This is a genomic window from Pantoea latae (assembly GCF_002077695.1).
Classification (GTDB): domain Bacteria; phylum Pseudomonadota; class Gammaproteobacteria; order Enterobacterales; family Enterobacteriaceae; genus Pantoea; species Pantoea latae.
Genome location: NZ_MWUE01000028.1, coordinates 1 through 102,992, shown reverse-complemented (window position 1 = coordinate 102,992; position 102,992 = coordinate 1). Strand labels below are relative to the sequence as shown.

At 62.1% G+C, this 102,992-nt stretch carries 88 protein-coding genes, 5 tRNA genes and 1 rRNA gene; 61 read left to right on the top strand and 33 right to left on the bottom strand.

Going from position 1 to position 102,992, the window contains the following annotated elements:
- From rrf to B2J69_RS19270, 3 genes are all read left to right on the top strand, one after another.
- Positions 1–115, top strand: a 5S ribosomal RNA gene (gene rrf, locus B2J69_RS19280).
- Between the two features lie 74 nt (positions 116–189).
- Positions 190–266, top strand: a tRNA-Asp gene (locus B2J69_RS19275).
- Positions 267–429: 163 nt separating this feature from the next.
- A complete protein-coding gene (locus B2J69_RS19270) occupies positions 430–1,221 on the top strand; it encodes an endonuclease/exonuclease/phosphatase family protein (protein ID WP_081141283.1) in 792 nt (263 codons plus the stop codon).
- 2 nt (positions 1,222–1,223) lie between these two features.
- Here B2J69_RS19270 and B2J69_RS19265 read toward each other — a convergent pair whose 3' ends face one another.
- From B2J69_RS19265 to gloB, 4 genes are all read right to left on the bottom strand, one after another.
- Positions 1,224–1,919 (bottom strand): cyclase family protein, encoded by a 696-nt coding sequence (locus B2J69_RS19265; RefSeq protein ID WP_081141272.1) that lies wholly within the window; start codon positions 1,917–1,919, stop codon positions 1,224–1,226.
- Between the two features lies 1 nt (position 1,920).
- Positions 1,921–3,252, bottom strand: coding sequence for an MFS transporter (locus B2J69_RS19260; protein WP_081141269.1), 1,332 nt, complete (start codon positions 3,250–3,252; stop codon positions 1,921–1,923).
- A 270-nt stretch (positions 3,253–3,522) separates the two neighbouring features.
- Positions 3,523–4,902, bottom strand: coding sequence for a murein transglycosylase D (gene mltD / locus B2J69_RS19255; RefSeq protein ID WP_081141266.1), 1,380 nt, complete (start codon positions 4,900–4,902; stop codon positions 3,523–3,525).
- A 71-nt stretch (positions 4,903–4,973) separates the two neighbouring features.
- Positions 4,974–5,729, bottom strand: coding sequence for a hydroxyacylglutathione hydrolase (gene gloB / locus B2J69_RS19250; RefSeq protein ID WP_081141263.1), 756 nt, complete (start codon positions 5,727–5,729; stop codon positions 4,974–4,976).
- A gap of 42 nt (positions 5,730–5,771) precedes the next feature.
- Between gloB and B2J69_RS19245 the strand changes: the two genes are divergently transcribed.
- Entirely contained in the window at positions 5,772–6,506 is a 735-nt protein-coding gene (locus tag B2J69_RS19245; RefSeq protein ID WP_081141260.1) for a class I SAM-dependent methyltransferase, read from the top strand.
- Here B2J69_RS19245 and rnhA read toward each other — a convergent pair.
- Positions 6,491–6,958, bottom strand: coding sequence for a ribonuclease HI (gene rnhA / locus B2J69_RS19240; RefSeq protein ID WP_081141257.1), 468 nt, complete (start codon positions 6,956–6,958; stop codon positions 6,491–6,493). The two genes, B2J69_RS19245 and rnhA, sit on opposite strands and share 16 nt — an antisense overlap.
- 54 nt (positions 6,959–7,012) lie before the next feature.
- Here rnhA and dnaQ point away from each other — a divergent pair, with 54 nt between their 5' ends.
- The gene (gene dnaQ / locus B2J69_RS19235; RefSeq protein ID WP_081141254.1) at positions 7,013–7,744 is read left to right on the top strand and encodes a DNA polymerase III subunit epsilon; all 732 of its coding nucleotides are present in this window, start codon (positions 7,013–7,015) and stop codon (positions 7,742–7,744) included.
- Positions 7,745–7,876: 132 nt separating this feature from the next.
- Positions 7,877–7,953 (top strand) — tRNA-Asp (locus B2J69_RS19230).
- 53 nt (positions 7,954–8,006) lie between these two features.
- On the opposite strand, the gene B2J69_RS19225 is transcribed toward B2J69_RS19230, so the two are convergent.
- Positions 8,007–9,494, bottom strand: coding sequence for an NCS1 family nucleobase:cation symporter-1 (locus B2J69_RS19225; protein WP_081141251.1), 1,488 nt, complete (start codon positions 9,492–9,494; stop codon positions 8,007–8,009).
- A gap of 143 nt (positions 9,495–9,637) precedes the next feature.
- On the opposite strand from B2J69_RS19225, the gene B2J69_RS19220 reads away from it, so the two are divergent.
- From B2J69_RS19220 to B2J69_RS19200, 5 genes are all read left to right on the top strand, one after another.
- On the top strand, positions 9,638–10,360 hold the full coding sequence (locus B2J69_RS19220; protein WP_081141248.1) for a GntR family transcriptional regulator: 723 nt from the start codon (positions 9,638–9,640) through the stop codon (positions 10,358–10,360).
- On the top strand, positions 10,357–11,088 hold the full coding sequence (hpxA, locus tag B2J69_RS19215; protein ID WP_081141245.1) for an allantoin racemase: 732 nt from the start codon (positions 10,357–10,359) through the stop codon (positions 11,086–11,088). Before B2J69_RS19220 ends, hpxA begins: the two co-directional genes overlap by 4 nt.
- Before the next feature lie 34 nt (positions 11,089–11,122).
- Positions 11,123–12,079 carry an allantoinase PuuE gene (gene puuE, locus B2J69_RS19210; RefSeq protein ID WP_081141242.1) on the top strand — a complete coding sequence of 319 codons (957 nt, stop codon included), beginning with the start codon at positions 11,123–11,125 and terminating at the stop codon, positions 12,077–12,079.
- Positions 12,080–12,372: 293 nt separating this feature from the next.
- Positions 12,373–13,584, top strand: coding sequence for a cupin domain-containing protein (locus B2J69_RS19205; RefSeq protein WP_081141239.1), 1,212 nt, complete (start codon positions 12,373–12,375; stop codon positions 13,582–13,584).
- A 140-nt stretch (positions 13,585–13,724) separates the two neighbouring features.
- Positions 13,725–14,459 carry an HPP family protein gene (locus B2J69_RS19200; protein ID WP_081141237.1) on the top strand — a complete coding sequence of 245 codons (735 nt, stop codon included), beginning with the start codon at positions 13,725–13,727 and terminating at the stop codon, positions 14,457–14,459.
- On the opposite strand, the gene hpxZ is transcribed toward B2J69_RS19200, so the two are convergent.
- Genes hpxZ through B2J69_RS19180 form a run of 4 tightly spaced genes read right to left on the bottom strand, consistent with a single transcriptional unit; the run spans position 14,437 to position 17,983 of the window.
- Positions 14,437–14,826, bottom strand: a complete 390-nt coding sequence (gene hpxZ / locus B2J69_RS19195; protein ID WP_081141234.1) for an oxalurate catabolism protein HpxZ — start codon at positions 14,824–14,826, stop codon at positions 14,437–14,439. The two genes, B2J69_RS19200 and hpxZ, sit on opposite strands and share 23 nt — an antisense overlap.
- Positions 14,816–16,201 carry an AtzE family amidohydrolase gene (locus tag B2J69_RS19190; protein ID WP_081141231.1) on the bottom strand — a complete coding sequence of 462 codons (1,386 nt, stop codon included), beginning with the start codon at positions 16,199–16,201 and terminating at the stop codon, positions 14,816–14,818. Before B2J69_RS19190 ends, hpxZ begins: the two co-directional genes overlap by 11 nt.
- Positions 16,198–16,383, bottom strand: a complete 186-nt coding sequence (gene hpxX, locus B2J69_RS19185) for an oxalurate catabolism protein HpxX (protein ID WP_081141228.1) — start codon at positions 16,381–16,383, stop codon at positions 16,198–16,200. Before hpxX ends, B2J69_RS19190 begins: the two co-directional genes overlap by 4 nt.
- Positions 16,384–16,396: 13 nt before the next feature.
- Positions 16,397–17,983, bottom strand: a complete 1,587-nt coding sequence (locus tag B2J69_RS19180; RefSeq protein WP_081141282.1) for a gamma-glutamyltransferase family protein — start codon at positions 17,981–17,983, stop codon at positions 16,397–16,399.
- A gap of 135 nt (positions 17,984–18,118) precedes the next feature.
- On the opposite strand from B2J69_RS19180, the gene hpxU reads away from it, so the two are divergent.
- The 10 genes from hpxU (at position 18,119) to katG (ending at position 27,659) form a co-directional block, all read left to right on the top strand.
- Positions 18,119–18,958, top strand: a complete 840-nt coding sequence (hpxU, locus tag B2J69_RS19175) for a MurR/RpiR family transcriptional regulator HpxU (RefSeq protein ID WP_081141226.1) — start codon at positions 18,119–18,121, stop codon at positions 18,956–18,958.
- Positions 18,959–19,138: 180 nt separating this feature from the next.
- Positions 19,139–19,924, top strand: a complete 786-nt coding sequence (locus B2J69_RS19170; protein ID WP_081141225.1) for a transporter substrate-binding domain-containing protein — start codon at positions 19,139–19,141, stop codon at positions 19,922–19,924.
- 9 nt (positions 19,925–19,933) lie between these two features.
- The gene (locus tag B2J69_RS19165) at positions 19,934–20,599 is read left to right on the top strand and encodes an amino acid ABC transporter permease (protein ID WP_081141224.1); all 666 of its coding nucleotides are present in this window, start codon (positions 19,934–19,936) and stop codon (positions 20,597–20,599) included.
- Entirely contained in the window at positions 20,599–21,255 is a 657-nt protein-coding gene (locus B2J69_RS19160) for an amino acid ABC transporter permease (protein WP_081141223.1), read from the top strand. The genes B2J69_RS19165 and B2J69_RS19160 overlap by 1 nt, the downstream gene beginning before the upstream one ends.
- The gene (locus B2J69_RS19155) at positions 21,236–21,967 is read left to right on the top strand and encodes an amino acid ABC transporter ATP-binding protein (protein WP_033752862.1); all 732 of its coding nucleotides are present in this window, start codon (positions 21,236–21,238) and stop codon (positions 21,965–21,967) included. The genes B2J69_RS19160 and B2J69_RS19155 overlap by 20 nt, the downstream gene beginning before the upstream one ends.
- Before the next feature lie 18 nt (positions 21,968–21,985).
- Positions 21,986–23,218, top strand: coding sequence for a pyridoxal-phosphate-dependent aminotransferase family protein (locus B2J69_RS19150; RefSeq protein WP_081141222.1), 1,233 nt, complete (start codon positions 21,986–21,988; stop codon positions 23,216–23,218).
- Positions 23,215–24,474 (top strand): allantoate amidohydrolase, encoded by a 1,260-nt coding sequence (hpxK, locus tag B2J69_RS19145; RefSeq protein WP_081141221.1) that lies wholly within the window; start codon positions 23,215–23,217, stop codon positions 24,472–24,474. Before B2J69_RS19150 ends, hpxK begins: the two co-directional genes overlap by 4 nt.
- Positions 24,471–24,965, top strand: coding sequence for a 2-oxo-4-hydroxy-4-carboxy-5-ureidoimidazoline decarboxylase (gene uraD / locus B2J69_RS19140; RefSeq protein ID WP_081141220.1), 495 nt, complete (start codon positions 24,471–24,473; stop codon positions 24,963–24,965). The genes hpxK and uraD overlap by 4 nt, the downstream gene beginning before the upstream one ends.
- Positions 24,962–25,297: a hydroxyisourate hydrolase gene (gene uraH / locus B2J69_RS19135; protein ID WP_081141219.1), complete on the top strand. Its 336-nt coding sequence runs from the start codon at positions 24,962–24,964 to the stop codon at positions 25,295–25,297. Before uraD ends, uraH begins: the two co-directional genes overlap by 4 nt.
- Positions 25,298–25,400: 103 nt before the next feature.
- Positions 25,401–27,659: a catalase/peroxidase HPI gene (gene katG / locus B2J69_RS19130; protein ID WP_081141218.1), complete on the top strand. Its 2,259-nt coding sequence runs from the start codon at positions 25,401–25,403 to the stop codon at positions 27,657–27,659.
- Between the two features lie 57 nt (positions 27,660–27,716).
- On the opposite strand, the gene B2J69_RS19125 is transcribed toward katG, so the two are convergent.
- Both B2J69_RS19125 and B2J69_RS19120 read right to left on the bottom strand, forming a co-directional pair.
- On the bottom strand, positions 27,717–28,487 hold the full coding sequence (locus B2J69_RS19125) for an amidohydrolase (RefSeq protein ID WP_081141217.1): 771 nt from the start codon (positions 28,485–28,487) through the stop codon (positions 27,717–27,719).
- Positions 28,475–29,635 (bottom strand): pyridoxal phosphate-dependent aminotransferase, encoded by a 1,161-nt coding sequence (locus B2J69_RS19120; protein WP_081141216.1) that lies wholly within the window; start codon positions 29,633–29,635, stop codon positions 28,475–28,477. The genes B2J69_RS19125 and B2J69_RS19120 overlap by 13 nt, the downstream gene beginning before the upstream one ends.
- 131 nt (positions 29,636–29,766) lie before the next feature.
- Between B2J69_RS19120 and B2J69_RS19115 the strand changes: the two genes are divergently transcribed.
- From B2J69_RS19115 to B2J69_RS19105, 3 genes are read left to right on the top strand one after another with little or no spacing between them, the layout of a single operon-like run.
- Positions 29,767–30,381, top strand: coding sequence for a methylthioribulose 1-phosphate dehydratase (locus B2J69_RS19115; RefSeq protein WP_081141215.1), 615 nt, complete (start codon positions 29,767–29,769; stop codon positions 30,379–30,381).
- Positions 30,378–31,055 carry an acireductone synthase gene (mtnC, locus tag B2J69_RS19110; protein ID WP_081141214.1) on the top strand — a complete coding sequence of 226 codons (678 nt, stop codon included), beginning with the start codon at positions 30,378–30,380 and terminating at the stop codon, positions 31,053–31,055. Before B2J69_RS19115 ends, mtnC begins: the two co-directional genes overlap by 4 nt.
- Positions 31,052–31,594: a 1,2-dihydroxy-3-keto-5-methylthiopentene dioxygenase gene (locus tag B2J69_RS19105; RefSeq protein WP_081141213.1), complete on the top strand. Its 543-nt coding sequence runs from the start codon at positions 31,052–31,054 to the stop codon at positions 31,592–31,594. Before mtnC ends, B2J69_RS19105 begins: the two co-directional genes overlap by 4 nt.
- 29 nt (positions 31,595–31,623) lie before the next feature.
- Here the strand turns inward: B2J69_RS19105 and mtnA are convergent, their stop codons facing one another.
- Complete coding sequence (gene mtnA, locus B2J69_RS19100; RefSeq protein ID WP_081141212.1) at positions 31,624–32,643, bottom strand: S-methyl-5-thioribose-1-phosphate isomerase; 1,020 nt, start codon at positions 32,641–32,643, stop codon at positions 31,624–31,626.
- 136 nt (positions 32,644–32,779) lie between these two features.
- Between mtnA and mtnK the strand changes: the two genes are divergently transcribed.
- Positions 32,780–33,979, top strand: coding sequence for an S-methyl-5-thioribose kinase (gene mtnK / locus B2J69_RS19095; RefSeq protein ID WP_081141211.1), 1,200 nt, complete (start codon positions 32,780–32,782; stop codon positions 33,977–33,979).
- Positions 33,980–34,161: 182 nt separating this feature from the next.
- Here mtnK and fadE read toward each other — a convergent pair whose 3' ends face one another.
- Positions 34,162–36,609: an acyl-CoA dehydrogenase FadE gene (gene fadE, locus B2J69_RS19090; protein WP_081141210.1), complete on the bottom strand. Its 2,448-nt coding sequence runs from the start codon at positions 36,607–36,609 to the stop codon at positions 34,162–34,164.
- Between the two features lie 215 nt (positions 36,610–36,824).
- On the opposite strand from fadE, the gene lpcA reads away from it, so the two are divergent.
- On the top strand, positions 36,825–37,403 hold the full coding sequence (gene lpcA / locus B2J69_RS19085) for a D-sedoheptulose 7-phosphate isomerase (protein ID WP_081141209.1): 579 nt from the start codon (positions 36,825–36,827) through the stop codon (positions 37,401–37,403).
- A 54-nt stretch (positions 37,404–37,457) separates the two neighbouring features.
- The gene (locus B2J69_RS19080; RefSeq protein ID WP_081141208.1) at positions 37,458–38,225 is read left to right on the top strand and encodes a class II glutamine amidotransferase; all 768 of its coding nucleotides are present in this window, start codon (positions 37,458–37,460) and stop codon (positions 38,223–38,225) included.
- Here the strand turns inward: B2J69_RS19080 and dpaA are convergent.
- On the bottom strand, positions 38,196–38,939 hold the full coding sequence (gene dpaA, locus B2J69_RS19075) for a peptidoglycan meso-diaminopimelic acid protein amidase (RefSeq protein ID WP_081141207.1): 744 nt from the start codon (positions 38,937–38,939) through the stop codon (positions 38,196–38,198). The two genes, B2J69_RS19080 and dpaA, sit on opposite strands and share 30 nt — an antisense overlap.
- A 271-nt stretch (positions 38,940–39,210) precedes the next feature.
- Here dpaA and dinB point away from each other — a divergent pair, with 271 nt between their 5' ends.
- Positions 39,211–40,263: a DNA polymerase IV gene (gene dinB / locus B2J69_RS19070; RefSeq protein WP_269087969.1), complete on the top strand. Its 1,053-nt coding sequence runs from the start codon at positions 39,211–39,213 to the stop codon at positions 40,261–40,263.
- A 220-nt stretch (positions 40,264–40,483) separates the two neighbouring features.
- Here the strand turns inward: dinB and B2J69_RS19065 are convergent, their stop codons facing one another.
- The 4 genes from B2J69_RS19065 to mutH form a co-directional block, all read right to left on the bottom strand.
- Positions 40,484–41,524 carry an NADP(H)-dependent aldo-keto reductase gene (locus B2J69_RS19065; RefSeq protein WP_081141205.1) on the bottom strand — a complete coding sequence of 347 codons (1,041 nt, stop codon included), beginning with the start codon at positions 41,522–41,524 and terminating at the stop codon, positions 40,484–40,486.
- Positions 41,525–41,664: 140 nt separating this feature from the next.
- Complete coding sequence (locus B2J69_RS19060) at positions 41,665–41,883, bottom strand: YgdI/YgdR family lipoprotein (RefSeq protein ID WP_081141204.1); 219 nt, start codon at positions 41,881–41,883, stop codon at positions 41,665–41,667.
- Positions 41,884–42,042: 159 nt separating this feature from the next.
- Complete coding sequence (locus tag B2J69_RS19055; RefSeq protein ID WP_081141203.1) at positions 42,043–42,753, bottom strand: TerC family protein; 711 nt, start codon at positions 42,751–42,753, stop codon at positions 42,043–42,045.
- Between the two features lie 60 nt (positions 42,754–42,813).
- A complete protein-coding gene (mutH, locus tag B2J69_RS19050) occupies positions 42,814–43,491 on the bottom strand; it encodes a DNA mismatch repair endonuclease MutH (RefSeq protein ID WP_081141202.1) in 678 nt (225 codons plus the stop codon).
- 685 nt (positions 43,492–44,176) lie between these two features.
- On the opposite strand from mutH, the gene rppH reads away from it, so the two are divergent.
- The 12 genes from rppH (at position 44,177) to recD (ending at position 62,480) form a co-directional block, all read left to right on the top strand.
- Entirely contained in the window at positions 44,177–44,707 is a 531-nt protein-coding gene (rppH, locus tag B2J69_RS19045) for an RNA pyrophosphohydrolase (RefSeq protein WP_033752842.1), read from the top strand.
- Between the two features lie 11 nt (positions 44,708–44,718).
- On the top strand, positions 44,719–46,965 hold the full coding sequence (gene ptsP, locus B2J69_RS19040; RefSeq protein ID WP_081141201.1) for a phosphoenolpyruvate--protein phosphotransferase: 2,247 nt from the start codon (positions 44,719–44,721) through the stop codon (positions 46,963–46,965).
- Positions 46,966–47,085: 120 nt separating this feature from the next.
- The gene (gene lgt / locus B2J69_RS19035) at positions 47,086–47,967 is read left to right on the top strand and encodes a prolipoprotein diacylglyceryl transferase (RefSeq protein WP_081141281.1); all 882 of its coding nucleotides are present in this window, start codon (positions 47,086–47,088) and stop codon (positions 47,965–47,967) included.
- Positions 47,964–48,758, top strand: coding sequence for a thymidylate synthase (gene thyA / locus B2J69_RS19030; RefSeq protein WP_081141200.1), 795 nt, complete (start codon positions 47,964–47,966; stop codon positions 48,756–48,758). The genes lgt and thyA overlap by 4 nt, the downstream gene beginning before the upstream one ends.
- Positions 48,759–48,945: 187 nt before the next feature.
- Positions 48,946–49,416 carry a prepilin peptidase-dependent protein gene (locus B2J69_RS19025; protein ID WP_081141199.1) on the top strand — a complete coding sequence of 157 codons (471 nt, stop codon included), beginning with the start codon at positions 48,946–48,948 and terminating at the stop codon, positions 49,414–49,416.
- Complete coding sequence (locus B2J69_RS19020; RefSeq protein WP_081141198.1) at positions 49,407–49,940, top strand: prepilin peptidase-dependent protein; 534 nt, start codon at positions 49,407–49,409, stop codon at positions 49,938–49,940. Before B2J69_RS19025 ends, B2J69_RS19020 begins: the two co-directional genes overlap by 10 nt.
- Positions 49,937–50,335, top strand: a complete 399-nt coding sequence (locus B2J69_RS19015; protein WP_094078532.1) for a DUF2509 family protein — start codon at positions 49,937–49,939, stop codon at positions 50,333–50,335. The genes B2J69_RS19020 and B2J69_RS19015 overlap by 4 nt, the downstream gene beginning before the upstream one ends.
- 25 nt (positions 50,336–50,360) lie before the next feature.
- A complete protein-coding gene (locus B2J69_RS24115; protein ID WP_236722753.1) occupies positions 50,361–50,621 on the top strand; it encodes a prepilin-type N-terminal cleavage/methylation domain-containing protein in 261 nt (86 codons plus the stop codon).
- A gap of 103 nt (positions 50,622–50,724) precedes the next feature.
- Positions 50,725–54,102, top strand: a complete 3,378-nt coding sequence (gene recC, locus B2J69_RS19005; RefSeq protein WP_081141197.1) for an exodeoxyribonuclease V subunit gamma — start codon at positions 50,725–50,727, stop codon at positions 54,100–54,102.
- 118 nt (positions 54,103–54,220) lie between these two features.
- The gene (gene ptrA / locus B2J69_RS19000; protein ID WP_081141196.1) at positions 54,221–57,112 is read left to right on the top strand and encodes a pitrilysin; all 2,892 of its coding nucleotides are present in this window, start codon (positions 54,221–54,223) and stop codon (positions 57,110–57,112) included.
- Positions 57,109–60,645, top strand: a complete 3,537-nt coding sequence (gene recB / locus B2J69_RS18995; RefSeq protein WP_081141195.1) for an exodeoxyribonuclease V subunit beta — start codon at positions 57,109–57,111, stop codon at positions 60,643–60,645. Before ptrA ends, recB begins: the two co-directional genes overlap by 4 nt.
- Positions 60,642–62,480 (top strand): exodeoxyribonuclease V subunit alpha, encoded by a 1,839-nt coding sequence (gene recD / locus B2J69_RS18990; protein ID WP_081141194.1) that lies wholly within the window; start codon positions 60,642–60,644, stop codon positions 62,478–62,480. Before recB ends, recD begins: the two co-directional genes overlap by 4 nt.
- A gap of 232 nt (positions 62,481–62,712) precedes the next feature.
- On the opposite strand, the gene argA is transcribed toward recD, so the two are convergent.
- The gene (argA, locus tag B2J69_RS18985) at positions 62,713–64,041 is read right to left on the bottom strand and encodes an amino-acid N-acetyltransferase (protein ID WP_081141193.1); all 1,329 of its coding nucleotides are present in this window, start codon (positions 64,039–64,041) and stop codon (positions 62,713–62,715) included.
- A 232-nt stretch (positions 64,042–64,273) separates the two neighbouring features.
- Here argA and amiC point away from each other — a divergent pair, with 232 nt between their 5' ends.
- Positions 64,274–65,512: an N-acetylmuramoyl-L-alanine amidase AmiC gene (gene amiC / locus B2J69_RS18980; RefSeq protein ID WP_081141192.1), complete on the top strand. Its 1,239-nt coding sequence runs from the start codon at positions 64,274–64,276 to the stop codon at positions 65,510–65,512.
- 81 nt (positions 65,513–65,593) lie between these two features.
- Here amiC and B2J69_RS18975 read toward each other — a convergent pair.
- From B2J69_RS18975 to B2J69_RS18965, 3 genes are all read right to left on the bottom strand, one after another.
- A tRNA-Met gene (locus tag B2J69_RS18975) sits at positions 65,594–65,670 on the bottom strand.
- Positions 65,671–65,720: 50 nt separating this feature from the next.
- Positions 65,721–65,797, bottom strand: a tRNA-Met gene (locus B2J69_RS18970).
- 51 nt (positions 65,798–65,848) lie between these two features.
- Positions 65,849–65,925: transfer RNA gene (locus B2J69_RS18965), tRNA-Met, on the bottom strand.
- Positions 65,926–66,131: 206 nt separating this feature from the next.
- Between B2J69_RS18965 and mltA the strand changes: the two genes are divergently transcribed.
- On the top strand, positions 66,132–67,283 hold the full coding sequence (mltA, locus tag B2J69_RS18960; protein ID WP_081141191.1) for a murein transglycosylase A: 1,152 nt from the start codon (positions 66,132–66,134) through the stop codon (positions 67,281–67,283).
- Positions 67,284–67,328: 45 nt separating this feature from the next.
- Positions 67,329–68,132: a tRNA cyclic N6-threonylcarbamoyladenosine(37) synthase TcdA gene (gene tcdA, locus B2J69_RS18955; protein ID WP_081141190.1), complete on the top strand. Its 804-nt coding sequence runs from the start codon at positions 67,329–67,331 to the stop codon at positions 68,130–68,132.
- Positions 68,133–68,136: 4 nt separating this feature from the next.
- Here tcdA and csdE read toward each other — a convergent pair whose 3' ends face one another.
- Positions 68,137–68,589 (bottom strand): cysteine desulfurase sulfur acceptor subunit CsdE, encoded by a 453-nt coding sequence (gene csdE / locus B2J69_RS18950; RefSeq protein WP_081141189.1) that lies wholly within the window; start codon positions 68,587–68,589, stop codon positions 68,137–68,139.
- The gene (csdA, locus tag B2J69_RS18945) at positions 68,586–69,800 is read right to left on the bottom strand and encodes a cysteine desulfurase CsdA (protein ID WP_081141188.1); all 1,215 of its coding nucleotides are present in this window, start codon (positions 69,798–69,800) and stop codon (positions 68,586–68,588) included. Before csdA ends, csdE begins: the two co-directional genes overlap by 4 nt.
- A gap of 198 nt (positions 69,801–69,998) precedes the next feature.
- Between csdA and B2J69_RS18940 the strand changes: the two genes are divergently transcribed.
- The 4 genes from B2J69_RS18940 to rlmM all read left to right on the top strand — a co-directional run bounded on the left by B2J69_RS18940 (position 69,999) and on the right by rlmM (position 73,028).
- Positions 69,999–70,220 carry a YgdI/YgdR family lipoprotein gene (locus B2J69_RS18940; RefSeq protein ID WP_081141187.1) on the top strand — a complete coding sequence of 74 codons (222 nt, stop codon included), beginning with the start codon at positions 69,999–70,001 and terminating at the stop codon, positions 70,218–70,220.
- Positions 70,221–70,571: 351 nt separating this feature from the next.
- On the top strand, positions 70,572–71,489 hold the full coding sequence (locus B2J69_RS18935; RefSeq protein WP_081141186.1) for a transcriptional regulator GcvA: 918 nt from the start codon (positions 70,572–70,574) through the stop codon (positions 71,487–71,489).
- A gap of 50 nt (positions 71,490–71,539) precedes the next feature.
- Entirely contained in the window at positions 71,540–71,935 is a 396-nt protein-coding gene (locus B2J69_RS18930; RefSeq protein ID WP_081141185.1) for a DUF423 domain-containing protein, read from the top strand.
- A complete protein-coding gene (gene rlmM, locus B2J69_RS18925; protein WP_081141184.1) occupies positions 71,928–73,028 on the top strand; it encodes a 23S rRNA (cytidine(2498)-2'-O)-methyltransferase RlmM in 1,101 nt (366 codons plus the stop codon). The genes B2J69_RS18930 and rlmM overlap by 8 nt, the downstream gene beginning before the upstream one ends.
- A 5-nt stretch (positions 73,029–73,033) precedes the next feature.
- Here the strand turns inward: rlmM and xni are convergent, their stop codons facing one another.
- The 3 genes from xni to queF form a co-directional block, all read right to left on the bottom strand.
- Positions 73,034–73,810, bottom strand: coding sequence for a flap endonuclease Xni (xni, locus tag B2J69_RS18920; protein WP_081141183.1), 777 nt, complete (start codon positions 73,808–73,810; stop codon positions 73,034–73,036).
- A 39-nt stretch (positions 73,811–73,849) separates the two neighbouring features.
- Positions 73,850–75,211, bottom strand: a complete 1,362-nt coding sequence (gene ppnN / locus B2J69_RS18915) for a nucleotide 5'-monophosphate nucleosidase PpnN (RefSeq protein ID WP_081141182.1) — start codon at positions 75,209–75,211, stop codon at positions 73,850–73,852.
- 169 nt (positions 75,212–75,380) lie between these two features.
- Complete coding sequence (gene queF, locus B2J69_RS18910) at positions 75,381–76,226, bottom strand: NADPH-dependent 7-cyano-7-deazaguanine reductase QueF (RefSeq protein WP_081141181.1); 846 nt, start codon at positions 76,224–76,226, stop codon at positions 75,381–75,383.
- A 62-nt stretch (positions 76,227–76,288) separates the two neighbouring features.
- On the opposite strand from queF, the gene syd reads away from it, so the two are divergent.
- The 4 genes from syd (at position 76,289) to B2J69_RS18890 (ending at position 78,984) form a co-directional block, all read left to right on the top strand.
- Positions 76,289–76,837 carry a SecY-interacting protein gene (gene syd / locus B2J69_RS18905; protein WP_081141180.1) on the top strand — a complete coding sequence of 183 codons (549 nt, stop codon included), beginning with the start codon at positions 76,289–76,291 and terminating at the stop codon, positions 76,835–76,837.
- Between the two features lie 589 nt (positions 76,838–77,426).
- Positions 77,427–77,750, top strand: a complete 324-nt coding sequence (locus tag B2J69_RS18900; RefSeq protein WP_081141179.1) for a YqcC family protein — start codon at positions 77,427–77,429, stop codon at positions 77,748–77,750.
- Entirely contained in the window at positions 77,750–78,526 is a 777-nt protein-coding gene (truC, locus tag B2J69_RS18895) for a tRNA pseudouridine(65) synthase TruC (protein ID WP_081141178.1), read from the top strand. Before B2J69_RS18900 ends, truC begins: the two co-directional genes overlap by 1 nt.
- A gap of 11 nt (positions 78,527–78,537) precedes the next feature.
- The gene (locus B2J69_RS18890; RefSeq protein ID WP_081141177.1) at positions 78,538–78,984 is read left to right on the top strand and encodes a flavodoxin; all 447 of its coding nucleotides are present in this window, start codon (positions 78,538–78,540) and stop codon (positions 78,982–78,984) included.
- A gap of 39 nt (positions 78,985–79,023) precedes the next feature.
- Here B2J69_RS18890 and garD read toward each other — a convergent pair whose 3' ends face one another.
- Entirely contained in the window at positions 79,024–80,583 is a 1,560-nt protein-coding gene (gene garD, locus B2J69_RS18885) for a galactarate dehydratase (protein ID WP_081141176.1), read from the bottom strand.
- A gap of 504 nt (positions 80,584–81,087) precedes the next feature.
- Here garD and B2J69_RS18880 point away from each other — a divergent pair.
- The 6 genes from B2J69_RS18880 to B2J69_RS18855 all read left to right on the top strand — a co-directional run bounded on the left by B2J69_RS18880 (position 81,088) and on the right by B2J69_RS18855 (position 88,075).
- Positions 81,088–82,434, top strand: a complete 1,347-nt coding sequence (locus tag B2J69_RS18880) for an MFS transporter (protein WP_081141175.1) — start codon at positions 81,088–81,090, stop codon at positions 82,432–82,434.
- A gap of 9 nt (positions 82,435–82,443) precedes the next feature.
- A complete protein-coding gene (locus B2J69_RS18875; protein ID WP_081141174.1) occupies positions 82,444–83,790 on the top strand; it encodes an enolase C-terminal domain-like protein in 1,347 nt (448 codons plus the stop codon).
- Between the two features lie 10 nt (positions 83,791–83,800).
- Positions 83,801–85,132: a glucarate dehydratase gene (gene gudD / locus B2J69_RS18870; protein WP_081141173.1), complete on the top strand. Its 1,332-nt coding sequence runs from the start codon at positions 83,801–83,803 to the stop codon at positions 85,130–85,132.
- A 45-nt stretch (positions 85,133–85,177) separates the two neighbouring features.
- On the top strand, positions 85,178–85,948 hold the full coding sequence (gene garL / locus B2J69_RS18865; protein ID WP_081141172.1) for a 2-dehydro-3-deoxyglucarate aldolase: 771 nt from the start codon (positions 85,178–85,180) through the stop codon (positions 85,946–85,948).
- Positions 85,949–85,967: 19 nt separating this feature from the next.
- Positions 85,968–86,852: a 2-hydroxy-3-oxopropionate reductase gene (gene garR, locus B2J69_RS18860; RefSeq protein WP_081141171.1), complete on the top strand. Its 885-nt coding sequence runs from the start codon at positions 85,968–85,970 to the stop codon at positions 86,850–86,852.
- An 80-nt stretch (positions 86,853–86,932) separates the two neighbouring features.
- Positions 86,933–88,075 (top strand): glycerate kinase, encoded by a 1,143-nt coding sequence (locus B2J69_RS18855; protein WP_081141170.1) that lies wholly within the window; start codon positions 86,933–86,935, stop codon positions 88,073–88,075.
- A 348-nt stretch (positions 88,076–88,423) separates the two neighbouring features.
- Here the strand turns inward: B2J69_RS18855 and B2J69_RS18845 are convergent, their stop codons facing one another.
- From B2J69_RS18845 to pepD, 4 genes are all read right to left on the bottom strand, one after another.
- Positions 88,424–89,488 carry a sugar ABC transporter substrate-binding protein gene (locus tag B2J69_RS18845; RefSeq protein ID WP_081141169.1) on the bottom strand — a complete coding sequence of 355 codons (1,065 nt, stop codon included), beginning with the start codon at positions 89,486–89,488 and terminating at the stop codon, positions 88,424–88,426.
- Positions 89,489–89,512: 24 nt separating this feature from the next.
- A complete protein-coding gene (locus tag B2J69_RS18840) occupies positions 89,513–90,514 on the bottom strand; it encodes an ABC transporter permease (RefSeq protein WP_081141168.1) in 1,002 nt (333 codons plus the stop codon).
- On the bottom strand, positions 90,511–92,016 hold the full coding sequence (locus B2J69_RS18835; protein WP_081141167.1) for a sugar ABC transporter ATP-binding protein: 1,506 nt from the start codon (positions 92,014–92,016) through the stop codon (positions 90,511–90,513). Before B2J69_RS18835 ends, B2J69_RS18840 begins: the two co-directional genes overlap by 4 nt.
- Before the next feature lie 258 nt (positions 92,017–92,274).
- On the bottom strand, positions 92,275–93,732 hold the full coding sequence (pepD, locus tag B2J69_RS18830) for a beta-Ala-His dipeptidase (protein ID WP_081141166.1): 1,458 nt from the start codon (positions 93,730–93,732) through the stop codon (positions 92,275–92,277).
- Between the two features lie 253 nt (positions 93,733–93,985).
- On the opposite strand from pepD, the gene gpt reads away from it, so the two are divergent.
- The 4 genes from gpt (at position 93,986) to B2J69_RS18810 (ending at position 102,800) form a co-directional block, all read left to right on the top strand.
- A complete protein-coding gene (gene gpt, locus B2J69_RS18825) occupies positions 93,986–94,447 on the top strand; it encodes a xanthine phosphoribosyltransferase (RefSeq protein ID WP_081141165.1) in 462 nt (153 codons plus the stop codon).
- A 240-nt stretch (positions 94,448–94,687) separates the two neighbouring features.
- A complete protein-coding gene (gene frsA, locus B2J69_RS18820) occupies positions 94,688–95,935 on the top strand; it encodes an esterase FrsA (protein ID WP_081141164.1) in 1,248 nt (415 codons plus the stop codon).
- A 58-nt stretch (positions 95,936–95,993) separates the two neighbouring features.
- Positions 95,994–96,395: a sigma factor-binding protein Crl gene (gene crl, locus B2J69_RS18815; protein WP_081141163.1), complete on the top strand. Its 402-nt coding sequence runs from the start codon at positions 95,994–95,996 to the stop codon at positions 96,393–96,395.
- Positions 96,396–96,824: 429 nt separating this feature from the next.
- Positions 96,825–102,800, top strand: coding sequence for an autotransporter outer membrane beta-barrel domain-containing protein (locus B2J69_RS18810; RefSeq protein ID WP_081141162.1), 5,976 nt, complete (start codon positions 96,825–96,827; stop codon positions 102,798–102,800).
- Positions 102,801–102,992: the final 192 nt, after the last annotated feature.

The following is a 102,992-nucleotide window of genomic DNA, read 5'->3' as shown; positions in this document are numbered from 1 at the left end:
CTGGCGGCACTAGCGCGGCGGTCCCACCTGACCCCATGCCGAACTCAGAAGTGAAACGCCGTAGCGCCGATGGTAGTGTGGGGTCTCCCCATGCGAGAGTAGGGAACTGCCAGGCATCCATATTGGTATGCACCCGCGAGGGTGACACCGGTTATCAGCGAGACCCCGCTGGTAGCAGCAGTATTCGGTGGTGCGGTAGTTCAGTCGGTTAGAATACCGGCCTGTCACGCCGGGGGTCGCGGGTTCGAGTCCCGTCCGCACCGCCACCTCACAGATAAGCCCTGACTGAAAAGTCAGGGCTTTTTCTTTTGCGTTAAAAAGCACTGTCAGCACACGATGATTCCGACAATTAAGAACAGCAATTGAAACCCCGGACTAAAATCCCTATAACAGAAAGGTGCAACGGGTACGGAAGAATTGGGCAATAACGTGCGAAAGAAAACTTATGCAATGCGATATGTCGCGGGACAACCGGTCGAACAGATCTTTCCGCCGGGCGCCATGCTACATCTCGGTCAGGCGCTCCCGCCTGGCGCGCCGCTGACGCCCGATGCGCACCTTAAAGTTCTGGTGTGGAATATCTTTAAACAGCAGCGCGCTGACTGGATGTCGGTATTACAGGGCTTCGGCAAAGATGCGCATCTGGTGCTGCTGCAAGAGGCGCAAACCACGCCGGAACTGGTGCAGTTTGCCACCAGCAACTATCTCGCCGCCGATCAGGTGCCCGCTTTTGTGCTGCCGCAGCATCCTTCAGGCGTGATGACGCTGGCCTCGGCCCATCCGGTCTACTGCTGCCCGCTACGCGAGCGAGAGCCGCTGCTGCGTCTGGCGAAATCTGCGCTGGTCACCGCCTATCCGCTTCCAACCGGTGAGATGCTCATGGTGGTCAATATCCATGCGGTCAATTTCAGCCTGGGCATTGATGTCTACAGCAAGCAGCTGGGACCGATAGGCGAGCAGATCGTGCATCACAACGGCCCGGTCATTATGGCGGGCGATTTCAACGCCTGGAGCCGTCAGCGCATCCATGCGCTCTATCGTTTTGCACGCGAAATGGCGCTGAAAGAGGTGCGGTTCACCGACGATCATCGCCGCAAGGCGTTTGGCCGCCCGCTTGATTTCGTCTTCTACCGCGACATCAACGTCAGCAAGGCCTCAGTGCTGGTGACGCGCGCGTCGGACCATAACCCGCTGCTGGTTGAATTCAACGCCGCACGCTAAAGTCAGCGCGTCAGCAGGGCGATAGCGCGCACCGGCGACGCTGAGCCCTTCTCGATGCGCAGCGGCAGGGCGATAAAGGTGAAGCAGGGCGGCAGACGCGCCAGATTAGCCAGGTTTTCGATAATCAGCTTATCGTTGCCCAGCAGCAACTGATGCACCGGGTTCGTTTCACTGCCGAAGGCGTCAAGCGACAGCGCATCCGTTCCGAATACGTTAACGCCTTTAGCAATCAGGCTGGCCGCGCCTTCAGCAGAAAGCCCAGGCCAGTCCGACAGAAAGGCGCCCTGGTCGGGGCGACGCGCCCATTTTGCATCCCAGCCGGTATGGAAGATAACGATATCGTCCTCACCAATGGCGCCATGCTCGCGCTCCCAGCGGCCAATCTCCTCAACGCCGAAGGTCGCCCTGGCAGCCACGTGGCGCACATCGATCAGCACGCCGCGGCCAATTAGCTGACGCACATCCACCTGCTCAATCGTCTTGCCATCCGGTATAAAGTGAGAAGGGGAGTCGACGTGAGTGCCGCAGTGATCTCCCATAACCAGCTGACAGTTATAGTTGCCGTCTCCGCCCGCATAGCTTTCATTCTCGCCGAGTAAAAACGCAGGATGGGTCGGCCATACCGGCATCAGCGGCTGGTATAGATGGTTCAGCTCGACGACGTCGCTGTTGCGTAATGCTGTCCAGAGTGCGGTCATCTTATCCTCGCTTAACGTTTACGGTTTCTTTAATCAGCAGCAGCGGCACGCAGGAAAGCAGCAGCACCGTGACGATCACCGCATAATGAACGCCGAATCCCCAGCTGTGAATAATCCAGCCGCTTACCGGCGCCACCAGGATGCCGGCAATCCCTACGGCGAGACCGATCATCAGGCCCATACTGGAGGCTGCGGCATGGGGCGCGGAATCGATCAGCAGCGCATAGGCGACAGGGTAGGGAGAGTTGCGAAACAGCCCCCAGAAAATCAGGATCCCCCAGGCCAGCGCGGCGGAATGGATAAAGGTGCAGAGCGCGCAGGCGACGATCCAGCCGGCAATGATAAAACCTAGCGACGATTTGCGTCCTCGCACGTCGGAGAAACTTCCCCACAGGATCTGCCCAATCCAGCCGGTAATGCCCGATGCGCCGGAAATAATCGCGGCGGTAGAGAGATCGAGCCCGACCTCGCGCGTCAGCTGCAGCGTCAGAAAGTTAGCAATGCCCATCTCCGCCCAGGTAAAGCCGAATACCAGCGCTATCGCCATCAGGCAGTTGCGATTTTTCAGGCAGCTAAAGGAAGAGGTCAGGCTGGACGACTGCGGCTGCGGCGCAATAGGGCGGGTGAGGCGATTATCATCGATCCAGCGGAATACCTTGTCGTGATTCTTTTTGGTGCCGAGCGCCAGCTGCATCACCACAATGACCAGCCCGATCAGCGGAATAAACAGAAACGCCTGACGCCAGTCGCCAAACATCAGGATCGCGGCGATCAGCACCGGGCCAATAAACTGTCCCAGCGGAAAGCCGGTATGGTGGACGCCGATGGCGAACCCGCGATTCTCTTTTTGCCACCACTCTCCCAGCAGCGCCACGTTAATCGGCTCCGAGCCGCCGGTTCCCATACCCATAAAGACGCGCAGCAGCTGAAAGGCGCCCAGCGTCTTGCAGAAGGCGGTGGCGACGCCGGAGACGATCTCCACCAGCACCGCCAGACACCAGCTGTAGCAGCGGCGATAACCGGTGCCAATATAGTCAGACAGCAAACCGAACAGCACCGCGCCCGTCAGCGTGCCGATAAAGCTGAGCGAATTGATCCAACCCGCCTCGACCTCACTAATATTGAAATCTTTCATAATGGCAGGCAGCAGCGTGGGCAGAATAATACGGTCAATGGAATTCATCAGTATTGCCAGCGTGGTGATCACCAGCATCCACCATGAAAGCGGATGGGCGCGCGGCAAAAAGCCGCGCTTCGCTGGAGGCGCGCTCTGCTGCTCCTCGCTCACCGGCTGCTGTGCTGTTTTTAACGGCTGATCCAGGCTATCGCTCATTACCTTACCCTGTCATGTTGGCCTCAAAGGCGAAAAGGGTGCCGCAGGCGGCATAGAGTAACCTTCGCGCAACCGCGCCAGAAGAAACACTATGGCTACACGAAAATACAAGGTTGTTAACATGGAACGGCATCGTCTGCCATACAAGTATTTTGTGATTAATAATTGATCGCTGTCACGCGCTTTAACACGCAGGCTGTTGTGTAAGAGAAGGGGAAGAGAAGCGAACAGAAATGAAAAAGGCCAACAATTGTTGGCCTTTTCGACGCATCAGGTATCGGGCGATGCGCTATTATTTACAAAGAGCGTTAGCCTGTCGCCGGGCTGGATATCTTTAGTGCTGCTCAGGACCGTATTCCATCGCATCACGTCTTTGATATCAACGCCGTGGCGGCGTGCAATGCTGGCAAGAGAATCACCTTTACGCACGCGATAGGTGATGCTGTTGCTATTATCAGCCAGGCTGGTGCCGCTGTCGCCGGCGGTCAGCGTCTGACCGGGACGAATGCTGGCGCCTTGCAGATGGTTCTGCTGTTTTAGCGTGGCTACGCTAACGCCCAGTTTGCTGGCGATGCCCGAAAGCGTATCGCCGCGTCGTACTTTATAGCTGCTGCCTGACGCGCTGTTTTTCGCCAGCTGCGTCGGCTGAACCGCTGCGATGTCGCCGGAAGCGAGCGAACTGCGCAGCTGCGCCACGTGGGACTTAGGCACTAAAATGTACTGTGGTCCGTTTGGCGCGGTGGCCCCTTTCTTATAGCCGGTATTGAAGCTCTTAAGCTTGCTGAGCGACATTCCCGCCATTTCGGCAGCCTGCGTCAACTGCATCTGCTGACCGACTTCGACACGCGCCAGCGCGCGGCTTTCGTCGGTGGTCGGCAGTTTAATACCGTAGCGCTTGTTGTTCTTGAGCAGCTCGCTTAAGGCCAACATTTTCGGCACGTAGACCGTGGTTTCGCGCGGCAGCGATAAATTCCAGAAGTCGGTCGGCTTACCGCGCGCCTTATTCTGTTTCATCGCTTTCAGCACACGCCCTTCACCGCTGTTATAGGCCGCGACGGTCAGTAACCAGTCTCCGTCAAACATCTTGTTCAGGCGTTGCATCATATCCAGCGCAACTTTGGTCGAGGCCACCACATCGCGGCGCCCGTCGTACCACTGGTTCTGTTTCAAACCATAATTTTTGCCCGTTGTTGCAACGATCTGCCAGATGCCGGCGGCATTGGCGGATGAGGTTGCATGGGGGTCAAAAGCGCTCTCCACTATGGGTAGCAGTACCAGTTCCATCGGCATTTTACGTTTATGTATCTGCTCGACTATCCAGTACATGTACGGCTCTGCCCGTAATGTTACATCGTGGAGATAGCTCTTATTTTTTAAGTACTTTTGTTTCTGTTCGCGGATCCGGCTGTTTTCCGGTATCCCCATCTTCAACTCGTCACTAATGAAACTCCAGAGATCGGTATCTTCTGCGAGGCCAGTTCCATCTTCCTGCCATCGCGGCGACAACATTCGATCACCGTACTTTCCATTTTCACCTTGACCAGCTGAAGACAGACTCTGTGCATGCTGTTCGGGGATATTGGCGTCATTCCGTGATGCCTGACATCCCACCAGCAAGACCGAGGCGAGTAATATCGCTTTAGCCTTCATGTGTGTGTCAATAGTTCGCTTAAAAGACGAGCAACTATACGTGACCCCCTGTCACAACACAACCCGTAAGATCAAAATTGGTCTTTCTTCTCACGTAACAGGGCAAATGGTTGCCATATATGCTCAGGTGTTAAATTTATGTTCAACGCCCTTTGTAAATCAGGGTCTTGCGTGCGGAGAAATAAATTTATTTGCCGTTCGTGCGCCAGTTTTGTGGGCAAAGTAATGCCATTTTTGGCACGTAAGTCCTTAATTTTCTGATATTCGGCCATAATACCCGGGTCATGAGGCAGAATAGCCGCAGCAAACTTCAGGTTAGATAAAGTGTACTCATGCGCGCAGCAGACCAGCGTATCGCCGGGGAGCTGGTCAAGTTTTTGAAAAGACTCATACATTTGCTCAGCGGTGCCCTCAAAAAGCCGTCCGCAGCCGCCTGAAAACATTGTGTCTCCACAGAAAAGATAAGGCGAACTGTAATATGAGATATGTCCTAAAGTATGACCAGGCGTGTGCAGCACGCTAAAGGTCAGGCCCAGCAAAGAGAAGGTGTCGCCTTCGCTGACGATCTCGGTTGCGCCCTTACTCTCGGTTTCCTGTGGACCAAAAACCGGGATCGCCGGGAATTTCTCCAGCAGGGTCGCCACGCCGCCAACGTGATCCTGATGGTGGTGGGTTAATAAAATGGCGACGGGCGTCCAGCCGTTCGCGTAGACTTTTTCCAGCACCGGTTGCGCTTCGCCCGGATCGACAATCAGGCAGTTGCCCGCGTCGTCGTTCAGCGTCCAGATGTAGTTATCCTGCAGTGCAGGAATACTGGTAAGATTCATAATCACCTCTCGCAGGCCGTTAGAAAAGGAAGATGGTAAAGCATGAAGCCCGCTAAAACTCGCCAGATTCTGACCGCGCCGCACTCCTGGCGCGATATGCCGTGGGGAGACTATTTTCGCGACGCCCTGACTCAGCAACTGCAGCCTTACCTCGGAAAGCTATATGGCTTTCATATGCTTAAGATTGGCAACCTTAGTGCAGAAATCAATACCGAGCACTGCGCTATTTCGCATCAGGTGAATGTCGGCAGCGAAGGCGACCTGCTGCAGGTGCTGGCGCAGGCGACGCAGCTGCCGTTTGAGTCGAAGTCGATCGACGCCTGCCTGCTGGCGCATACGCTCGCCTGGAGCCAGGATCCGCACCGCGTGCTGCGCGAAGTGGATCGCGTGCTGATTGACGACGGCTGGATGATCATCAGCGGCTTCAACCCCTTTTCGCTGCTGGGCATCAGCAAAATGGTGCCCGGCATCCAGCGTAAAGCGCCGTGGAGCGGCCGCATGTTTAGCCAGATGCGCCTGCTGGACTGGCTGAACCTGCTTAATTACGAAGTGATGTTCCGCACCCGCTTTCAGGTGGTGCCCTGGCATCAGCAGGGCGGCAAGGTGATCAGCGCGCATCTGCCGGCGCTGGGCTGCCTGAATATCGTTGTGGCGCGCAAGCGCACTTTCCCGCTGACGCCGACCAAAGCGAAAAAGTCGCTGAGCAAGGCGCAGCTGCGTCCGGCGGTCAACGCCACGCGGCAGTTCCGCGCGACCAACGATCAGGACGCGACCTGATAGCCGATATCCTCTGACTGCGGGCGCGACGCCGCGCTGCGCGCCAGCTCGTCGCAGCGTTCGTTTTCCGGATGGCCGGCGTGGCCTTTGACCCATTCCCACTGGATCTCATGCCCCGCCAGCGCGCTGTCGAGGCGCTGCCAGAGATCGACATTTTTCACCGGCTTTTTATCCGCGGTTTTCCAGCCGCGTTTTTTCCAGTTATGGATCCAGCTGGTAATGCCCTGGCGCACATACTGGCTGTCGGTGCTGAGCACCACATGGCACGGCTCTTTCAGCGCTTCCAGCGCCACGATTGCCGCCATTAGCTCCATACGGTTGTTGGTGGTGAGCCGATAGCCGGCGCTGAACAGTTTTTCGTGCTGACCGTAGCGCAGGATGGCGCCGTAGCCGCCGGGACCGGGATTGCCGAGGCAGGATCCGTCGGTGAATATTTCTACCTGCTTGCGCATCTCTGGTAGACTCCCTTCTGATAAAAACGCCAAGTCTGACATAAAACGAATCCTATGAGCACTGCAAATAACCGCCAGATCGTTCTCGATACTGAAACCACCGGCATGAACATGATCGGTGTGCACTATGAAGGTCACCGCATCATTGAAATCGGTGCGGTGGAGGTGGTGAACCGTCGCCTGACCGGCAACAACTTCCATATGTATCTGCGGCCCGATCGGCTGGTGGATCCAGAAGCGTTTGGCGTGCACGGCATCGCGGATGAGTTCCTGGCCGACAAGCCAACCTTCGCCGATATCGCCGATGAGTTCCTCGACTATATTCGCGGCGCCGAGCTGGTGATCCACAACGCCTCGTTCGATATTGGCTTTATGGATTACGAATTTTCCATGCTGAAGCGCGGCATTGAAAAGACGGAAACCTTCTGCCGCATCACCGACAGCCTGGCGATGGCGCGCAAAATGTTCCCCGGCAAGCGCAACAGCCTGGACGCGCTCTGCTCGCGCTACGAGATCGACAACAGCAAGCGAACGCTGCACGGCGCGCTGCTCGATGCGGAAATCCTGGCGGAAGTCTTCCTGACCATGACCGGCGGTCAAACGTCGCTGGCATTTTCGCTGGAGGGTGAGCGCTCGCAGCAGAACGCAGGCGAAACCATCCAGCGCATCGCGCGTCCCGCTTCCGCGCTGCGCGTGGTGGCGGCGTCGGACGAAGAGGTGATGGCGCATGAGTCGCGCCTCGACCTGGTGATGAAAAAGGGCGGCAGCTGTCTGTGGCGCGGCTGACAGGCGGTTTCGCCGGTTAAATCAGCGTTAAGCGTAAAAAAACAGCAAACGCGCGCGGCGGCGCTAAAAAGCGTTGACGGGGATACGGCGGCTCATTAATATGCGCCTCGTTCCCGACGGGGAACACAGCGCGGTGCGGTAGTTCAGTCGGTTAGAATACCGGCCTGTCACGCCGGGGGTCGCGGGTTCGAGTCCCGTCCGCACCGCCAACTCTTCAGAAAGGCCGATTCAGCAATGAATCGGCCTTTTGCTGTTTCCGTTCCTATTTTTCCTGCATTGCCACGCCGCCGGCGAAGCCGCGCGCCGCGTGCGTCTCGCGCTCATGACGCGCCAGATAGCGGTAGCATCCGCCGCCCAGCGCCGCGCCAATAAACCAGCTGAAGTTAGCGACCTCGTGCAGCGCGGGAATAAAGCTAATCAACAAGCCGATGGCGACCGATGGCAGCAGCGCGGCGATCGCCTTCGGGTTAAAGCCGCCGCGATACCAGTAGCGCCCCTGCGGCGTGGCATCGAACAGATCGTCGACAAACACGCGACTGCGCTTGATCAGATAGAAATCCGCCAGCAGGATGCCGAACAGCGGCCCGATAAAGGCGCCCAGCACGTCCAGCGTATAGTGGATCAGCTCCGGCGACTGAAACAGATTCCACGGCGTCAGCAGCACCGAGCCGACGGCGGCGATCATCCCGCCGGTGCGAAAGCTAATTTTCTGCGGCGAGCAGTTAGAGAAATCGAAGGCGGGCGAGACAAAGTTGGCCACGATATTGATGCCGATGGTGGCGGTGATCATGGTCAACAGCCCAATCGCCACCGCCAGATCGTTGCCGACCATGCTCACCGTCTCAATCGGATCGGTGATCATTTTGCCGAACAGCGACTGGGTGCCAGAAACGATCACCACCGTCACCACCGAGAAGAGCAAAAAGTTAAACGGCAGGCCCCAGCGGTTGCCGCGGCGAATTTCCCCCATGCTTTTGCCGTAGCGCGAGAAGTCGCCGAAGTTAAGCAGCGGACCGGAAAAATAGGAGACCACCAGCGCGGTGGCGGTGATCATCTGCCAGCCCTGTTCTCCCGCCGTCAGCGACTTGCTCGCCAGGGTAAAGGAAATGCCATCGAAACCCGTCTTGTATACAATCCAGCCCGCCAGCGCCACCATCACCACATAAACAGCGGGGCCCGCCACGTCGATAAAGCGCTTGATGGCGGCCATGCCGTGCCAGAACACCATCGCCTGCAGCAGCCACATCACCCCAAAGCAACACCAGCCGAGCAGCGAAAGCCCCAGCCAGCTGGCGTGGGTCATCGACGCCAGTGACGGAAAGAATTTCAGCAGCACCAGCATCAGCGCATTCGCCGCCAGATAGGTCTGGATGCCATACCAGGCGAAGGCGATCAGACCGCGGATCACCGCCGGAATATTGGCGCCGAAGACGCCGAACGCCTGGCGGCAGATCACCGCATAGGGCACGCCCGCCATCTGGCTCGGCTTCGCCACCAGATTGGCGCAGATCTGCACGATGCAAATCCCCGCCAGCAGGCAAATCAGCACCTGCCAGCTCGCCAGCCCGAGGGTGAAAAAGCTGGCCGCCACCACGTAGCCGCCCATGCTGTGCACATCCGACATCCAGAAAGAGAAGATGTTGTACCAGCTCCAGTTTTGCTGGCGCGTCGGCGCCAGATCCGCATTAGTCAGCCGTGGGCTATAGCGCGCCTCTGCGGAGGCAGAAGGGCTGTTAGATTGGTTTGGCATGAAACCTGCTCCTCATAACGACGTTTAGGGGTCAAAGCAACAGAGAGGCTGTTGCAGGATCCAGGCCAGAATCGAAATCTTGTATACAAAATTTTGCGTTCACGTATACGATGTGCGGAGAGAACGACCTGAGGGAGCCGATGATGAGAAGTGATACAGGCCACAGCACGGCCGCCGATGCCGGAGATAAAGACGAGCTTATCTATCAGGCGCTGATAGACGCCATTGTGGAGCATCAGCTGCCGCCGGGCAGCAAACTGCCGGAAGAGGCGCTGGCGGAGGTGTTCGGCGTCAGCCGCACCGGCATTCGCAAAGTGCTGCAGCGCCTCGCCGCAGTGCAGATGGTGACGCTGTTGCCCAGGCGCGGTGCACAGGTGACCACGCCCGGCGTCGACGAAGCGCGCGATATCTTTCGCACCCGCGCGCTAATCGAGTGCGCCAATCTGCCGGCGGTGCTGGCGCATCTGCAGCCGCCGCATCTGGCGGCACTGACGCAGCGCATCGCGCAGGAGCAGCAGGCGCATGAGGATCGCGACGGCGCTGCGGCCATTCGCCTCTCTGCCGCCTTTCATATCGAACTGCAGGCGATTGCGGGCAACCAGGTGCTGACCGAGCTGGTGACGCGCCTGACGCAGCGCTCTTCGCTGGTGATCGCCGCCTGGGGCGCGCCCTGGCAGCAGGGCTGCCGCTGCGACGATCACGACCGGCTGGTGGCCCATCTGCGCGAAGGCGATCTGCCGGCGCTCACCCAGGCGCTGCAGCATCACTTCGACCATATCGTCTCCAGCCTGCATTTTGAGCGCAGCGGCGAAACGCTGCCCGATTTCTCCCGGTTATTTGCCCGTCATAAAGAGGTGACATCATGAGCCTGATCCAGGTGATCAACCCCAACACCAGCCAGGCGATGACGGAAACCATCGGCGCGGCGGCGCGCGCGGCGGCGTCGCCAGGCACCGATATTATCGCGGTCTCGCCGTCGCAGGGCGTGCCCTCTATCGAAGGCCACTTCGACGAGGCTATCGCGGCGATTGGCGTGCTGGAGCAGGTTAAACGCGGCAGAGAGCAGGGCGTCAGCGGCCACGTCATTGCCTGCTTCGGCGATCCTGGCCTGCTGGCGGCGCGCGAACTGGCCACCGGGCCGGTGATCGGCATCGCCGAAGCGGCGATGCATACCGCGACGCTGGTGGCGACGCGCTTTTCTATTGTTACCACGCTGCCGCGCACGCTGATCATCGCGCGCCATCTGCTGCAGCAGTACGGCTTTACCCACCACTGCGCCGCGCTGCACGCCATCGATCTGCCGGTGCTGGCGCTGGAGGATGGTTCAGGCCTGGCGCAGGAAAAGGTGCGCGAACAGTGTTTGCAGGCGAAGCTGCAGGATGGCAGCGGCGCGATTGTGCTGGGCTGCGGCGGCATGGCGACGCTGGCGCGCGAACTGACGCAGGAGCTGGGGATGCCGGTGATCGACGGCGTCAGTGCGGCGGTGAAGATGGTCGAGGCGCTGGTAGCGCTTGGCTTCGGCACCAGCAAGCATGGCGATCTCGCGCGGCCGATCGCCAAACCTCTCTCAGAGGCGTTTCAGCATCTAAACTAACCAAACCTTGCCTTAACCTCACAGGACTTTCTCAATGGATAGTGCAGAGAAGAAAGAGTACAGCTTCAACAAAAACTATCCGCGCGATCTGATCGGCTACGGCGCGACGCCGCCGCACGCCGCCTGGCCCAACAAGGCGCGGGTAGCGGTGCAGTTCGTGCTCAACTATGAAGAGGGCGCGGAGAACAACGTGCTGCACGGCGACGCCGGCTCCGAGCAGTTTCTTTCCGATATCATCGGCGCGGCAAGCTATCCCGATCGCCATATGTCGATGGATTCGCTGTATGAATATGGTTCGCGCGCCGGCTTCTGGCGCATTCACCGCGAGTTTCAGAAACGCGGCCTGCCGCTGACGGTGTTCGGCGTGGCGATGGCGCTGGCGCGTCATCCAGAAATTGTTGAGGCGATCAAACAGGCTGACTATGACGTGGTCAGTCACGGCTGGCGCTGGATCCACTATCAGGCGATGGACGCCAAAACCGAGCGCCAGCATATGCAGCAGGCGGTCGACGTGCTCACCGACCTGTTCGGCAAAGCGCCGACCGGCTGGTACACCGGACGCGACAGCCCTAACACGCGGCGGCTGGTAGTGGAGCAGGGCGGCTTCAGCTACGACAGCGACTACTACGGCGACGATCTGCCGTTCTGGACGCAGGTTACCCGTCAGGACGGCACGGTGAAGCCGCATCTGATCATCCCCTACACGCTGGAGTGCAACGATATGCGCTTCGCCACGCCGCAGGGCTTTAATACCGCCGAGCAGTTTTTCACCTACCTGCGCGACACCTTCGACGTGCTTTACGAAGAGGGCGAAACCCAGCCGAAGATGATGTCGGTGGGCATGCACTGCCGTTTGCTGGGACGGCCGGGGAAATTCAAAGCCCTGCAGAACTTCCTTGATCATATCCAGCAGCATAGCGACGTCTGGATCTGCACGCGCCAGCAGATCGCCGATCACTGGATTGCCACCCATCCTGCGCCGCAACCCTGACAGGCGGACGCGCGGCTGCCGCTGCCGCGCGTCAAGGAAAACTGTAAGCGGTTATTGAGCAGGAAAATTAATGCATCTCCTCAACCGTTAGCCATTCGTGCGCGACGTAACGCCGCGTCTGGCGGCTTCTTTTAACAATGTTTAAATGAAATAAAAATATTTGCGCAACAAAATTAATTAACCTGCGTGAGGTTCTGCGCCGCTTAGCGCGCTGTTACATCTTGCCTGCCGCCGGATTTCCGCTTTGCGCGTATAGATATTCCGGGTTAATCACGGAATAAGGAACCGCTTTGATGAGCAAACTCTCCAGAAGGCATTTTATGGCGTTCGCGGCCGGTGGCACAGTGGCGCTGGCGGCAGGCCAGGTGCACGCCCACGACGCCATCGCCTCATGGCCCGCCAACACGCCGCGCGATCCCGGCCCGCACGATGCCGCGCGCGAGGGGCAAAATCCCGATATCGTCAATCCGCCCGCCACCGACAGCGGCACGCTGCCCAACCTGCGCTTCTCGTTCAGCGACGCCCACGTGCGCAAGGGCAGCGGCGGCTGGACGCGTCAGGTGACGCAGCGCGAGCTGGGCATCTCCACTACCATCGCCGGCGTCGATATGCGCCTCAACGCCGGCGGCATCCGCGAGCTGCACTGGCATAAAGAGGGCGAATGGGCCTATATGACCTTCGGCAATGCGCGCGTGACCGCCTTTGACAGCGACGGCGGCTGGTTCGTCGACGATATCGGCGTCGGCGACCTCTGGTACTTTCCGCCAGGCATTCCGCACTCGATTCAGGGGCTGGGGCCGGACGGCTGCGAGTTTTTGCTTGCCTTCGACAGCGGCGGCTTTGACGAAGACAGCACCTTCCTGCTGTCGGACTGGTTCAAACATATTCCGCCTGACATTCTGGCGAAAAACTTCAGCGTGCCTGTCTCAACCTTTGCAAAACTTCCGTCGCCGGACGATGAGTATATTTTCGCTGGCAAGGTGCCGGGCAGCCTGGCCTCGGACGCTATTCAGGGCGCGCCGAAATCGAAACGCCGCTTCACCCATCGTATGCTGGCGCAGGCGCCCATCAACGCGCCGGGTGGCACGGTGCGCATTACCGACTCCTCGACTTTTCCGGTGTCGAAAACCATTGCCGCCGCGCTGGTGGAGATTGCGCCAGGCGGCATGCGCGAACTGCACTGGCATCCCAATAACGACGAGTGGCAATACTATCTGGAAGGCGAGGGACGCATGGGCGTGTTCGCCTCGTCTGGCCAGGCGAGAACCTTTGATTATCGGGCGGGCGACGTCGGCTATGTGCCTTTCGCCATGGGACACTATATCGAGAACACCGGCAGCGGGCCGCTGCGCTTTCTGGAGCTGTTCAAAAGCGATTACTACGCCGATATCTCCCTGAACCAGTGGCTCGCCAGCACGCCGCGCGAGCTGGTGGCGCAGCATCTGCAGCTCGACGACGCTTTTCTCTCAGCGCTGTCGCTGAAAAAGAACCCGGTCGTCAACTAGCCGGATGGGCTGGCCGCGCGCCAGCCCTGCGTATTATTCCGAATCCTCAACGCCGGATAAAAGCGGTGGTTGTTCACGCCAAATCAATCAGCGACAATCGCCGCTTCCATAATTTTTTCTTATGACTAAGCGTCGTGAACATGACTACATCGCCGCAGGCGAAAAGGAGAGGCGCGCTGCGCACGTTTCTTGCCCGCTTCTGGCCGCATCCGCTGCCGGTCGCGAAAAAACAGATAGTTATCGCCAGCGTCGGCGCCGGGCTTGGGCTGACCATTACCAGCCTGATCAGCCACTGGCTGCTGGGAGAGGTTAATCTCTGGTTTGTCGCGCCAATGGGCGCCTCCGCCGTGCTGCTGTTTGGCCTGCCCAACAGCCCGCTGGCCCAGCCCTGGTCGATTGTCGGCGGCAATATGGTGGCGGCGGCGATCGGCGTGACCGCCGCCATGACCATCTCCTATGCGCCGCTGGCCTGCGGTGTCGCCGCCTGCCTCGCCATCGCCGCGATGTTTCAGCTGCGCTGCCTGCATCCGCCCAGCGGCGCGGTGGCGCTGACCGCGATCCTCGGCGGCGGCAGCGTTCATCAGCTGGGCTACCACTATATTCTGACGCCGGTGCTGCTTAACTCCCTCTGCCTGGCGCTGCTGGCGATCCTCTTCAACAACCTGGCGGGGCGGCGCTACCCGCATCCGCTGGCCGCCACCGAGGCGAAGCCGGAGCCGGTCACGCTGGCGGTGCCGATTACCCGCGACGACCTGCATCAGGCGCTGGAAAGCGGCCAGCTGCTGGATATTGACGAAGACGATCTCCAGCAGCTGCTGCAGCAGGCTGAAACCATTGCGGCGCAGCGTCAGGCTAGCCTTCGCTCATCAAACTGACCTGCGCGGCGACAATGCGCCAGCCCTGAGGCAGCCTGACCCAGCTCTGCTGCTGGCGGCCGATTTTTGTCGTGCCGTCACGCGTGAACTCGGTGCTGCAAACCGCAAAGTCGTCGCCGAAGGTGGTGATAACGCTGTTGCGCAGGGTGCGCGCCAGCCCGGCGGCGGGACGCTGGGCGCGAAAGGCGCGGATCTGCTCGATGCCGTAGAGGTTCTCGCCCGCGCCGAGGCGCACGGTGCGTTCGTCGTGCCAGAAGAGCGTGTCCAGCGTCTCGATATCATTGCTCACCAGCGCCTGCTCGTAGCGATAAAAGGCGGCGGTCACCTCCGCCACCACGTGCGGCAGATTAATCTCTTCACTGTTCATTCGGTTTACCCAGAGAGGTTATACCCTGCTGCTCCAGCGCAAAGGCGACGCGCAGCGCAGCAGCTTCGTTAAAGGGCGCGGCGATCAGCTGTAGCCCAATCGGCAGACCGCTTTTCGTCGCCAGCGGCACGCTGCACACCGGCAGGCCAAGGAAGGAGATCGGCTGCGTCAGCATGCCCATACTGGCGCGCGTCGGCAGATGCGTGCCGTTGACCGCGATTGTCTCCTGACCGATCAGCGGCGCGGCGCAGGGCGTCGCGGGGGCGATCAGCACGTCGAACCGACTGAACAGCGGCAGCACCTGCTGCTGAAAGTGGCGGCGGAAGCGCTGCGCCTGCACATACCAGGCGGCAGGCAGCATCGCGCCCGCCAGCAGCCGCTCGCGCGAGGCGGGTTCGAACCGCTCAGGCGAGGCGCGCAGCGCGGGCAGATAGTGGTTGCCGCCCTCGCAGGCGGTCAGGATAAAGGCCGCCGAGCGCGCCAGCTCCGCTTCCGGCAGCGTTACCTCATCCTGAATATCCAGCGCCCGCGCGGCCTGTGCCAGCGCGTCGCGCGCGTCGTCGTCGCACCAGGTAGAGAAAAAGCCGCCCAGCAGCGCACAGCGCTGGCCGCGCTCTTCCAGCCCGAGCTGCGCCGGATCGGCGGGGCGATTCGCCTGGAATGCGTCCTGCGGGTCATGCCCCTGCAGCATGTCATACACCAGCGCCAGATCCTCGACGCGGCGCGCGAAAGGGCCAATATGATCGAGGCTGGCGACAAAGGGATGACTGCCGCTGCGCGACAGCCGGCCAAAGGTCGGCTTCAGGCCGAAGATGCCGCACAGCGACGCGGGCACGCGAATCGAGCCGTTGGTGTCGGTGCCGAGCGAGAAGTGCGCCAGTCCGGCCGCGACCGCCGCCGCAGAGCCGCCCGACGAGCCGCCGGCGACCCGCGTCATGTCGTGCGGGTTGCGCGTGGCGCCGAAATGGCTGTTCTCGGTGGTGAATCCGTAGGCATAGGCGTCCATATTCAGCATGCCGGAGAGTAGCGCGCCGGCGCGGCTCAGGCGGCTGACCGCCCAGGCGTCCTGCGTCGCCGCCGGTCGATCCTGAAACAGGGCGGCGCCCGCCAGCGTGGTGTGGTCCGCCACGTCGAACAGGTTCTTCACCGCGTAGGGCACGCCCGCCAGCGGCGGCAGATCCTCGCCGCGTCGCCGCTGCGCGTCGATGGCGTCCGCCTCGCGCAGCATGCGTTCTGTGGTGATCTCGGTCCAGGCGTTAATCGCTCGCTGGCGCTTAATCCCTTGCAGAGAGTGCTGCGCCACCTCGCGCGCGCTGAGATCGCCGCGCTGAATCGCCTGCTGCAGCGCCTGGATAGAAAATTCGCTGAGGTTCATGGATGAAACACTCCCGCCACTTCCAGCCGGTCGTCAAGCGGGAAGGCCATCAGCGGCGCCGCCAGCGTAGCGATGCGCGCTAGCTGAATCACCAGCTCGGCGCGGCGCGCCTCGTCCAGCTCCAGCGCCAGCAGCTGCTCCATCTGCGCCAGATAGCGCGCCCAGTCTGTTGTCTGCTCCATCTTTTTTCTCCTGTCAGAAACCGCTCGCGCTGCCGTTGCTGCGCGGATCGCATGCGCCTTCCAGCATGCCGTTGTTGTGGCGCACGATGGCGCCGGCGTGTCCTACCGCTTCGCTGAAGTCGGGCAGCAGCTCGACCTCGTGCCCCAGCTGACGCAGCCTGGCGACGCTCTCCGGCGCAAAGCGGCCCTCCAGCTTGAGCGAGTCGGAGGCGTTGCCCCAGGTGCGTCCCAGCAGCCAGCGCGGCGCGCTCACCGCCTGCTGCAGCGGCATGCCCTGAATCACATGGCGGGTAAAGATCGCCGCCTGGGTTTGCGGCTGGCCATCGCCGCCCATCGCGCCGTAGACCAGGGTGCGGCCATCTTTCAGGCGCGCGGCGGCGGGATTGAGGGTATGGAACGGCTGCTTGCCCGGTGCCAGCGCCAGCAGGTGATCCGCGTCGAGGCTGAAGGCCGCGCCGCGATTCTGCCAGGTAATGCCGGTGCCGGGGATCACCACGCCGCTGCCGAACTCGTGGTAGATGCTTTGAATAAAGGAGACGGCGAGGCCGCTGCTGTCCATCACGCCCATCCACACCGTGTCGCCGGGACCACGCCCGGTTCCCCAGGGCGCGGCCTGCGTCTCGCTCACCTGGCTCGCCAGCGTGGCGAAGTGATCCTGGGTCAGCAGCGACTGCGCCTCGCAGCGCATATGGCGCGGATCGGTGAGATGGGCGTCGCGCAGCGCAAAGGCTTTTTTCGTCGCCTCCACGATGCGGTGCACCGTCTGCGCTTCGTCAGCCTGCGCCATCGCCAGATGGTCGGTCACGCCGAGGATCGCCAGCGACACCAGCCCCTGCGTTGGCGGCGCGATATTCCACAGGTCGCCTTCGCTGTGCGCCACGTGCAGCGGCGTGCAGCGACGCGCGCGCTGCTGCTGCAGATCTGCCAGCGTCACCGGCATGCCGAGCGCCACCATTTCGCGCGCCAGATGGTGCGCCAGCTCGCCGCGATAGAAGCTGTCGAGGCCCTGCTCGCTCAGCAGACTCAGCGTCTGCGCCAGCGCCGGCTGGGTAAAGCGGCTGCCGGGACGCGGCGCGTCGCCGTCCGGCAGAAAGGTGGCGGCGAAGCCGGGCTGATGCGCCAGCTCATGCTGCTTCTCGGCGGTGGCGGCCGCCTGCGAGGCGGTCACCGGAATACCGTCGGCGGCGTAGCGGATCGCGTCGCGCAGCAGGCGCGGCAGCGGCAGCGGCTCGCCGCCCAGCTCGCCGGAGAGCGTCAGCGCCTCCTGCCAGCCGCTGACCGTGCCGGCCACCGTCAGCGCGGCGGCCGGTCCGCGATGCGGAATGGCGCGTTCGCCGCGATAGAAATCGATAGTTGCCAGCGAGCCTGCCGCGCCGCTGGCGTCGATAGCAACCGGATCGCCGTTGGGCGGCAGTACCAGCCAGAAGCCGTCGCCGCCGAGACCGTTCATATGGGGATAGACCACGGCGATAGTGGCAGCGGCGGCGACCATCGCCTCAATCGCATTGCCGCCGTCGCGCAGCACCGCCAGCGCGCTCTCGCTCGCCAGGTGATGCGGCGCCACCGCCATGCCGAGCGGAGCCATATTACTCTGGATCATAATCACTCTTTTCATCGGGTAGAGGAGGGAACTCTCAAGCAAGAGCCGTTCCAGTTTTTTGCGCGGGCGCGGTGCGGCGGTAACCTGGATCGAATTATGCTAGCTTCTGCTGAAACAAAAGTTACAGGACGACGCATGAAACAGCTTGATGAACGACTCAGAAGCCACTATCCGCAGCTGTCGCCGCAGGAGCAGCGCATTGCGGATTTCGTCTTTGACCATTTCGACGATCTGATCAGCTATAACAGCGCCGAGCTGGCAAGGCTCAGCGGCGTGTCAAAGGCCACCGTCAGCCGCTTGTTCCGGCGGCTGGGCTACGACAAATATAAAGATATGCGCGACGAGCTGCGCACCCTGCGCCAGAGCGGCATGCCGCTGACCGACAATCGCGACGCGGTGCAGGGCAACACGCTGCTGGCGCGCCACTACAAGCAGGAGATGGCAAACCTGACGCAGTGGGTCAACACGCTCGACGCGCAGCAGTTTGGCGAGGCGGTGCAGCAGATGACGCAGGCGAAACGCATTTTCATTATCGGCATGCGCAACTCCTGGCCGCTGGCGCTGCACCTGCGCCAGCAATTGCTGCAGGCGCGCCGCGACGTGATTATCCTGCCGCAGCCGGGCCAGACGCTGGCGGAAGAGGTGGTGGATATCACCCCCGAGGATATGGTGGTGGTGATGGCGTTTCGCCGCCGCACGCGTCTGATCCGTCCGCTGATGCAGCTGCTGCAGCAGCGTCAGATCCCGCTGCTGGCGCTGTGCGAGCCGCAGGCGCAGTCGGTGACTGGGCTGGCGCGCTGGCAGCTCTGCGCGCCGCTCGACAGCGTCTCCGCCTTCGACAGCTACGCCTCGGCGATGAGTTTGATTAACCTGCTGGCCAACGCGCTGCTGCATGAAATGCTGTCGCAAGGCCGTCAGCGCATTCATCAGATCGCCGATCTCTACCAGCAGTTAGACGAGCTGGAGCACCGCTAAAGAGCACCATTTTGGTGCTTTGCCTCATTATGATCTCTCGCTGCCGTCGTCGGGAAGCCGCCTGTAAGGCGAAATAACCCCCTTTTTCCCGGCGCGCTTGCCAGCGCCGGGGTTGGCACATTAGTTGCAAATCACATAAACAAGAATCTTTTGTTTCAGGTCAACTTACCGGGGTGCATAATGAAAAAAACGTTAATGGCGGTTGCAGCGGCGGCCTTACTGATGGTTCAGACCGGCAGCGCGCTGGCGGATCAGCTGCAGGATATCGAGAAGCGCGGCGTGCTGCGCGTGGCGGTGCCGCAGGACTTCCCGCCGTTTGGATCGGTCGGCACCGATCTGCAGCCGCAGGGCTACGATATCGACACGGCGAAATACCTCGCGAAACAGATGAAACTTAAGTTGCAGCTGGTGCCGGTCACCAGCGCCAACCGCGTGCCCTATCTGCAAACCGATAAGGTCGATCTGGTGATCTCCAGCATGGGGAAAAACCCGGAGCGTGAAAAAGTGATCGACTTCAGCCGCGCCTATGCACCGTTCTTCCTCGGCGTCTTCGGCCCGAAAGGCGAGACGTTGAAAGACGCGGCGGCGCTGAGCGGCAAGAGCATCGGCGTCACGCGCGGCGCGGTGGAGGATATGGTGCTGAGCAGCCTGGCGCCGAAAGAGGCGCAGGTGAAGCGCTACGAAGACAACAACACCACGCTGTCGGCCTACCTCTCTGGCCAGGTGCAGTACGTGGCGACCGGCAACCTGGTGGTGGCGGCGATTGCGCGGCAGAACCCGCAAAAAGCGCCGGTGGCGCAGTTTATGCTGAAGGATTCGCCCTGCTATATCGGCCTGAAAAAAGATGAGCCGGCGCTGAAGGCGAAGGTGGACGCGCTGATCGAGCAGGGCATCAAAGACGGCACGCTGAACAAGCTGTCGGAAGAGTGGCTGAAAGCGCCGCTGCCCGCCAGCCTCGGCGCATAAGGGCCAGCTATGCTCGGGCAACTTAACTTTCCTGCGCTCCTGCCCTACTGGCCGGAGCTGCTCGCCGGCCTGTGGGTCACGATTCAACTGACGCTGCTGGCTACCGTCGGCGGCGTCGGGCTGGGGATCCTCGGCGCGGCGCTGCGCAGCGGCCAGCCGGGCTGGGCCAGCCGCCTCTGGGGGCTGTACGTGGAGATTATCCGCAACACCCCGTTCGTGGTGCAGCTCTTTTTTATCGTGTTCGGCCTGCCCAATCTGGGCCTGAAGCTGACGGCGGGCGAGGCGGCGCTGCTGGCGATGCTGATTAACCTCGGCGCCTACAGCACCGAAATTATCCGCGCAGGCATTCAGGTGACGCCGAAAGGGCAGTGGGAAGCGGGACGCGTGCTGGGGCTGACGCGCGCGCAAACCTTTCTGCGCGTGGTGCTGCCGCCGTCGCTGCAGCGCATCTATCCGGCGCTGGTGAGCCAGTGCATTATCGTGATGCTCGGCTCGTCGGTGGTGTCGCAGGTCTCCTATGAAGAGCTGACCTTCGCCGCCAACCTGATCCAGTCGCGCACCTTTTTAAGCTTCGAGGTCTATCTGGTGACCACGCTGATCTATCTGCTGTTGTCGATCGCCATGCGCCAGGTGCTGCTGGCGGTGGGGCGTAAATGGTTGGGAGCGCAGGCATGATGAGCACCTTTACCGACTGGGATATTCTGCGCAACCTGCTGCTGGCGGCGCGCTGGACGCTGCTGCTGTCGCTGACCGCCTTTGTCGGCGGCACGCTGGTGACGCTGCCGCTGCTCTTTCTGCGCCTGCTGCAGCGTAAGTGGCTGACGCGGCTGATCCGCGGCTACACCGAGCTGTTTCAGGGCACGCCGCTGCTGATGCAGCTGTTTCTCGCCTTCTTTGGTGTCGGGCTGTTCGGCATCGACGTCGCGCCCTGGACGGCGGCCTCGCTGGCGTTAACCTTCTACACCAGCGCCTTTCTGCTCGATATCTGGTTCGGCAGCATTCGCGCGCTGCCGAAAGGGCAGTGGGAGGCGTCGCGCTGCCTCGGCCTCAGCTTTGGCCAGACGCTGTGCCGGGTAATCGCGCCGCAGGCGATCCGCATCGCCATCGCGCCGACGGTGGGCTTCGCCGTACAGGTGATCAAAGGCACCGCGCTCGCCTCAATTATCGGCTTTATCGAACTGACCAAAGCCGGCACCATTTTGAACAACGTGACGTATCAACCTTTTAAGGTGTTTGGCCTGGTCGCGCTGGGCTACTTCCTGATGTGTTATCCGCTGTCCCGCTACAGCCAGTATCTGGAGAAAAAATTCCATGCCGCTCATCACCATTAATCAGGTGCAGAAGTACTACGGCGACAATCACGTGCTGAAAGGCGTCGATCTCGATATCGAGATGGGCGAAGTGATCTCGATAATCGGCCGCAGCGGATCGGGCAAAAGCACACTGCTGCGCTGCATGAACGGGCTGGAAGGCTATCAGGAAGGGAGCATCAAGCTGGGCGGCATGACCATCACCGACCGCGATTCTCAGGCGCGCGACATCAGCCGCTCGGTCGGCATGGTGTTCCAGAACTTCAACCTTTTTCCGCATATGACCGCGCTGGAGAACGTGATGCTGGCGCCGCGCCGCGTGCTGAAGAAAAGCGAGGCGGAGTGCCGCGCGCTGGCGACGCAGATGCTGGAAAAAGTTGGCCTCGGCGAGCGCCTCGACTACTCCCCGGCGAACCTCTCCGGCGGCCAGCAGCAGCGCGTCGCCATTGCCCGCGCGCTGGCGATGAACCCGAAAGTGCTGCTGTGCGACGAGATCACCTCGGCGCTTGACCCCGAACTGGTGGGCGAGGTGCTAAAAGTGCTGGAGCAGCTCGCCGCCGAAGGCATGACGCTAATCCTCGTCACCCATGAGATGAACTTCGCCCGCGACGTCGGCGACCGCGTGGTCTTTATGCATCAGGGGCGCGTCTGGGAGCAGGGCAGCAGCAAAACCCTGTTCGCCGCGCCGCAGACGCCGGAGCTGAAGCAGTTCATCTCCTCGGTGCGACTCTAATTTAGACAGGAAATCAACATGGAAAACCGCTACCCGCAAATCAATCCGCCGCAGCGCCTGCTGATGGGCCCTGGCCCGATCAACGCCGATCCGCGCGTGCTGCGCGCCATGTCGAGCCAGCTGATCGGCCAGTACGATCCGGCGATGACCCACTATATGAACGAGGTAATGGCGCTTTATCGCGGCGTCTTCCGCACCGAAAACCGCTGGACGCTGCTGATCGACGGCACCTCGCGCGCCGGGATCGAGGCGATCCTGCTGTCGGCGATCCGTCCCGGCGATCGGGTGCTGGTGCCGGTATTCGGCCGCTTTGGCCATCTGCTGTGCGAGATCGCCCGCCGCTGCCGCGCCGAGGTGCACACCATTGAGGTGCCCTGGGGCGAGGTGTTTACGCCGGATCAGATCGAGGACGCCATTAAGCGCGTGAAGCCGCGCCTGCTGCTGACGGTGCAGGGCGACACCTCCACCACCATGCTGCAACCGCTGGCGGAGCTGGGCGCCATCTGCCAGAAGTACGGCGTGCTGTTCTACACCGACGCCACCGCGTCGCTCGGCGGCAACGCGCTGGAAACCGACGCCTGGGGGCTGGATGCGGTGTCGGCCGGGATGCAGAAATGCCTCGGCGGCCCGTCCGGCACCTCGCCGATCACCCTCAGCCCGCAGATGGAAGCGGCGATCCGCCGCCGCAAATGCGTGGAAGAGGGGATCCGCACCGCCGCGCATCAGGACGGCGACGAGGAGATGATCTACTCCAACTATTTCGATCTCGGCATGATCATGGACTACTGGGGGCCGGAGCGCCTCAACCACCATACCGAGGCGACCAGCGCGCTGTTCGGCGCGCGCGAGTGCGCACGGCTGATCCTGCAGGAAGGGCTGGACGCAGGCATCGCGCGCCACAAGCTGCACGGCGAGGCGCTGCTGAAGGGCATTCAGGGCATGGGGCTGGAAACCTTCGGCGACCTGAAGCACAAGATGAACAACGTGCTCGGCGTGGTGATCCCGCAGGGCGTCAACGGCGACCAGGTGCGCGCGCTGATGCTGGAGGATTTCGGCATCGAGATCGGCACCTCGTTCGGGCCGCTGCACGGCAAGGTATGGCGCATCGGCACCATGGGCTACAACGCGCGTAAAGATTGCGTGATGACCACGCTGGCGGCGCTGGAGGCGGTGCTGACGCACGTCGGCTTCCGCGCGACCCAGGGCGCGGCGATGCAGGCGGCCTGGGATCGCTACGGGAGCGAGGCATGATGATGAACGCCGTTGAGGCGCAGCTCGCCGCCGAACGCGTGATGGCGCGCTGCGACGCGCTGGCGGCGATCAGCGAATCGCCCGATCAGCTGACGCGCGTCTATCTTTCGCCGCAGCATCTGCGCGCCAACGCGCAGGTTGGCGAGTGGATGGCGCAGGCCGGCATGCGCGTCTGGCAGGATGAGGTCGGCAATATCTGCGGCCGCTACGACGGCGCAAGCGCGGGCGCGCCCGCGCTGCTGCTCGGTTCGCATCTCGATACGGTGCGCAACGCCGGCCGCTACGACGGCATGCTCGGCGTGCTGACCGCAATTGAAACCGTGCAGTGGCTGCATCAGCAGCGGCGGCGCCTGCCGCTGGCGGTGGAGATCGTCGGTTTCGGCGACGAAGAGGGCACGCGCTTCGGCATTACGCTGCTCGGCAGCCGCGGCATCGCCGGCAGCTGGCCAGAGAGCTGGACCACACATCCAGACGGCAACGGCATTACCGTGGCGCAGGCAATGGCGGACGTGGGGCTGGACGCGGAAGCGATCCCACGCGCGGCGCGTGACCTGAACGACATCGTCGCCTATCTTGAACTGCATATCGAACAGGGGCCCTGCCTGGAGCAGGAAGGGCTGGCGCTGGGCGTGGTCACCGCCATCAACGGCGCGCGCCGTCTTAGCTGCCGCTTCAGCGGCGAGGCGGGCCACGCGGGCACGGTGCCGATGGCCCACCGTAAAGACGCGCTGGCGGCAGCGGCGGAGTGGATGGTGTTTATTGAGGCGACCACGCGCGAGCAGGATCCGCAGCTGGTGGCCACGGTTGGCACGCTGAGCTGCGCGCCCGGCGCGGTCAACGTTATTCCCGGCGAGGTGACGCTGTCGCTCGACGTGCGCGGCCCGCAGGATCTGCCGCTGGAGCGACTGCTGTCGAGCCTGCTGACTCAGGGCGAGGCGATCGCGCTGCGGCGCGGCCTGCGCTTCGAGGCGGAAGAGTATTACCGCATCAGCGCCACCGCCTGCGACAGCGATCTGCAGCAGGCGCTGAGCAGCGCGGTGGAGACGGTGCAGGGCCGCACGCTGGCGCTGCCGAGCGGCGCGGGCCATGACGCTATCGCCATCGCCGAGCGCTGGCCGGTCGGCATGCTGTTCGTGCGCAACGAACGCGGCATCAGCCATCATCCGGCGGAAGCGGTGATGACCGAGGACGTGGCGCTGGCGGTGCGCGCTTATCTGCACGCCGTGTGCCAGCTGGCGCAGCGAGGCGCGCCATGAATCTCGCGAGCTTCAACGCGCTGCCGACGTCGGCGGCGCAGGCGGCAATCGCCCACTGCGTGGCAATCCCGCGCTGGCAGCAGGCGCTGGCGGCCGCACGGCCTTTCGCCTCGCTGGCGGCGCTGCTGGCGGAAGCGGAGCGGCTGACGCAGGCGTGGAGCCGTGACGATCTGGAGCAGGCCCTGCTGGCCCATCCGCGCATTGGCGAACGCGCCAGCGGCGCGGAGAAAGAGGCAGCGCTGTCGCGCCAGGAGCAGTCCGCGATGGGCGACGCCGACGCGGCGCTGAAGCAGGCGATGCGGGCGGGCAATCAGGCCTATGAGGCGCGCTTCGGCCGCGTCTTCCTGATCCGCGCCAGCGGGCGCAGCGGCGAAGAGATGCTGGCGCAGCTTCAGCGCCGCCTGACACACGACGAACCCACTGAAACGCGCGAAGCGCTACAGCAGCTGCGGGAGATCACCCTGCTGCGTCTGAAGGAGAGCCTGCTATGAGCACCATCACCACCCATATTCTCGACACCGCGCTGGGCAAACCGGCGGTCGGCGTCGCTATCTCCCTTGAGCAGAACAGCCCGGAGGGCTGGTTGCCGGTTGCCGACGGCGAGACGGACAGCGACGGGCGCATCGGCGATCTAACGCCGGAGCCGCTGACGCCGGGCCACTATCGCCTGACGGCCGAAATCGGCGACTACTTTGCCGCAGATGGCCGCGACGCGCTCTACGTCTCCGCGCAGATCGACTTCGTGATCGCCGCCGCGGGCAGCCATTTTCATCTGCCTTTTCTCATCTCGCCGTGGTCGTGGTCGACCTATCGCGGAAGCTAATTTTGAAAGCCTGCGGCTATCAAAACCGTTGGTGTATCCAGATAGTGTTTGGCGCAGCGTAACGCTATCGTAGCCGGGTAACCAAAAGCCAACGGAGCCGATAATGAGCACGCCCGAAGATAACAATAACGCCGCAGGTAAATGCCCTTTCCCTCATGGCGCGTCGCAAGAAAAAAATCAGAATGAGAGCGGCGCCGACGCCGGTAAATGTCCGTTTAACCACGGCGCCTCCGAAGAGAAAAGCGTACTGGCGCGTGGCGCTGGCAGCGGCACCACCAACCGCGACTGGTGGCCTAACATGCTGCGCGTCGACCTGCTGAACCAGCACTCCAGCCGTTCCAACCCCCTCAGCGACGACTTCAACTACCGCGACGAATTCAGCAAGCTCGACTATTCGGCGCTGAAAGCGGACATCCGCGCGCTGCTGACCGATTCCCAGTCCTGGTGGCCGGCCGACTGGGGCAGCTATATCGGCCTGTTTATCCGTATGGCATGGCACAGTGCAGGCACCTATCGCACCATCGACGGTCGCGGCGGCTCTGGCCGTGGTCAGCAGCGTTTCGCGCCGCTCAACTCCTGGCCGGACAACGTCAGCCTGGATAAAGCGCGTCGCCTGCTGTGGCCGGTGAAACAGAAGTATGGCCAGAAAATTTCCTGGGCCGATCTCTATATTCTCGCGGGCAACGTCTCGCTGGAAAACGCCGGCTTCCGCACCTTCGGCTTCGGCGCCGGACGTGAAGACGTGTGGGAACCGGATATGGATGTGGACTGGGGCCACGAAACCGAATGGCTGGCGCATCGTCATCCGGAAAGCCTCGCCAACGCGCCGCTCGGCGCCACCGAAATGGGCCTGATCTACGTTAACCCGGAGGGCCCGGAAGCGAGCGGCAACCCGGCCTCGGCCGCGCCAGCTATTCGCGCCACCTTTGGCAACATGGGCATGAACGACGAAGAGATCGTGGCGCTGATCGCCGGCGGCCATACGCTGGGTAAAACCCACGGCGCGGGCGCGGCCAGCCACCTTGATGTCGATCCGGAAGCCTCGCCGATTGAAGCGCAGGGCTTCGGCTGGCGCAGCAGCTACGGCAGCGGCGCAGGCGCAGACGCCATTACGTCGGGTCTGGAAGTGGTCTGGACGCAAACCCCGACCCAGTGGAGCAACTACTTCTTCGAGAACCTGTTCAAATATGAGTGGGTGCAGACGCACAGCCCGGCGGGCGCCATTCAGTTTGAGGCGAGCAACGCCGACGCGATTATTCCCGATCCGTTCGATCCAGAGAAAAAGCGCAAGCCGACCATGCTGGTGACCGACCTGACGCTGCGCTTCGACCCGGAGTTCGAAAAGATCTCCCGTCGCTTCCTTAACGATCCGCAGGCGTTTAACGAAGCCTTCGCCCGTGCCTGGTTCAAGCTGACCCACCGCGATATGGGGCCGAAAGCGCGCTACCTCGGCCCGGAAGTGCCGAAGGAAGATCTGCTGTGGCAGGATCCGCTGCCGGCGGCGATTTATCAGCCGAGCGAGAGCGACATCAGCGAGCTGAAGGCGAAAATCGCGGCATCTGGTCTGAGCGTCAGCCAGCTGGTTTCCGCTGCCTGGGCCTCTGCGTCGACCTTCCGCGGCGGCGACAAGCGCGGCGGCGCGAACGGTGCCCGTCTGGCGCTGGCGCCGCAGAGAGAGTGGGCGGTCAACGCCAGCGTGATCCGCGACGTGCTGCCGGTGCTGCAGGATATTCAGCACACCACAGGCAAAGCCTCGCTGGCGGACATTATCGTGCTGGCGGGCAACGTCGGTGTCGAAATGGCGGCCGCGGCGGCGGGCGTAGCGGTGCAGGTGCCCTTTACGCCGGGCCGCGTCGATGCGCGCCAGGATCAGACTGACGTCGACTCCTTTGCGCTGCTGCAGCCGCTGGCGGACGGTTTCCGCAACTATCGTCGCGTGCAGGGCGGTTCATCTACCGAAACTTTGCTGCTGGATAAAGCGCAGCAGCTGACCCTGAGCGCGCCGGAGCTGACGGTACTGCTGGGTGGTCTGCGCGTGCTGGGAACCAACTTCGACGGCAGCGACCGCGGCCTGTTCACCGAACGTCCCGGCGTGCTGAGCACCGACTTCTTCTCGAACCTGCTCGATATGCGCACCGCATGGCGCGCCACCGACGAGAGCGAGGAGCTGTTTGAAGGGCGCGATCGTCAGAGCGGCGAGGTGAAGTTCCACGCCACCCGCGCTGACCTGGTGTTTGGCTCAAACGCCATCCTGCGCGCGCTGGCAGAGGTTTACGCCAGCAGCGACGCCCACCAGAAGTTCGTTACCGACTTCGTGGCCGCCTGGACCAAAGTGATGAATCTGGATCGCTTCGATATCTAATCGGGTAAAAAAAGAGAAAGCCGCAGCCTGTCCGCTGCGGCTTTTTTTTGCCCGGCGCTAGCTCAGCGTAAAGGCATCGCCGTCGCGCCACGCCGGAAAGCGCTCGCGATAGGCGGTCAGCGTGTCCAGCGACAGCGTCGCGTCCAGCCGCGCCTGCGCGCCGGGCTGGGCGGCGCTGAGGATCTCGCCCTGCGGCGAAATAATCTGGCTGTCGCCGCTGTAGTGATGCTGATTGCCGTCGCTGCCGACGCGGTTGCAGCCCGCAACATAGGCCTGATTCTCAATGGCGCGCGCCAGCAGCAGCGCCTGCCAGTGCAGGGCGCGCGGCGCCGGCCAGTTCGCCACGTAGAGCGCCAGATCGTAGTCGTCGCGGTTGCGGGAGAAGACCGGGAAGCGCAGGTCGTAGCAGATCTGCGGCAGGATGCGCCAGCCGCGCCACTGTAGCACCGCGCGCGCTTCGCCCGGCAGATAGTGATGATGCTCGTCCGCCATGCGGAACAGGTGGCGCTTGTCATACTGATGCAGCGTGCCGTCCGGCTCTACCAGCAGGAAGCGATTCACCGCGCCTTTCTCGGTCTGGATCGCCGCGCTGCCGCCTACCAGCGCGTCGCTCGCCGCGGCGTGTTTATGCAGCCACTCCACCACCTGCGCCTGCGGCAGCGAGCGCTGCGCCGCCTCCATAGCGAAGCCGGTGGTGAACATCTCCGGCAGCAGAATCAGATCGCGGCCCGTAATGCCCTCAAGCACACCGTCGAAGTGGCGCAGGTTCGCCTCGCCGTCCATCCAGTGCAGGGTTTCCTGTAAAACCGTGATGTTTAAATCTGACATAAGCGCTCCGCAGCGGCGTCGAGCGTCGCCTCCTGTTTGGCGAAGCAGAGGCGGATCAGCCTGTGCGGAAACGGCCCGGCGCAGAACACCGACAGCGGGATCGCCGCCACGCCCACCTCTTTGGTCAGCCACTGGCAGAAGCTGACGTCGTCGAGATCGGAGATGGCGCTGTAGTCCGCCAGTAAAAAGTAGGTGCCTTCGCACGGCAGCACCTTGAAGCGGCTCTGCTCCAGCGCCTGCGCCAGCCGGTCGCGGCGCGCGCGGTAAAAGGCGGAGAGTTCGCGGTAGTGCGACGGCTCGTGGCGCAGCATATCGGCGATCGCCAGCTGGGCCGGGGTATTGACCGAGAAGGTCAGATACTGATGCACCTTGCGGATCTCGGCGCTGATAGCGGCGGGCGCGACGCTGTAGCCCACCTTCCAGCCGGTCATATGAAAGGTTTTGCCGAACGAGGAGACGGTGACGGCGCGCTGACGCAGCTGCGGATGCGCCAGCACGCTGGCGTGGCCCGCCTCGTCGAAGCAGATATGCTCATAGACCTCGTCGCTCAGCACGTAGATCTCCTGCTCGGCGATCGCCTGCCACAGCGCGGCGAAATCGGCGCTGCGCCAGACGGTGGCGGAAGGATTGTGCGGCGTATTGAGGATCACCAGGCGGGTTTTGCTGGAGAGCAGCGCGGCGAACGCCTTCCAGTCGACGCGAAAACCGGGCGGCTGCAGCGCGATGCGTTTCAGCACGCCGCCCGACAGCTCCACGGCGGGCGCATAGCTGTCGTAGCTCGGGTCGAAGCAGATCACCTCGTCGCCCGGCCGCACCAGCGCGGTGATCGCCGCATAGAGCGCTTCGGTCGCGCCGGCGGTCACGGTGATGTCGCTGTTGACGTCGGGGCGATAGCCGTACAGCTCGGCGGTTTTCTCGGCGATCGCCTCGCGCATCGGCAGCGCGCCGGTCATCGGCGCATACTGGTTCGCGCCCTCGCTAACGTGATGCGCCAGGCGCGCCTGCAGATAGCGCGGGCCGTCGAAATCGGGAAAGCCTTGCGACAGGTTGATGGCGTTATGCTGCTGCGCCAGTGCGCTCATCTGGGTAAAAATGGTGGTGCCGAGGGCGGGAAGCTTGCTCTCCGGCGTCAGGTTGGGCTGCGTCATGGTTAATGGCCTTAAGCGCGAATGTCATTGCGGAGTAACCCCTTGTTGAAGCCACTATAAACAGGATGTTAATATTTGGCAATCGAGACGCTTAGACGTCTAAAACCCACCTACAGGATGCCCGAAACGCTATGTCTGAACACTCTCCGCTCGACCAGCTGGTGGCGGCCTGCCACTGGATCGGCGCCAAAGGCTGGGCGCCCGCCACCGGCGGCAATATGTCGGTTCGCGAAGATGCCCGCTTCTGCCTGCTCAGCGAGTCGGGTAAGGATAAAGGCAGCCTGACGCGCGACGACTTTATTCAGGTGGAGATCGCCACCAACCGCGCACCGTCCGGGCGCAAACCCTCGGCGGAAACCGGGTTGCACACGCTGATTTACCGGCTGTTTCCCGAGGCGGGCGCGGTGCTGCACACGCATACGGTCAACGCCACCGTGCTGTCGCGCGTGGAAAAAGGCAGTGCGCTGCGGCTGGCGGGCTACGAGATGCAGAAGTCGCTGGCGGGCCAGCGCAGCCATCTCGACGCCGTGGCGATCCCGCTGTTCGATAACGACCAGGATATCGACGCGCTGGCGCGACGCATTGAGGCATACGCCGCGGAAACGCCGTTCCGCTACGGTTTTCTGCTGCGCGGCCACGGCTTAACCTGCTGGGGCCAGGACGTGAATGAAGCGCGTCGCCATCTGGAAGGTCTGGAGTTTTTATTTGAATGCGAACGTCAACGTCGCCTGCTGGAGGCCCAATGATCCGCGCCATTGTTACCGATATTGAAGGCACCACCAGCGATATTCGCTTCGTGCATGAGGTGCTTTTTCCCTACGCGCGCCAGCATCTCGCCGCGTTTATCCGCGCGCAGCAGCATCAGCCCGAGGTCCGCGCCGCGCTCGACGCGGTGCGCGCGGAGGCGCAGCAGCCCGACGCCGATCTCGCCGCGCTGACGCAGATCCTGCTGGGCTTTATGGATGAGGATCGCAAATCCACCGGTCTGAAAGCGCTGCAGGGGATGATCTGGCGCGACGGCTACGTCAACGGCCGTTTTACCGGCCATCTCTATCCTGACGTGCTGCCCGCGCTGCGCGCCTGGCGCGAGCAGGGCATTCAGCTCTACGTCTATTCTTCCGGTTCGGTAGCGGCGCAAAAACTGTTATTTGGCTACAGTGATGAAGGTGATATTACGGACCTGTTTAGCGGCTATTTCGACACGCGCGTTGGTGCCAAGCGCGAGGTCGCTTCCTACCGCACTATCGCCGACCAAACCGGCCTGCCCGCTGAGCAGCTGCTGTTCCTCTCCGACATTCGTCAGGAGCTGGATGCGGCAGCGGAAGCCGGATGGAATACCGTGCAGTTAATTCGCGGCCCCGCAGACAGCGACAGCCGCCATCATCCGGTGAACACCTTTTCGGGAGTCGTTTTAGCATGAGTGCATTGACCATTTTTACCGATACCGAAGCCACGCTGCCGGTGTGGCACAGTACCGATGCGGAGATGATCCGCGAGCGGCTGAATGCAAAAAATGTGCGCTTTGAGCGCTGGGCGGCGGATCGCGACTTAGGCGACAATCCCCAGCCTGCCGACGTGATCGAGGCTTATCAGCACGCCATCGATCGGCTGGTGGCGGAGAAGGGCTATCAGAGCTGGGACGTGATCAGCATGCGCGCCGACCACCCGCAAAAAGAGACGCTGCGCGAGAAGTTTCTCTCCGAGCACACCCACGGCGAAGATGAGGTGCGGTTCTTTGTCGAAGGCGCGGGCCTGTTCTGCCTGCATCTCGACGGCCAGGTCTATCAGATCCTGTGTGAGAAAAACGATCTGATCTCAGTGCCGGCGGGCACGCCGCACTGGTTCGATATGGGATCCTCGCCGAACTTCACCGCCATCCGCATCTTCGATAATCAGGAGGGCTGGGTGGCGCACTTTACCGGCGATGCCATCGCCGACGCCTATCCGCGCCTGCCGTAATGCCATCAGGGCGCGCGTCGCGCGCCCGACTAAGGCTGAAACACGCCCGCCGCCACCGCTTCAGGCGTCACCACGCCGGTATCCAGCACCCAGCCGCTGATCAGCGCCGCAGGCGTCACGTCGAACGCCGGGTTGTAGACCGCCGCATTCTCCGGTGCCCACTGCACGCTGCCGAAGCTGCCCGCCACGCCGGTTACTTCGCTGGCGGCGCGCTGCTCGATAGGAATATCGCGGCCGCTGGCGCACTGGCGATCCAGCGTGGTGTGCGGCGCGGCGACGTAGAAGGGGATTTGATGGTAGCGCGCCAGCACCGCCAGGCTGTAGGTGCCGATTTTATTCGCCACGTCGCCGTTGGCCGCGATGCGGTCCGCGCCGACCCAGATGGCGTCGACCTGGCCGCTCGCCATCAGGCTGGCCGCCATCGCATCGGCGATCAGCCGATAGGGGATCGCCAACTCGCCTAGCTCCCAGGCGGTTAACCGTCCGCCCTGCAGCAGCGGGCGCGTCTCATCCACCCAGACGCTCGCCACCTTGCCCTGCTGATGCGCGCGAGCAATGACCCCCAGCGCGGTGCCGACGCCCGCCGTTGCCAGCCCGCCGGTGTTGCAGTGGGTCAGCAGGCGGCTTTCGGGCTGCACCAGCGCGCTGCCCGCCTCGGCGATGCTGTCGCACAGCTGGCGATCTTCCTCCACCAGACGCAGCGCCTCCTGGCTGAGCGCGGCAACGAAATCGGGCTGCGCCAGCGCCAGCTTCATGCGGTCCAGGTTATTCATCAGGTTGACCGCCGTCGGACGCGCGGCGCGCAGCACCTCCAGCGCCTGGCTCAGCGCGTCGCGGCTGGCGCCCGCCTCGGCCAGCAGCGCCAGCAGCAGCGAGGCGGAAAGGCCAATCAGCGGCGCGCCGCGCACGCGCAGGGCGTGAATATGCCCAACCAGCTGCGCCACATCGTGCGCCGGCAGCCAGTTTTTTTGCTGCGGCAGCGCCTGCTGATCGAGGATCCAGAGCTGATTGTCACGAACCTGTAAGCTGGTGGTGCGGAGTGTTTGCATTGTCTGTGAAATCCCTGTTGCGTTGTTATTGCGTATTGTGCCAACATGCGGAACGGATGTATAGACGTCTGAACGGCTTATTAGCCTGCCGTGGCGGGGTTTTCGATTCAGAGACTTGTGTTGGAGAGAGATGGCAATGTCGCAATACCGTACCTTCACCGCGGCGGACGCCGTTGAATATGCCCGCGCCTTTGGCGGCGTGGAGGATCCCGCTGCGCTGGTCGAGGCGCAAGAGATTGGTGATGGCAATCTCAACCTGGTGTTTAAGATTTTCGATCGGCAGGGCCACAGCCGGGTTATCGTCAAGCAGGCGCTGCCTTACGTGCGCTGCGTCGGCGAGTCCTGGCCGCTGACGCTGGATCGCGCGCGGCTCGAGGCGCAAACCCTGGTCGAGCACTACAAATATTGTCCGCAGCACACCGTGAAGGTGACGCACTACGACGAGACGCTGGCGGTGATGGTGATGGAGGATCTCTCCAGCCACCGTATCTGGCGCGGCGAGCTGGTGAAGGGCGCGTACTATCCGCAGGCGGCGGCGCAGCTGGGCGAATATCTGGCGCAGACGCTGTTTCACACCTCTGATTTCGTGCTGCATCCGCATAAGAAAAAGGCGGAGGTGGCGCGCTTTATCAACCCGGAGATGTGCGAGATCACCGAAGATCTCTTCTTTAACGATCCCTATACCGACCACGAGCGCAACAGCTATCCGGCGGCGCTGGAGCCGCTGGTCGCCAGCCTGCGCGACGACGAGGCGCTGCGCGTCGCCGTCGCAGGGCTAAAACACCGCTTTTTCGCCCACGCCGAAGCGCTGCTGCACGGTGATATTCACAGCGGCTCGATCTTCGTCGCCGACAACAGCCTGAAGGCGATTGATGCGGAGTTCGGCTATTTTGGCCCCATCGGTTTTGACGTCGGCACCGCGCTCGGCAACCTGCTGATCAACTACTGCGGTCTGCCGGGGCTGCTGGCCCCGCGCGAGGCGGCGGAAGGTCGCGAGCGTCGCCTTAACGACGTGCGCGAGGTGTGGAATACCTTTGCTGCGCGTTTCCTGGCGCTGGCGCAGGAGAAAACCGCGGACGTGGCGCTGGCGTATCCCGGCTATGCGCAGGCGTTTCTGCGCAAGGTGTGGGCTGACACCATCGGCTACTGCGGCACCGAGCTGATCCGCCGCACCGTCGGCATGTCGCACGTGGCGGATATGAAGCTGATTAAGGATGAGGCGATGCGCACCGAGTGCATCCGCAGCTGCATTACGCTGGGCCGCACGCTGATTCTGGCGGCGGATCATGTGGAGGATGCCGAGGCGCTGCTCGCGCGTATTCGGCAGGCGGGGTAAGGGCTGGCAGAGGTCTCATTTCACAGGCCGCACACATGTTCAACGCGCGGGTGGCATAGACCGAAGAGCAAAGCGTCCCACGCCATGGATGGCGTGGGCCGAGCTGGCAAGGATGCCGCTTTTTGCGTCTTTGCGATCGGGCTATGCCACCCGCGCGCGCTCCTTGCACGCAAATCTTTCTGTTACGCCGCCTCGCTCTCCCGCGCCGCCTTCACCGCCGGCTGCTTCACCGGCACCGCCAGCGCATCCGCGGCAAACTCATCGACGTTAATGGCGCGCAGACGGCTCGCTTCGGCGCGCGTCAGCACCTCAGCCTCGGCGGCGTCAATCCAGCCCGCGCTCAGCGCCTGCTGCGCCAGCGCGTCCAGCCGGGTGAACGAGAAGTGCTGCTTCTGCTGTTTACACAGGCGATCGTGGATCGCCTCCGCCGCCATCACCTCCTGCAACGCCTGCTCAAGCTGGCCCGCCGGATTATGCTCGCTCGGCGTCAGATACTGGCCGCGCCCCAGACGCGTACGGGTCGCGGAAGGAAGCTGTAGCAGCTTCGCCAGCTGGTGATCCAGCCGGTCGCTCGGCGCCGGACAGTGCGTGCCGCCGGCGAAAATCATCATGCGCAGCGCGCCCGCCGCCAGCCGATTAGGGAAGTTGCGCAGCAGATCCTCCATCGCCTGCTCCGCCTGATGCAGCGCATCCTGCACGCCCCAGTGCACCAGCGGCAGATCGGCCTCGTGGCGTCCTTCGTCGTCATAGCGCTTCAGCGTCGCGGAGGCGAGATAGAGCTGGCTCAGCACATCGCCCAGACGCGCCGAAATACGCTCGCGTCGCTTCAGGCTGCCGCCCAGCACCGCCATCGAGACGTCAGACAGCAGCGCCAGGTTGGCGCTCAGGCGGTTGAGATGCTGGTAGTAGCGGCGCGTGGCGTCGCGCGTCGGCGCGGCGCTGCTGCGTCCCGCCGTCAGGCCGAGCCACAGGCTGCGCACCGCGTTGCTGCCCACGTAGCCGATATGGCTGAACAGCGCGGCGTCAAAGGCGTTGAGATCCTGGCTCGCCGCCGCCGCCATCTCTTTCAGCACGAACGGATGACAGCGGATCGCGCCCTGACCAAAGATAATCATGCTGCGCGTCAGAATATTGGCGCCTTCCACCGTAATGGCGATCGGCGCGCCCTGATAGGCGCGGGCGAGGAAGTTACTGTTACCGAGCATAATGCCTTTACCGCCGGCGATATCCATGGCGTCCATAATGGCGCGCTGGCCGCGATGAGTGCAGTGATACTTCACAATTGCCGACAGCACCGCCGGTTTTTCTCCCTGCATAATGCCGGTGGTGATCAGCGTTGCTGCGGCGTCCATCACGTAGGCGTTGCCGGCGATGCGCGCCAGCGGCTCCTCAATGCCCTCCATCTTGCCGATAGAGACTTTAAACTGACGGCGAATATGCGCATAGGCGCCGGTGGCCAGCGCCACGCTTTTCAGGCTGCCGGTGGAATTGGAGGGCAGGGTAATGCCGCGTCCCACTGACAAACATTCCACCAGCATCCTCCAGCCCTGACCCGCCATCTGCGGCCCGCCGATAATAAAGTCGATCGGCACGAAAATATCCTTGCCGCGCGTCGGGCCGTTCTGGAACGGCACGTTAAGCGGGAAGTGACGCTTGCCGATTTCAACGCCCGGCGTGCTGGTGGGGATCAGCGCGCAGGTAATGCCCAGCGACTCGGTGTCGCCCAGCAGGCGATCGGGATCGGAGAGCTTAAAGGCGAGCCCCAGCACCGTCGCCACCGGCGCCAGCGTGATATAGCGTTTGTTCCAGGTCAGGCGCATGCCCAGCACCTGCTTGCCCTGCCACTCGCCCATGCAGACCACGCCGGTATCGGGGATGGCGCCGGCGTCGGAGCCCGCTTCCGGGCTGGTCAGGGCGAAACAGGGGATTTCGTCGCCGCGCGCCAGGCGCGGCAGATAGTGATCCTTCTGCTGGTCAGTGCCGTAGTGCTGCAGCAGTTCCCCTGGGCCGAGCGAGTTAGGCACGCCGACGGTAATCGCCAGAATGCCGGAGACGCCCGCCAGCTTTTGCAGCACGCGCGCCTGCGCGTAGGCGGAAAACTCGAGGCCGCCATACTCTTTCTTGATGATCATGGCGAAAAAGCGCTGCTCTTTCAGATATGCCCACAGCTCCGGCGGCAGATCCGCCATCTCATGGGTGATGGCGAAGTCGTTGGCCATGCGGCACGCCTCTTCCACCGGGCCGTCGAGAAACGCCTGCTCTTGTGGCGTCAGGCGCGGCTGCGGATAGTTATGCAGCTTCTGCCAGTCCGGCTTGCCCTGAAACAGATCGCCTTCCCACCAGGTGGTGCCGGCGTCGATCGCCTCTTTCTCCGTGCGTGACATCGGCGGCATCACCTGTTGAAAACGCTGCAGCATCGGCTTTGAAAACAGCGAACGACGCATCGAAGCGAGGTTAAGCGGCAGCAGGATCAGCGCCAGCGGCAGCAGCAGCCAGGGCGTCCAGAGGTGCGCTGCGCTCCAGCCGGCGGTCCACAGCAGCAAAATCGCGCTGCTCGCCGCCAGGGAAACGCGGTGATAAAACAGGGCGCTGATGAGCACCAGCGTCGCAACGATCGACACAACCATCATAATCACGGCTCCGTAAGTAGTAAGAGGTCTGACCTGTTATGCTAGAGGTGTATGACAGCGGGCGATAATTAGCAATTCGTTTACATCGCAATTACAACCTGACTCACAAAATCCCTGCGCCAGCGCCGCGGAAGAACCGCGCGGCGCGCGCTTTGCGGCAACCCGCCATTCCGTTAAACTTGTAGCGTCACTCTTTTACCTACAAGGACATCCCTATGTACCAGGACATCATTCGCTCCGAGCTGAATGAAGCAGCGGATACGCTTAATAACTTCCTCAGCGACGAAGCCAATATTCACGCGATTCAGCGCGCGGCGGTGCTGCTGGCCGACAGCTTTAAGGCGGGCGGAAAAGTGCTCTCCTGCGGCAACGGCGGCTCGCACTGCGACGCGATGCATTTTGCCGAAGAGCTGACCGGCCGCTATCGCGAAAACCGTCCGGGCTATCCGGCTATCGCCATCTCCGACGTCAGCCATCTCTCCTGCGTCAGCAACGACTTCGGCTACGACTACGTCTTCTCGCGCTATATCGAGGCGGTGGGGCGTCCGGGCGATGTGCTGCTGGGGCTGTCGACCTCCGGCAACTCGGCCAATATCATCAAGGCGATTGAGGCGGCGCGCGCGCAGGGCATGAAGGTGATCGCCCTGACCGGCAAAGATGGCGGCAAGATGGCAGGCTCGGCGGATATCGAGATCCGCGTGCCGCACTTCGGCTACGCCGACCGCATTCAGGAGATCCACATCAAAGTGATCCATATCCTGATGCTGCTGATTGAAAAAGAGATGGTGAAGTAAAGGCGCTGGCCGCCGGGCAGCAGGCTGGCGGCATTTCTGACTAAGGCGGTAGCTATGTGCGAATTGCTCGGGATGAGCGCTAACGTTCCAACCGATATCTGTTTCAGTTTTACCGGCCTGGTGCAGCGCGGCGGCGGAACCGGCCCGCATAAAGATGGCTGGGGCATCACCTTTTATGAAGATCGCGGATGCCGCACCTTTAAAGATCCGCTGCCGAGCTATAACTCGCCCATCGCGCGGCTGGTGCAGGAGTACCCCATCAAGTCCCATTCGGTGGTGGCGCATATTCGCCAGGCGAATCGCGGGCCGGTGTCGCTGGAAAACACCCATCCCTTTACCCGCGAGCTGTGGGGACGCAACTGGACCTACGCGCACAACGGCCAGCTAAAAGGCTATCGCCAGCTGGAAACCGGCCATTTTCGTCCGGTGGGCGAAACCGACAGCGAAAAGGCGTTCTGCTGGATCCTGCACAAGCTGGCGACGCGCTATCCGCGCACGCCCGCCAACTGGCCGGCGGTGTTTCGCTATGTGGCGGAGCTGGCGAGTGAGCTGCGGCAGAAAGGGGTGTTTAATATGCTGCTGTCGGACGGGCGCTATCTGATGGCCTTCTGCTCAACCAATCTCTACTGGATCACGCGCCGCGCGCCCTTCGGCAAAGCGCAGCTGCTCGATCAGGACGTCGAGATTGACTTCCAGCAGCACACCACCGCCAACGACGTAGTGACGGTGATTGCGACGCAGCCGCTGACGGGAAATGAAACCTGGCACCGGATTGTGCCAGGTGAGTGGGCGTTATTCTGCCTTGGTGAGCGCCAGGAATGATTTAGAGGCGGCTTCGGGATTGACGATAACCGGGCTGCTGTTCATCACATAGCTGCCGCTGGCGACGTTGACCGTCGGCGGCTGATGGTATTTCGCAAACCAGGCATAGCCCGGCTGCAGCTCGCGCCAGAAGCTGGCGTAGGTCGAGTAGCGGTGGCGCTGCATGTTGCTGTCGGTCATGCGGAACGGAAAGATGCTGATCTCTACCTGCGGCTGGCCGTTGCGCAGCGCCGCGTTGACGTAGGTAAAGATCTCATCCATATAGGCGTCGGTCATGGCGTAGCAGCCGATCGATTTGCAGTTGCCGTGGATCATCAGGTAGTTGCCGGTATAGGCGTGATCGCGATCGTACTGGTTAGGAAAGCCGACGTTGATGGCGCGATAAAAGCGGCTGTCCGGCTTCAGCTGGTTGAGCCTGACGCTGTAGAAGCCTTCCGGGCTTTTAAAATCCCCTTCGCGGCGTTTCGGACCGAGGCCGCCGGAAAAGTTACAGATGCGGTAGGTGTCGAGCAGGCGAAATTCGTTGCCGATTTTGCCGTACAGCTCCAGCGTGCGTTCTTCCTTAAAAATCTGAATATAAATCGGCGTGCCGAGTAACTGTTTCTTTAATTCTTTGCTTACCGGCGTCGACATCTGCTGCGTCGGCTCGGGAGTCATTGCCATGCTGAGGGCTGGCATCAAAATCATCGCAAACAGAAGTGCGATTTTGCCCATGCTGTGTGTACCTTGAGTGAGGAAGAACGGTGACGCGAGACGCGTCTCAGACTTGCATTATCGGAAAACTCCGCTACCGCAGCGCAACATTAGCATTGTCTGTTTTTTTATCAAGACGCCGCCGGGTAAATTCACGCTTTCCTCAAGGGTTGACGGCCAGAAATTTGTAAACTTTAGTGGCGGCAGAGAAGCAGGACAGGATGTGCGCCTTTTGCGTCTGTACATCTATACAGTATCATTAGGGCAGACGAAACTCTGACGGCGAACCAGCGTGAAAATCATACATGTCGATATGGACTGCTTCTATGCAGCGGTGGAGATGCGCGACAACCCGGCGTTGCGCGATATCCCCATCGCCATTGGCGGCAGCCGTGAACGACGCGGCGTGATCAGTACGGCCAACTACCCGGCACGCACCTTCGGCGTGCGCAGCGCGATGCCCACCGCGATGGCGCTGAAGCTTTGTCCGCACCTTAAACTGCTGCCGGGGCGTTTCGACGCCTATAAAGAGGCCTCGCAGCAGATCCGCGACATTTTTCTGCGCTATACCCCGCTAATTGAACCGCTGTCGCTGGACGAAGCCTATCTCGACGTTACCGACAGCCCGCACTGTCACGGCTCCGCCACGCTGATCGCCCGCGACATTCGCGACACCATCCTGCGCGAAACCGGGCTGACCGCGTCGGCAGGGATCGCGCCGATTAAGTTTCTCGCCAAAATCGCCTCCGACCTCAACAAGCCGAACGGGCAGTACGTGATTACGCCGCAGGAGATGTCGGGCTTTTTGCTGTCGCTGCCGCTGGCGAAAATCCCTGGCGTCGGCAAAGTGGCGACGAAAAAGCTGGAGGAGATGGGGCTGCACACCTGCGCCGACGTGCAGAAAGCGGACGTGGCGCAGCTGCTCAAGCGCTTCGGCAAGTTTGGTCGCGTGCTCTGGGAGCGCAGCCACGGCATCGACGAGCGCGGCGTGGTGGTGGAGCGCGAGCGCAAGTCGGTTGGCGTCGAGCGCACGCTGGCGGAGGATATTCACAGCTGGGAGGCGTGCCTGGAGATTATCGACTTTCTCTATGCAGAGCTGGAGCGGCGGCTGACTCAGGTGCGGCCCGACCGGCAGATCGCGCGCCAGGGGGTGAAGCTCAAGTTCAACGATTTTCAGCTGACGACGCAGGAGCATATCTGGCCGGAGCTGAACAAAGAGGATTTAATCGCGGTGGCGCGCAAAACCTGGGACGAGCGGCGCGCCGGACGCGGCGTGCGGCTGGTGGGGCTGCACGTTACGCTGCTGGATCCGCAGCTTGAGCGGCAGCTGCTGTTGGGGCTGTAGCTGCAAACGAAACCTAATCGTTAGCTAACAGGCAACGCTAAAATCAAGGCGCTGCCAGCCTGGGCCGAAGAGCAAAGCGTCCCGCGGCAGGGATGCCGCGGGCCGAGCGCGCAGGGATGCCTTGAGCGACTTTGCGATCGGGCCAGGCTGGCAGCGCAAATACCTGACAAACAGCCTACGCCCACCTCACTAAACCCACTCGCAACAACCGCTCACCCCCTTAAGGCGCCGGATAGGTATAGCGGCGGTGAATCGCCTCGATCCCTTCCAGCACGTCGGCGTCCAGCGTCAGGTTAAAGCTGTCGATATTGATCTTCAGCTGCTCCATCGTGGTGGCGCCCAGCAGGGTGCTGGCGACGAACGGCTGCTGACGCACATAGGCCAGCGCCATCTGCGACGGATCCAGCTGATGCTTCTGCGCCAGCGCCACATAGGCCGCGATCGCCTGCTGCGACTGCTCGCCGCTGTAGCGCGTAAAGCGGCTAAACAGCGTATTGCGCGCGCCGGCCGGTTTCGCGCCGTTAAGATACTTGCCGCTCAGCGTGCCGAAGGCGAGGCTGGAGTAAGCCAGCAGCTCAACCCCTTCGTGCTGGCTGATTTCGGCCAGCCCCACTTCAAAACTGCGATTTAGCAGGCTATAGGGATTCTGAATGGTCACGATGCGCGGCAGCTCGTGCTTCTCCGCCAGCTGCAGATAGCGCATCACGCCCCAGGCGGTTTCGTTCGACACGCCGATATAGCGGATCTTGCCGGCGCGCACCTGCTCGGTCAGCGCCTCCAGCGTCTCCAGCAGCGTCACCGGATTGGTCAGTTCGCTATATTGATAGCCCAGCTTGCCGAAGTAGTTGGTCTGCCGCTGTGGCCAGTGCAGCTGATAAAGGTCGAGGTAGTCGGTATTGAGACGCTTCAGGCTGGCGTCCAGCGCCTCGCGGATATTCTTGCGGTCCAGCGCCTGATGCGGGCGGATCGAGGCGTCGGCCCCGCGCACCGGCCCGGCCACCTTGCTGGCGAGGATCACCTTGTCGCGGCTGCCGCGCTTCTTCAGCCAGCTGCCGATATACTGCTCTGTTAATCCCTGGGTTTCCGGACGCGGCGGCACGGGATACATCTCCGCGGTATCGATCAGGTTAATGCCGCTGGCGAGGGCGTAATCGAGCTGTTCATGGGCGTCGGCTTCGCTGTTCTGTTCACCAAACGTCATGGTTCCTAGCCCCAGCTGACTGACTTCCAGCGTGCTATGGGGGATACGGTGATAATGCATAGCCGTCTTCCTTATTCTTATGGAATGTAATGGTGTGTCCTGTGGGACTATAACGCGTGAATCAGCGGGGAAGGAAGTGGGGAAAATCGGGGAAATCACCTGTCCACGCAAATCGCCGGCCAGGTGACCTGAAATGGCACTTAACGCTCAATGATGGTCGACACTTCGTCGCCGTTGATCTGTACTTCATGACCGGATTGATCGGTGTATTTCACCAGGCCGGTTTCTTTATCGATGGTCGGCTTGCCTTCCGTCATGATCATCTGTCCATCTTTTGTCGCCATCACATAATCTGAACTGCACCCGCTCAGCGTTACGGCGGCAAAAATCAACACTGCTACGCCTGCCAACTCTTTCATCACGCTTATTCCTCTCACTCCCGTCAGCCAGTGGGCCGCGTCGCCAGCCAGGGGCGCGCAGCATTAACTGCAAAAAGTGTAGTAATAAATCGTTTTGACGCTTTGCGTTATCGCATGAATCTGAAAATAAACGGGCGGCTATAGCCGCCCTTGACTTTCTTACGCCCTGTTTTTCTTACTGCGCATCAGGTTCAGGCACTCAACCGCCATCGAGAAGAACATGGCGAAATAAATGTAACCTTTTGGTACATGCACCGCGAAGCTTTCGAGGATCAGGGTAAAGCCCACCAGAATCAGGAACGACAGCGCCAGCATTTTGATCGACGGATGACGATCGACGAACTCGCCGATGGCGCGCGCGGCGAACATCATCATCAGCACCGCAATCACCACCGCCGCCATCATAATAAACAGATGATCGGAGAGGCCAACGGCGGTGATCACCGAGTCGAGGCTGAAGATAATGTCCAGCAGCATGATCTGCACGATGGCGCCGAGAAAAGAGTGCACGTTGGTCTTGTGCTCCTCTTCGCCTCCTTCGATGGTTTCATGGATCTCCATGCTCGATTTCCACAGCAGGAACAGGCCGCCGCCCAGCAGGATCAGGTCGCGCCAGGAGAACGCGTGGTCGAACAGGGTAAACAGCGGATGGGTCAGACGCGCGACCCAGGCGATAGAGGCCAGCAGGCAGAGGCGCATCACCATCGCGCCCATCAGACCCAGACGGCGGGCGCTCGCCTGCTGATGTTTAGGTAGCTTAGCGACCACCAGCGATAAAAAGATAATATTATCAATGCCCAGAACCACTTCGAGGATGGTCAGCGTGCCCAGCGCCAGCCAGGCGTTGGGATCGGTTATCCACTCAAACATGCGCACTCTCAATGTTAAACGAAAAGTAAACGGCGATTATACGCATTCAATTCAAGGCACTTACAGTAAAAAATGGCGCGCCAGCAGCGGGGCGGTAAAGCTTTTCTTCAGATAAAAGCCGCGCGGCAGCGTCATAATGGGTTCGCCCTGTTCGCCGATGCCCTCCGTCAGCGCCCGGCTGTTGGCGGCTTTGGGCCGAATCTGCAGCCAGGCGCCGTGGCGCGCGGTAATGCGCTCCACCTGGCCCAGTACAATCATATCCATCAGCTCTTCCCAGTCCTGACGCAGCATCCGCTCCTCTTCTTCATCCGGGCTCCACAGCAGCGGCGCGCCAACGCGGCGCTGCGCCAGCGGGATTGCGCGGTCGCCCTCGACCGGGATCCACAGCACCCGCGCCAGCTTGTGGCGCACATGGCTGGTTTCCCAGGTAACGCCGCTATTGCCGGTCAGCGGCGCCACGCAAACAAAGGTGGTCTCCAGCGGTTTGCCCTGCGCGTCGATGGGAATGGTTTTGAGTTCGATGCCGAGATGCGCAAAATCCTGCTCCGCTTTGCTGCCCGCGCTGGCGCCGAGATAGCGCTCCAGCAGCATACCGACCCAGCCTTTATCACGGCGCAGGTCGGCCGGGATTGGCAGATCGGCCCGCTGCGCCAGCGCGGCCAGCGTTTCGCCTGCCAGCGCATGAGCGCGCGCCAGCAGAATCGCTTCGTTTTCAGGCGGGGAGGGGAGCTGGATCATGATGGCCACTCATCTGGTCAAAAAATAGACAGTTTTTTCCCGCAGAACGTTGTCCACAGCAGCACTGCAAGAAAGGGAAACGATAATAGCATGATTCATCATGCTTTTTTAACCTCAACGCTTTTTCGCCGCTGACGGAATTCACGGGTTATCCCTGACTGCCGGCAACAATGAACAGGATCTTCGTCTAAGTTATCCACAGATCGGTGGGATAACCCGGGCGTAACAGGGTTACTGGTTCGATTTACAGCCTTGACTTTGGGCCTGATGCGGCTTTTCTGGTCACAGGCGACCAAGTTTACTCCATTGTCTGTGGATAAAAACGGCGTCGCTTGATCTTTAACCAGCTGCGAATTTTCTGGCGTCGGGAAAAGCTATTCAGGCGGCGGTATTCTGAATAAGAGTGGTTTAATCGCCTGTTTTACAATGATAAAAAAAGCTATATTGTGCATGGGGCCGGCAGGGCGCGAAAAAGTTTATTCAGCTAATTCCCGCGTTCTGCACAACGCTATCCACAGAAAACGTGAATAAGATCGGCGCTTTATGCGCTCCATTGTTTATAACTCTGGATACCCTGTGAGTTATCCAGGGTTAAGGCGGCGTTCTCCCCGCGAATCCAGTGGTTTACCGCCTGTAAGGAGTGTGAAACAATCAGGCTATTCAAATTTAGCTTTGAGGTAGTCCAGTGATCGATGATGATGGCTACCGCCCGAATGTTGGTATCGTAATCTGTAACAGGCAAGGACAAGTGTTGTGGGCCAGGCGCTTTGGACAGCACTCCTGGCAGTTTCCTCAGGGAGGCATCAATCCCGGTGAAACCGCCGAACAGGCGATGTATCGCGAACTGTTCGAAGAAGTGGGTTTACACCGTAAAGATGTTCGAATACTTGCATCTACCCGAAACTGGTTGCGCTACAAATTGCCAAAACGTTTGGTGCGTTGGGACACGAAGCCGGTCTGTATCGGCCAGAAACAAAAGTGGTTTCTTCTGCAGTTGATGAGCAGTGACGCGGATATCAATGTGCAACACAGTAGCACGCCGGAGTTCGACGGCTGGCGCTGGGTGAGCTTCTGGTATCCGGTGCGTCAGGTTGTCTCCTTTAAGCGCGATGTCTATCGTCGCGTGATGAAGGAATTCGCTGGCGTGGTGATGTCGATGCAGGAGAGTGCAGGGCAGCAGCGCAGCGCGCCAGCCCATCGACGGAAAAGAGGATAGGCCACGCCCTTATGCTCACTCAGTTGCGCGAAATAGTCGAAAAGGTGGCGAGCGCGCCGCGTCTCAACGACGCGCTCGACATTCTGGTCAATGAGATCTGCCTGGCGATGGACACGGAAGTGTGCTCTGTTTACCTGGCGGATCACGATCACCATTGCTACTACCTGATGGCCACGCGCGGCCTGAAAAAACCGCGCGGCCGCACCGTTACGCTGGCGTTCGACGAAGGGATTGTCGGTTTGGTGGGACGTCTCGCCGAGCCGATCAACCTGGCGGATGCGCAAAGCCACCCCAGCTTCAAATATATTCCCGCGGTAAAGGAAGAGCGCTATCGCTCTTTCCTCGGCGTGCCGATCATCAGCCGCCGTCAGCTGCTGGGCGTGCTGGTGGTGCAGCAGCGCGAGCATCGCCAGTTCGACGAAAGCGAAGAGTCTTTCCTCGTCACGCTGGCGACGCAGATGGCGACGCTGCTGTCGCAGTCGCAGCTCGGCCAGCTGTTCGGCCAGTTCCGCCAGACGCGGGTGCGCGCTATCGCCGCCGCGCCCGGCGTCGCCGTCGCGCCTGGCTGGGTCGATGAAACCCAGCCGCTGCTCGATCAGGTCTCCGCCGCCTCGACGCTCGACACTCAGCGCGAACGCGAACGGCTGGTGGTGGCGATGAGCGAAGCCGCCAGCGAATTTCGCCGCTTCAGCAAACGCTTCGCCGCCGGCGTGCAGAAAGAGAGCGCGGCAATCTTCGATCTCTACTCCCACCTGCTGACCGACGCCCGCCTGAAAAAAGATCTCTTTGCCGAGATCGAGCAGGGATCGGTCGCCGAATGGGCGGTCAAAAAGGTGATCGAAAAGTTCGCCGCCCAGTTCGCCAGCCTGAGCGATAACTACCTGCGCGAGCGCGCGGGCGACCTGCGCGTGCTCGGCCAGCGTCTCTTGTTCCACCTTGACGACTCGCTGGTCGGCACCAACGCTTGGCCGGAGCGCTTTGTGCTGGTGGCCGACGAGCTGACCGCCACCACGCTGGCGGAGCTGCCGCACGAGCGGCTGGCGGGCATCGTGGTGCGCGACGGCGCGGCCAACTCGCACGCCGCCATCCTGACGCGCGCCATGGGCATTCCCACGGTGATGGGCGCGGATATCCTGCCGGCGCAGCTTAATAAACGCCTGCTGATTGTCGACGGCTACCGCGGCGAACTGCTGATCGATCCCGAGCCGGTGCTGGTGCAGGAGTATCAGCGCCTGATCAGCGAAGAGAACGCGCTGAGCAAAATGGCGGAAGGGGTAGTCGATCAGCCCGGCGAGCTGAAAAGCGGCGAGCGCATTCAGGTGATGCTCAACGCCGGCCTCAGCCCGGAGCACGAGCAGACGCTCGACAGCTGGGTCGACGGCATCGGCCTCTACCGCACCGAAATTCCCTTTATGCTGCAGAGCGGCTTCCCCTCGGAAGAGGAGCAGGTGGCGCAGTATCAGGGCATGCTGCAGCTGTTTCACAACAAGCCGGTGACGCTGCGCACGCTCGACGTCGGCGCCGACAAGCAGCTGCCCTATATGCCGATCAGCGAAGAGAATCCCTGCCTTGGCTGGCGCGGCATTCGCCTGACGCTCGATCAGCCAGAGATTTTTCTGGTGCAGGTGCGCGCCATGCTGCGCGCCAACGCCGCCTCCGGCAACCTCAGCATTCTGCTGCCGATGATCAGCCATATCGACGAGATCGACGACGCGGTGCGCTTGATCCAGCGCGCCGGACGCGAAGTGGAAGAGATGCTGGGCTACGTTATTCCCAAGCCGCGCGTCGGCGTGATGATCGAAGTGCCGTCGATGCTGTTTATGATCCCGCAGCTGCAGTCGCGCGTCGATTTCGTCTCGGTCGGCACCAACGACCTGACCCAGTATCTGATGGCGGTGGATCGCAACAACACGCGCGTCGCCAACCTGTACGATCCGCTGCATCCTGCGATGCTGCGCGCGCTGCAGGCGATCGCCACCGAAGCCCGTCTGGCGAATCTCGAACTCTGTCTTTGTGGTGAAATGGCGGGCGATCCGATGTGCGTCGCGCTGCTGGTGGGGCTGGGCTATCACCACCTCAGCATGAACGGCAAGAACGTGCCGCGGGTAAAATACCTGCTGCGCCATCTGGATAAAGAAGAGACGCAAAAGCTGAGCGAGCAGGGCCTTGGCGCCCACACCGCGTCGGAAGTGCGCCATCTGGTGGCTGCCTTTATGGAGCGGCGCGGACTGGGCGGCCTGATCCGCGGCGGGCGCTAGGCGTTATCCTCGTTTACATTTACGCTGCTCTGTAAAAAACCAGGCTGTGCTATCATGCGCAGCCTTTTAACATATCCGCCTGGCGCCCCTTTTTCAGGGCTGAAAATTGAATGGTGAATGATGAATAACGGCTATATCGCATTTCCGCAGTTCGATCCGGTGATCTTCTCTGTCGGACCGGTTTCGCTGCACTGGTACGGACTGATGTACCTCGTCGGCTTTATTTTTGCCATGTGGCTGGCGGTGCGCCGCGCCAACAAACCCGGCAGCGGCTGGAAAAAAGAAGAGGTGGAAAACCTGCTCTATGCCGGTTTCCTCGGCGTCTTCCTCGGCGGCCGCATCGGCTACGTGCTGTTCTACAACCTGCCGCTGTTTCTGGACAATCCGCTCTACCTGTTTAAAGTCTGGGATGGCGGCATGTCGTTCCACGGCGGCCTGATCGGCGTTATCGTGGTGATGCTGATTTTCGCGCGCCGCACCAGACGCACCTTTTTCCAGGTCTCCGACTTTATCGCGCCGCTGATCCCGTTCGGCCTCGGCGCCGGCCGTCTCGGCAACTTTATCAACGGCGAGCTGTGGGGCCGCGTGGCGCCTGACTTTAAATACGCCATGCTCTTCCCCGGCTCGCGCAGCGAAGATGTGGCGCTGGCGGTGAATAACCCGCGCTATCAGGATCTGCTGAACAGCTACGGCGTACTGCCGCGTCATCCCTCTCAGCTCTATGAGCTGATGCTGGAAGGGGTGGTGCTGTTTATTATTCTCAACCTGTTTATCCGCAAGCCGCGCCCGATGGGCAGCGTCTCGGGCCTGTTCCTGATCGGCTACGGCGCGTTTCGTATTATTGTGGAATTCTTCCGCCAGCCGGACGCGCAGCTCGGCCTGTTCGAAGGCGGCGTCAGCATGGGCCAGATCCTCTCTATTCCGATGATCCTGGCCGGCATTATTATGATGATCTGGGCGTATCGTCGTCGTCCGCAGCAGCAGACTCGTGAGGTAAAATGAAACAGTATCTGGACCTGATGCAACATGTGCTGAACCACGGCACGCCAAAATCGGATCGTACCGGCACCGGCACGCTGTCGATTTTCGGCCACCAGATGCGTTTCAACCTGCAAGAGGGTTTTCCGCTGGTGACCACGAAAAAGGTGCACCTGCGCTCAATTATTCATGAGCTGCTGTGGTTCCTGAAGGGCGAAACCAATATCGGCTACCTGACCGAGAACAAGGTCACCATCTGGGACGAGTGGGCGGATGAAAACGGCGATCTCGGCCCGGTCTACGGCAAACAGTGGCGCAGCTGGGGCAACGCGCGCGGCGAAGAGATCGACCAGATAGCGAAGGTGATCGAACAGCTAAAACGCGACCCCGACTCACGCCGCATTATCGTCTCGGCGTGGAACGTCGGCGAGCTGGACCAGATGGCGCTGGCGCCGTGCCATGCCTTCTTCCAGTTCTACGTAGCGGACGGCAAACTCTCCTGCCAGCTCTATCAGCGCTCCTGCGATATCTTCCTCGGCCTGCCGTTCAATATCGCCAGCTACGCGCTGCTGGTGCATATGGTGGCGCAGCAGTGCGATCTGCAGGTTGGCGATTTCGTCTGGACCGGCGGCGACACCCACCTCTACAGCAACCATCTGGAGCAGGCACGCCTGCAGCTGACGCGCGAGCCGCGCGCGCTGCCGACGCTGGTGATCAAACGCAAGCCTGATTCTCTCTTCGACTATCGCTTCGAGGATTTCGAGATCGAAGGCTACGATCCTCATCCCGCCATCAAGGCGCCGGTCGCGGTGTAACCTCGCGACCTGCAATCATCCAGCCCCGGCATAGCCCTGCTCGCCGGGGCTTTTTTTATCCCTTTTCTGCGCGCGCGCTCCCACTCTTTTGCTGCCCGCTGTAACTCCCCTTTTTTTACTGGAAAGCGGCGCGCACCGCTGGCTCGCGCCGCTGGCGGCGGCGGACGCATCGCGGCAGAGTGACGCGATGAAAAAAGAAACAGACCACGGCTTTACGCTGCCGGAGCTGCTGCTGGTGCTGGTTATCGTCGGCATACTCAGCCTCGGCGCGCTCCACGGCTGGCAGCGCTGGCAGCAGCGACAGCAGCTGCGCGACACGGCGCAGCTGCTGCAGGGCTTTCTCCAGCGGCTGCGCGCCCAGGCGAACTGGCAGAACCAGGATCGCGCGCTGTGGCTGATAGCGGGCGATCGCTGGTGCCTCGGCAGCGGCGCAAAACCGGCGGCAGGCTGCTTACGCGGCAGCCGGCTGCGGTTCGTGGCGCCTTATCCCGGCGTGAAGATGCTTAGCCTGCGCGGCGAGCCGGGCTTTTACGGCCGACGTAACGTGGCGAAAGCGGGCAGCCTGGCGTTCGGCAACGCCAGCGGCACGCTGCGGCTGGTCATTTCCGCCCGCGCGCGCATTCGCCTTTGTGAACCGGAGGAGCAGGGATGCGACTAGAAAACGCCGGGTTCAGCCTGCTGGAGATGCTGGTGGCGATGGCCCTCAGCGCGGTGCTGATGCTGAGCGCAGGGCGCTTTTTGCCGCTGCTGGCGGGCGAAAACCTGCGTCTGCTGCAGCGGGTTCAGCTGCGGGAAGAGCTGCAGCAGCTGATGCAAACGCTGGAAAAGGCGGTGCGCCGCGCCGGCTACTGCAACGGCGACTGCGGCGCCGGCGCGCTCAGCCTCTCCGCCGACTGCCTGCTGCTGCGCTGGGACGACAACAGCAACGGCAAATGGGAAGGCGTCGCGCACGCCGAAAGCGACTACTACGGCTTTCGCCTGCGGCAAAAGCAGCTGGAAACCCAGCGCGGCGTGGCGGCGTGCGGCGCAACAGGCTGGGAGCGGCTGACCGATCCCGCTTTTCTTGCTATTGAGCAGTTCAGCGTCGAACGCGCGGGCAGGCTGGTCAAACTGCGTCTGGTCGGGCGCGCCGGCAAGACGCTGGAAACCCTGGAGAGCTGGGTAGAGGGCGAAAACCTGTGAATCAACACGGACACAGCGCGCTGGGCATGGTGCTGACCATCCTGCTCATCGGCAGCCTGACGCTGCACGCCAGCCGGGAGCGGCTGGAGCAGGGAATGTCGCTGGTGGCGGATGAGCGGCAGCACTATCGCGCTTTCTGGGCGGCGCAGTCGGCGCTGCAGTGGGGCCTGACGCTAAGCTGGCCAGAGACGCCGGGCTGTCAGCAGGATCGGCAGCAGGGCTGGGAGAGCTGTTTACAGAAGGTGGACGATGAGCGGATGTTGCTTAAAGGCCGTGCGACGGCCGGTGACCTGGCGCTGTGGCGCTGGGTGGCGCAGGAGGGCGCGCGGCTCAGACCGCTGCCGCACGGCTGGATCGACTACTGCCCGCTGGCGACGGCGCAGGGCTGCCTGTGAGCCGCGCGGCTTTAGCCTGCCGGAGGTGCTGTTTGCGCTGCTGCTGATGGCGACCAGCGTCAGCGCGCTGCTGCAGTATCATCGGGCGCTGACGCTGAGCTTTAGCCAGCAGTGGCAGCAGCGGGCCGCGGTGCGCGTCGCGGCGCAGCGCCTGATGGGTCACGACGTTGAGGGCTGGCGCGCCTCGCTGCAGCGCAGCGCCAGTGTCGCAGGCTGTACGCTGGAGCGCGTCGAGGTCAGCGGGCCGCATCAGGCGCACGCCGCGCTGACGCGTTTACGCTGCTGAGGGGCAAAAGAGCCCGGCGTACGCTGGGCATCCCCGACGATACGCGGTAGAGTGACCAGTCTGCCGCTTTGCCGCGCCAGAGAGTATCACCACAGGAGTTTGCATGTTTCACGTTTATCACTCAAACCAGCTCGATGTTCTGAAGATTCTCGCGGCAGCGGTGATAGAACATGACCCCCTCAGCGATCCTTTTTCCGCCGAAACCGTGCTGGTGCAGAGTCCCGGCATGGCGCAGTGGCTGCAAATGGAGCTGGCGCAAACGTTCGGCATCGCCGCCAATATCGACTTTCCGCTCCCCGCCTCGTTTATCTGGGATATGTTCGTGCGCGTGCTGCCGGAGATCCCTGCGGAGAGTGCCTTTACCAAAGCCAGCATGAGCTGGAAACTGATGCATCGCCTGCCGGAGCTGCTGACCCAGGAGGCGTTCCTCTCGCTGCGCCACTACCTGCACGACGACAGCGACAAGCGCAAGCTGTTCCAGCTCTGCTCCCGCGTCGCCGATCTCTTTGACCAGTATCTGGTCTATCGCGCCGACTGGCTGAACCGCTGGGAGCAAGGCGAGCTGGTGGAAGGATTAGGCGACGCGCAGCTGTGGCAGTCGGCGCTCTGGCGCGATCTGGTGGCCTACACCGAGGCGCTGGGCCAGCCGAAGTGGCACCGCGCCAACCTTTACGCGCGCTTTATTCACACGCTGGAGCGGGCCGAGCAGACGCCCGCCAGCCTGCCGAAGCGCGTTTTTATCTGCGGCATCTCCGCCTTGCCGCCAGTCTATCTGCAGGCGCTGCAGGCGCTGGGCCGCCATATCGATATTCATCTGCTGTTCACCAATCCGTGCCGCGATTACTGGGGCGATATTCAGGATTACGCCTTTCTGGCGAAGCTGCAAAGCCGTCAGCGTCGTCGTCTTGACAGCGACGAGGCGCGCGACCTGTTCAGCGATCCGCAGGAGGCGCCCGCGCGTTTTAACGCCGAAGGCGAACAGCAGCTCAGCAACCCGCTGCTCGCCTCCTGGGGCAAGCTGGGGCGTGACAACCTCTTTTTGCTGAGCCAGATGGACGAGGCGGATGACGTCGACGCCTTTGTCGAGGTCGAGGAAGATAACCTGCTGCACGCGATGCAGCACGACCTGCTGAATCTGCAGGACAGGGCGGTGCTGGGGCTGAACGCGGCGGAGCTGGCCTGGAGCGGCAACAAGCGCCCGCTCGATCCCGACGATCGTTCGATCAGCGTGCAGATCTGCCACAGCGCCCAGCGCGAGGTGGAAGTGCTGCAGGATCACCTGCTGGCGATGATGGAGGCGGATCCTTCGCTCAAGCCGCGCGATATTATCGTGATGGTGGCCGATATCGACAGCTACGCCCCCTTTATTCAGGCGGTCTTCGCCAACGCGCCCGCCGATCGCTATCTGCCGTTCTCGATCTCCGACCGCCGCGCCAGCCAGGCGCACCCGGCCATTTTCGCCTTCCTGAGCCTGCTGGCGCTGCCGGACAGCCGCTTCGCGGCCGAGGATGTGCTGGCGCTGCTGGAGGTGCCGGCGCTGGCGAACCGCTTCTCGGTGGATGAGAGCGGGCTGCGCCTGCTGCGTCGCTGGGTGGATGAGTCCGGCGTGCGCTGGGGGCTGGACGACGACAGCGCCGAGGCGCTGTCGCTGCCGGTTACGGGCCAGCACACCTGGCGATTTGGCCTGGAGCGCATGCTGCTGGGCTATGCGATGGAGAGCCATCACGGTGACTGGCAGGGCATTTTGCCCTACGACGAGTCGAGCGGTCTGGTGGGCGAACTGGCCGGCCATCTGGCAGAGCTGCTGATGCGCCTCAACCACTGGCGCGCGCGGCTCAGCGAACCCCGCCCGCTGGAGGGCTGGCTGCCGCTCTGCCGCGAGATGATCAACGACTTTTTCCACGGCGACGCCGAAGCGGAAGCGGCGCTGCTGCTGGTGGAAGAGCAGTGGAAACAGCTGATCGAATATGGTCAGGCCGCGCGCTATCAGGCGGCGATCCCGGTGACGCTGCTGCGCGACGATCTGCGCGCACGCCTCGATCAGCAGCGCATCAGCCAGCGCTTTCTCGCCGGACAGATTAACTTCTGCACGCTGATGCCGATGCGATCGATCCCGTTCCGCGTGGTCTGCCTGCTCGGCATGAACGATGGGGTGTATCCGCGCACGCTGCCGGCGCCGGGCTTTGACCTGATGCAGCAGCAGACGCGCAAAGGCGATCGCAGCCGACGCGACGACGACCGCTATCTGTTTCTCGAGGCGCTGCTGTCGGCACAGGATCGGCTCTATATCAGCTATATCGGACGGGCCATTCAGGATAATACGGAACGCTATCCTTCCGTGCTGGTCACAGAGCTGCTGGATTATATCGGTCAGAGCTTCTGCCTGCCGGGCGACGAGGCGCAGGAGCTGGATGAGAGCGCGCAGCGCGTGCAGCGCCATATTCAGCATCTGCACAGCCGCATGCCGTTCGCGGCGGAGAACTTTCATCCGCAGTCGCGCTGCCACAGCTTTGCGCGCGAATGGCTGCCCGCCGCGCAGGGCAAAGGCGAGGCGCAGCCCGACTTTGTGCAGCCGCTGCCGCTGCCGGCGATTGAATCGGTCTCCTGCGAGCAGTTTCTGCGCTTCTGGCGTCATCCGGCGCGCGCCTGGTTTCATCAGCGGCTCGGCGTCACCTTCTGGCTGGAGGAGACCGAGCTGTCCGACAACGAGCCTTTCGCGCTCGACAGTCTGGAGCGCTACCAGATCAACGCCGAGCTGCTGAACGCGCTGGTAGAAGGCGAGGATACGCAGCGACTTTTCGCCCTGCATCGTGCGGCGGGCAATTTGCCTTACGGCGCCTTCGGCGAGTTGTTCTGGCAGGCGCAGCAGGAGGAGATGCAGGAGGTGGCGGCGGCGGTCATCGACCAGCGCAGCGAAGGCGAGAGCTGGGAGGTCAATCTGCCGCTCGACGGCGTTGTGCTGACCGGCTGGCTGACCCAGGTGCAGCGCGACGGCCTGCTGCGCTGGCGTCCCGGCGTGCTCAATATGAACGACGGCCTGCTGCTCTGGCTGGAGCACCTGATTTACTGCGCGTTGGGCGGCAGCGGCGAAAGCCGCATGATGGGCAGAGAGAACAGCCGCTGGCGCTTTGCGGCGGTGGCGCAGCCAGAGGCGGAGGCGCTGCTGACGCGCTATATGCAGGGCTATAAGCAGGGCATGGCGCGCCCGCTGCTGCTGCTGAATAAAAGCGGCGGCGCCTGGCTGACGGCGAGTTACGACAAAAAAACGCGGCAGCTGCTGCTGGATGAAACGACGCAGGTCAAGGCGCGCAACCGCCTGCTGCAGGCCTGGACCGGCGGCTATCAGCAGGAGGGCGAGGGCGGCGATCCCTATCTGCAACGGCTGTGCCGGGTATTAAATGAAGAGCAGCTCAACGACATCGTTGAGGCTGCGCAGCGCTGGTATCTGCCGGTGCTGCAGGCTCACCTGGATGATGAATAGCAAGCGGTTCGACGAGATCTGACGCGTCAACGGCATATAACAAGGTTACGTCAGTTTGCACTATTTTCGGCTGCGTCTGCCTGGCAGCGCGGTTCCAAGGGTAACAGAAGGGGTTTACATGCGTAGATACGCTTGCTGGATAGCGGCGCTGATGCTGAGCCTGGCGACCTGCGCCTCGCTGGCGCAGGCGGCGACGGGCTGGGAGCCGATCAATGAAACCATTCGCAAAAGCGAAAAAGACCCGCGTCAGTATCAGGCGATCAAGCTGGCCAACGGTCTGACGGTGCTGCTGGTTTCCGACGCGCAGGCGCCGAAATCGCTGGCGGCGCTCACGCTGCCGATCGGCTCGCTGGACGATCCGGACCAGCAGCTCGGCCTGGCGCACTTTCTCGAGCATATGGTGCTGATGGGATCGCAGCGCTATCCGCAGCCCGATAACCTGGCGGAGTTCCTGAAAAAGCATGGCGGCAGCCACAACGCCAGCACCGCCTCCTATCGCACCGCCTTCTACCTTGAGGTGGAAAACAGCGCGCTGGAGCCGGCGGTGGATCGTATGGCGGACGCCATTGCCGCGCCGCTGCTCGATCCGGTCAACGCCGATCGCGAACGCAACGCCGTCAACGCCGAGCTGACGATGGCGCGCTCGCGCGACGGGCTGCGTATGGCGCAGGTCGGCGCGGAGACGCTCAACCCGGCGCATCCCGGTTCGCGCTTCTCCGGCGGCAACCTCGATACGCTGAAGGATAAGCCGGACAGCAAGCTGCTGGAGGCGCTCTCCACCTTCTACCATACCCACTACTCCGCCAATCTGATGAAGGCGGTGCTCTACAGCAATAAACCGCTGCCGGAGATGGCGCAGATCGCCGCCAACACCTTTGGGCGTATCGCCAACCACGACGCGACGGTTCCGGCTATCGACGCGCCGGTGGTGACCGAGGCGCAGCAGGGGATCATTATCCACTACGTGCCGGCGCAGCCGCGCAAGCAGCTGAAGATTGAGTTCCGCATCGCCAATAACAGCGATCGCTTCCGCAGCAAGAGCGATACGCTGATCGGCTACCTGATCGGCAACCGCAGCAAAAACACCCTGGCCGACTGGCTGCAAAAGCAGGGGCTGGCCGACGGCGTCAACGCCGGTGCCGATCCGATGAGCGAACGCAGCAGCGGCGTGTTCGCCATCACCGCCTCGCTCACCGATAAAGGGCTGGCGCAGCGCGACGAAGTGGTAGCGGCGATCTTCAGCTATATCGCCATGCTGCGCGAGCAGGGCGTCGACAAACGCTATTTTGACGAAGTCTCCCACGTGCTGGCGCTCGATTTTCGCTATCCCTCTATCACGCGCGATATGGATTATATCGAGTGGCTGGCGGATACCATGCTGCGCGTGCCGGTGGAGCACACGCTGGACGCGCCTTATCTGGCCGATGAGTATGACGCCGCTGCTATCAAGGCGCGCCTCGACGAGATGACGCCGCAGCATGCGCGCATCTGGTACATCAGCCCGCAGGAGCCGCACAACAAAGAGGCCTACTTTGTTAACGCGCCCTATCAGGTCGATCGCATCAGCGAGCAGACCTTCGCCGACTGGCAGCAGCGCGCCAGCCAGATCCAGCTGGCGATGCCGACGCTGAATCCCTATATTCCTGACGACTTCACCCTGATCCCGTCGGACGGCAAAAGCTACAGCCATCCGGTCGCGCTGCCCAACGACGGCGGCATGCCGATCTACTGGATGCCGAGCCGCTATTACGCCAGCGAGCCGAAAGCCTCGGTGATGCTGGCGCTGCGCAATCAGGAAGCGATCGGCGACGCGCGCCAGCAGGTGCTGTTCGGCCTGAACGACTATCTCTCCAGCCTGGCGCTGGACGAGCTTAACTCGCAGGCGTCGGTGGGCGGCATCAGCTTCTCTACCAGCGAAAACGACGGGCTGGTGTTCAGCGCCAGCGGCTTTACCCAGCGGCTGCCGACGCTGCTGAAAAAACTGGTGGAAGGCTACGCCACCTTCCAGCCGACGGCGCAGCAGCTGGAGCAGGCGAAATCCTGGTATCTGGATCAGCTGGACGCGGCGGACAAAGGCAAGGCGTTCGAGCTGGCGATCCAGCCGATGCAGATGCTGTCGCAGCTGCCCTATACGCAGCGCGAGACGCGCCGCGCGCTGGTGAAAGCGATTACCCTCGATGAGGTGGTGGCGTATCGCGACAATCTGATCCATCATGCGACCCCTGAACTGCTGGCGGTGGGCAACCTCAGCGCGGACAGCGTGATCCAGCTGGGTCGCGAGCTGAAGCAGCAGATGCAGACCCAGGGCACGCAGCTCTGGCGTAATAACTATGTCTCTTTCGCCAAACCGGTGAAGGCCAACCTGCAAAAAGCGGGCAGCAGCACCGACTCGGCGCTGGCGGCGCTCTATGTGCCGCTCGGCTATGGCGAATATCAGAGCATGGCCAACAGCTCGATGCTGAGCCAGATCGTGCAGCCCTGGTTCTACAATCAGCTGCGCACCGAAGAGCAGCTGGGCTATGCGGTGTTCGCTTTCCAGATGCCGGTCGGCCGTCAGTGGGGCATCGGCTTCCTGCTGCAGAGCAACAGCAAGCAGCCCGCCTACCTGCTGCAGCGCTATCAGGCCTTCTACCCGCAGGCGGAGAAGCGACTGCGCGCCATGCCGCAGAGCGACTTCGTTCAGTATCAGCAGGCGATGATCAACCAGCTGAAACAGCGACCGCAAACCCTCGATGAAGAGGCGTCGCGCTACAGCCGCGACTTTGATCGCCAGAACTACGCCTTCGATACGCGGCAGAAAGTGATAGAGGAGATCCAGAAGCTGACGCCGGACGCGCTGGCGGACTTCTTCCATCGCGCCGTGATGCAGAAAGAGGGCATGGCGATGACCTCGCAGATTGCGGGCAACAGCGCCGACAAGCTGGCGTTCGCGCCGCTGCCCGGATGGAAAACCTGGAATGAGGTGGCGAAACTGCAGCAGTCGCTACCGGTTAAGAGTGAGACGCAATGAATTACCCTGAGTCGCTGAATCCTTTGACGCTGCCGCTGCGCGGCGAGCGTCTGATCGAGGCTTCGGCGGGCACCGGCAAAACCTTTACTATCGGCGTGCTCTACCTGCGCCTGCTGTTGGGGTTGGGCGGCGAAAACAGCTACAGCCGCCCGCTGTCGGTTGAAGAGATTCTGGTGGTGACCTTTACCGAGGCCGCCACCGCGGAACTGCGCGGGCGCATCCGCGAGAACATTCATGAGCTGCGGCTGGCGTGCGTGCGCGGCGCCAGCGGCAATCCAGTGCTGACGCAGCTGCTGGAGCAGATTGAGGATCTTTCGCAGGCCGCAGCGCTGCTGCTGGCGGCGGAGCGGCAGATGGACGAAGCGGCGATATTCACTATCCACGGCTTCTGTCAGCGCATGCTTAACCTGAACGCGTTCGAGTCGGGCATGCTGTTTGAGCAGGAGCTGATAGAAGATGAGGCGGCGCTGTTTAAGCAGGCGACGGCGGACTTCTGGCGGCGTCACTGCTATCCGCTGACGCTGGACGTCGCGCGCGTCATCGTCGCGGAGTGGAACGGGCCGGAGAGCCTGTTGACCACGCTGCGGCCCTGGCTGCAGGGGGAATCGCCGCGGCTGAAACGGCCGCCGACCGACGACGAAACCCTGGCGACCCGGCATGCCGCCAATCTGGCGCGCATCGCGGCGATCAAGCAGCAGTGGCAGGCGGTCAGCGACGAAGTCGAAGGCATCGTCAGCCAGTCTGGCGTCGATAAGCGCAGCTACAGCAGCAAATACCTGCCGCTCTGGGTGGCGAAGGTCACCCAGTGGGCCAACAGCGACACCACCGACTACCTCTTTCCCAAAGAGCTGGAGCGCTTCGCCCAGAACGTACTGCTGGAAAAAACCAAAAAGGGCGAGCCGCCGCAGCATCCGCTGTTTCAGGCGGTAGAAGCCTTCCTCGCCGAGCCGCTCTCCCTGCGCGATTTAATTATCGCCCGCGCGCTGGTGGAAGTGCGCGACGCGGTGCGCAAAGAGAAGCGGCTGCGCGCGCTGCTCGGCTTCGACGATCTGCTGAGCCGGCTCGACGAGGCGCTGCAGCAGCCGGGCGGCGCGCTGCTGGCCGACACCATTCGCGCCCGCTATCCGGTGGCGCTGATCGATGAGTTTCAGGACACCGATCCGCAGCAGTACCGCATTTTCCGCACGCTCTATCTCCACCAGCCTGAGCTGGCGCTGCTGCTGATCGGCGATCCCAAGCAGGCGATCTACGCTTTTCGCGGCGCGGATATCTTTACCTATCTGCGCGCCCGCAGCGAGGTCGCGGCCCACTATACGCTTGACACCAACTGGCGCTCGTCGCCCGGCATGGTGCAGAGCGTGAACCGCCTGTTCGCCCGTATGGATTCGCCGTTTCTCTTCTCGGCTATTCCGTTTCTGCCGGTGAAGCCCGCAGAGCCGAACCAGCAGCTGACGCTGGTGAAAGACGCCCAGCCGCAGGCGGCGCTGCGTTTCTGGCTGCAGCCCGGCGATGGCGTCGGCGTCAGCGACTATCAGCAGTTTATGGCGCAGCAGTGCGCCGCCGATATCAGCCGCTGGCTGGTGGCCGGACAGCAGGGGCGGGCGCTGCTGGGCAAAGGCGACGATTTGCGTCCCGTTCAGGCCTCCGATATCACCGTGCTGGTGCGCAGCCGCAACGAAGCGGGCCTGGTGCGCGACGCGCTCAACGGGCTGTCGATTCCGTCGGTTTACCTCTCCAACCGCGACAGCGTCTACACCACGCCGGAGGCGCGCGAGCTGCTCTGGCTGCTGCAGGCGGTGCAGGCGCCGGAGCAGGAGCGGCTGCTGCGCAGCGCGCTGGCCACCTCTATCTTCGCCATCGACGCCGCCACGCTGGAAACCCTGAGTCAGAACGAGCGCGAGTGGGACGCGCTGGTCGAGCAGTTCGCCGCCTGGCAGCAGCTGTGGCATCAGCGCGGCGTGCTGCCGATGCTGCGCGACGTGATGAACCGGCGGCAGCTGGCGGAAAACATGCTGGCGTCGGAGAACGGCGAGCGCAGGCTCACCGATCTGATGCACCTCGGCGAGCTGCTGCAGGAGGCGTCGACCCAGCTCGACAGCCCCCATGCGCTGGTGCGCTTTCTCGCCCAGCAGATCGCCCGGCCCAACAGCCAGTCGGCGGAGCAGCAGCTGCGGCTGGAGAGCGATCGCCATCTGGTGCAGATCGTGACCATCCATAAATCCAAAGGGCTGCAGTATCCGCTGGTGTGGCTGCCGTTCGCCGCTGGCTTTCGCGAGGCGTCCAGCGCGCTCTACCACGACCGCGAGAGCTTTGCGACGCTGCTCGACGTGCAGGGCGACGAGCAGAGCATGGCGCTTGCCGAGCAGGAGCGGCTGGCGGAAGATCTGCGGCTGCTCTACGTCGCCCTGACGCGCTCGGTGTTTCACTGCAGCGTCGGCATCGCGCCGCTGTTCAAGGGCGCACGCAAAAAAGAGGGCGACAGCGATCTGCATAAAAGCGCGCTGGGCTATCTGGTGCAGCGGGGAGAGGGCGGTGACGCCAGCCGCCTGCGCGCCTGCCTCGACACGCTGGCGGATGGCGATACTGACATAGTGAGCGACGATCTTATCCCCGGCGAAAACTGGCGCGAAAGGACACCGCCCGACGAGGCGCTCAGCAGCCGCGAGGTGACGCGCGACCTGCGCGACGCCTGGCGCGTCACCAGCTACTCCGGGCTGCAGCAGCACAGCAGCTCGCCGCTGCTGGAGGCGATGCCCACTTTCGATATCGACGCGGCGGGCGAAGAGGGCGGCGAGGCGGAAAACCAGCTGACGCCGCACCACTTTCCGCGCGGCGCGGCGCCGGGCACCTTTCTGCACGGCCTGTTTGAGTCTATCGATTTCACCCGGCCGCCGGATCGGACGCTGCTGGAGACGCAGCTGGAACAGAACGGCTATGGGCAGCACTGGCTGCCGGTGCTGGAGGCCTGGATCGCGCGCGTGCTGCACACGCCGCTCAATAGCGACGGCCTGATGCTCGGCGCGCTGCAGAACCAGGACCGGCTGGTGGAGATGGCCTTTTATCTGCCGCTGGAGCGCATGCTTAATGCGGCACAGCTGGATGCGCTGATGCGCCAGCACGATGCGCTGTCGGCGCGCGCGCCGCGGCTGGAGTTCCATCAGGTGCAGGGGATGCTGAAAGGCTTTATCGATCTGGTGTTTCGCTGGAACGGTCAATATTATCTGCTGGATTACAAGTCCAACTGGCTAGGCGACAGCGAAGCGGCCTATACGCCGCAGGCGATGGCGCAGGCGATGGTCGATCATCGCTATGACCTGCAGTATCAGCTCTATACGCTGGCGCTGCATCGCTATCTGCAGCATCGCCTGCCGGGTTACGACTATCAGCGCCACTTTGGCGGCGTGTTTTATCTGTTTCTGCGCGGCGTCGACGGCAGTTCGCCGGAAAACGGCATCTTTACCGCGCGCCCTTCGGCTGAGTTTGTCGCCGGGCTGGACGCGCTGTTTCGCCGGGCGGAAGAGGAGGAAGTATGACGGAAATCATGCCATTGCTCGATCAGGCGGTTGAGAAGCGTCTGCTACGGCCGCTCGATCTGCAGTTTGCGCGGCTGCTGGCCGACACGTCGCAGCCGGCGTGGCTGCTGGCGGCCGCCTGCGTCAGCGCCGAAGCGGGCGACGGCCATGTCTGCCTGCCGCTGACGCATCTGGAGGGCGAAAAACTCTTCGCCGGGCGTCACCCGGAGCTGGCGCAGGCGCTGTGGCGCGCGGCGGGCGCGCCGGCGTGCTGGAAAACCGCGCTGGCCGACTGGCCGGCGTTGAGCGACGGCGGCATTGCCACGCCGCTGGTGCTTAATCATGAGCGGCTCTACCTGCATCGCCTGTGGCAGAGCGAAGGTCAGGTGGCGCGCTTTTTCACGCTGCAGGCGGAGATGGCGGAGATGGATATCGCCGCCGCGCAAAACGTGCTGAGCGCGCTGTTTGGCGATGGTCCCGATGACTGGCAAAAAATCGCCGCGGCCGTGGCGCTGACGCGCAAAACGGCGGTGATCTCCGGCGGGCCCGGCACCGGCAAAACCACCACCGTGGCGAAGCTGCTGGCGGCGATGATCCGCCTGAGCCACAACAGCCTGCGCATTCAGCTGGCGGCGCCGACCGGCAAAGCGGCGGCGCGTCTGACCGAGTCGCTCGGCCAGGCGCTGCAGGCGCTGTCGGTCAGCGACGAGGAGCGGGCGCGTTTCCCCAGCGAAGCGACGACGCTGCATCGTCTGCTCGGCGCGCAGCCCGATACCCAGCGGCTGCGCTACCACGCCGCCAACCGGCTGCATCTTGACGTGCTGGTGGTGGACGAGGCGTCCATGGTCGATCTGTCGATGATGGCGAAGCTGATCGCGGCGCTGCCCGATCATGCGCGCGTTATTTTCCTCGGCGATCGCGATCAGCTGGCGTCGGTGGAAGCGGGCGCCGTGCTGGGCGATATCTGCCGCTGTGCCGAAGCGGGCTACAGCCTGGCGCGCGCGCAGCAGCTGGTGGCGCTGACGCAGTGTGCGCTGGACGGCGCGGATGACGCGCGCGCGCCTGACGTGCGCGACAGCATCTGCCTGCTGCGCAAGAGTTACCGCTTTGACGCCTCGTCAGGGATCGGACAGCTGGCGCGGGCGGTTAACCTGGGCGACGCGCGCGAAGTCGAGAAGGTGATTAACGCCGCCTTCGAGGATATCGATTTTCAGGCGCTGCAGAGCGGCGAGGCCTATCAGACCATGCTCGACGCCGTCGCGGAAGGCTACCGGCCTTTCCTGAAGCTGGTGCAGGCGCGTGCGCCGGTTGAGGAGATCCTGCTGGCGTTTAGCCGCTTTCAGCTGCTGTGCGCGCTGCGCGACGGGCCGTTTGGCGTGCAGGGGCTGAATCAGCGCATCGAGCAGCGTCTGGTGCAGCTGCAGCGCATTCGTCGTCCCGCCATCGGCAGCCGCTGGTATGCGGGCAGACCGGTGATGGTGACGCGCAACGACAGCGCGCTGGGGCTGTTTAACGGCGATATCGGCATTACGCTGCGCGACGCGGAAAATCAGCTCAAGGTCTTTTTCCCGCTGCCGGACGGCTCCGTAAAAGCGGTGCAGCCGAGTCGCCTGCCGCCGCACGATACCGCCTGGGCGATGACGGTGCATAAGTCGCAGGGGTCGGAGTTCGAGCACACCGCGCTGGTGATGCCGGCCCAGTTCTCGCCGGTGCTGACGCGCGAGCTGGTCTACACCGCCATTACCCGCGCGCGCAAGCGGCTGACGCTCTACAGCGAACCTGCGGTGTTTCAGCGCGCGGTGCAGCTGCAAACCCAGCGCCGCAGCGGGCTGGTGGAAAGGTTAAGTCTGGTATAAAGGACGCATCAGGAGCGAACGCGGGCGGCATGGACCGTTACGCAAAGTCGCTTGCGCATCCTTGCCCGCTCGGCCTGCGCCAATACGCACCTCATCCTTGAGGTGCGCCCGTTAACGGGCCAACGCGCCGCGTTGTTCAAAAACGCTCCCGGCGTTTTTGTCCCTGGCGCAGGACGCTTTGCTCCACGGCCCATGCCGCCCGCGCATCAGCGACGGTGCTGTCTGGCCTGACTCAGGTCAGGTCCGCCATCAGCACCTTTGAGCGCCGCTGATAGTTGTACATCTGCTTTTTGCTCTCCGGCAGCGACTCAATATCCACCGGCGTAAAGCCGCGCTCCTGAAACCAGTGAATGCTGCGCGTCGTCAGCACGAACAGCTTCTCCAGCCCCATCTGCCGCGCCTGCAGCGCCACGCGCTGCAGCAGCATCTCGCCGCGCGACGAGCTGCGATAGTCGGGATGCACCGCCACGCAGGCCATTTCGCCAATCTTCTCATCCATAAAGGGATAGAGCGCCGCGCAGGCGATGGTGAGATTGTCGCGAATGATAATGGTGAACTTATCGATCTCCATCTCCAGCTGCTCGCGCGAGCGACGCACCAGAATACCCTGCTGCTCCAGCGGACGGATCAGCTCCAGAATGCCGCCGATATCGTTAATGGTGGCGCGGCGGATCTGCTCGCTCGACTCCATAACGATCTGCGTGCCGATGCCGTCGCGTGAAAACAGCTCCTGCAGCAGCGCGCCATCTTCCTGATAGCTAATGAGATGACTGCGGCGCACGCCGCTGCGGCAGGCCTTAACCGCGCCGCGCAGGAAGCGCACCGTGCCGGAAAGATAGTCGCCGTCGCTCTCCATCTCGTCGATGCGCGCCTGCGCGTCGTTGGGAAACAGCTCAGAGATAATCGCGCCGTCGCGCCGGGTGACGCCCTGTTCAGAGCAGAAGCCGATCATCTTTTCCGCCTTCAGCTTGATCGCCAGCTGGGTGGCGACCTCTTCCGACGTCAGGTTAAAACTCTCGCCGGTGACGGAAACCGCCACCGGGCCGAGCAGCACAATCGCATTGTTATCCAGCTGACGATGGATCGCCTCTTCGTCGATGCGGCGAATTCGTCCGCTGTGGCAGTAGTCGACGCCGTCATCCACGCCGAGCGGCTGAGCGATAATAAAGTTGCCGCTCACCACGTTGATATGCGCGCCCTGCAGCGGCGTGTTGTTCAGGCTCATTGAGAGTCGCGCCGTGATATCCAGCTGCAGCCGTCCCGCCGCCTGCTTCACCAGCTCCAGCGACTGCGCGTCGGTCACGCGGGTGTACTTGTGGTAAACCGGCTCCAGCTGGTGTGCGGCCAGGCTGGCGTCGATCTGCGGACGCGCGCCGTACACCACCACCAGACGAATGCCGAGGCTGTGCAGCAGACCGATATCGTTGACGATGCTGGAGAAATTCTGATGTTCGATGGCTTCGCCGCCCAGCATGATGACAAAGGTCTTGTCCCGATGGGCATTAATATAGGGAACGGTGTGGCGAAAACCCTGAACCAGCTCAGTACTACGTTCCTTCACGGCAAACCCTCAATGAATGTTTATTCGTAATTTCTGTATTTTTATTCTTTTAGCGTCTTTTTTGCAAGGATTAAACCTGACGTAAATTTACGTTTTTTTGGGTGCACTCGCTGCTAAGAGACTGCATCATTTGGCAATTCCTGAATGACTTCCCCAAAGTGATGGGCTAAAGTTTTCACCGCCGTTTATGAAGATGGCGGTTTTTTAGACAGAACAGAGCAGCTGGAGCGGCATGTCAGAATCAAATCCCTTGTTTTCCCGCAGAAGGCTCCTGCAGGGTAGCGGCGCACTACTGCTGCTGAGCGTCAGCCGCGCTGGCCTGGCAGCGAAAAACCATATCGTAGCGGTGCGCATCTGGCCCTCATCGACCTATTCACGTATGACGCTGGAGTCCAGCGTGCCGCTTCACTATAAGCAGTTTGCGCTCTCGCATCCGGATCGGCTGGTGGTCGATATCCAGAATATGCACCTCAACCCGGTGCTAAAGGGCGTCGACAAGCTGGTGCAGGTTAACGATCCCTTTATCAAAAGCGCGCGGGTCGGGCAGTTTGACGCCAGTACCGTGCGTATCGTGCTGGAGCTGAAGCGCAACGTCGCGCCGAAAACCTTTACCCTGGCGCCGGTGGCCGGGATCAAGCACCGACTGGTGGTGGATCTCTATCCGAGCCAGGACACGGCTGAAGACGATCCGCTGCTGGCGCTGCTCAAGGATTACAACCAGGGCGACCTGGAGCGCAACGAGCCGGCGACTGCGCCGCTGCCCGGCAAGGCGGGACGCGATCGGCCAATGATCATCATGATCGATCCGGGACACGGCGGCGAGGATCCCGGCGCGCACGGCAAATACAAAACGCGCGAAAAAGATATCGTGCTGAAGATGGGGCGACGGCTTAAGGCGCTGATAGATAAAGAGCCGAATATGAAGGCCTATATGACGCGCAACGAAGATGTCTTTATTCCGCTGCGGGTGCGGGTGGCGAAAGCGCGCAAGCAGCGCGCCGATCTGTTTGTCTCGATTCACGCCGACGCCTTTACCAGCCGCAGCGCGCGCGGCTCCTCGGTGTTCGCGCTCTCCACCAAAGGCGCCACCTCGGCGGCGGCGCGCTTTCTGGCGCAGACGCAGAACGAGTCGGATCTGATCGGCGGCGTCAGCAAGAGCGGCGACCGCTACCTCGACCACACCATGTTCGATATGGTGCAGCGCCAGACCATTCATGACAGCCTGAACTTCGGTAAAGAGGTGCTGCATCGGATGGGGCGCATCAACCATCTGCACAAACGCACCGTCGACCAGGCGGGTTTCGCGGTGCTGAAGGCGCCCGATATTCCGTCGATTCTGGTGGAGACCGCCTTTATCAGCAACGTAGAAGAAGAGCGCAAGCTACGCACCAGCCGCTACCAGCAGCAGGTGGCCGAGGCAATTTTTCACGGCATAAAGGCTTACTTCGACAAGGGCGGGGCGCGACGCTAAAAGAGGCGAGGGGATGGCGCAGGCCGTCCCGGTTTCACAAGGCACAAAAACAAAAAAGCACCCTTTCAGGTGCTTAAATGTTGGTTGCGGGAGCCGGATTTGAACCGACGACCTTCGGGTTATGAGCCCGACGAGCTACCAGGCTGCTCCATCCCGCGTCCGTAGTGCGCATTGCGTCTTTTTCACATTGTCTCTTCAGCAGAAGAGTTGGTTGCGGGAGCCGGATTTGAACCGACGACCTTCGGGTTATGAGCCCGACGAGCTACCAGGCTGCTCCATCCCGCGTCCGTAGTGCGCATTGCGTCTTTTTTCACATTGTCTCTTCAACAGAAGAGTTGGTTGCGGGAGCCGGATTTGAACCGACGACCTTCGGGTTATGAGCCCGACGAGCTACCAGGCTGCTCCATCCCGCGTCCGTGGATGCGCACTATACCTCCTGGCGCCGATGATGCAACCCCTTTTTCGTGCGAAGCGCCAAATTAGGGATTGTTTGCTGAATATTTTCTCCATCTGGCTAAATATCGCACAGCCGCGCCTGCGGAAAGGGCAGGCCGATTTCAATCTGCCAGACGCTTTGCTATCGTCGCGGGGCGAACACTGATGAATAAAAGAGACGGCGATGAATAAAGGACACTGGGCGAAGTATGCACTGACGGGTGCACTGTTTGCGCTGCTGGCGGGTTGTAGCTCGAAACCGACCGATCGCGGGCAGCAGTATAAAGATGGCAAGCTGGAACAGCCGCTGGCGCTGGTTAACCAGCCGAATGCCAAAGGACGACCGGTCAACGGCAGAGATTTCGGTGAGCAGGTGCGGCAGATCCAGTCCGCCTCGTCCGCCCTCTATGGACGCCACACCGGCACCTATAGCGCGATTGAGAGCTGGCTGATGGCGGGCGCCGACACGCGCCAGCTGCGTCAGTTCGGCCTGAACGCCTTCCAGATGGAAGGCACCGATAACTACGGCAACGTGCAGTTTACTGGCTACTACACGCCGGTGGTGCAGGCGCGCTACACGCGCCAGGGGGAATTCCAGTACCCCATCTACCGCATGCCGCCGCGCAAGCGCGGGGCAAAGCTGCCGAGCCGCGCCTCTATCTATAGTGGCGGTCTGGATGAGCGCTACGTGATTGGCTGGAGCAATTCGCTGATCGATAACTTTATTATGGACGTGCAGGGCAGCGGCTACGTGGATTACGGCGACGGTCGGCCGATGACCTTCTTCGGCTACGGCGGCAAAAACGGCTGGGCCTATCACAGCATCGGTAAAGAGCTGATCGATCGCGGCGAGGTCAAGCGCGAAGATATGTCGATGCAGGCGATCCGCGACTGGGCGGCGTCCCACTCCGAACAGGAGGTGCGCGCGCTGCTGGAAACCAACCCGTCGTTCGTCTTCTTTAAGCCGGAACCCTATACGCCGGTGCGCGGCGCCAGCGCGGTGCCGCTGGTGGCGAAAGCCTCGGTGGCGTCGGACCGTTCGCTGATCCCGGCAGGCACCGCGCTGCTGGCGGAGGTGCCGCAGCTGAATGAAAAGGGCAAGTTCAACGGCAAATATGAGATGCGCCTGATGGTGGCGCTGGACGTCGGCGGCGCCATCAAGGGCCAGCACTTCGATATCTATCAGGGCATCGGGCCTGATGCGGCGCACCTTGCGGGCTTCTATAACCACTATGGCCGCGTCTGGGTGCTGAAAGCCGCGCCGGGCGCCGGGCAGCCGCTGTTCAGCAGCCCGCAAAACGGTGATAATGGCTCGCTGTTACTGGGTTCAAACTGATTTCTCTGCGGGCCGCACGGCCCGCATGTCGCGACAAGGTTGATTATGAGTGTGGTTAACGAGGCCTGGCGTCAGCGTTTTGGCGGCACGGCACGTCTCTATGGGCAGGATGCGCTGACGCGTTTCGCCGCGGCGCACTTCTGCGTCATCGGCATCGGCGGCGTGGGATCCTGGGCGGCGGAAGCGCTGGTGCGCACCGGCATCGGCAAAATTACCCTGATCGATATGGATGATGTCTGCATCACCAATACCAATCGCCAGATCCACGCCCTGAATGGCAACGTTGGCAAGGCGAAAACCGAGGTGATGGCCGAGCGGCTGCGCGCCATCAATCCCGACTGTGAGGTGATCTGCATCGACGACTTCATCACGCCGGACAACACCGCCGAGCTGATGGCAGCGGGCTATGACTACGTGATCGACGCCATCGACAGCGTGCGCCCCAAAGCGGCGCTGATCGCCTGGTGCCGCCGCAACAAGATCCCGTTGATCACCACCGGTGGCGCGGGCGGCCAGATCGATCCGACGCAGATTCAGGTCGCCGATCTGGCGAAGACGATTCAGGATCCGCTGGCAGCGAAGCTGCGCGAGCGGCTGAAGGCGCTTGGCGTAGTGAAAAACAGCAAAGGCAAGCTGGGCATCGACTGCGTCTTCTCAACCGAAGCGCTGATGTATCCGCAGCCGGACGGCAGCGTCTGCGCCGCGCGCAGCACCGCCGAAGGGCCGAAAAGAATGGACTGCGAAGCGGGATTCGGCGCCGCTACCATGGTGACCGCTACCTTCGGTTTTGTCGCCGTTTCCCATGCGCTGAAGAAATATCTGGCGCGCGCGGCGCGTCAGGCGGCGTAACGACTCAGGGCTGCGCTGCGCGCGCGGCCTGCTGATGCACCGCCTCCGCCAACGCCTTCAGGCCGCTGCTGCGCGAGGCGCTGAGCTGGGCGCGCAGGCCGAGTTCGTCAAACAGCCGCAGCGGATCGTCCGCCAGCAGCGCCTGCGGCGTTCTCCCTTCCACGGCGGTCAGCAGCACCGCCAGTAACCCCCGCACGATGCGACCTTCGCTGTCGCCGTAAAAGTGCAGCGTGCCGTCGTGGCGCAGCTGGCTGCCGAGCCAGACGCGGTTTTCGCAGCCGGTCAGCTCAATCTCTTGCGTTTTCAGCGCCTCCGGCAGCGCGGGCAGCTGACGGCTGAGCTGGATTAACTGGCGATAGCGATCCTCCCACTGCTGAAAATGGGCGAATTTCTCTTTCAGCCCGTCAAGGGTGATCAGATCGCCGAACGGGTGCGGACCCGCCAGGGTTTGACTCATGCTTCCTCCTCCGACAGCAGGTCGAGCGCGGTATAGATGGCGCGCGTCAGCGCATCCACATCCTGCAGATTATTATAGGGCGCGAACGAGACGCGCAGCGTGCCGCTCACGCCCAGCGCCGCCATCAGCGGCTGCGCGCAGTGCTGGCCCGCGCGCAGCGCGATGCCCTGTTCCGCCAGCAGCGTCACGATGTCGCTGTGGTGTACGCCGGCGAAATCGAACGCCAGCACGCTTGAGCGGCCAACGCGATAGCTGCGGAATCCCGGGAACTCGCCTAGCTGCTCTTCCGCCAGGCTGGCGAGCTGCTGGCTCCACATCTCCGCCTTGAGTCGGTCGTGCTGCTCAAGCCAGCTGAGCGCGGCGCTCAATCCCACCACGCCCGCCACGTTGGGCGTGCCGGCTTCAAAACGCCAGGGCGCGGGCTGCGGCGTAAAACCGTTGAAATCGACCTGGGTCAGCATCTTGCCGCCGCCTTGCCACGGCGTCATCTCCTCCAGCAGCTCGGCTTTGCCATACAGCGCGCCAATGCCGGTCGGGCCGTAGAGCTTGTGCGCGGAGAAGGCGTAGAAGTCGATATCGAGCGCCTGCACGTCGGGCGGGCAGTGCGCCACGCCCTGCGCCCCGTCCACCATCACTTTCGCGCCGACGCCGTGCGCCAGCGCGATCGCCTGCGCCAGATCGGGACAGCCGCCGGTAACGTTAGACATCTGCCCTACGGCCAGCAGGCGGGTGCGCGCGCTGAGCAGCGACGGCAGCAGCGCGATATCGGGCAGGCGATCCGCGCCGATGGGCCACTTCACCACCTTCGCGCCGCGCGCCTGCGCCGCCATGAGCCAGGGCACCAGATTAGCGTGATGCTCCGCTTCGCTCACCACAATCTCGTCGCCCGCCTGCAGACGCGGCAGCAGCCAGCCGTTGGCAACCAGATTGATCGCCTCGGTGGTGCCGCGCGTCCAGACGATCTGGTGGCCATGCGCCGCATTCAGCAGGCGCGCCACCTGATCTCGCGCCTGCTCATAGCGTTCGGTGAGCTGGCGCGCCGCGCCGTACTGGCTGCGATGCACCGTGCCGGCGCTCAGGCTGTAAAACTGCTGGGCGGTGTCGATCACGACCTGCGGCTTAAGCGTCGTGGCGGCGCTGTCGAGATAAACACCGGCGTCGCTCAGCGCCGGAAACTGCTGGCGAAATGCGGAGGGGTTGAATGCGGTCATGCTTTGTCTCGTCATACAAATAAAGTGGACCAGATCAAAAGCCTGGCTCTCTGCTGGCAAAGCTGTAAAAGCGCGTTATGCTGATTAATGCAAGGTTTAAACCAAAACCCGCACAAGGAGCAACCTTCTTTAGTCGATTTGACTACCGGTTAGCCAACGCGGGCGGTTTGATGCAATCAATCTGCAAGGAGATAGAAAATGAAAAAACTTTCAGCAGTGCTGGCCATCTGCGCCATGGCTTTTACTCTGGCCGCGTGTTCAAGCAATTATGTCATGCATACCAACGATGGTCGCACCATTGTTTCTGAAGGCAAGCCTTCCGTAGACAGCGACACCGGTATGATCAGCTATAAAGACGCTAACGGCAACAAGCAGCAGATCAACCGCGCTGACGTTAAAGAGATGGTCGAGATGCAGTAAGCGGCAATTCGCTGGCTGCAGGCAAAAAAAAAGCACCGCAATTTGCGGTGCTATTCAAAATCACTATGGACAGACAGGGTAAATCTACAGGAATTAAAAGCTTGATCTGCAAGCGTCAGATCAAAATGCAAACACAACATCACGACCACAAGCCAAAAGCTCTCCGGAAATCTGCGAACTCACTCACAAATCCTGAAATCTTTTCGTTCCGGCTCAGGAAGTGCGGCAACTATAGGTATTTGCTGGAGCTTCCTCAACGGACAATTTATAATGCCTCGGATTACTAAAACTAATATGTGACCGCTTTTTATAAGCGCACGTGTTTTGCCCCTGATCCGAGCACGGAAAACCATGTCGAAACGCCTTCCTCCTCTTAATGCACTCCGCGTGTTTGACGCCGCGGCGCGTCATCTTAGCTTTACCAAAGCGGCTGAAGAGCTGTTTGTCACCCAGGCAGCTGTAAGCCATCAGATAAAATCGCTGGAAGATTTTCTGGGGTTAAAGCTGTTTCGCCGGAGGAATCGTTCGCTTTTACTCACGGAAGAGGGACAAAGCTACTATCTCGATATCAAAGAGATTTTCACCGCCCTGAACGATGCGACGCGCAAGCTGCAGGCGCGCAGCGCCAAAGGCGCCCTGACCGTGAGCCTGCTGCCCAGCTTCGCCATTCAGTGGCTGGTGCCGCGCCTCTCCAGCTTTAATATGGCTTATCCGGGCATCGACGTGCGCATCCAGGCGGTGGACCGCGACGAAGAGAAACTGGCGGACGACGTCGACGTAGCGATCTTCTACGGCCGCGGCAACTGGCCGGGGCTGCGGGTGGAGAAACTCTATGCCGAGTATCTGCTGCCGGTCTGTTCGCCCGCGCTGATGACCGGCGATAACCCGTTGAAAACGCCGCTGGATCTGGCGCGCTTCACGCTGCTGCACGACGCCTCGCGCCGCGACTGGCAATCCTATATCCGCCAGCTAGGCTTGCAGCATATCAACGTGCAGCAGGGGCCGATTTTCAGCCACAGCGCCATGGTATTGCAGGCGGCGATCCACGGTCAGGGCGTTGCGCTGGCGAATAATGTGATGGCGCAGAGCGAGATCGAAGCCGGCCGCCTGATCTGTCCCTTTAACGACGTCTTAGTCAGTAAAAACGCTTTTTATCTGGTTTGTCATGACAGCCAGGCAGAACTGGGTAAAATAGCCGCCTTTCGACAGTGGATCCTCGCGAAAGCCGCCAGCGAACAAGAAAAATTTCGCTTTCGTTACGACCACTAAATAATAGATTTCTGTAGAGTGAAGTACAGATGCACCTTGAGGATAGTCAGATGTCCAGTCGTGCCATGTTTATCTTTGCCGCCATCAGCGGATTTTTGCTGGTGGCGTTTGGCGCTTTTGGCGCGCACGTATTAAGCCGCTCGCTCGGTCCGGCCGAAATGGCCTGGATCCACACCGGGCTGGAGTACCAGGCGTACCATACGCTGGCGGTGATCGGTTTAGGCGCGGCGATGCTGCGCCGCGCCAACCTCTGGTTTTACTGGAGCAGCGCATTTCTCGCCCTCGGCATCGTGCTGTTTAGCGGCAGCCTTTATTGTCTGGCGCTGTCGCATCTGAAGTTTTGGGTTTTCGTTACGCCGATCGGTGGGCTCTGCTTCCTGGTCGGCTGGTTCCTGATGTTGATTGGCGCGCTGCGTCTGAAACGAAAGGCAGATCGCCATGAATAAAGTTTTACTCTATTGCCGTCCCGGTTTTGAAAAAGAGTGCGCGGCGGAAATCGCGGCCCACGCCGCCGAGCGTGAGATCTATGGTTTCCCGCGGGTGAAAGAGAACAGCGGCTACGTGCTGTTCGAGTGTTATCAGCACGAAGACGCCGATCGGCTGGCGCGCGAGCTGCCGTTTGAGACGCTGATCTTTGCCCGCCAGATGCTGGTGGTCGGCGAGCTGTTGAAAGACCTGCCGCCGGACGACCGCATTACGCCGATTGTCGGCATGCTGACCGGCGTGGTGGAGAAGGGCGGTGAACTGCGCGTCGAGGTGCCGGACACCAACGACGCGAAAGAGCTGACCAAATTCTGCCGCAAGTTCACCGTGCCGCTGCGCGCCAGCCTGCGCGACGCCGGGATCCTGCTCAACTACGAAAGCCCGAAGCGTCCGGTGGTGCACGTCTTCTTTATCGCGCCTGGCGCCTGCTATGTCGGCTATTCGGTGGTCGGCAACCATTCGCCGTTCTATATGGGCATTCCGCGCCTGAAGTTCCCGGCTGACGCGCCGAGCCGCTCGACCCTGAAGCTGGAAGAGGCGTTTCACGTCTTTATTCCCGCCGACGAGTGGGACGAGCGTCTGGCGGGCGGCATGCATGCGGTCGATCTCGGCGCCTGTCCCGGCGGCTGGACCTATCAGCTGGTGAAGCGCAGCATGTGGGTTTATGCGGTAGACAACGGCCCAATGGCGCCGAGCCTGATGGACACCGGGCAGGTAACGCACTGTCGCGAAGATGGCTTTAAGTTTCGCCCGACGCGCAACAACAATGACTGGCTGGTGTGCGACATGGTCGAGAAGCCGGTGCGCGTTGCCAGCCTGATGACCGAATGGCTGGTCAACGGCTGGTGCCGCGAAGCGATCTTCAACCTCAAGCTGCCGATGAAAAAACGTTACGAAGAGGTGACGCAGAATCTGGCGATGATCGACGAGGCGCTGAAGACGCAGGGCATCAATGCCCAGATCCGCGCCCGCCAGCTCTACCACGACCGCGAAGAGGTCACGGTGCATATTCGCCGCATCTGGGGCGCCATTCCAGGCCGCCGCGACGAACGTTAAGCGTCTCAGGCCGGGCGCTGCGCCGCCTGGCCTGCATAACGCAGCGTTTTTAAATTCCCCTGCAGCACCAAATCCTGTTTCAGCATCGACACCTGTCGGCTGATCAGCGCTGACTCGCGTCCTGCCGTCAGCTTCGCGCGCCACTTCTCCGGCACTGCTTCAAGCTGCGCATAGATCGCCTCCAGCGAACCAAAGGTTTGCAGCAGCGTTTTCGCGCTTTTCGGGCCGATGCCTGCCACACCGGGGATCTTGCTGCTGCTGATGCCGCACAGCCCCCAGTAGTCGGGCAGCCGCTGCGGCGCGACGCCGAATTCGCTTTCGATAAACGGCAGATCGAGCCAGCGCTTCTGAAAGTAGTCGCGAATGCGGATCTGCGGCGCCAGCAGCTGGCAATAGCCTTTATCGGTCGAGACGATGGTCGCCTGATGGCCCGCCTGCGCCATTTTGACCGCCAGCGTCGCCGCCAGGTCATCCGCTTCATCCGCCTCGGCGGTCCAGCAGCTGACGCCCGCGCGGCGAAACGCCTCCTGCAGCGCGGGCAGCTCGGCCTGTAGATCCTCCGGCATCGGCGGCCGGCCGCTTTTATAGTCTGGCAGCAGCTGATGACGCCAGCCCTGATGGCGCTGTTCGCTGTCGAAAACCGCCACGACGTGCGTCGGCTGCGTATGCCCCAGCAGCTGGCGCAGCGCCGCGACGCACCCTTCGACGCAGGGCGATCCCTGCACGGCGTGCAGACGGCGTATCAGATTGAGCGCGTCTACGATAAGAAGGTGAAATGACATAGGCTAAACGGCAGCCCCTGCGGGCTGCCTTCCTTGCGTTTATTTAATGATTTCGTAGCAGGGGATATAGGCGGTGCCCGGCAGCTTCATGCGGTGCTGGGCGACGAACCCCTGCAGCAGCTCATCCATGCGGCGCATAATGTCCGGCTCGCCGTGCAGTTTAAACGGGCCTTTTTCACGGATTTCGCGGATGCCAATCTCTTTCACGTTGCCGGCGACGATGCCGGAGAAGGCGCGTCGCAGGTCCGCCGCCAGCTGCTCTGCCGGCTGGCTGGTGTAGAGATTGAGGTTGGCCATGTTCTCATGGGTCGGCAGAAAGGGCTTCTGCAGGTCGGGCGAGATGCGAATCGACCAGTTGAAGCTGTAGGCGTCGCCGGTTTCCCGACGATACTCTTTCACCTGCGGCATCGCTTTTTTCATCAGGCGCGCCACTTCGGCGGCATCGTCAATAACGATGGTATAGTGCTTGCGCGCCGCTTCGCCCAGCGTGTTGACGATAAAGTCGTCCAGCACGTGGAAGTAGTCAGCGCTCTCGCGCGGCCCGGTGAGGATCAGCGGCAGCACCTGCTCGTGGTTCTGCGGGTTCATCATAATCCCCAGCAGATAGAGCAGCTCTTCCGCCGTGCCGACGCCGCCCGGGAAGATAATGATGCCGTGCGCGATGCGCACAAACGCCTCGAGCCGCTTTTCGATATCCGGCATGATGATCAGTTCGTTCACCAGCGGATTCGGCGGCTCGGCGGCGATGATCGACGGCTCGGTCAGCCCGATAAAGCGGCTGTCGCGGTAGCGCTGCTGCGCATGGCCCACCGCCGCGCCTTTCATCGGCGCTTCCATGACCCCCGGCCCACAGCCGGTGCAGATATTCAGCTCGCGCAGGCCGAGCTGGGTGCCGACGTTGCGGCAGTACTGATACTCCACCGCATTGATTGAGTGACCGCCCCAGCAGACCACGGTGTTCGGGTACTCCCCGATGTGCAGCGCGCGGGCGTTGCGCAGAATAGAGAAAACCTGGTTGGTGATATGCGCCGAATCATCCGGCGGCGCCTCTTCCATCCCGGCAATCGCCAGCTGGCCGTTAACGAACAGAATGTCGCGCAGCACGGCGAACAGGTTGGCCTGCAGCGAGCGGATGATGCGCCCGTCGACAAAGGCCTCTTCCGGCGGATTGATCAGTTCCAGCTTAACGCCGCGCTCGCGGCGCAGCACGTTGATGTCGAAATTCTCAAAGCGGGAAAGCAGTTCGTGGCTGCTGTCGGTCTGGCTGCCTGAATTCAAGACGGCGAGCGAGCAGTTGCGAAACAGCTGGTAAAGGTCGCTGCTCGCCGTGCGCTTGAGCATGTCGACTTCCAGCTGAGACAACAAATCCATCGAGCCAAGAGGGCTGATATGCGTAATCAAATGAACTCCTTTACACCCGCCTGGGTGACTGATGACACCGCTGTCGCGGTGGCGAAAATCCCTGGTCGGCAATCCTCCGATCGCCGCCTTCAACAGAGTGCCTTGTCGACCGCGAATGCTCAAGGGGAACGCAACCCCTGACGCGCAGGCTGCGAGAGGCCTCGCAAAGCTACTGGCGCACCAGTCGGGAAAAGCCGGGACGGAAGGGCACGTTGCTGCGCCAGGGATTAATATCCAGCCCGCCACGGCGCGTGTAGCGCGCATAGACTGTCAGCTGCTCAGGGCGACAGAAACGCAGCAGGTCGTTGAAAATGCGCTCCACGCACTGCTCGTGAAACTCATTGTGCTGGCGGAAAGAGATCAGATAGCGCAGCAGCGCCTCGCGATCGATGCGCGGGCCTTTGTAGCGGATCATCACCGATCCCCAGTCAGGCTGGTTGGTGATCAAACAGTTGGATTTCAGCAGATGGCTAACCAGCGTCTCTTCAACCACCTCGCTGCCCGCCGCCTTGGCCAGATAGTCGGCATTAAAGCGGTAGTCGCTAATTTCAATATCCTGCTCGTCGATGCAGGAGCCGCTAAACTGACCGATAGGCTGGCCTTCCAGTTCGCTCAGACGGAACAGCGCCACGCTGACCTCGCCCTGCGCGCAGGCACCGAGATCGCGCTCCAGCGTCTGGCGCACCTCGCCCCAGTCGGCGAAACGCGTCTGGTTAAAGCTGTTAAGGTAGAGCTTAAAGCTCTTCGACTCGATAAGATGTTCGCTGGTGGCGTTGAGCACCACCTCGCCCAGCGCGACCTGCGGCACGCCCTTGCTGTTAAGCCAGGAGAGTTCGTACAGGGTCCAGATATCCGCGCCGCTAAAGGGCAGCGAATCGGACTGCAGCCCCAGCGGCGTCCGGTTCAGACTGCGCGGCACCGCCTGCAGCAGGCTGGGATCGTACTTATCGTGGTAGGCTGTGGGTTTGCCCAGGGTCAGGCTGCTCAGCGCCTGATCCTTTTCATATAAAGACATAGCGGTTACCCGTGAGACAAAACAAAGTGGATCAGTGTAACCCATCAGACGTGAGAAAAAGAGTGATGCAACAGACTGTGGACGCCCTGCGCGAATTTACCACCCGCTACTGCAATGCCTGGCAACAGCGCACCGGCCATGCGCCCGCCAGCCAGGCGCTTTACGGCGTGCCGTCGCCCTGCATCGTCGCCACCCAGGCGGACGAAGTCTGGTGGCAGCCGCAGCCCTTTACGTTGCCCGCGACGCTGGAGGCGGTTGAGCGCGCGCTGGATCTTCAGCTGCAGCCGGATGTCGCCGCGTTTTACACCGCGCAGTTCGCCGGCGATATGGCGGCGCGCTTTGAGCAGCGCGAGCTGTCGCTGCTGCAGGTCTGGAGCGAAGAGGACTTTGTCCGGCTGCAGGAAAATTTAATCGGTCATTTGATTATGAAGCGCCGCCTGAAGCAGACGCCGACGCTGTTTATTGCCGCCACCGAGTCAGAGCAGGAGATCGTCTCGCTCTGCAACCTGAGCGGCGAAATCATTCTCGAACAGCCTGGCAGCAAAAAGCGTGAGGTTTTAGCGCAAAACATTCAGATATTTCTTACGAATTTACAACCGGTTACTGGCTGATTTGCAGACATTGGCTGTCAGTATTGTGCGATATCTCTTACATGCTTTGTGAGAGATTGGCATTTTAATCCAGGGACATCCAGAAGTCTGCAATGTAAAAATATTGTGAATCATCGACTTAATGGCGATAGTCCTAAATTTGGTCTATAAACAAATAGCGTAACGCTTTTTAGTACCTTGTTTATTCAGCTGCCTCTGCCAGAATAGTCAGCAGTTGGCAGGAAGCCAGAGGATTAAAGATAGCGTCAGGATACGTCATGCCAGGAGGCGGGACCGTAACGGAGTTTACGTCACATGGAAGGCTTCAGGATGAAGCAGGATACTCAGGAGAGAGTCAGGGACACCTCCAGGAAGGAGAACGAGAGCCGCACATGATGGGTGGCGGGCCTGGATGCCAAAGGAATTATCAGGATGATAAGCGCAGGATGGCGCGCAGGAAAAGTTGTCACGGATGAGCAGGGAGCATCAGCGTAGCGGGAAAGCTGCAAACGAACCGGGAGCACTGTTTTAACAGTGCTCCCTTTTTTTGCGCCCGCGTCCGGCGGTGGTATGCTTGCCGCCCGAATTTACCGCTCGCTGGAGGTGGCGTATGACCCCTTTACTGTTACAACGGCTGGAGCAGCTCGAAACGCTGCTGCGCGATCATCAACACTGGCAGGAGACGCCCCCCTCCGCCAGCGCGCTCGCCAGCGATCAGCCTTTCTGCCTCGATACCCTGGAGCCGCTTGAGTGGCTGCAGTGGGTGCTGATCCCGCGCCTGCGGGCGCTTATTGCCGCGCAGCAGCCGCTGCCGCAAAACTTCGCCATCGCGCCCTATTTTGAAGTCGCGCTGGCCGCCGCGACGCCAGGCCATGCGCCGATCCTGCGCAGTCTGACCCAGCTCGACGCGCTGTTTATGGACGATCGCGCCTGATGCTGGAGATTATCTATCAGGATGAGTGGCTGGTGGCGGTCAACAAGCCCGCCGGCTGGCTGGTGCACCGCAGCTGGCTGGATCGCAAAGAGAAAGTGGTGGTGATGCAGACGGTGCGTGACCAGATCGGCCAGCACGTCTTTACCGCGCATCGCCTCGACCGTCCCACCTCCGGCGTGCTGCTGATGGGCCTCTCCAGCGAGGTAGGGCGGCTGCTGTCGCAGCAGTTCGAACAGCATCAGATGCAGAAAACCTACCACGCGGTGACGCGCGGCTGGCTGCAGGAGAGCGGCACGCTCGACTATCCGCTGGTGGAAGAGCTGGACAAAATCGCCGATAAGTTCGCCACGCAAGCGCGCACCGCGCAGCCGGCGGTGACCGATTATCAGGCGCTGGCCTGGGCGGAAATGCCGGTGGCGATCGGCCGCTACGCCAGCGCGCGCTACAGCCTGCTGCAGCTCTCGCCGCGCACCGGCCGCAAGCATCAGCTGCGGCGCCATATGGCGCATCTGCGGCATCCGATTATCGGCGACACCACCCACGGCGATCTGCGGCAAAATCGCGGCGCGGCGCAGCAGTTCGGCGCCGATCGGCTGATGCTGCACGCCAGCAGCCTGGCGCTGACGCATCCCATCACCGGCAAGCCGCTGGTGATCCGCGCCGGGCTGGATGCGGTATGGCACCAGCTGGCGCAGCAGTTCGGCTGGCAGGCGGCGTTCGCCGCCGCGGGACTTGAGTTTGCCGACGCGGCGGGCGAGGATAGCACTTCAGCTTAAGGAGCAGGCATATGGCGAAGATTGGCATTTTTGTAGGTACGGTATACGGCAACGCGCTGTTGGTGGCGGAAGAGGCGCAGCCGATTTTACAGGCGCAGGGACACGAGGTCGCGCTCTATGACGATCCGACTCTGGCGCAGTGGCAAGGCTACGGCGGCGACGTGGCGCTGGTGATCACCTCGACCACCGGGCAGGGCAATTTTCCGGACAACATCGCCCGACTCTATCAGGATGTCAAAGATAAGCTGGGTTATCAGCCGACGCTGCGCTACGGCGTTATCGCGCTGGGCGACAGCAGCTACGACCACTTCTGCGGCGCGGGAAAAACCTTTGACGCGCTGCTGCAGGAGCAGAGCGCAACGCGCGTCGGCGAGGTGCTGCTGGTGGACGCCACCGAGCATCCCGAACCAGAGTCGGTCACCTCGCCGTGGGTGGAAGCCTGGGGCAAAGCGCTTTAAGCCCATCGCGCGCGGCGTGCCTGCCGCGCGCGTGGCGCATCAGGTCACCGGCGCCGGGTTAAACACCGCCAGCTGATTGCGAATGCCCCAGCGATCCGACCAGGTTTGCTGGCGGCCGCTGGCGATATCCAGAATCAGGTTGAACAGCCGCCAGCCGACCTGTTCAATGGTCTCTTCGCCGGTGGCGATGGTGCCAGCGTTAATATCCATCAGATCGTGCCAGCGCTCGGCCAGCGCGTTGCGCGTCGCCATCTTGATCACCGGGATCGCCGCCAGTCCGTAAGGCGTGCCGCGTCCAGTGGTAAAAACCTGCAGCGTAATGCCCGACGCCATCTGCTGCGTGCCGCAGACAAAGTCGCTGGCGGGCGTCGCGGCGTAGATCAGCCCGCGCCGCGTTGGACGCTGGCCCGGCGACAGCACTTCGACAATCGGGCTGCGCCCCGACTTGGCGATCGATCCCAGCGCTTTTTCCACCACGTTCGCCAGCCCGCCTTTTTTATTGCCGGGCGAAGGGTTGGCGCTACGGTCGGTTTTACCCTGATCGAGATAGTCGTCATACCACGCCATCTCTTCCAGCAGCCGCTTGCCGACCGTTTCATCGACCACGCGCGGCGTCAGCAGGTGGATCGCATCGCGCACTTCGGTCACTTCCGAGAACATCACCGTGGCGCCGCAGCGCACCAGCAGATCGGAGGCGAAGCCCACCGCGGGGTTCGCCGTCACGCCGGAAAAGGCGTCGCTGCCGCCGCACTGCATGCCGACCATCAGCGCCGAGGCGGGGCAGGTTTCGCGCTGACGCTGGTTGAGCCGCTCAAGGTGCCTTTTCGCCACGCTGAGGATCTCCTCCACCATGGCGCCAAAGCCGATATGGCGCTCATCCTGCAGCCGCACGATGTCATTATCATCCAGCGAAATCGCCTGCACGTCGTCGGTGCCGGTCAGCAGCCGTTCCGGCTGTAATTTTTCGCAGCCGAGGCTCACCACCATGATTTCGCCGCCGAAGTTGGCGTTGAGCGCCAGGTTGTGAATGGTGCGGATCGGCACCACCGCCGCCGGCGCGTTAATCGCCACGCCGCAGCCGTAAAGATGGTTCAGCGCCACCACGCCGTCGACGTTGGGGTAGCGGGGCAGCAGATCGCGCTCAATAATCTGCACCACATAGTCCACCACGCCCGCGACGCAGTGCACGCTGGTGGTGATGCCAAGCAGGTTGCGCGTGCCGACGCTGCCGTCGGCGTTGCGGTAGCCTTCGAAGGTGTAGCCCTCCAGCGGCGGCAGATCGGGCGGCACGTTGGTCGCCAGCGGCAGGCTGGCGAGCGGCGGTGCCTCGGGCAGCGCCACCAGCGACTCGTCAATCCAGCTGCCCTGGGGGATATCGCGCAGGGCATAGCCGATCACTTCGCCGTAGCGCAGAATAGCCGCGCCCTGCGCAATAGCGGCCAGCGCGACTTTGTGTCCTTGCGGCACATGCTCCGTCAGCGTCAGCCCGTCGGGAAATTGTGTGCCGGCCGGCAGTCCCTGGTTGTTGACCACGATTGCGACATTGTCGTTTTCATGGACTTTGATGCAGAGCGGCGGCTCTTTGGTCATGGGGTTCATCGCTCACCTTCCAGTCATGCGCCGTACGTGGCGGCGCGTTATCGTTCTCAGAGACGCACATCGAATTTGCCAGCTTTAGTATATGGAGGGGATTTGCCCGCCGCATTGTGCAACTGAACGGCATTAAGGCGAGAAATCACCGCTTTTTGGTTCGCTTTTCCAAAAGCAAGTGAAGAGTCTCACAAAGCGCCCGCCCGCTGCTTATTTCTTAAGCATTTTGATGCCAAAAAACCGGGTTCCGTGAAGCGCGCCGCAGTCGGCTGTGCAACTGCCAGATAATCGCTGTCAATCAAAGGAAATTGTCAGGCGTTCTTCCAGTGCCTCCCGCTTTTGCCCTTCCTATACTGGCTTTCGTTATTCGACGTTAGGTTATTCGTCACGACGCACTATCGGTTTGCCCCTATAAAAAAATCGCCGTGTTTAACCCGACTTCTCTCTGATACCCAACGCGATGTGTATGCAGTCAGAGCGAATGTAGCGAACGCTATATTTCAGGAGTGCATCATGAATAGTTACAGCCAGACGGCGGAAGCGGTGCAGAAGCGCACCAACGCCCGCTACTGGATCGTGGTGATGCTGTTTATCGTCACCTCGTTCAACTACGGCGACCGCGCCACTATTTCCATCGCCGGTTCCGCCATGTCGAAAGATATCGGCCTCGACTCTGTCGGTCTGGGCTACATCTTCTCGGCGTTTTCCTGGGCCTACGTCATCGGGCAGATCCCCGGCGGCTGGCTGCTGGACCGCTTCGGCTCGAAACGCGTCTACTTCTGGAGCATCTTTACCTGGTCGCTCTTTACCCTGCTGCAGGGCTTCGTCGATATCTTCAGCGGCTTCGGCATCATCGTTTCGCTGTTTCTGCTGCGCTTTATGGTCGGCCTGGCGGAAGCGCCTTCCTTCCCGGGCAACAGCCGCATTGTGGCCGCCTGGTTCCCGGCACAGGAGCGCGGCACCGCCGTGGCGATTTTCAACTCCGCGCAATATTTCGCCACGGTGATCTTTGCGCCGATTATGGGCTGGCTGGTGGCGGAAGTGGGCTGGGCGCACGTGTTCTGGTTTATGGGCGGTCTCGGCATCATTCTCAGCTTTATCTGGCTGAAGGTGATCCACGATCCCAACGACCATCCCGGCGTCAATAAAGCGGAGCTGGAGTATATGGCGCAGGGCGGCGCGCTGATCAATATGGATGCGAAAAAGGCGGAGCACAAAGTGAGCTGGAATGAGAAGTGGTTCCAGATCAAGCAGCTGCTCTCCTCGCGCATGATGCTGGGCATCTATCTCGGCCAGTACTGCGTCAACGCGCTGACCTACTTCTTTATCACCTGGTTCCCGGTCTATCTGGTGCAGGCGCGCGGCATGTCGATCCTGAAAGCGGGGATGATCGCCTCGATTCCGGCGGTGTGCGGCTTCCTTGGCGGCGTGCTTGGCGGCGTCATCTCCGACTACCTGATGCGAAAAACCGGCTCGCTCAATATCGCGCGTAAAACGCCGATCGTGCTCGGCATGCTGCTCTCTATCAGCATGGTGATGTGTAACTACAGCGACACGGAGTGGGTGGTGGTGTTCTTTATGGCGCTCGCCTTCTTCGGCAAAGGCATCGGCGCGCTGGGCTGGGCGGTAATGGCGGATACCGCGCCGAAAGAGATCAGCGGCCTGAGCGGCGGCCTGTTCAATATGTTCGGCAACCTCTCCGGCATCGTGACGCCTATCGCTATCGGCTACATCATCGCCACCAGCGGCTCGTTTGAAGGCGCGCTGATCTATGTCGGCATCCATGCGTTTGTCGCCGCGTTTAGCTTCCTGGTGATCGCGGGTGACATCAAACGTATCGAACTGAAGCACCGGACCTGAGGAGAGAGTATGAACACGCAAAGTTCACCGGTTATCACCGAGATGCAGGTGATCCCCGTCGCCGGATACGACAGCATGCTGCTGAATATCGGCGGCGCGCATAACGCCTGCTTTACCCGCAATATCGTGGTGCTGACCGACAGCGCCGGCCATACCGGCGTTGGCGAAGCGCCAGGCGGCGACACCATCTATCAGACGCTGGTGGAGGCGATCCCGCAGGTGAAAGGGCAGCAGGTGGCGCGCATGAACCGGCTGGTGCAGCAGGTGCACAAAGGCAACCAGACCGCCGATTTCGACACCTTCGGCAAAGGCGCCTGGACCTTTGAGCTGCGCGTCAACGCCGTGGCGGCGCTGGAGGCGGCGCTGCTCGATTTGCTCGGTCAGGCGCTTGGCGTGCCGGTGGCGGAGCTGCTCGGCCCCGGCCAACAGCGCGACGAGGTGACGGTGCTGGGCTATCTCTTCTATATCGGCGACCGGGAAAAAACCGATCTGCCCTATCAGAGCGGCGAAAAGGGCGGCCATGACTGGTATCGCCTGCGCCACCAGCAGGCGCTGACGCCGGACGCGGTGGTGCGGCTGGCCGAGGCGGCGCAGGACAAATACGGCTTTAAGGATTTCAAACTCAAAGGCGGCGTGCTGCCGGGCGAGCAGGAGATCGCCTCCGCCGTGGCGCTTAAGAGGCGCTTCCCGGACGCGCGCATCACTGTCGATCCCAATGGCGCCTGGCATCTGGACGAGGCGATCCGCCTCTGCAAAGGCATGGGCGACGTGCTGACCTATGCAGAAGATCCGTGCGGCGCCGAGCAGGGCTATTCCGGGCGCGAGGTGATGGCGGAGTTCCGCCGCGCCACCGGGCTGCCGGTCGCCACCAATATGATCGCCACCAACTGGCGCGAGATGAACCATGCGGTGATGCTCAACGCGGTCGATATCCCGCTGGCCGATCCGCACTTCTGGACGCTGAGCGGCGCGGTGCGCGTGGCGCAGCTCTGCGACGACTGGGGGCTGACCTGGGGCTGTCACTCCAACAACCACTTCGATATTTCGCTGGCGATGTTTACCCACGTCGGCGCCGCCGCGCCGGGCAAACCGACCGCCATCGACACCCACTGGATCTGGCAGGAGGGCGACCAGCGTCTGACCAAACAGCCGCTGCAGATCCGCAACGGCAAAATCGCCGTGCCCGACGCGCCGGGTCTCGGCATTGAGCTGGACTGGGATCGGCTGCGCCAGGCCAACGATCTTTATACATCGCTGCCGGCGGGCGCGCGCAACGACGCCACCGCCATGCAGTATCTGGTTCCCGGTTGGACCTTCGACCGCAAGCGCCCGGCATTTGGCCGCGCCACAGTGTAAGGAGCAGGAAATGAGTTCGACACCGAAAGTCACAGCGATGCAGGTTATTCCGGTAGCCGGATATGACAGCATGTTGCTCAACCTGAGCGGCGCGCACGCGCCTTTTTTCACCCGCAACATCGTGATTATCAAGGACAACGCAGGCCACACCGGCGTCGGCGAAATTCCCGGCGGTGAGAGAATTCGTCAGACGCTGGAGGACGCGGCGTCGCTGGTGATCGGCAAAACGGTCGGCGAGTACAAAAACGTGCTCAGCCTGGTGCGCAGCACCTTCGCCGATCGCGATTCGTCGGGGCGCGGCAGCCAGACCTTTGACCTGCGCACCACCATCCATGTGGTGACCGGCATTGAGGCGGCGCTGCTCGACCTGCTGGGCCAGCATCTGCAGGTCAACGTCGCCACGCTGCTGGGCGACGGTCAGCAGCGCGACCGCGTCGAGATGCTCGGCTACCTGTTCTACATCGGCGATCGTAAGAAAACCGCGCTGCCTTACCAGAGTCAGGAAGATGAACGCTGCGACTGGTATCGCCTGCGCCACGAAGAGGCACTGACGCCGGACGCGGTGGTGCGGCTGGCCGAGGCGGCGTACGACAAGTACGGCTTTAACGACTTCAAGCTCAAGGGCGGCGTGCTGCGCGGCGGCGAAGAGGCGGAAGCGGTGACGGCGCTGGCGAAACGCTTCCCGGAGGCGCGTATTACCCTCGATCCCAATGGCGCCTGGTCGCTCAACGAGGCGATCCTGCTCGGCAAGCAGCTGAAAGGGGTGCTGGCCTATGCGGAAGATCCGTGCGGCGCGGAGCAGGGCTATTCCGGCCGCGAAGTGATGGCGGAGTTCCGCCGCGCCACCGGCCTGCCGACCGCCACCAATATGATCGCCACTGACTGGCGCCAGATGGGCCACACGCTGTCGCTGCAGTCGGTCGATATCCCGCTGGCCGACCCGCACTTCTGGACCATGCAGGGATCGGTGCGCGTGGCGCAGATGTGTCACGACTTCGGCCTCACCTGGGGCTCGCACTCCAACAACCACTTCGACGTCTCGCTGGCGATGTTCACCCACGTCGCGGCCGCCGCGCCGGGCGCCATTACCGCCATCGATACCCACTGGATCTGGCAGGAAGGCAATCAGCGCCTGACCAAAGAGCCGCTGCAAATTAAAGGCGGCATGGTGCAGGTGCCGCAGAAGCCGGGCCTCGGCGTCGAGCTGGATATGGATCAGGTGATGCAGGCCAATGCGCTCTATCAGAAACATGGGCTGGGCGCGCGCGACGATGCGCAGGCGATGCAGTTCCTCGTGCCGAACTGGACCTTCGACAATAAGCGTCCCTGTCTGGTGCGCTAACTTTTTCGCTCCCTGCGGGGAGCGGCTGTAACGGGAGAAGAGATGATGAGTAACAGAGCCTGGCCGAACGCCTTTCGCCAACGCCTGCTGGCGGGCGAAACCCTGATCGGCAGCTGGTGCGCGCTGGCGAACCCGATTACCACTGAAGTGCTCGGCCTGGCCGGTTTCGACTGGCTGGTGCTGGACGGCGAACACGCGCCCAACGATATCACCACCTTTGTGCCGCAGCTGATGGCGCTCAAGGGCAGCGTCAGCGCGCCGGTGGTGCGTCCGCCGTGCAACGAGCCGGTGATCATCAAGCGCCTGCTGGATATCGGCTTCTACAACTTCCTGATCCCGTTTGTGGAAACCGAAGAGGAAGCGGTGCGCGCCGTGGCGTCTACCCGTTATCCGCCCGCCGGCATTCGCGGCGTTTCGGTGTCGCACCGCAGCAACATGTACGGCACGCTGCCGGACTACAACAGCACGGTGAACGACAACATCACGCTGCTGGTGCAGATCGAAACCCAGCAGGCGGTGGACAATATCGACGCCATCGCGGCGGTTGAGGGCGTCGACGGCATCTTTGTCGGCCCGGGGGATCTCTCCGCGGCGCTCGGTTATCTCGGCCAGCCTGCACACCCGGAAGTGCTGAAGGTGATCAAGCATGTGTTTGAGCGCGCGAAGGCGGCGGGCAAGCCGAGCGGCATTCTTGCGCCGGTCGAAGCAGACGCGCGCCGCTATCTGGAATGGGGCGCCAGCTTCGTTGCCGTGGGCAGCGATTTAGGGGTATTCCGCCACGCCACCCAGGCGCTGTGCGACAAATTTAAGCAGTAACTGACAGAGAGGAAAGGCAATGAAAATTGGATTTATCGGCCTCGGCATTATGGGCAAACCGATGAGTAAAAACCTGGTGAAAGCCGGTTACTCGCTGGTGGTGCGCGATCACAACGCCAGCAACGAAGCGGAATTAGTTGAGCTGGGCGCCACCGTGGCGACATCGCCGAAAGCGGTGGCGGAGCAGGTCGACGTAATTATTACGATGGTGCCTAACTCGCCGCAGGTGAAAGAGGTCTGCCTCGGCGAAAACGGCATTATCGACGGCGCGAAGCCGGGCCTGATCGTGATTGATATGAGTTCTATCGCGCCGCTCGCCAGCCGCGAAGTGCATGACGCGCTGGCGGAGAAGGGCATCAGGATGCTCGACGCGCCGGTGAGCGGCGGCGAGCCGAAAGCGATCGAAGGCACGCTCTCCGTGATGGTGGGCGGCGACAAAGCGATCTTCGACCAGTGCTACGACATCATGAAGGCGATGGCGGGTTCGGTGGTGCACACCGGCGATATCGGCGCGGGCAACGTCACCAAGCTGGCGAATCAGGTGATCGTGGCGCTTAACATCGCGGCGATGTCGGAAGCGCTGTCGCTGGCGACCAAAGCGGGCGTCAATCCTGAACTGGTCTATCAGGCGATCCGCGGCGGGCTGGCGGGCAGCACCGTGCTCGACGCCAAAGCGCCGATGGTGCTGGATCGCAACTTCAAGCCGGGCTTCCGCATCGATTTGCACATCAAGGACCTGGCGAACGCGCTGGACACCTCGCACGGCATCGGCGCGCATCTGCCGCTCACCGCCGCGGTGATGGAGATGATGCAGGCGCTGCGCACCGACGGGCAGGGCAACGCCGACCATAGCGCGCTCGCCTGCTATTATGAAAAATTAGCCAAGGTTGAGATTACCCGTTAACGCTCTGCGGCGGTCCGGCGTGACCGCCGCCAGCGTCATCATGGATGATGAATCGTCCATCAACAGCGCCTGGATTGCCTATGAAAATCGTAATCGCACCGGATTCATACAAAGAGAGTTTATCCGCCTCAGGCGTGGCGTCGGCGATTGAAGCGGGATTCCGTGAGATCTTTCCTGACGCTACTTACGTGAAGATACCGGTGGCCGACGGCGGCGAAGGCACGGTCGAGGCGATGGTGGCGGCGACAGAGGGAAGCCTCGTCAATCTGCGCGTCACCGGGCCGCTCGGCGCGCCGGTCGATGCGTTCTACGGCCTTTCCGGCGACGCGCGCACCGCTTTTATCGAGATGGCGGCCGCCAGCGGGCTGGAGCTGGTGCCCGCCGCGCAGCGCGATCCTCTCACCACGACCTCATTCGGCACCGGCGAATTGATCAAGAGCGCGCTGGACAAAGGGGTTGAGCATATCATTATCGGCATCGGCGGCAGCGCCACCAACGACGGCGGCGCCGGCATGATGCAGGCGCTGGGCGCGCGGCTGCTGGACGACGGGGAGCAAGAGATCGGCTTCGGCGGCGGCGCGCTGCCGGGGCTGGCGAAAATTGACATTAGCGGGCTGGACGCGCGTGTGCGGCAGTGCCGTTTCGAGGTGGCGTGCGACGTCACCAACCCGCTGACCGGCCGCGACGGCGCCTCGGCCATCTTCGGCCCGCAAAAAGGGGCGACCCCGGCGCTGGTGGAGCAGCTGGATCGCGCGCTGGCGCACTACGCGGCGATTATTCAGCGCGATCTCGACATCGACGTGCTGCATATTCCCGGCGGCGGCGCGGCAGGCGGTATGGGCGCGGCGCTGCACGCCTTCTGCCAGGCGGATCTGCGGCGCGGCATCGAGATCGTTACCGAGGCGCTGGGGCTGGCGGAGCAGGTCAAAGACGCGGCGCTGGTGATCACCGGCGAAGGGCGCATCGACAGCCAGAGCATCAACGGCAAGGTGCCGATTGGCGTGGCGCAGGTGGCGAAACAGTTCAACAAGCCGGTGATCGGCATTGCCGGCAGCCTGACGGCGGACGTTGGCGTGGTGCATCAGCACGGTCTGGATGCGGTGTTCAGCGTGCTCTACAGCATCTGCACGCTGGAGGAGGCGCTGGCCAACGCGGAAAACAACCTGCGGCTGGCGGCCAGGAATATCGCCGCGACGCTGAAGATGGGCGGCGCAATAGGGTAAAAAAGCGGTCTTCAGGCTAATGCTTGTGGTGATAACGCAGTCTGGTGCCGCTCAGGGGCGGGCGGTCCTCGCGCCGCTGACGCGGTCCCTTCACGCCATTCGTCTGCCTGACGGACCGGTGGGGATGGAACATCCCTGTTCCAGCCCCACCTTTCGCCTGCATCCCTGCGGGCTCTCCTGGCAGACTCACTCTGTTCAGCGCTGCGAAATGCCCGCCTCTGAGCGGCACCAGGCTGCTGGCCCGCACCGGCACGCGCATAAAACAAAGGCCGCCATTTTAAGAAAACAGCGGCCTTACCTGAAAATGACCTTAAGTGACAGGCATTAGCCTTCAGGCCGCTTTCTGCTTTATTTCTTATATTTCGCTTCCAGCGTGGCGAACCACGGCGCGACGAAGTCGTTATTGCCGCCCCAGCCGGGCACGATCTTATTCAGCGACGCCACGTTAATCGCGCCCTGCTGGCTGTTCAGCTGCTGCTGAGAGATAGACGCGCCTTTAAAATCGTAGCTGGCGGGCGTCGCCTCGCCGGCGATCTTGTTCGCCACCAGACGCATATTCACCGCGCCGATGGTTTTCGGATCGACCGCCACGGTCTGCACCCACGGGCTGTTCTTCTCGCGCATCAGCTGCAAATCCTGATTGGAAACGTCGATGCTGTAGAGTTTGATCTCGGTGCGGCCGTTCTCCTGCAGCGCCTTATAGGCGCCCTGGCTGAAGGCGTCCCACGCGCCCCAGATCGCATCGATCTTGCCTTTCGGGTATTTGGCGAGGATGGCGCCAATCTTGTTGGCGGTATCGCCCTGCACGTCAGAAGAGACCGCGCCGATCGACTCCAGCTGATGAATGCCCGGATTCTCCTTCAGCAGCTTCTCATACACCACCTGACGGCGCTCCATCGCCGGGAAACCGGCGACCCACAGCTTGACGATATTCGCCTTGCCGTTGAAGTCCTTGATCAGCTGGCCGAGCGACGACTGCGCCAGCGAGGCGTCATCCTGCGCGGTCACGGTCACGCCCGGGATCGGCGTATCGACCGGCGTGTCAAACACCGACACTTTAATGCCCGCGTCGGCGACGCGCTTCACCAGTCCGCTGGCGTAGGGCGCTTTGCCGTGCGACAGAATAATGCCGTCATACTTCTGGCTGATCGCCTGATTAACGAAGTCCTGAAAGCGCGCGTCATCGCCGTTGCTGAGAAAGGTGCTGACCTTAAAGCCCAGCTTGCGGCCCTCCTGAATGGCGCCCGCGACAAACTGCGTGGTGTTGTCGTCAGAGCCCAGGTTGCGGATCACCGCGATGCGCACCGGCCCTTCATGACTGGCGATGGGCGCAGGCACCGGCGCAACGGTGTCGGCAAAGGCGCTGGCAGAAAGCAGGCTGAGGGTCAGCAGAGAAAGCGATATTTTTTTCATTGTCATTTTCCAGGTTAATCAGCGTTAGCGGCGCTGAACGTAGGTCATCGCCAGTGCCAGAGCCAGCACCAGTCCTTTAATAATATCCATGGCGTAATAGGGAACAGAGAGCATCACCAGGCCGTTTTGCAGCACGCCGAGCAGCACCGCGCCCACCAGCGTGCCGAGCGCGTTAGGTTTGCCGGAGCCGGCCAGCGACAGGCCGATCCAGGCGGCGGCCACGGCGTCCATCAGGTAGCCGCCGCCGGCGTTAACCTGTGACGAGCCGATACGCGAGGCGAGCAGAATGCCGCCCAGGCCCGCCAGCAGCGAGGCGATAACGTAGGCCAGCACGCGGTAGCGCGTGGTGCGGATGCCGGAGAGGCGCGCCGCTTCCGGGTTGCCGCCCAGCGCATACATGCGGCGGCCGTGGGTGGTGAGCGACAGCGCCAGCTGCGCCGCCGCGGTCACCACCAGCATAATAATGACGATCACCGGCACCTGGCCGAGCAGGCCGAAGCCCGCCGGGATCGCGCCTTCCGCCATATCGCCGCTCGGCATCACCATATTTTCCGTGATCGAGCCGCCGAAGCTGTAGGTCATCGCCACGCCCTGGATAATAAACAGTGTGGCGAGGGTCGCCAGCATATCGGGGATGCGCAGGATCACGATCAGAAAGGCGTTGAACAGGCCGATCAGCGTACAGAGCGCCAGCGTCAGGGCAATCGCCTCGACGCTGTTCATGCCGTACCAGACAAACAGTGAAATCACCAGCGCGTTGGCCAGCGAGGCGGTGGAGCCGACCGACAGGTCGAAGCCGCCGACGGTCAGCGACACCGACACGCCCACGGCGATCACCGTCACGATGGCGATGGATCGCAGGATATTGATGATGTTGTTCGGCTCCAGAAAGCTGTCGGAGGCGAGGCCGAAACCGGCAATCAGGAGGGCGACGGTGATCAGCATGCCCCATTTATAGAGGAAATCGAACAGTCGGTGGCGCAGCGGCGTCGCTGCTGCGTTCAGGGTCATCTCTTTGCTGCTCACGCAGGGGTTCCTCCAGTGGAATAAAGCAGAAGCGTCTCTTCGGTCGCGTCGCGGGCGTCCAGTTCGGCGACGATGCGCCCGTCCCACAGCACGCAAATGCGGTCGCACAGGCCAGTTAGCTCGGAAAACTCGCCAGAGGCGTAGATAATCCCTTTGCCTTCCTGCGCCAGATCGCCGATCAGGCGAAACAGTTCGGTTTTCGCCTTGATATCGACCCCTTTGGTCGGCTCATCGAAAATCAGCACGTCGGCCTGGCTGCGCAGCCACTTGCCGATGGCGACCTTTTGCTGGTTGCCGCCGGAGAGGCGACGCAGCGACTGGCCGGGGCCGGTGGTGCGCACGTTGAGGCGCTGGATCACCGCTTCTGCCCAGCGCCACGCCTGACGATGGCCAAACAGGCTCCAGCGCGAAAAGCTGTTGTCGGCGCTGACGCTGAGGTTCATCGCCACCGGTTCGTCAATAAAAATGCCCTCTTTGCGTCGCTCTTCCGGCACCAGCGCCATACGTCGGCTCACCGAGTCGTGCGGCGAACGCGGCCGCCACGGCTTGCCGTGCAGCTCGCCGCGCGTTACGCGGCTTTTGCTGGCGCCGAACAGCGCCTTGCACAGCTCGGTTTTGCCGGCGCCCGCCAGCCCGGCGATGCCGAGGATCTCGCCCTGGTGCAGCCGCAGCGAAATATCCTGCAGCAGACGCTCGTCGTGCAGCCCTTCCACCGCCAGAAGCAGCGGCTGCGCGCGGGCAGGGCGGCGCGGCGGATAGATATCGGTCAGCGCGTGGCCGAGCATCTTCTCAACGATCTGCTCGCCGCTCAGCGCCGCCATCGGACCGCTCTCGATCAGGCGGCCGTCGCGCAGCACCGTCAGCCGGTCGCAAATCGCTTTCAGCTCATGGATGCGGTGCGAAATAAACACCACGCCGATACCGCCTGCTTGCAGGCGGCGCACCACGGCGAACAGGCGCTCGCTCTCATGCTGATCGAGCGGCGCGGTGGGTTCGTCGAGGATGAGAAAACGGCAGTGGTGCGACAGCGCGCGCGCCAGCAAAATCTGCTGCTTCTCCGCCAGCGTGCAGCGCTCCACCAGCCGGTTGACGTCGATATGGGCGTCGAGCTGCGCCAGCAGGGCGCGCGCCTGCTGGCGAATGGCGCCCCAGCGGAAGCCGTGCCCCGGCTGCGCCAGCCGATCCAGCAGGATGTTTTCCGCCACGCTCAGCTGCGGCACCAGCGCGACATCCACCTCCTGCTGCACCAGATGAATGCCGAGCCGTTTCGCATCGCGCGGGCTGCGTATCGACACCGGCGCGCCGTCGAGCAGGATCTCGCCGCTGTAGTGGCTGTGCGCGCCGGAAAGCACCGCCATCAGCGTCGACTTGCCCGCGCCGTTGGCGCCGGTCAGGGCGTGCACCGAATGACCCTCCGCGACAAAATCGACCTGCGTCAACGCAGCGAATCCGCCGAATGCGAGTGAGATATTCCGCATCTCAAGGCGGTTTAACGCGCTCATTAGTTCAGGCTCCCCTGTGTCTGACTGGCCGCAATTTTTTCCTGAAGCATCAGGCGCGGCAACAGCCGAAAGCGCATAAGCTAGCACGAAATCTTATTAGCCATCCAGACATCTGGATTGTTTGGCGGCTAAAGCTGGCGCGCCAGATAACGCTGGTGTTTTACAGCAGGGAATAAAAGGAAGGTGGTGTTTTATGCTGGGCGGAAAGGCAGAAATAAAAAACCAGGCCGGAGCCTGGTTGATGATGCGAAGGGGCGCTTATTTTGCCGGGATAGCGTTCAGCAGGGTGGTGAGCAGCTTCCAGTAGAGGCCGACGCTCTCGATATGCACCTGCTCGTCCGGCGAGTGCGGGCCGGTAATGGTCGGGCCGATAGAGACCATATCCATCTCTGGATAGGGCTTCTTGAACAGGCCGCACTCGAGACCGGCGTGGATCACCTGGATATTCGGCGTTTTGTCGAACAGCGCGATGTAGGTCTGACGCGTCAGCGCCATAATCGGCGAGTTAGCATCAGGCTGCCAGCCCGGATAGCCGCCTTTCGGCTTCGTCTGCGCGCCAGCCAGCTGGCCAAGTGAGGTCAGCATCTGCACCACGTAGTCGCGACCGGTGTCGATCAGCGAACGGATCAGGCAGTTAATCTCCGCCTTGTCGTGATCCATGGTAACGACGCCGACGTTGAGCGAGGTTTCCACCACGCCTTTCGCCACGTCGGAGTTGCGGATTACGCCGTTCGGCGTGCTGTTCAGCAGGTTAAGGAAGCGGTCGCGGCTCTCGGCGCTCAGCGCCTCGCCCTGATGCGCCAGCGGCTCGGTGACGACGGTGATGTTCTTCTCTTTCACGCCGTGCTCGTTTTGCAGCGCCAGCAGGAAGTGCGCCGCGGCCGCTTTCAGCGCATCGACTTTATGGCTCTCAACCGCCAGCGTGGCAAAGGCTTCGCGCGGGATGGCGTTGCGCAGCGTGCCGCCGGTGAAGTCAACCAGACGCAGATCCAGCTCTGCGGCGTGGGCGGCAAGGAAACGCGCCAGCAGCTTGTTGGCGTTGCCGAGACCCATATGGATATCTGCGCCGGAGTGGCCGCCGCGCAGCCCTTTCAGGGTCAGCTTCAGCGTTTCGAAGTCAGCCGGCACCGCTTCGCGCGTCAGCGGCAGGGTGGTGATAAAGTCGATGCCGCCCGCGCAGCCCATGTAGATCTCGCCTTCCTCTTCCGAGTCGGTGTTGATCAGGATCTCCGCCTGCAGCCAGTTCGGCTGCAGGCCAAAAGCGCCGTCCATGCCGGTCTCTTCGGTCATGGTGAGCAGCACTTCCAGCGGGCCGTGAGTCAGGCTGCTGTCGGCCAGCACCGCCAGCGCAGAGGCCATGCCGATACCGTTGTCGGCGCCCAGCGTGGTGCCGCGCGCCTTCACCCATTCGCCGTCGATGTAGGGCTGAATCGGATCTTTGGTGAAGTCATGAGCGGTGTCGTTGTTTTTCTGCGGCACCATATCGAGGTGCGCCTGCAGCGCCACCGGCGTGCGGTTTTCCATGCCGGCGGTGGCCGGTTTGCGGATCAGGATATTGCCGACCGCGTCGCGCTCGACCCAGAAACCCTGCTCTTTCGCCCAGCCAACGATATAGCTGGCCAGCGCTTCTTCATGAAAAGAGGGGTGCGGAATGGAGCAGATTTTGGCGAAGATATCCCACAGCGGTTGGGGAGAAAGCTGAGACAATTCAGACACGACAGGTCTCCTGTGTCAGTGCGCCGGCCAGGCCGAGGCGCGCGTGTTTCCGGTGAATGGTCGCCGTCAGCGGATCTGACGTGATGGGGCTGAGAATATCACTGTTAGCGCCGGGTGCGTACTCAGGCGCGCTAAAAAGCCGCAACCAGTGGTTCGGATGCTGGTTTTTAGCGCTGAGGATCCTTATAATCTCGCGCAACCTTTTTCCCGTTGCACATTTTTAAGCCGATTAAGTTGGCTGGGATCGCTATTCATGAGTGAGAAATACGTCGTTACCTGGGACATGCTGCAGATTCATGCCCGCAAACTGGCTCAGCGCCTGCTTCCTGTTGAACAGTGGAAAGGCATTATCGCGGTCAGCCGCGGCGGCCTGGTGCCTGCGTCGCTGCTGGCGCGCGAGCTGGGCATTCGCTATGTCGACACCGTCTGCATCTCCAGCTACGACCACGACCATCAGCGCGAGATGAAAGTGCTCAAGCGCGCGGAAGGCGACGGCGAAGGCTTTATCGTCATCGACGACCTGGTCGACACCGGCGGCACCGCGCAGGCGATCCGCGAAATGTATCCCAAAGCGCACTTCGTCACTATTTTCGCCAAGCCGGCAGGTCGCCCGCTGGTGGATGACTACGTGGTGGATATTCCGCAGAACACCTGGATCGAGCAGCCGTGGGACATGGGCGTGGTTTATATCCCGCCCATTGTGAAAGGCGCCTGATCTTTCGTGTTAACAACGCCCGGCTTGCCGGGCGTTGTGCTTTTTACGGCGGGTAGCATGGCCTGTAGAGCAAAGCGTCCTGCGCCAGGGATGGCGCAGGCCGAGCGGGCAAGGATGCCATCTTTTGCGTCTTTGCGGACAGGCCATGCTACCCGCCGCGCACTGCGCTCTTTTGCACCTCGCGCCGCTCCTGACCCTGCAGTACACTTAGCCACTGCCAGGCCGCCAGGAGAACCGAGCATGTCGAGCAAAAACCTCAGCGAAGAGCTATTCAAACCGCACTACAACTATCCCGAAACCTCGTCGCTGGTGCATCGCCAGCACCACGCCGCTGTCGACATCGAAGCGACGCTGGACGGCAGCAGCCAGCACGGCTGGTATCGCATGCTCAACAAGCTGATGTGGACGTGGCGCGGCGTGCCGCCGCAGGAGATCAGCGAGGTGCTGGCGCGTATCGCCATCAGCGATCAGCGGCACACCGACGACGCGCTGCTCGACACCGTGATCGGCTTTCGCAGCGGCAACTGGGCGTTCGAGTGGTCGAAGCAGGCGGGCCTCTGGCAGCAGCGCGCGCAGGAAGAGGGCGACGACAGCCTGGCGGGCGAGCACTGGCTGCACGCCTCGCACCTGTTCAGCCTCGCCGCCTATCCCTATATCAAAGGCGACGAGCTGGCGGATCAGGCGCAGACGCTGGCGAACCGCGCCTATGAAGAGGCAACGCGGCGTCTGCCCGGCGAACTTAAGGCGCTCAGCTTCAATATCGAAGGCGGCAGCCCCATCACCGGCTTCCTGCATATGCCGCCCAACGCCTCGGCGCCGTATCCCACCGTGCTGCTGTGCGGCGGCCTCGACTCGCTGCAAAGCGACCACTACCGTCTGTTCCACGACTACCTTGCGCCGCGCGGCATCGCCATGCTGACGCTGGATATGCCCTCGGTGGGCTTCTCCGTGAAGTGGCGGCTCAACCAGGACACCAGCTTTCTGCATCAGCAGGTGCTGCGCCAGCTGGAGAACGTGGCCTGGGTCGATCACCGGCGCGTGGCGGCGTTCGGCTATCGCTTCGGCGCCAACGTCGCGGTGCGGCTCGCCTATCTGGAGGTGCCGCGCCTGCGTGCGGCGGCAACGCTCGGTCCGATGGTGCACAGCCTGCTGGCCAGCGCGCAGCAGCAGGACGCCATCCCCGATATGTATATGGATATGCTCGCCAGCCGCCTCGGCATGGCCTTTACCAGTGACAGCGCGCTGCGCACCGAGCTGAATCGATACTCGCTGAAGGTGCAGGGGCTGCTGGGACGCCGCACGCCGACGCCGATGCTGGCGGGCTACTGGCCAGACGATCCTTTCGGCCCGGAAGAGGACGCGCGGCTGATCGCCAGCTCCTCCGCCGACGGCAAACTGCTGCCGATTGCCGCCAGACCGGCGCTGGCCAATTTCGAGCGCGCCCTGAATCAGGTTTGCGACTGGCTGGCAAAGCGGTTACAACAGTAGCTGGCAAATTACGTGCGGTTTGCTTTAATACTAACGGTCAAACTTATGGAGAATTAGCATGACGTTACCGAGTGGTCATCCCCGTAGTCGCCTGCTTAAGCGCTTCACCGAGCTGGGACCGTATATCCGCGAAGGGAAATGTGAAGAAACGCGGTTCTTTTTCGACTGCCTGGCCGCCTGCGTCAATGTTAAACCCGCGCCGGAAAGCCGCGAGTTCTGGGGCTGGTGGATGGAGCTGGAAGCGCATCAGGATCATTTTACCTATGTCTATCATATCGGCCTGTTCGATAAAGATGGCGACTGGTCCGTCGCGAACATTAAAGGCAAAGAGAATAACCAGAAGGTGGAAGAGACGCTGCGCAATTTCCACACGCGCCTGAAAGCGATGCTGCAGGAGTTGAATCTGGGGCTGACGCCCGCCAGCGGCTTCGACGAGCAGCCGGTAAAACTCAGCGCCTGACAACGGCAGGCATAGTCCGATGCGTTTCGGCTATGCCTGTTCTGCTTTATTTTTTCCTTCCCGTCATCGCCTCTTTTTCTTTTTCGCCTGATTCACCGCCGCGCTTTAATTCTCCCAAACATTTCGCCTGCTTATTTGATTATGGTTATTTACTAAAGTCGAATTATAAAACCTTTGTAATCAACATGAGCAGGTGAAATAACCGGTCCAGCTAAAATAGAGTGCGACACGGCATTATTCTTATTCTCATTTTATTGAGGCCGATCGCACTGACGATTTGTAGACGTTTTCTTAACGAAATGGTGTGATACCCGCCAGCGCGACCGCGTTTGTCGCGGCTTTTCTCCATTTGTTATCGCCAAAAAGAATGCCAACCCAGACACCTAAAAGTCTGAGTGGTCCTGCGCTGTCTCTCTGGAGGAAAACGTTTTGTTTAAATTAAATCCCATATTATTAAGCCTGGCCGCTGCGCCCGGGCTCTTTTTTCCGGTTACCTTTAGTCAGGCCGCCACGTTAAAACCTTTTTCGCCTTTATTAAATGACAATAAAGCAGGCGTATTTTGCGTTTGTAATGGATCGACGCAAACGCTAAGCGGTATTCAGCGTTTTCAGCCGGGCGAAGATGGCGGCGGATCCATTACCATCGGCGAATTATTAGGGAGCGGCCGAATTATTTCCGATGACAACGTTATCGGCGCGGATCGCCTGACGTTCGGCGCGCAGAATTATGTGATTAACGTGCCTGACGCTAACGGCAGCGGAAATAATCAGCTGCAGGTCTACAATTCCGCCAGCATCAGCGCGCTGGCGTCGGTGACGCCTGAGAGCGAACTGCCCAACTATTACAACGTCAACGGCCAGCAGTATATTAACACCCGCGTGGCGCAGGTCAGCAACGGCACCATCAATGTCGATATCGGCGTCGACGGCGCGGCGACCAGCGCCGCCACCAACGGCTGGAGCATGGCAGCGAAACAGAGCCAGCTCTTCACCGCCAGCGGCAGCGGCGCGATGAACTGGCAGTCAGCCAACCGCATCGCCTTTACCGGCTCCTACACCGAATACACCTACAACCTCGCGTACTGGGTGGACAATGTTGCCCAGTACAGCGGCCCGTTCAGCGTCACCACGCTGGACGGCAACAGCCGCGAATTCAACGTCGCCAGCCTGAACGATCTGCGACAGTACAACGACTGGCTGATTGAGCAACTGCAGAGCGGCAACCTCAGCGCGGGCAGCTACAACGGCGAATTTAATAAGGCGCTGTCGCTCTACAGCGCGCCCATCGCCTATGTGATCGACGCCGATGAGTACTACGACGAGGTGACGCTGCCGGTGGGCGAGCGCGTGGTGCTGAGCGCCGACGGCCCAGGCGCCAGCGTCTCGGTGCAGAAGGGCGCCACGCTGGAGGTGGTCGACTCCGACGGCGGCGCGATGCGCGCCACCAACGGCGCGAAGGCCATCGTCGACGGCAAGCTGGCCGCCAGCGGTTCGGCGGCGCATGAGAACACGGCGCTGCGGCTGGCGGGCGCCAGCGGCGTCAACAACGGCGTGATTAACGGCGGCTTTTTCAACAACGCCGACGGCAGCGGCGTCGATCCGGCGACGCTGGGCTACAGCGGCAGCGCGGTGCTGGCGACCGACGGCAGCCGCTTCGTCAACAACGGCGTGCTGAACGTCGCCACGGCACAAGGGGGCAGCGCGCTGCGGCTTAGCGACGCGCAGGGCATCAACAACGGCGCGATCAACGTCGGCGTAACGGACGCCTCCGGCGGCGCCAGCAGCAGCGGCGTGCTGCTCGACAGCAGCGGCGCCAGCTTTATCAACGGCGCGGGCGGGGTGATCTATGTCGGCCGCGCGCCGCAGAACAGCAAAAATGATGTCGCCGAGGATGTGGCGATCAACCAGAGCGGCGGCGTCAACGCCATTGCGCAGCTGTTCAACTCCACCGTAATCAACGACGGGCGCATCGTGCTCGGCAGCAAAGTGCAAAACGCCGCCGCGATGCGCGTCGAAAGCGGCCCGGACGCGATCGCCCTGAACAACGGCACCATCGACCTTAACGGCCGCGCGCAGTTTCGTCCGGCGGAAAGCGTCGGCCTGCTGGCGATCGATGCCGGCAGCGGCGGGCTGGTGGGCAACAGCGGCACCATCAACCTGAACGGCGACGGCGGCACCGGCATCAAGGTGATCGCCCGCGACGGCGAGCGCGCCAGCGCCTTCTCCAGCGGGGCGATCAACGTCACCGGCCGCGCCGACACCCTCAACGGCAGCTTTAACACCGCGGTGTGGGTCAACGGAGAGGGCAGCGGCAACGCGTCCGCCACGCTGAGCGGGCCAATTGTTCTGCAGGGCAGCGGCGCGGTCGGCATTCGCGCCGAGGGCAACGCCACCGTTGACCTGACCGCCGACGCGGTGCCGCAGCTCGGCGGCAGCGGAGAATATCAGATGGGCCTGCTGGCCATCGGACCGAACGCCCGCATCAACCTGCCGCAGGCGGGCAACTATGCCACCGGGCCTGACGACTGGTACGCCACTATCTTCCGCTATCAGGACGGCGCGGACTTCGACGGCGCCGGGCTGACCATCGCGCCGGGCGCGGCGTTCTCTACCGGTATTGAAGCCGTGGGCGAAGGCTCGGAGGTCAACACCCACGGCGCAACCTTCAATATCGGCAACACCTCTACCGGCCTGCGCATCGAGGGCGGCGCGCAGGGCACCATCGATGCGGCAACGCAGCTTAACCTCAACGTCGGCGGCGCAACGGCGGCGGTGGTGGACGGCAACTATTACAACCTGACGCGCTATATCACCAACAGCCTCGACCAGCCTTTCGCCTCGACGCTGGTCAACCATGCGGATATCAGCGGCGCGGCCAGCCAGCAGATCGGCCTGATCGCGCAGTTTCAGGGGACGCTGACCAACACGGGCGACATCAGCCTGCGCGGCGAGCAGAGCTATGGCATTCAGGCGCTGCGCGGCGGCAAAGCGACCAGCAGCGGCGATATTAACGTCAGCGACGGCGCGGTCGCGCTCTACGCCGCGGGCGAATTTTTCGACTCCGCCAGCGCCACCACCTCCGCCATCACCAGCAGCGGCACGCTGAACGTGACGGCAGGCAGCGCGGATCGCTTTTTCCCCACCACGGGCCTCTATGCCATCGGCGACGCGGCGCGCATCGAGCAAGACGGCACGGTCAATCTCTATGGCGTCAACGCGCTGGCGGGCGAGGCGCTCTACGGCGGCTGGATCACCCTCGGCCAGCAAAGCAAGGTGGTGTTTCATGACGCGAATCAGACCGGCTACCGGCTGGTCGAGGGCGGCGGCATCCTCAATACGTACGGCAGCAGCCAGGATGTGACCACCGACGGCTCGACGCTCTATCGGCTCGGCGACGGCGCGATCTTTGTCCCGGAGCGGCCAGGGGAGATCACCCTGAGCGGCGCCAATACCACCGGGGTCAATATCTCTGGCGCGGGCACCATGTATGGCAATGACACCTATTTCCTCAACGGCAAGGGCGCGGTGGCGCTGCGCGCCTCGAGCGGCGCCTACGGCGATCTGGGCGACGTGTGGCTCAACGGCGAGGGCAGCATCGGCGCCATCAGCGAGAACGGCGACGGCGTGGTGTTTGGCAACGGCAATATTCTTGGCAGCGGTAAAAACGTTACGGCGCTCCAGGCGAGCGGCGGCGCGACGGTCATGAATAGCGGCACGATTCTTCTTTCCGGCGAAAACAACACCGGCGTGCGGCTGCTAAACGCGGGTCGGTTGATCAACAACACCTGGATCCATGTGGTGTCCGGCGTCGGCATTGACGTCAGCGAAGGCGCGGGCGTCTATCAGCCCTATAACGGCACGGTGCAGGTGGATGGCGGCATCGCCGGGGCGCGCGTCGGGGAAAACGCCACGCTCGATATTCAGGGCGACCAGCTGTTCCGCAGCGGTATCTGGACCAGCGGCAGCGCGGACGCGGTGTTGCTCGATCGCGGCGCGGCGGGACTGCAGGCGAGCGAAATTATCCTCAGCGCCGGTGACAGCGGCAGCGCCATTAACAACCGCGCGGAAACCGCTAACATTGCGCTGAACAACGCCTATCTTGTGCCCGTTAACGGCGCGGGCATCCGCTCCGCCACTTCGTTCGACTACAACGGCAGGGCGACGATTGACGTGCAGGGCAGCGGTGTCGGCTATCTGTTCCAGAACGAGGATGGCTCCGCCACCGCCAACGATCTGGTGGTGCCGCCAGGCTACGCCATTATCGTTTACGGCAGCGGCGACGCGATTCGCGCCAACACTACCGGCCAGGTCTTCTCTGACGGCTTTATCGCCATCGCCAACGAGAACGGCGGCTCGGCCATCGTTACCCGCAACGCCAGCGAGGTGATCAACCGCGGCTCGATTATCTCCTACAGCCGCGTGGCGCCGGTTATCGACCTGCGCGGCGGCCAGACGCTGTTTATTAACCAGGGCGATATCAGCGCCGAATACCCGGAAACGCCGATCGTGGCAGGTGGTGCCACCAGCGACCAGTTCGCCTTTATCGGCGGCAGCGTGGTGGGTGATGTCGATACCGGCAACGGCAGCGACACCCTGGCGGTCACCGGCGGCACCCTTAACGGCAGCCTGACCATGGGCAGCGGCGAAAATAACCAGGCGCTGATTGAGAACGTTAGCCTGGCGAACACCCGCCATATCACCACCGCCGGCGGCGCGGGCAGTACGCTCAGCTTCAACAACATCGACGCCAGCGGCGGCTCCTTCAGCGGCGACGATCTCAGCAAAGGGGTCAACCTCGGCGCCGGCTGGAGCACGCTCAACTTCTACAAAACCAGGTGGACGCTGACCGATAACCTGAAGCTGGCGCACAGCACCATCAATATCGATCGCGACTCCACGCTGTTTACCGGTAATAACGTCAATCCGCTGCTGTCGGGCGCGACCGACGACTCGCTGCTGGTCAACAACGCCGGCACGCTGGATCTCAGCAACGGCGGCGCGGCCAGTAATCTGCTGACCATCAACGGCACGCTGGCGTCGCTCGGCGGCACGCTGCGGCTGGCGACCCGGCTCAACGGCGCAGGCGGGCAGAGTGACGCGCTGCGGGTAAACGGCGACGTTACCGGTACCACGCTGATTGACGATCGCGCCGTCGCCAGCCGTGGCGTCACGCAGAGCGACGCCAACGGCGACGGCGTAATCGACGGCGGCGAGGGCGTCTCGCTGGCGCAGGTTTCCGGCAGCGCCGGCGGCGACAGCTTCGCGCTGAAGGGCGGCTATCTCGCCGTGGGGCCCTGGCAGTATGGCCTGTATGCGTTTGCGCCCGGCAGCAGCAGCAGCGACGGATGGGATTACCGGCTCGCCAGCCGCTATATCTGCGAAGATGGCGCGCTCTGTCAGCCGCAGGCGGGCCGCGCGACCTCGGCGGCAGCGCGTCCGGCGCTGGCGCCGCAGGTGGCCTCTTATCTCTCCGCGCCGGTCGGTCTGGCCTATTACACCCAGGCGATCACCGACGATCTGCATAAGCGCCTTGGCGAACTGCGCGACGGTCAGCGCAGCGGCACGGGCGGCGAGCTGTTCCTGCGCTATCTCGGCTCAAACCTGACCTACAGGAGCAACCGCAGCTTTAGCGACTACGGCTTTGACGCCGATATCGACTACAGCGCGGTGCAATTCGGCGGCAATCTGCTGCAGCTGGACGGCGAGCGCGACAGTTTGCGCGGCGGCGTCGCCTATACGCGCGGCAACACGCGTATTCGCCCGCACGCGGCGGACGGCTACAGCTCCACCACCTTCGACAGCGACAGCGTTTCGTTCTACGGCACCTGGCAGCGCGACAGCGGCTTCTATCTTGACGGCTCGCTGAGCTGGAGCTGGCACCGCGGCGACACCGATATCGCGCGGCAGAAAGAGGTGGCGAAGCTGAAGGCTGACGGCTGGAGCGCCTCGCTGGAGTCGGGCTATCCCTTTGTCTTCGCCAACGGCCTCCGTCTGGAGCCGCAGGCGCAGCTCACCTGGATGCGTCTGAAGTTCGACGACGCCAGCGATAAGGATGGCGTCGACGTGGCGTTCGACGATGACGATCAGACTATCGGCCGCCTCGGCGCGCGGCTGGATCGCACCTGGCAGGATGACGCGCAGCGCGAATATACCCCTTATCTGCGCGCCAACTATTCTCGCGGCTGGGGCGGCGGGTCGAAGGTGAAAGTCGGCGCGGCGCAGAGCGATTTCAGCGAGGATTTCAACAGCGGCAGGTTCGGTCAGATGTGGGACGTCGGCATTGGCACCACCACCCGCTTCCGCAGCGACGTTTCGCTCTATGCCGAGGCGGACTACCGTAAGGAGATCGACGGCAACGGCGCGAAGGGCTGGCGCTATAACGCCGGCGTGCGCTGGACGTTCTGAGTGGGAAGAAAAGGTGTAATGTGTCAGTTAAGCACGAGGTAATAACGCAGTCTGGAGCCGCTCAGGGGCGGCCGGTCCTCGCGCCGCTGACGCGGTCCCTTCACGCCATTCGCCTGCCTGACGGACCGGTGGGGATGGAACATCCCTGTTCCAGCCCCACCTTTCGCCCGCATCCCTGCGGGCTCTCCTGGC

Excerpts from the sequence above, each read along its gene's own strand:
- B2J69_RS19265 (WP_081141272.1), bottom strand. The coding sequence starts at position 1,919 with ATGACCGCACTCTGGACAGCATTACGCAACAGCGACGTCGTCGAGCTG.
- B2J69_RS19260 (WP_081141269.1), bottom strand. The coding sequence starts at position 3,252 with ATGAGCGATAGCCTGGATCAGCCGTTAAAAACAGCACAGCAGCCGGTG.
- mltD (WP_081141266.1), bottom strand. The coding sequence starts at position 4,902 with ATGAAGGCTAAAGCGATATTACTCGCCTCGGTCTTGCTGGTGGGATGT.
- gloB (WP_081141263.1), bottom strand. The coding sequence starts at position 5,729 with ATGAATCTTACCAGTATTCCTGCACTGCAGGATAACTACATCTGGACG.
- B2J69_RS19245 (WP_081141260.1), top strand. The coding sequence starts at position 5,772 with ATGAAGCCCGCTAAAACTCGCCAGATTCTGACCGCGCCGCACTCCTGG.
- rnhA (WP_081141257.1), bottom strand. The coding sequence starts at position 6,958 with ATGCGCAAGCAGGTAGAAATATTCACCGACGGATCCTGCCTCGGCAAT.
- dnaQ (WP_081141254.1), top strand. The coding sequence starts at position 7,013 with ATGAGCACTGCAAATAACCGCCAGATCGTTCTCGATACTGAAACCACC.
- B2J69_RS19225 (WP_081141251.1), bottom strand. The coding sequence starts at position 9,494 with ATGCCAAACCAATCTAACAGCCCTTCTGCCTCCGCAGAGGCGCGCTAT.
- B2J69_RS19220 (WP_081141248.1), top strand. The coding sequence starts at position 9,638 with ATGAGAAGTGATACAGGCCACAGCACGGCCGCCGATGCCGGAGATAAA.
- hpxA (WP_081141245.1), top strand. The coding sequence starts at position 10,357 with ATGAGCCTGATCCAGGTGATCAACCCCAACACCAGCCAGGCGATGACG.
- puuE (WP_081141242.1), top strand. The coding sequence starts at position 11,123 with ATGGATAGTGCAGAGAAGAAAGAGTACAGCTTCAACAAAAACTATCCG.
- B2J69_RS19205 (WP_081141239.1), top strand. The coding sequence starts at position 12,373 with ATGAGCAAACTCTCCAGAAGGCATTTTATGGCGTTCGCGGCCGGTGGC.
- B2J69_RS19200 (WP_081141237.1), top strand. The coding sequence starts at position 13,725 with ATGACTACATCGCCGCAGGCGAAAAGGAGAGGCGCGCTGCGCACGTTT.
- hpxZ (WP_081141234.1), bottom strand. The coding sequence starts at position 14,826 with ATGAACAGTGAAGAGATTAATCTGCCGCACGTGGTGGCGGAGGTGACC.
- B2J69_RS19190 (WP_081141231.1), bottom strand. The coding sequence starts at position 16,201 with ATGAACCTCAGCGAATTTTCTATCCAGGCGCTGCAGCAGGCGATTCAG.
- hpxX (WP_081141228.1), bottom strand. The coding sequence starts at position 16,383 with ATGGAGCAGACAACAGACTGGGCGCGCTATCTGGCGCAGATGGAGCAG.
- B2J69_RS19180 (WP_081141282.1), bottom strand. The coding sequence starts at position 17,983 with ATGATCCAGAGTAATATGGCTCCGCTCGGCATGGCGGTGGCGCCGCAT.
- hpxU (WP_081141226.1), top strand. The coding sequence starts at position 18,119 with ATGAAACAGCTTGATGAACGACTCAGAAGCCACTATCCGCAGCTGTCG.
- B2J69_RS19170 (WP_081141225.1), top strand. The coding sequence starts at position 19,139 with ATGAAAAAAACGTTAATGGCGGTTGCAGCGGCGGCCTTACTGATGGTT.
- B2J69_RS19165 (WP_081141224.1), top strand. The coding sequence starts at position 19,934 with ATGCTCGGGCAACTTAACTTTCCTGCGCTCCTGCCCTACTGGCCGGAG.
- B2J69_RS19160 (WP_081141223.1), top strand. The coding sequence starts at position 20,599 with ATGAGCACCTTTACCGACTGGGATATTCTGCGCAACCTGCTGCTGGCG.
- B2J69_RS19155 (WP_033752862.1), top strand. The coding sequence starts at position 21,236 with ATGCCGCTCATCACCATTAATCAGGTGCAGAAGTACTACGGCGACAAT.
- B2J69_RS19150 (WP_081141222.1), top strand. The coding sequence starts at position 21,986 with ATGGAAAACCGCTACCCGCAAATCAATCCGCCGCAGCGCCTGCTGATG.
- hpxK (WP_081141221.1), top strand. The coding sequence starts at position 23,215 with ATGATGATGAACGCCGTTGAGGCGCAGCTCGCCGCCGAACGCGTGATG.
- uraD (WP_081141220.1), top strand. The coding sequence starts at position 24,471 with ATGAATCTCGCGAGCTTCAACGCGCTGCCGACGTCGGCGGCGCAGGCG.
- uraH (WP_081141219.1), top strand. The coding sequence starts at position 24,962 with ATGAGCACCATCACCACCCATATTCTCGACACCGCGCTGGGCAAACCG.
- katG (WP_081141218.1), top strand. The coding sequence starts at position 25,401 with ATGAGCACGCCCGAAGATAACAATAACGCCGCAGGTAAATGCCCTTTC.
- B2J69_RS19125 (WP_081141217.1), bottom strand. The coding sequence starts at position 28,487 with ATGTCAGATTTAAACATCACGGTTTTACAGGAAACCCTGCACTGGATG.
- B2J69_RS19120 (WP_081141216.1), bottom strand. The coding sequence starts at position 29,635 with ATGACGCAGCCCAACCTGACGCCGGAGAGCAAGCTTCCCGCCCTCGGC.
- B2J69_RS19115 (WP_081141215.1), top strand. The coding sequence starts at position 29,767 with ATGTCTGAACACTCTCCGCTCGACCAGCTGGTGGCGGCCTGCCACTGG.
- mtnC (WP_081141214.1), top strand. The coding sequence starts at position 30,378 with ATGATCCGCGCCATTGTTACCGATATTGAAGGCACCACCAGCGATATT.
- B2J69_RS19105 (WP_081141213.1), top strand. The coding sequence starts at position 31,052 with ATGAGTGCATTGACCATTTTTACCGATACCGAAGCCACGCTGCCGGTG.
- mtnA (WP_081141212.1), bottom strand. The coding sequence starts at position 32,643 with ATGCAAACACTCCGCACCACCAGCTTACAGGTTCGTGACAATCAGCTC.
- mtnK (WP_081141211.1), top strand. The coding sequence starts at position 32,780 with ATGTCGCAATACCGTACCTTCACCGCGGCGGACGCCGTTGAATATGCC.
- fadE (WP_081141210.1), bottom strand. The coding sequence starts at position 36,609 with ATGATGGTTGTGTCGATCGTTGCGACGCTGGTGCTCATCAGCGCCCTG.
- lpcA (WP_081141209.1), top strand. The coding sequence starts at position 36,825 with ATGTACCAGGACATCATTCGCTCCGAGCTGAATGAAGCAGCGGATACG.
- B2J69_RS19080 (WP_081141208.1), top strand. The coding sequence starts at position 37,458 with ATGTGCGAATTGCTCGGGATGAGCGCTAACGTTCCAACCGATATCTGT.
- dpaA (WP_081141207.1), bottom strand. The coding sequence starts at position 38,939 with ATGGGCAAAATCGCACTTCTGTTTGCGATGATTTTGATGCCAGCCCTC.
- B2J69_RS19065 (WP_081141205.1), bottom strand. The coding sequence starts at position 41,524 with ATGCATTATCACCGTATCCCCCATAGCACGCTGGAAGTCAGTCAGCTG.
- B2J69_RS19060 (WP_081141204.1), bottom strand. The coding sequence starts at position 41,883 with ATGAAAGAGTTGGCAGGCGTAGCAGTGTTGATTTTTGCCGCCGTAACG.
- B2J69_RS19055 (WP_081141203.1), bottom strand. The coding sequence starts at position 42,753 with ATGTTTGAGTGGATAACCGATCCCAACGCCTGGCTGGCGCTGGGCACG.
- mutH (WP_081141202.1), bottom strand. The coding sequence starts at position 43,491 with ATGATCCAGCTCCCCTCCCCGCCTGAAAACGAAGCGATTCTGCTGGCG.
- ptsP (WP_081141201.1), top strand. The coding sequence starts at position 44,719 with ATGCTCACTCAGTTGCGCGAAATAGTCGAAAAGGTGGCGAGCGCGCCG.
- lgt (WP_081141281.1), top strand. The coding sequence starts at position 47,086 with ATGAATAACGGCTATATCGCATTTCCGCAGTTCGATCCGGTGATCTTC.
- thyA (WP_081141200.1), top strand. The coding sequence starts at position 47,964 with ATGAAACAGTATCTGGACCTGATGCAACATGTGCTGAACCACGGCACG.
- B2J69_RS19025 (WP_081141199.1), top strand. The coding sequence starts at position 48,946 with ATGAAAAAAGAAACAGACCACGGCTTTACGCTGCCGGAGCTGCTGCTG.
- B2J69_RS19020 (WP_081141198.1), top strand. The coding sequence starts at position 49,407 with ATGCGACTAGAAAACGCCGGGTTCAGCCTGCTGGAGATGCTGGTGGCG.
- recC (WP_081141197.1), top strand. The coding sequence starts at position 50,725 with ATGTTTCACGTTTATCACTCAAACCAGCTCGATGTTCTGAAGATTCTC.
- ptrA (WP_081141196.1), top strand. The coding sequence starts at position 54,221 with ATGCGTAGATACGCTTGCTGGATAGCGGCGCTGATGCTGAGCCTGGCG.
- recB (WP_081141195.1), top strand. The coding sequence starts at position 57,109 with ATGAATTACCCTGAGTCGCTGAATCCTTTGACGCTGCCGCTGCGCGGC.
- recD (WP_081141194.1), top strand. The coding sequence starts at position 60,642 with ATGACGGAAATCATGCCATTGCTCGATCAGGCGGTTGAGAAGCGTCTG.
- amiC (WP_081141192.1), top strand. The coding sequence starts at position 64,274 with ATGTCAGAATCAAATCCCTTGTTTTCCCGCAGAAGGCTCCTGCAGGGT.
- mltA (WP_081141191.1), top strand. The coding sequence starts at position 66,132 with ATGAATAAAGGACACTGGGCGAAGTATGCACTGACGGGTGCACTGTTT.
- tcdA (WP_081141190.1), top strand. The coding sequence starts at position 67,329 with ATGAGTGTGGTTAACGAGGCCTGGCGTCAGCGTTTTGGCGGCACGGCA.
- csdE (WP_081141189.1), bottom strand. The coding sequence starts at position 68,589 with ATGAGTCAAACCCTGGCGGGTCCGCACCCGTTCGGCGATCTGATCACC.
- csdA (WP_081141188.1), bottom strand. The coding sequence starts at position 69,800 with ATGACCGCATTCAACCCCTCCGCATTTCGCCAGCAGTTTCCGGCGCTG.
- B2J69_RS18940 (WP_081141187.1), top strand. The coding sequence starts at position 69,999 with ATGAAAAAACTTTCAGCAGTGCTGGCCATCTGCGCCATGGCTTTTACT.
- B2J69_RS18935 (WP_081141186.1), top strand. The coding sequence starts at position 70,572 with ATGTCGAAACGCCTTCCTCCTCTTAATGCACTCCGCGTGTTTGACGCC.
- B2J69_RS18930 (WP_081141185.1), top strand. The coding sequence starts at position 71,540 with ATGTCCAGTCGTGCCATGTTTATCTTTGCCGCCATCAGCGGATTTTTG.
- rlmM (WP_081141184.1), top strand. The coding sequence starts at position 71,928 with ATGAATAAAGTTTTACTCTATTGCCGTCCCGGTTTTGAAAAAGAGTGC.
- xni (WP_081141183.1), bottom strand. The coding sequence starts at position 73,810 with ATGTCATTTCACCTTCTTATCGTAGACGCGCTCAATCTGATACGCCGT.
- queF (WP_081141181.1), bottom strand. The coding sequence starts at position 76,226 with ATGTCTTTATATGAAAAGGATCAGGCGCTGAGCAGCCTGACCCTGGGC.
- B2J69_RS18900 (WP_081141179.1), top strand. The coding sequence starts at position 77,427 with ATGACCCCTTTACTGTTACAACGGCTGGAGCAGCTCGAAACGCTGCTG.
- truC (WP_081141178.1), top strand. The coding sequence starts at position 77,750 with ATGCTGGAGATTATCTATCAGGATGAGTGGCTGGTGGCGGTCAACAAG.
- B2J69_RS18890 (WP_081141177.1), top strand. The coding sequence starts at position 78,538 with ATGGCGAAGATTGGCATTTTTGTAGGTACGGTATACGGCAACGCGCTG.
- garD (WP_081141176.1), bottom strand. The coding sequence starts at position 80,583 with ATGAACCCCATGACCAAAGAGCCGCCGCTCTGCATCAAAGTCCATGAA.
- B2J69_RS18880 (WP_081141175.1), top strand. The coding sequence starts at position 81,088 with ATGAATAGTTACAGCCAGACGGCGGAAGCGGTGCAGAAGCGCACCAAC.
- B2J69_RS18875 (WP_081141174.1), top strand. The coding sequence starts at position 82,444 with ATGAACACGCAAAGTTCACCGGTTATCACCGAGATGCAGGTGATCCCC.
- gudD (WP_081141173.1), top strand. The coding sequence starts at position 83,801 with ATGAGTTCGACACCGAAAGTCACAGCGATGCAGGTTATTCCGGTAGCC.
- garL (WP_081141172.1), top strand. The coding sequence starts at position 85,178 with ATGAGTAACAGAGCCTGGCCGAACGCCTTTCGCCAACGCCTGCTGGCG.
- garR (WP_081141171.1), top strand. The coding sequence starts at position 85,968 with ATGAAAATTGGATTTATCGGCCTCGGCATTATGGGCAAACCGATGAGT.
- B2J69_RS18855 (WP_081141170.1), top strand. The coding sequence starts at position 86,933 with ATGAAAATCGTAATCGCACCGGATTCATACAAAGAGAGTTTATCCGCC.
- B2J69_RS18845 (WP_081141169.1), bottom strand. The coding sequence starts at position 89,488 with ATGAAAAAAATATCGCTTTCTCTGCTGACCCTCAGCCTGCTTTCTGCC.
- B2J69_RS18835 (WP_081141167.1), bottom strand. The coding sequence starts at position 92,016 with ATGAGCGCGTTAAACCGCCTTGAGATGCGGAATATCTCACTCGCATTC.
- gpt (WP_081141165.1), top strand. The coding sequence starts at position 93,986 with ATGAGTGAGAAATACGTCGTTACCTGGGACATGCTGCAGATTCATGCC.
- frsA (WP_081141164.1), top strand. The coding sequence starts at position 94,688 with ATGTCGAGCAAAAACCTCAGCGAAGAGCTATTCAAACCGCACTACAAC.
- crl (WP_081141163.1), top strand. The coding sequence starts at position 95,994 with ATGACGTTACCGAGTGGTCATCCCCGTAGTCGCCTGCTTAAGCGCTTC.